The organism is Allobosea sp. GW822-FHT05A11 (assembly GCF_058800455.1).
The window spans coordinates 221,380-330,780 of sequence record NZ_JBXAMI010000004.1 but is presented as its reverse complement, the minus strand read 5'-3'; the positions used below and the strand labels follow the sequence as shown (position 1 = coordinate 330,780).

Genomic DNA, 109,401 nt, shown 5'->3' with positions numbered 1-109,401 from the left:
GCGCTCATGCTCTTCGCGCGATTTCTCGGGCGCCGTGATCGAGACGAGCTCGACCTTCTCGAACTGGTGCTGGCGCAGCATGCCGCGGGTATCGCGCCCGGCCGAGCCCGCTTCCGACCGGAAGCAGGGCGTGAGCGCGGTGAATCGAAGCGGCAGTTCCTCCTCGGAGAGGATTGATTCCCTTGCGAGATTGGTCAGCGGCACCTCGGCCGTCGGGATCAGCCAATGGTCCTCACCGGCGCGGAACTGGTCCTCACGGAACTTCGGCAATTGCGCCGTGCCGAACATCGCATCGTCGCGCACCAGCAGCGGCGGATTGACCTCGGTATAGCCGTGCTCCTCCGTGTGCGTGTCGAGCATGAACTGCCCGATCGCCCGCGACAGCCGCGCGATCTGGCTTTGCAGCACGACGAAGCGCGAGCCGGAGAGCTTGGCCGCCTTCTCGAAATCCATCTGGCCGAGCGCCTCGCCCAGCTCGAAATGCTGCTTGGGGGCGTTGACGCCCTTGAGCAGCCCGCGCTCCTCGGGCTTCACGCCATGGACATGCAGCACGACATTGCCATGCTCGTCGGCGCCATCCGGCACGTCGTCGAAGGGCGCGTTCGGGATCGCCGCGAGCTTCTCGTCGAGCGCGTCCTTGGCGGCCTTCTCCTCGGCCTCCAGCGCCGGCTGCTGCTCCTTGAGCGCTGCGACCTCGGCCTTCAGCGTGTCGGCGAGCGCGGCATCCTTCGCGCCCATCGCCTTGCCGATCTCCTTGGAGAGCGCGTTGCGGCGCTCCTGCGTGGCCTGCGCCTTGGCGATCGACGAGCGGCGGACATCATCGAGTTCGAGCAGCGAGGACGACAGCGGCGCCAGGCCCCTGCGTTCAAGCCCCTTGTCGAACGCCGCGGCGTTCTCGCGAATCCATCTGATGTCGTACATCGTCGTCCGGCCATGCCATCGCTGCGGAATGCAGCGATGGATGCTCTAGACCGGGATCGCGCGCGAGGGAACCACCGTTGTCGCCATCTCCGCCGTCAATCCGGGCGGAGATAGACTACTCCGCCGCGTCCTCTCCGGCCTTCGCCGCTTCGCTCTTCTTCTCGACCCGGCGCACCGAGAACACCGAGAGCTCGTAGAGCAGCATCATCGGGATCGCGAGCATCAGCTGCGAGATCACGTCCGGCGGCGTCAGCACCGCCGCCACGACGAAGACGAAGACGATGGCGTAGCGGCGCTTTTCCTTGAGAAACTTCGAATCGATGATGCCGGCCTGCCCGAGCAGCGTCAGGATCACCGGTAGCTGGAAGGCGATGCCGAAGGCGAAGATCAGCGTCATGATCAGCGAGAGATATTCGCTGACCTTCGGCAGGAGCGCTATGCCGGCCTGGGTCTCGGTCGCGGCCTGCTGCATGCCGAGCGAGAACTTCATCAGCACCGGCATGGCGAAGAAGAACACCAGCGTGGCGCCGAGCGTGAAGAACACCGGCGTCGCGATCAGATAAGGCGCGAAGGCGGCCTTCTCGTTCTTGTAGAGGCCGGGCGCCACAAACTTGTAGATCTGCGTCGCGATTACCGGAAAGGCGAAGAAGCCGGCGCCGAAGGCCGCCACCTTGATATGGGTGAAGAGCAGTTCGAGCGGGCCGGTATAGATCAACTGCGCATTGGCGGCGCTGCCGGCGGCCCAGACATAGGGCAGCACCAGAATGTTGTAGATCTGGGTCGAGAAGCCGAAGCAGATGAAGAACATGATCAGGAAGGCGATCAGCGACTTGATCAGGCGAGAGCGCAATTCGACCAGATGCTCGATGAGCGGCGCGCGCGAGGCCTCGATCTCGTCCTCGCCCGCACGAGGATTGGCGACGCTCATGCGGAATTCTCCTCGCCCTTGGCGGTCTTGCGCTTGCGGGCGGCAGGCTTGGCGGGCTCAGTCGGGGCAGCAGCGAGCTTAGGCTTGCGTGCAGCAGCGGCAGCCTTCGGAGGCTTGGTCGGCACGGTTGCGACAGGCGCTGGAGCCGGTGCTTCGACGGCGGCCGGCCCTTCGGCAGCCTTGGCGCTGCGCTTGCGGGCAGGCTTCACCGGGCTCGGCTCGACCACCGCAACCGGAGCGACCGGCGCCTCGACGATCGGCACAGCCGGCTCGGCCGTGGTCTTGCGCGCCCGCTTCGGCTTGTCGGCGGGCTTCGGCGTCTCGATCTGGACGGGCGGCAGCGGCTCGGGCTGCGGCAGCGCGGCGAGCTTGGCCTCGGCCTCCTTCAGCGCAGCCTCGTCAGGCTTCGGGGTTTCGAAGTCCTTGAGGGAATCGATCGGCTTGAAGTCGCTGTTGAGCGCGCTCGACACCGACCCGCCGACATCCTCGACCTGCTTCTTCAGGTCGGAGAGTTCGGCCTCGCGCATCGCCTCATTGAACTGCCCCTGGAATTCCGACGCCATGCGTCGCACCCGGGCAACCGTCTGACCGACGGTACGCAGGGCTTTGGGCAGGTCCTTCGGGCCGATCACCACGAGCGCTACCGCTCCGATCAGCACCATCTCGCTCCAGGCGATGTCGAACATCGACGGCTCGTCCTCTCAAGCCTACACCCCAAAGGGGTGCAGCGGCATCAGGCCTTGTGCTCGGCCTTGGCCTGGGCCTGGGCGGCAGCGTTGTCGGCCTTCGTCTGGTCGATCACCTTGGGATCGACGTTCGTCGCGGTCGGCGTCGCCTCGTCATCCTCGGCCATGCCCTTCTTGAACGATTTGATGCCCTTGGCGACGTCGCCCATCAACTCGGAAACCTTGCCGCGTCCAAACAGCAGCATCACGATGACGCCGACGACGATCCAGTGCCAAATGCTCACGCCACCCATGGCGAAACTCCTCCGAAATTGCGTCGACCGGGGAATGGCCCCAACCAAATCCTTGTCCGGTCGATCGTTCGGCGGCGGAACCTATTGATCCGCGGCCGGAAACACAAGGACTTCGTCCGACGGAATCTCGACCCCGATTTCGTCGCCCACCGCGATCTCGCCGGAGAGCGGCGCGCGAACCGACAAGGCCCGATCGAAGCCGTCCACCATCACCTGCAGATGGTCGGCCTCCCCGAGGAAGCGCCGGCCGGTCAACCGTCCGCGCAGATAATACCCCTTCGGCACGATGCGGACGCGATGCGGCCGGATGCAGGCGACCGCCATCATTCCCTCCGCGATGCCCGGTGCCGCGAAGCGGCCGAACGGCGTATCGACCGCACCGTCGGAAACCCGGCCCTCGACCTCGGTTAGATCGCAGAAAAATCGGGCGGCAAAGAGGCTGCCGGGCTGTCGGTAAAGCTCCTCGCCCGTGCCGACCTGGACGATCCGCCCTGCCCGCATCAGCACGATCCGGTCGGCTATGCGCATCGCGTCCTCCGGATCATGCGTGACGATGATCGAGGTGGCGCCGGTCTCCTCCAGCAGCGCAGCGGTCTCGTCGCGCACCACGTCGCGCAGGCGCCGGTCGAGATTGGAGAAGGGCTCGTCCATCAGCAGCACGCCCGGCCGCGGCGCGATCGCGCGCGCCAGCGCCACGCGCTGCTGCTCGCCGCCCGAGAGCATATGCGGATAGGAATCGGCGAGTTCCGCGAGCCCGACCCGTCCCAGCGCCCGCAAGGCGGTCGCATCGGCAGCAGCAGGTGCCTGGCCGCGCAGCCCGAAGCGGACATTGTCGCGCACGGAAAGATGCGGAAACAGCGCATAGTCCTGGAAGACGAAACCGACGCCGCGATGCTCGGGTTCGATGAAGCGATCAGGGTTGGAGACATCGCGTCCTTCCAGCAGGACGCGCCCCGCGCTCGGCCGCTCGACCCCGGCGGCGAGCCTGAGCAGCGTCGTCTTGCCGCAGCCGGACTGGCCGAGAAGCGCGACGATCTCGCCGGGTTTGACGGAGAGCGAGACATGCGACAACGCCGTCACCGCGCCGAAGCGCTGCGTCACGTTCTCGAAGCCGAGCGCCATCGGGATCGCCGCGCCGGCCGTGCCGCGCCGGCCCCAGCCGAGCCATCCTGATTTGGTTTCCGCCAAGGTCGATACCGCTCCGGCCATTCCACCCCGGCCGGCGGCCGGGTCCTTACCCCTGTTGCGGTCCGCCCTCGCCGTCGTCAAGCGGGCTGAACAGATCGCCGAGCGGGTCCTCGTCGTCACGCAAGGACGGATCGTCGTCGGGCACCGGCACCGCAAGGTCGCGCGTCAGGCGCCCTTCGATGAAGCCCGTGCCTTTCAATTCCTCCAGCCCCGGCAGGTCGTCGATGCGGTCGAGCCCGAAATGGTCGAGGAAGCCCGGCGTCGTGCCGTAGGTGATCGGACGGCCCGGCGAGCGCCGCCGTCCGCGCAGGCGGACCCAGCCCGCCTCCAGCAGGATGTCGAGCGTGCCCTTGGCGGTAGCGACGCCACGAATCTCCTCGATCTCGGCCCGCGTCACCGGCTGGTGATAGGCGATGATCGACAGCACTTCGAGCGCCGCCCGCGACAGGCGCCTCGGAGGCTCGGCCTCGGCCGCGAGGAGATAGCCGAGGTCCGGCGCCGTCCTGAAGGCCCAGCCACCGGCGACCTGGCGCAGATTGACCCCGCGCAGCGCGTAGCTCTCGACGAGCCCGGCCAGCACCTGTTCGATCACGATACCGGCGGGGATCGCCCGGCCGAGCACCTCGGCGGTCAGCGGCGTGGCCGAGGCGAAGAGCAAGGCCTCGACCACGCGAACAGCCTGCGAAAAGGCTTCCGCCCCGCCATCGGCCTCGGCATCCTCGGGTTCGACCGACGCCCCGGTCATGAAGCGTCCTTGGCGAAGGGCAGCCCTTCCGGCCTGGCCGAGCGGCGGCGCACCTCGATCGGCGCGAAGGCATTGTCCTGCCTGAGGTCGAGGACCCCTTCCCTCACCATCTCGAGCATCGCCGACAGCGCAGAGGCCTGCACCGTCGCCCGCATCTCCCGCACGGGCAGGCCGTGCGAAGCCATGTACCGCGTCAGATAGCTGTCGAGCTCCGTCCAGTCGCCGGCCTCGCCGACCAGCCGCTGCAGGGCCTCGCGCGCCTCGACCAGGGACCAGACGACGCGGTGCCCGACCGAGATATGGCCCTGCACCCGCTTCTGCCGCTGTTGGGCATAGGCTGCGAGCAGGTCGTAGAGCTCGGCCTCCCAGACCGGCCGGGCGCCAGCCACGATCTCCTCAGGCGCACCGCGGGCGAACACGTCCTGCCCCAGCCGCTCGCGGGCGGAAAGCTTGTTCGCGGCAGCGCGGATCGCCTCTAGCCGGCGCAGGCGCAAGGCGAGCGCGGTCGCAAGGTCGGCCGCGCTCGGCTCCTCGCCCTTGGGTGGCTCCGGCAGCAGCAGGCGTGACTTGAGATAGGCGAGCCAGGCCGCCATCACGAGATAATCGGCGGCGAGCTCGAGCCGCAGCGCCCGCGCCTCCTCGACGAAGGCGAGATATTGCTCGGCAAGAGCCAGGATCGAGATGCGGTGCAGATCGACCTTCTGCCGGCGCGCGAGATCGAGCAGCAGGTCGAGCGGCCCTTCATAGCCGTCGACATCGACGACGAGCGAAGGCTCGCCCGCGCGCTCGGTGCGGTCTTCCTCGAATGGCAACTCGGCCGTCATCGAAGGCCCTGCCCCACCTGTCATCCCCGGAGATGCAGATTCGGCCGTTCAGGCGCTCAACGCAAGCGCGCTCGCGATCTCGGCGCGCACGGCCTCCAGATCGACCGGCTCCGGCTCGTGCCGGATGCGGCCCAGCGCAGCGGCGGCGCGGCGCGCACGCGCGCCCGTCATCTCCGGCACGGCACCGGCGACAGCGATCATCTCATCCATGATGCCGTGGCAATGCAGGATGACATCGACGCCGGCCCGGATCGCGGCCCGCGACTTGGCCTCGAACGAGCCCGACAGCGCCTTCATCGAGATGTCGTCGGTCATGATCAGGCCGTCGAAGCCGAGTTCGCCGCGCATGATCTCGCGCACGATCTTGCGGGAGATGGTCGCCGGGTTCTTGGCGTCGAGCGCGGTGAAGACGAGATGCGCCGTCATCGCCAGTGGCATATCGGCGAGATGTCGGAACGGCCGGAAATCATGCGCCCGGAGCTCGTCCAGCGAGGCATCGACGATCGGCAGATCATGATGGCTGTCGGCTCGCGCGCGACCATGGCCGGGCATATGCTTGACCACCGGCAGCACGCCGCCCGCGATCAGTCCCTCGGCGGCCGCCCGGCCGAGCCGTGCGACATGATCGGGGTCGTGGGCATAGGCGCGATCGCCGATCACGTCGTGGCTGCCGGCGACAGGCACGTCGAGCACCGGCAGGCAGTCGACATCGATGCCGACTTGTCTCAGGTCGTGTGCCATCAGGCGGGCCGAGAGACGGACAATCTCGCGTTGGCGGATGGGATCGTTGATTGTCAGGAAGGCGCGGGCCGACGAATATTTCGGCCAGTTCGGCGGCCCCATGCGTTGGACACGCCCGCCCTCCTGATCGATCAGGATCGGCGCGTGCCAGCCGACAGTCTCGCGCATCTCCGCGGTCAGTGCCGCGACCTGCTCGGGCGACTGCGTATTGCGCTTGAAGACGATGAAGCCCCAGGGCCGGGCGTCGCGGAAGAAGGCCCGCTCGTCCGCAGTGAGGCTCGTGCCGAGGCAGCCGGCAATGAAGGCGCGCGATGTCATGACATCGGGTTACGGCATCGGCCTGAAAAGGCAAATGCGGTTTTCGGACTAGGCCGATGCGAGAAAGCAAAATGTGCCACGGGCGCGGTCAAGAACGATCCGCGCCCGCGTGTAAACTCACTTCACCTGCTGGTAGTTCTGCGCGTTGAACGCGTCGAAGGGCAGCTCGGCGATGCGAAACCAGAGCTGCTCCTTCTTCCAGTACGGCAGGAAGGAATCGTAGAAGGTCTTGAAGTTGGCATTGCTGGCGGCGAGCTCGCCATACATGGCGAAGGCCTCCTTGAACGCCGCCGCCATCACCTCCTGCGGGAAGGGACGCAGCTCCGCGCCGGTGCCGGCGAGGCGAATCAGCGCGTCGGGATTGTTGTGGTCGTACTTGGCCAGGCAGTTCATGTTGGCCTCGGCGCAGGCGGCCTCGACGATCGCCTTGTAGGAAGCCGGCAGCTCGTTCCACTTGTCCTGGTTGGCGAGGAAGCTGACATTGGCGTTCCCCTCCCAGAAGCCGGGGTAGTAGTAGTATTTGGCGACCTTCGCGAAGCCGAGCTTCTCGTCGTCATAGGGACCGGAGAACTCGACGGCATCGAGCGTGCCACGCTCCAGCGCCGGGTAGATGTCGGCGCCGCCGATCGTCTGCGGCACGACGCCGAGACGCGCCATGATCCGGCCACCGAGGCCGGCGATGCGGAACTTCAGGCCCTTCAGGTCCTCCAGCGACTTGATCTCCTTGCGGAACCAGCCGCCCATCTGCGCGCCGGTATTGCCCGAGGGAATCGTGTGGACGTTGAAGCCCTTCATGAAGGCCCGGCAGAGCTCGAGGCCGCCGCCCTGGTAGAGCCAGGCATTCTGCTGGCGGGCATTGAAGCCGAAGGGCAGCGAGGTCTCGAAGGCGAAGGCCGGGTCCTTGCCGATATAGAAGCTCGCCAGCGTGTGGCTGCACTCGACGGTGCCGTTCTGCACCGCGTCGAGCGCCTGCAGGGCCGGCACGATCTCGCCCGGCGCGAAGACCTGGATCTGGAAGTTGTTGTCGGTCGCCTCGGCCACGCGCTTCGCGACATGGGTCGAGATGCCGAACAGAGTGTCGAGGCTCTTCGGGTAGCTGGAGGTCAGGCGCCAATTGATCTTGGGCTGCGACTGCGCGATGGCGGGCGCGGCGATGGCAGCGCTTCCCGCCGCGCCGGCGGCAGCGACCTTGACGAACTTGCGGCGATCCATGGGTTACCTCCAGCGTTCGGCCAGCCTGCCCTCTTGGAACAGACCACTCGTTGTTGGGGAGGCTACTCGCACGGCCCAACGCATGAAACAAGCGTGGCGTCACACCCTGTCATGCGTCCGATTCAAATGAAAACGGCGGCACCCACCGGGTGCCGCCGCTGATATCCGACGCTGATCGTTCGGATCAGTTCTTGGCGATGAAGCACTGTCCGCCGGCAGCCTGGAGCTGCGTGCACATCGAGGTCGCATCCTCGCGGGAATAAGGCCCGACGCGCAGGCGGAAGACGGTCTTGCCCCCCGCGAGCTCGGTCTTGCGGATGATCGGCGACTGCCCGGTGAGCTGTTGCGGATACTTGCGCTGCAGCGCCGCGAAGGTGGCGCGGGCTTCGGCATCGCTGCCCGGCGCGCCGAGCTGCACGACGAAGTCGCCGGTGCCGGCGCGGACGGCCGCGGTCGCCGGAGCCGGCGGCACGGCGTCCGGAGCAGCGCTGGCGAGACGGGTCGGCGCGGCAGGCGTGGTCGCGGCCGGCGGCGTCGTCGCCCGTTCCTGAACCTTCGGTGCCGCGGCAGCCGGTGCGGGGCGCGGCGCCGGCTGCGCCGCCAGGCTGGCGAGCGAGCGGGTAGGCGCCGAGCCGGTCGCGATCGGCTGGTTGCTGTCGACGGCGATCGGGTTCTGTGCCGGCGTACCGTCGGGACGGATCGAGACGGTACGAACCTTGCGCGGCTCGCCGAGGCCCGGCACCGGCGGGGTCGGCGTCAGGGCCGGCTCCAGCGGAGTGATGCTGCGCTCGGGCGCGCCCGGAGCCGCGGCGAGTGCCGTTCCGGCACCGGAGGTCGGGCCGGGCACGACCACGCGCGGCGGCATCGAGCGGGCCGCCTGCTGGACATCGATCGGCTGCTCCTCGTTGTTCACGACCTTGCTCTGCGCCGGTGGGGCGTCAGGATTGCGATCGTAGATCTGCTTGTTCTGGTTCGGGATCTCCGCGCCGCCCGGATTGACCGGCTCGACCTTGACCGGCCCGGCATCGGCCGCGATCACCGGCGGCTGACCATCCTTCGAGACGGAGCCGCCGCGCCACGTGAACGCAGCGCCGACGCCGACGAGGCCGACGGCGATGACCGCTGCCGCAGCCCAGAGCCCCTTGCGCGAACGACGTGGCTCCAGGTCGGGCATGTCGTCTTCGCCGTATTCCGGCGCCGGCATGCCCTGCTGGGCGTGGCCATAGTCATAGGCAGGCTCTTCCGGCGCATAGGCGGCCGGCGCCGGACGGTACGGCGCGCCCTGGTCGAGGTCGCGCGGCGGGGCAGCACCCTGAAGCACGGCCGGGCGCGCATAGGGCAGCGGCTCCGGCAGATCGAAATCGGGCTCGAAATCATCCTGGGGAGCAGGCTGGGTCGGGGGCGCAGGCGGAGGCGCAGCTTCCGCCCGCTTCGGCTCGGTGCGTCGCAGCAGCGCCTCGAACTCGTCGAGCGCGCCGCGCATTTCGGCAGGAGGCGCGCTCATTTCGGGCGCGGCCGGCGCCGGCTGCTGCGGAACGACCTCGAAGCTCGGCTCCTGGCGCGGCGCAGGGCGCGGCGGCGGGCGCCGCTCGGCGAAAATGTCCTTGAGCGGATCTTCCTGCCCGACGATGCGGGTCAGTTCCGCAAGCGGATCGGCCTGCTGCCCCGGGCGGGGCGTCTGCCCTGCTCCGCGCAGCTGGCGCTCGAGATCTTCGAGATCGAGCGCGAAACGATTCCTAGCTGGCTCACTCATGGTATGATCCATTCCAGCACAAGCCGCTTCCTCCTATGGAAGAACCGGGAACTCTGTGCGGTCAACCTGACCTTGTGCGCGCCAGCGGAAAAACCTCCGTCAGCGCATCTCTTCCGGCGCCGCAACTCCGGCGACAGCCAGACCGGAAGCAAGAACGCTGCGCACCGCATGCACAAACGCCAACCTCGCCAAGGTCGACTTTCGATCAGTTTGATTAACGAACCGTAATTGCGGCGAGTCTTTGCCCTTGTTCCAGAGCGAGTGGAAAGCGCTCGCCAGTTCATGAACGAAGAATGCCACGCGATGCGGCTCGTGCGCGGCCGCCGCACCTTCGATGATTCGCGGATAGGCCGCGATCGTCTTGATGATGCCGACTTCGGCCTCGTCGACGAGGATCGAGAGATCGGCCCCGGCCAGCGCCGCCGACGACAGGTCGAGATCGGGATAGACCTCGCGCGCCTGCCGGAAGATCGAGGCGCAGCGCGCATGCGCGTACTGGACGTAGAAGACCGGATTGTCCTTCGACTGCTCGACCACCTTGCCGAGATCGAAATCCAGCGTCGCGTCGTTCTTGCGGAAGATCATCATGAAGCGCACCGCATCGCGGCCGACCTCGTCGATGACCTCGCGCAGCGTGACGAAATCGCCGGAGCGCTTCGACATCCTGACCTGCTCGCCGTTGCGCAGCAGCCGCACGAGCTGGCAGAGCTTGACGTCGAGCGAGCCCTGCCCGCCCGTCACCGCCTTCACGGCCGCCTGCATGCGCTTGACATAGCCGCCATGGTCGGCGCCCCAGACGTCGATCATTTCGGGGAAGCCGCGCACGAACTTGGAGCGGTGATAGGCGATGTCGTTGGCGAAATAGGTGTAGCTGCCATCCGATTTCAGCAGCGGCCGGTCGACATCGTCGCCGAATTTGGTGGCGCGGAACAGGGTCTGCTCGCGGTCTTCCCAGTCCTCGTCCTTCTGGCCCTTCGGCGGCGGCAGGCGCCCTTCATAGACAAGGTCTCGCGAGCGCAGGTCCTCGATGGTCTGGTGCACCGCGTTGGAATTGCCGTCCCGGCCCTGCAGCGAACGCTCCGAGAAAAACAGGTCGTGGACAACGCCGAGCGCAGCGAGATCGTCGCGGATCATCGCCATCATGCCGTCGATCGCCGCCTGCCGGACGAGCGGGAGCCAGTCCCACTCGGCCTTGTCGCGAAGGGCATCACCGTACTGCTCGGCAAGCGCCTTGCCGACCGAGACCAGGTAATCGCCGGGATAAAGCCCCTCGGGGATCGGGCCGATATCCTCGCCCAGCGCCTCGCGGTAGCGCAGGAAGGCGGAGCGGGCGAGCACATCGACCTGCGCGCCGGCATCGTTGATGTAGTATTCGCGGGTAACGTCATGGCCGGCGAAGGCGAGCAGGCTCGCCAGCGCATCGCCGAACACGGCGCCGCGGCCATGGCCGACATGCATCGGCCCGGTCGGGTTGGCCGAGACATACTCGACATTGACCCTCGGCTCGGGCTTCGGCGCGCCGCGCCCGTAATCCAGCCCCGCCTCGATCGCGGTCTTCAGCACCGCCGTGAACACAACCGGCTGCAGCGTCAGGTTGATGAAGCCGGGGCCGGCGATCTCCGCCTTGGTGATCTCCGGGTCCTTCGACAATTCCTCGACCAGCAGCGTGGCCAGCGCACGCGGGTTGGTGCCGGCATCCTTGGCCAGCACCATCGCGGCATTGGTGGCGAGATCGCCATGAGCCGGATCCTTGGTCGGCTCGACCACGACGCGCGCGAGATTGAGGCCGGCCGGAAGCGCGCCTCGCTCGGCGAGGGCCGAGAGCGCAGCGTGAAGACGGGCGGAATAGATCTCGAACAGGTTCATTGCGGCCACGATTGCGGATGGGAAGCCGCCCGGCCCTATCGCAGCGAGGGGGTGGCGTCAAACAGGCGGCGGTGCTCGTCGAGCGCGTACCAGTCGGTCATCCCGGCGATGTAGTCGGCAATACGCCGCGCGCGACGGTGTTCGTCGAGCGGATCGCAGCCGGCCGCCCATTCCTCCGGCATCGCCGCCGGATCGGCGCTGAAGCGCTGGAACAGCTCGCGCACCACCTGTGCCGCATCGGCCCGGATCGGCGCGATGCGCGGATGGCGATACATGTTCGGGTAGAGGAAGCCCTTGATGTCGCGGTCGGCCGCTTCGATCACCGGCGAGAAGGCGATAACGGGTGCATCGGCCCTCCGGATCGCATCGGCATCATCTGGCGCCAGCGCCGCGAGACGTCTCTGCGATTCCGCGATCACGTCCTCGACGAAGCGCGTGATCACCCGTCGCACCAGCTCGTTCGTCGCCCTCGCCCGCTCCAGCCCGGGATGCAAGCGCTCGATCTCGTCGAGCAGTTCGGCGAGGAACGGCACCGCCCTGAGCTCGGCATGGCCGAACAGCCCGGCGCGCAGGCCGTCGTCGATGTCATGGGCGTTATAGGCGATGTCGTCGGCCAGCGCCGCGGCCTGCGCCTCGGCCGAGGCATAGCTGTCGAGCCAGAGGTCCTGGCGCTGCTGGTACTCGACGATCGCGACGGGGATGCCTGACTTCACATAGCGCGCCGTCGGCCTGCCCGCGTGGTCGAGCAGCGGACCGTTATGCTTGACCAGTCCTTCGAGCGTCTCCCAGCTCAGGTTGAGCCCGTCGAAATCGGCATAGCGCCGCTCCAGCCGCGTCACGATCCTGAGCGTCTGGGCGTTGTGGTCGAAGCCGCCGAAACCGGCCATGCATTCTTCCAGCGCATCCTCGCCGGTATGGCCGAAGGGCGTGTGGCCGAGGTCATGGGCCAGCGCCAGGGCCTCGGCCAGGTCCTCGTCGAGGCCGAGCGCGCGCGCCAGGGCGCGGGCGATCTGCGCCACCTCGATCGTATGGGTCAGGCGAGTCCGATAGTGGTCGCCCTCATGCGAGACGAAGACCTGCGTCTTGTGCTTCAGCCGTCGGAAGGCGGTCGAATGGATGATGCGGTCGCGGTCGCGCTGGAACTCGCCGCGCGTCGCCGAGGCCGGCTCCGCCACGAGGCGCCCGCGGCTCGTGCTGGAGCGGCAGGCATAGCGCGCGCGCCAGCGTTCTCCGGGCTCGTGGCCGGCCGGCGGGGTCGGGCTCTGTGGATAGGGCATGGCAGCCTCGTTGCGGCCCCATGCTTGTAGAGCCGCTGTCGGGCCATTACCTTTCCGGGTAACCAGGGTGCAAGGCGCATCTGCCCAAGGAGCCCCGAATATGTCGACCGATCTCGCGGTCAATCCACGCGGCATCGCGGTGACCGCAAATGCCGCGAAACGCATTCTCTCGGTGATGGCGAGCGAAGCGCCGGGCGCGATGCTGCGTGTCAGCGTCGCCGGCGGCGGCTGCTCCGGCTTCCAGTACATCTTCGATATCGATCAGGAAAAAGCTCCAGACGATCTCATGATCGAGCGCGACGGTGCCAAGGTGCTGATCGACGAGACCTCGCTCGACCTGCTCGAAGGCTGCACCATCGATTTCGTCGACGACCTGATCGGCCAGTCCTTCCGGATCACCAACCCGAACGCGACGAGTTCCTGCGGCTGCGGCACGTCCTTCGGGATTTGATGGCCGCCGATCGACGGGCGTCTTGCCTAGGCTTGCCCCGCGGATGACGCCAAGCCTGCGTGGCAAAAAGAAAAGGCGCCCACGGGGCGCCTTTTTCATTCAACCGAGCCGGAAAGTTAATGCGCCGCCGTCGCGGCCACATCCTGCTCCAGGTGGATTTCCGCGGCCATAAGGCCCTTCGGCCCCGGCCCATAGCGCACCAGCACGGTCTGGCCCGGCACCAGCTCGACGAGCCCGTAGCGGCGCAGCGTCTCCATATGCACGAAGATGTCCGGCGCGCCCTCGCCCTTCGAGACGAAGCCGAAACCGCGCAGGCGGTTGAACCACTTCACCACCATGCGCTCGAGCCCGCTCGTCGGCGACACCGCGACATTGGTGCGCGCCATCGGCATCTCGGACGGATGGCGTCCGGAGGAGGTATCGATCGACAGCACGCGCACCGCCTGGCGGCCTCGCGGCTTCTCGACGGCTTCGAGCACGATGCGAGCGCCTTCGGCTATCGTATTGAATCCGTCGCGTTTCAGGATCGTGACATGGAGCAGAACGTCGGCGCCGCCCGCCTCCGGAACGACGAAGCCATAGCCCTTGGAGACGTCGAACCACTTGACGTAGCCGGTGACCTCGACCGGCACCTCCGGCGCGTGATCGCCCGCCCCATCGAGCCGCACGACGCGATTGAGTGACTGGATGGGACCCATCGGTGGCCGCCCGCTCTCACCGAATTCGTCGGACATGTGCCGCTCACCCCCACGCACAACGCTTGATTCGCGCTGTCACGATACCATTGCTGCGGATTCAGGAAACAGCCCCCGAAAAATCGTCCACATCATCCGGGTCTGGAAGCGAGCCCTCCCAGCACCGCCCCGCTCTCGGCGCGGATGACGAGATCGGCCACCGGATCGAGCTCCGTCGGCTCGCGGTTGAGGATGACGAGCTTGGCGCCCTGTCGCTTGGCGATCACCGGCAGCGTCGCGGCCGGATAGACCACGAGCGACGAACCGACGACGAGGAAGAGATCGCATTCCAGCGCGAACCCCTGCGCCCGCTTCATCGCCTCCTGCGGCATCGCCTGCCCGAAGGAGATCGTCGCCGATTTCACCGGTCCGGCGCAGATCGTGCATTCCGGCGGCTCGCCGGTGGCCTCGAAAGCGGGCCGGATCGCCGCCAGCTCATGCCGCCAGCCACAGTTCAGACAGGTCGCATAGGTGCCGTTGCCGTGCAGCTCGATCACCTTGTCCTCGGGCACGCCGGAAGCCTGGTGCAAACCATCGATATTCTGGGTGACGATGGCGGGCGAACGCCCCTCCGCCACCAGCCGGGCCAGCGCCTGATGGCCGCTGTTCGGCGCGGCGCCGCGATAATGGTCGTCCATCGTAAATTTGCGGCGCCAGGCCTCGATACGGACCTCGCGGCTCTCGACGAAGGCATCGTAGGGGATCGGCTTGTTGACCATCCAGGGCGAACCGGGTGTGCGGAAATCCGGCACGCCGGACTCAGTCGAGATGCCGGCGCCAGTGAAGCTGACGATGCTGTCCGCCCGGTCGAGCAGCGCATGCAACGCCGCGATGGCATCCTCGGTCTCGTCCTGCATGCATTCGCCCGATCGCTGGATTGGAAGTGCTCCAGATATGGCGCGGGTTTGCTGCGCTTCCAAGGCGATTGACGCCAGCGCACGCACGCAGCAAATCAGAGAGACCATGCCGACGACCGCCAGCCCCTCGCTCAATCCCGATCTCATCGATACCGGCACGCCGCCGATCCCGGAGGCGCAAGGCTGGGCCCGCGCCTATGGCGGCGCCCGCGGCCCGCTGATCGATCTCTCGCAGGCGGTGCCCGGCGCCCCGCCCCCGCCCGCTCTGCTCGAAAAGCTCGCCATTGCGGCGGCCGAGCCCGGCAACACGCGCTATGGCGGCATCACCGGCGATGCGAGCTTGCGCGAGGCTTATGCCGCCGAGATCTCCCGCATCTACGGCACGACCTTCAAGCCGACCGAGGTCGCGATCACCTCGGGCTGCAACCAGGCCTATGTCGTGACGATGATGGCGCTGGCGCGGGCCGGCGACAACGTGCTGCTGCCGACACCCTGGTACTTCAACCATGAGATGACGCTGACCATGCTCGGCGTCGAGGCCCGCCCGCTGCCTTGCGCGCCGGAAGCCGGCTTCGTGCCGGATGCCGCGACCGCCGAGGCGTTGATCGACGAGCGCACCCGCGCGATCGTGCTGGTAACACCCAACAACCCGACCGGCGCGGTCTATTCGCCTGAGACCATCGCAACCTTCGCCGCGCTCTGCGCAAGGCGCGGCATCTGGCTTGTACTGGACGAGACCTATCGCGATTTCCTGCCCGCGGACGTTGCGAAGCCGCATGAAGTCTTCGCCACAACGAGCTGGCAGGATTCGGTGATCGGCCTCTACAGCTTCTCGAAGGCCTATGCGATTCCCGGCTGGCGCCTTGGCGCGATCACGGCCGGCGAGCCGGCGCTCGCCCAGATCGGCAAGGTGCTCGACTGCGTCCAGATCAGCCCGGTCCGGGCCGGCCAGGCCGCCGTGACCTGGGGTATCGACGGCATCCGCGACTGGCGCGAGCGCAACCGCGCCGAGATCAACGCCCGTGCTGATCTTTTCCGCCAGGCGATGGCACCGCTCAACGGCTGGCGCGTGCTCTCGGCCGGCGCCTATTTCGCCTATGTCGCGCACCCCTTCGAGGGCGTGAAGGCGGCCGAGGTGGCGCGCCGCCTCGTCGCGGATTGCGGCGTGCTCGCCCTGCCCGGCCCGTATTTCGGCCCGGGACAGGAGAACCACCTGCGCATCGCCATCGCCAATGTCGCGGCCGACAGGATCGAAGGGTTGCGCGAGCGGCTGACAGGCTTTTCGCTCTGACAGACAGGCCAGCCGCGCCGTCATGCTCGCCCTTGTGGCGAGCATCCACGTCTTGAACACCGCCCGCGCTGAAGGAAGATGTGGATGGTCGGGACAAGCCCGACCATGACGCAAGAATGGGTCGCAGGCTTACCGGAACAGCGCCGCATAGCGATCGCGATAGGCCCAGACCAGCATCGAGCCCAGCACCACGAGAATGACCGCGACCGGCAGGCCCTGCGGGTTGATCGTGGCGTGGAACAGCACGATCACCGCCATCACGGGCGCAATCAGCGCCAAGCCGAAGGCCGGCACGACATTCGCGATCAGGCTGAGCGCGCCAGTGAGATTAACCGCCTTCAGGAAGGGCCAGAGGAAGCCGGAATCCTGCAGGGCGGTCTCGAACACGACGCCACGCGGGCTGGTCGGCGGATGGATCAGGTTCATGCCCGTGGCGAGCCACCAGAAGCCGTCGACGGCGCTGATGAGGAAGATCACCCCGAGCAGGACGCGCGGGATGGTGACGAGAAAAAAGGTCTTCATGGAGATCCGAGCCGACAAAAGAAATGGCCCCGGCAGCGCCGGAGCCATTCTTGGTCGCCTCGACCGCGCGCCGGGTTCAATCGGCGCGCTGAAAAACTACATCGTCGCGCCGATCTGCCAGGGCACGAACTCGGCATCGCCGTAACCCATCTCTTCCGACTTGGAGTGCTCGCCCGAAGCGACGCGCAGCAGGTAGTCGAAGATTTCGCGACCCTTTTCCTCCAGCGTCACGCCGTCGAGCACATCGCCGCAATTGATGTCCATGTCGTCGGTCTGCTTCAGATACATCGGCGTGTTGGTCGCGAGCTTGACCGAGGGCGTCGGCTTGCAGCCATAAGCCGAGCCGCGACCCGTGGTGAAGGCGAGGATATTGGCGCCGCCCGCCACCTGGCCTGTCGCCGAGACCGGGTCGTAGCCGGGGGTGTCCATGTAGACGAAGCCCTTCGCCTTCACCGGCTCGGCATAGTGGTAGACGGCCGAGAGCGTCTTGGTACCGCCCTTGGCAGCCGCGCCCAGCGACTTCTCCAGGATCGTGGTGAGCCCGCCCGCCTTGTTCCCCGGCGAGGGGTTGTTGTTCATGCTCATCCGGGCGCGCGCGGTGTAATCCTCCCACCACTTGATAATGCCGACGAGCTTCTCGCCGACCTCGCGCGTCGCCGCGCGGCGCGTCAGCAGATGCTCGGCGCCATAGATCTCTGGCGTCTCGGAGAGGATCGCCGTGCCGCCGTGCTCGACGAGGATATCGACGGCCGCGCCCAGCGCCGGATTGGCGGTGATGCCGGAATAGCCGTCCGAGCCGCCGCATTGCAGGGCCAGCATCAGTTCGGAGGCCGGCACCGTCTCGCGCACCGCCTTGTTGGCGATCGGCAGCATCACCTTCAGCGCATCGATGCCGGCGGCGACCGCCTTCTTCGTGCCGCCGGTCTCCTGGATCGTCAGGGTGCGGAAGACGTCGCTTTCCGTGACGCCATAAGCTTCCTTCATGCGGCTGATCTGGAAGCCCTCGCAGCCGAGGCCGACGACGAGCACCGCCGCCATGTTCGGGTTGCAGGCATAGCCCCAGGTCGTCCGCTTCAGCACCTCGAAGCTCTCGCCGTTGTAGTCGATGCCGCAGCCGGTGCCGTGGGTCAGCGCGATCACGCCGTCGACATTGGGATAGTCGGCCAGCAGCCCGGAGCGCTTCACCTCCTCGGCCATGAAGCGCGCGGCCGAGGCCGAGCAGTTCACCGAGGTCAGGATGCCCACATAGTTGCGCGTGCCGGCCTTGCCATTGGCGCGGCGGAAGCCCTCGAAGGTCGCCTGCTGCTCGACCGGCAGGACGAATTCGGGTTTTGCCTCCGCAGCGAAGGCATAGTCGCGATCGAAGGCGTGGAAGCCGGTATTGTGCTCGTGCACCCAATCGCCCGGCACGATATCGGCCGTCGCGAAGCCGATGATCTGGCCGAACTTGCGGATCGGCTGGTCCTTGGCGATCGGCACGATCGCCATCTTGTGCCCGCGCGGAATGCGCTTCAGCGCCTCGACCCCGGCCGCCGTCACGCCGAGATCGACGGGATCGACCGCGACGACGACGTTGTCGGCAGCGTTGAGCTTGAGCGTGCGGGGCGGCGCGGATTTGTCGAGCATGGCGGAAACCGGAACCTCTCGGCGCCGCGACGGCGGCGCACGTCTCTAGAGATGCCCCCAACCGCCGGTGTTTTCAATCGGTTCAAATCAGGAAACGGCCATGCGCCGCCGTGTACGGGACGAAAAGCCGCCGGCCTGGGCACAGCCTGATTTCGACCCTCGCGTGGCCATGCTGGAATTCACGCTCCGCAGAGCACGACCTTCAGCTTGAGATGCCTACCAGGTGACGCGCAGGCCAAGGTTGCCCTGGATGCTGTGACCCTTGTCATCGCCAAGCGCAGTCGTATAGCCGCCCGCGGCATAGAGACTGACGTTGGAGGTTACTTTAGCGACGATCCCGCCGCCGACCTCGAGGGACGAGCCCCGGAATCGGGTCGGGATCACATCGACCGCGTCGAATGTGACTTTGTCGGTGCGGCTGAAATTGTGCCAGAGATTGGCGGTGAGATAGGGTTGGATCTGTGAGGAGCCGATCAGGAAGCTCGTCTGCAGGCGGGCGCCGATACGGCCGGTGAAGCTGTCGCCATCGTCGAAGGAAACTGCGGAAAACCGGTCCCGGGTTCGGTCCAGCGAGAGGTGTTGCCAGATCAGTTGCGCCTGTGGCTCCAGCACGAAACCTGCGCCGAGAGCCAGCGGATAGCCGCCTTCCACCGAGGCGGTGACGGCCGAGCCGCCGATATCGGCGCGCACCCCACGGTCCGAGCCACCGCTGCCATCGAGCCAGCTATGCATCACGACCGTGTCCAGATACCAGCCTGACGGGCCGACATGCGTCCAGTAGGCGCCCAGGCTGTTCGAATCGAGATCGAGCTTGCCGACCTTGCTGCGGAGCTGGCCGAGTGCGAAGCCCCGAATATCGCCCTCGGCGCGGGCAAATCCGTAAAACAGACCGAAGCTGTCGCGGTGCCCGCTCGCCCGATCGATGGCAAGGAGATCGAGGCCGGTCTGGAGACCCCAGATACGGCCGTTGAACTCGGGGTCGACGGTGCCGGACCAGCGCTGATCCATGCGCTCGCCGAAGACGCGCCCCCAACCCGCCGAGAAGCTCCCCTGACTGCTAAGCAGGCTCTGCTCGCCCCTCCGCTGATGGAACGTCCCGAGCGTCGCCAGGCCGAGACGGCGTGCCGTGGCCGGAATGGCCGCATAGACAGGCACCTCAGGCCGGTAGAGCGGGACCGGTGCCGAACCGGCGGGCGGCGCCGGCGGCAACGAAGGGCTCCCCGGAGCGGCGACCGGCGGCGTCACATCCGGAGCCACCGGCTCGATCTGGTTGCGCAGATACCAGTTCTGTGTCGAGCCCGCCGTCGCGCCGCCGTGGAACAGGACATACTCATAAGCGCCGGCCGCAACCGGCCCCGCCAGCGCGAAGGCCCCTGCATTCGTCGTTGCGCCGTTGATGGCGTCGACCACCAGGATACCGTTGCCTGTCGTGGTGGCTCCGGGCCCGCCGACATTGGTGATCGCAAGCCGTGACGTGCCGCTCGCAGTGCCGCCATCGATCACGAGCCGATCCGAGGGCGATCCATCCGTGCCCAGGAAGGTGTTCAGCGCGACGGTGCCGCTCTGGCCGATATAGTTCGAGACCGTCAGCGTATTGCCGATCCCGCTGCCGCCGACCTGTGCCAGGCCGGCATTGGTGAGCGTGCCGCCGATGGTGAAATTGCCCTTGGCGCTCCCGGCGAAAGCCGCCACGGCGTCGGCCACCGCGATCCGGCCGTTGTTGCTGACCGATCCCGCCACGCTGCCATAGCCGCCGAGCGTCGCGCCGGATGCGACGGAGACGGCCCCGCCGCCGGAGAGTGCAGCCGCCGGGTTGGCCGCATTGCCGACGGCCAGGGTGCCGGCGGAGACGGTCGTTGTGCCGGAATAGGGATTGTTTGCCGTCAGCACCGTCGTGCCCGAGCCGATCTGGGCGAGCGCGCCCATGCCCGAGACCGTGCCCGCGAACGTGAGGATGTCGGAACGGTTGAAAGCAAGCCTGCCACTATTGCTGACATTGCCGAGAATGCTGCCGCTGGTCCCTCCCGCACCGAGCTGAAGCGTGCCCTGGGTGATGGTGGTGCCGCCGGAATAGCTGTTGGACCCGGTCAGGATCGTCGTGCCCGCCCCGGTCTTCTCGACCGCGCCGGTGCCGCTGATCGTCCCGGCATAGGTTGCGACATCCGGCTGCGTGAAGCGAACGAGGCCGTTATTCGTCACCGCCGGGGTGATTCCCTGCGCCGGGCCTTCGAGCGTGCCGGCCGGATCGACGATCATCCGGCCGATATAGGCAGCGTTGTTGCCGATGAGGCGCAGCGTGCCCTGCTGCACTGTCGCCACCTGGATATCGGTCAGCGAGCCATCGAGGGTCCACGTTCCCGGCTCGATCTTGTTCAGAATCTCGAAGCCGGTGATCGAGCTTGCGCTGACGGAGGCTGGGCCGTTCCCGGCAAGTATCAGCAGGTCGGTGCCGTCGCCGCCTGCAATGCGCTGCGTCGGAGAAATCGTGCCGGCGCCCAGGTTTCGCAGTGTCACCGTGTCGTTGTCGGTGCCCATATCGATCAGGCCGCCGATCGTACCGCCGCCCTGCCACAGAAAGGTATCCGCGCCGGTGCTCATCCGGATCTCGCCGCCGATCGCACCGCCGGTCACGGTGACGCTGTCGGTGCCGCCGCTGACACTGATATTGCCGCCGATCGAGCCGCCCGAGATCGTGATCGTGTCATTGCCGAAGCCGGTCACCAGATTGCCGTTGATCCGGCCGCCGGACATGTCGAAGACGTTGTTGTCGAGCTTCATGTCGACGCGGCCGATGGTGCCGCCGGTCATGACGGCGACGTCGCCGTCCTCGAAGGCGCCGACGATCGTGCCGCCGGACATGAAGAAGGTGTCGCGCTGGTCGCCCTGGGCCAGCGAGCCGATGCTGCCCCCGGTCATGATGAAGCTGTCGATGCCGCTCCCCTGGCTGACCGCGCCGCCGACCGTGCCGGCGTTGATCTCGAAACGGTCGGCGCCAGGGCCGGTCGTGACGCCGCCGGTGATTGTCGCGGTGCTGCCCGCCGGGAAGGTGATCAGGCTGGTGCCGATCGTGTTGAGATAGCTCGCGATACTGCCGCCGGCGATGACGACCGTCTTGGTTCCCGCTCCCCCCGTGATGCCGGCGCTGTAGGTGCCGCCGTTGACGGTGAGAAGGTCGTCGCCAGCCTGGAGGTCGACCGGGGCGAGCGTCGGATCGGGCGGGCCCGCATCGCAGACGACGGTATCGTTGCCAGCGGATGTTGCGCCGCATCCTGCTGCGGCCGTGCCCGACAGCATTGCTGTGGCGAGCAACGAGGTGGTTGACAGCCAGGTAAAAGAGCGTGCGCGGTTGAGATTGGGCAATTCCCTGTCCCCTTCGCGTCGCATGCCGGATAACCGATCATCGCGTTCGGTATCCGCACGACTCACCGATCATTATCAGCCAATATTGGGAGGGTCTTTTTCTCCAGTCCAGCGCCGAATTTTGCGCATACTTAAGCCCGGGTGCAACAATTCAAATCAAAACCACTGGAATAAATCGCCCCAACTTGACCCATGGTAATATACCGTTGCTCATCGGAGAGCCGGAGCAAACTATTGCTTAGCGGCGCCATGGCTAAGCGCGCACGAACCTCAACTCGGATCACGATGTTGGCTCGGCCGGACATCCATACTGTCTCGCGACGTTCATCGGATGTCGTTTCCTGGGCCATGCGGATGCCGAGGCCGGCGATCGGATTGGATGAGGCCCAGCGAGACGCGATCGCCCTGCCAAGCCGCGTAGACGCGATCGGCTCCGGCGCAGCGCCAGTCCTGCGCAGCGAAGGCTCGCGCTTGCCAGCCGTCTCGTCTGACGGCAATCTCGGGTTGGTTAAGACATTCGACAGGTGTATGCGGGAGCATCGCCTTGTGCGGCAGTCAGGACATGGGAAGTCCAAAATCATGATCATCGATGGTAGGAATGCCGGTGTCGGCGAGGTGGCTTCGTTCGGGCGCCGGTCGGGGCTTGTCGACCGCCGCTCGTTTCTGGTCGGTTCGGCCGTCAGCCTCGGCGCGCTGGGGCTCGGCGGCTGCGCCGGCGACGGCATGAGCCTCGCCGAAGCGCAGCAGATGTACGGACCCGTACCCGACAAGAAATTCGCGATCCCGGCCGCGGACGTCACCAAGGTCGATCGGAAATACTGGCGCCGCACCGTCCGCTACGAGAGCAAGGAAGAGCCCGGCACCATCATCGTCGATCCGGCCAATTACTACGTCTATCGCATCGAGGGCGACGGAAACGCCACCCGCTACGGCGCCAATGTCGGCCGCGACGGCTTCCGCTGGAACGGCGACGCCTATGTCGGGCGCAAATCCGAATGGGCGACCTGGACGCCCCCGCCGGAAATGATCAAGCGCCAGCCCGAGGCTGCCAAATACGCGCGCGGCATGCCGGGAGGTCTCGACAACCCGCTCGGAGCCCGTACGCTGCATCTCTATCAGAACGGCAAATACACGCTCTACACGATCTATGCCTCGAGCGACGAGGAATCGATTGGCTCCGGCATCACCAGCGGCTGCGTCGGCCTGCTGAGCCAGGACATGATCGATCTCTACGATCAGACGCCGGTGAAGACGAAGGTCGTCGTCCTTCCGGCTTGAGGCCGGAGATCTCAGGCACATTCTGCTGCATTGAAAACCCCGGCCCTCGGCCGGGGTTTTTCATGAGCGGCGGGATCGTCTATCCCTGCGGCATGACCGAACTCGTCATTCGCCCAGCGGAGCAGGCCGACCTGCCCGCGCTTCTCGATCTCTACCGCCACCTCGTTCCGGACGACGCGCGCTGCCCGGATGACGAGGCGGCGGATATTCTGGGTCGGCTACGGAATTTTGAGGGCAGCGCCGTCCTGATCGGCCTCCTCGGCACCGATCTGGTCGCGAGCTGCACCGTGATCGTCATCCCGAACCTGACCCGGGGCGGAACGCCCTATGCGCTGATCGAGAATGTCGTTACCGACGCCGGCCATCGCAACCGCGGGCTGGGAAAGGCGATCCTGAAGGCTGCTCTCGATCGTACCTGGGCCGCCGGATGCTACAAGGCGATGCTGATGACGGGCTCGAAGAAGCCGGCCACGCTGGCCTTCTACGAGGCCGCCGGCTTCGAGCAATCCAAGACAGGCTTTCAGGCCAGGCGGCTTCCCGTGCGTGCCGAACAGGAAGCAATACCGCCAACGAAAAACCCCGGCCTTGCGGGCCGGGGCTCTCAAAAAAGCAACTGAACTCACGTAAGCTCTGGCAGCCTTCCAGCCGCCGGCTGAAATCACGCCTTCGAAGCGGCCGGGACGGCCTTCGAGACGATGCCTTCGAACGGCTTGTAGGCGTCCTTGGCGAGAGCGGTGTAGAGTTCGCCCATCTTGGTCAGCTGGGCAACGGCGCCCTCGAACGAGGTCTTGACGAAATCAGCCTGGATCTCGAGGGCCTTGTCGAAGGTCTTCACGCCAGCGAGCTTCTCGAGCGTGGCGGTGCCGGCCTCGAAGGACTTCTTGGCATAGTCGGTGGTCTCGACGGCGATCGTCTGCACGCCCTTCGAGGTGGCGCCGAAAGCCTTCAGCGCGGCGTCGACGTTGTCCTTGGAAGCCTTCTGGATGGTCTCGAACTGCTGGATCATGGGTCGTCTCCTCGGCACTCTGCGGTGCCGCCTCAGGTGATAGGCCGGATCGGCCCGATATGTCGCCCCAAGGTCGTGTGACCGTGATCACCACCGGGGACTGACTGCATATTGTGCATTGCAGCATGAATGTCAAGAGAACGCTGCAATGCACCAAACGCAGATCGTTCCGTTAGCAACCGTTCAAGTTTTAACGGCTCCGTAACCGCATCCGCCTAACCTCTCCAACTGTGTCCCCTGCGCCACGATGAGCCAGGCGCGGGATCGGCCCATGGTTGCGAGTTCGAGGCGGGTTCATGTTGTCTGGTTGCGTTGGGTTGCGGCGGTCGCGTCTGCGAACCGTTGCGGGTCTGGTCGGTGTCGCCGCCATTGCGGCCACGATCGTGTCCTCTCCTGCGGAGGCGCGCAAGCGCCGTCACGCAGGCGGCGGCTATACCCCTCCTTATGCCGCGATGGTGGTCGACGCGAAGACCGGCCGCACGCTGCATGCGGTCAACGAGGATGCCGCCCGCATTCCGGCCTCGCTGACCAAGGTCATGACGCTCTACATGCTGTTCGAGCAGATGGAGCGCGGCCGCTTCACCATGGATTCCGAGCTCAAGGTCTCGTCGTATGCGGCCTCGCAGCCGCCGACCAAGCTCGGCCTGCGCGCCGGCTCGACCATCGCGGTCGAGGACGCGATCAAGAGCATGATCACGCTTTCCGCCAACGATTCCTCGGTCGTCGTCGCAGAGAACATCGCCGGTTCCGAAGAGGCTTTCGCCGACCAGATGACGCGCAAGGCCCGCTCGCTCGGCATGGGCTCCACCCGCTTCTACAACCCGCACGGCCTGCCCCATTCCCCGCCGAACATCACGACGGCGCGCGACCTCACGATCCTCGCCCGCGCCATCCAGGAGCGCTTCCCGAAATACTACCCGCTCTTCTCGATGCGGGCGTTCCAGTATGGCAGCCGCACCATCCGCGGCCATAACCGTCTGCTCGGCAAGGTCGAGGGCGTCGACGGCATCAAGACCGGCTACACCCGCGCCTCCGGCTTCAACCTGATGACCTCGGCCAGGTCGGAAGGCCGGCATGTCGTCTCGGTCGTACTCGGCGGTCGGTCCGGCGCCTCGCGCGACAAGATCATGACCGATCTCGTGCTTGCCAGCCTGCCCCGCGCCTCGACCAGCGGCCGCGCCTCGGTGATGGTCGCCGAGGCTCCGGCGCCGGAAGAGCGGCCGCGCTCGCTTCCCATCCAGCAGGCCGCCGCCGAGCCGGCGCCGATCCCGGTGCCGCGCCCGCGCCAGCAGGCTGAAGAGCCGCAGGCCCTCCCGGCCGCCGCCCGCGCCTATGCCCCGATGCCGACCACCACGCCGATCGCGCCGCCGCGCCCGATCGCGGTCGCCGGTGGCAGGCCGCTGCAGATCTCCGGCATGCGCCCCGTCGCTGCCACGACGACGCCGTCCGCCATGCGCTGGTCGATCGGCGCCCAGCCAGCCGACGCGAAGGTCCTGCGCCCGCCGGCGAATGTCGACGTCACCTCCTCGATCGCCAAGGTGCCTGAGCCGGTCGCCGAGCCGGTCAAGATCGCCGAAGCCAAGGCCGAGGCCCCGGTTGCCCGCAAGGCTGAAGCGGCCCCCGCCAGGATGCAGGCTCCGGAGCCGGCACCGGTCCTGTCGCACCAGGCCGCCGTCATCGCCTCCGGCAAATGGGTGATCCAGCTCGGCGCCACCGATGACGAGGGCAAGGCCAAGGAAATCCTGGCTCGTGCCAAGGCAAAGGCCTCGGCCTCGCTCGCCAGCGCCTCGCCCTTCACCGAGAAGGTCGAGAAGGGCGGCTCCACCCTGTTCCGGGCACGTTTCGCCGGCTTCGACGACTCGAAGGATGCGCAGAACGCCTGCAACAAGCTGAAGCGCGGCGGCTTCTCCTGCTTCGCCACGCGCAGCTGAACGAGGACCAGGGAAAGGAGTTCACGAGATGTCGCAGACCCACTCCCAGAGCCCGTCCCTATCGCTGCTTCATAAGGACGTCCTTGGCCTGGTTGACGCGAGCGGCAAGGCCGCTGGTGCCACCGGCATCCGGGTGGATGCGCTTCATCAGGGCCCGGTGGGCTTCGCGGACCGCCTCCTCGCCCGCCCCCGCCTGAAGCCCCAGGATATCGTAGGCCTCCTGCTGCGACATCGCGCCCGCGCCCGGCGCGCCGCCCTGCCCCGCGTCTCCATCACGCTGAGCGTCTTCACGCCAGCCGGGCGACCGGCGGTCGAGATATGCCTCTAGCAGCCGCGCTCCGTCCGGATCGCGGGTGAGGCAGTCGCGCATCAGCGCGGCGAGATCGTCCGCGCCCAGGCTGTCGAGCACCCGCCCGGCATAGGGGCCGGCCGTGACGCGGCCACTCATCCCGCCGCTGTCGTGGTCGAGCTCCATCTCCAGCAGGGTGGAGCTGACCTTCGAGGTCGCGCCCGCGGTCGGGCCGGCCCGATCGGCCCAGGGAAAGCGGATGCCGCCCGGCCCGGTCGCGCTCCAGCCGAGCAGCCAGGCGCCGACACCGCCGAGGAAGATCGCCATGTCCATCCGGCCGCGCAGCATCAGGAGCCCGGCCACGCCGAGCGCAACGACACCACCACCGGTCTTCGCCAGCCGCGCCAGCACCTTGGGATTCGATCCGGCAAAGAGCTTCGCCAGCCACCAGACCAGGATCAGCACGGCAACGCCGTAAAGCAGGCTCACCGGTGGCCTCCATCCATGGCAGCGATCAACCCTTTCACGGTCGTATTCGAGCCGGCGAGCCGCAGCATCGCCTCGCGTCCGCCGGCAGCATAGGCCGCCGCACCGCGCAGGAGGTCGAGCAGCGAGCCCGGCGCGTTCACGTCGAAGCGGGCATGGGCGCCGCCGGTCAATCGCGCGATCGTCGCGAAGGCGCCGCTGGCCGCCGGATCATGCCCCTCCTGGAAGACGAAGCCGCGGATCCCGCGCAGGCCGAGCTCTCCCGCAAGCGCCGCCAGCGCATCGACATCCTCCTCCATCGCATCGCCGACATAGACGAAGGCCCGCACCGGCACGGCCTTCGCCTCGTCGCGGACATGGCGCAGCACGCGGGCGATCTGGGTCTGCCCGCCCTCGCAGGCGATACCGCGCATCAGCCCGGTCAAGCGCGCGGGCTCGCCGACCCAGCCCGACGCGCGGCATTCGCCGATGCCCCGGAAATAGACGAGCTGCACCGCGAGCCCGCCGCCAGATTCCGATGTCCTGGAGGTGACCTCGAACATCCGCGCCTGCAGCGAGCAGGCGAGGTCCCAAGTCGGCTGGCGGCTCATCGTGGCGTCGAGCGCGAAGACCAGTCGCCCCGCCTGCCCGCTCGCCAGCGGCGCAAGCTGCTTCGCCGCACCGAGGAAACGGTCGATCTCGCCCGGCTGCGAATGCGTCGCCGGCGCGGTCGCTCCCGCCTTGCCGACCGCACGGTCCTTCCTCTCGCTCATCGACCCCTTCGATCCGTCTGAATCATCCCCTGGCCCTGATATTGGCCATGGCGGCCGCATTTGCTACCCGTGCGCCGAACGGAGGATGCGCGAGTGACTGGAATCACGATCTTCGAGACGGTTGCCGCGATGCGCGAGGCCGTCGCCGGCTGGCACGCTGCCGGCGAAAAGGTTGCGCTGGTGCCGACCATGGGCGCGCTGCACGAGGGCCATATCGCGCTGGTCACGGAAGGCCAGCGCCATGCGAAGCGCGTCATCGTCACGATCTTCGTCAACCCGACGCAATTCGCCCCGCATGAGGACTTCAAGAAATACCCGCGCACCTTCGACGACGATTGCGCCAAGCTCGTCGCGGCCGGTGCCGATGCGGTCTTCTTTCCCGCCGTCGAGGAAATGTACCCGGCCGGCTTCGCGACCCGCGTCCTGCTTCTGGGCCCCGCTGCCGTCGGACTGGAGGACCGCTTCCGCCCGACGCATTTCGAGGGCGTCGCGACGATCTGCTGCAAGCTCTTCACGCAGTCGCGCGCCGACCATGCGATCTTCGGCGAGAAGGACTACCAGCAGCTCAAGGTCGTGACCCGCATGGCCGCTGATCTCGACCTCGGCATCGACGTCATCCCGCTCCCGACGATCCGCGAGGCCGACGGCCTCGCCATGTCCTCGCGCAACCGCTATCTCTCGGAGGAGCACCGGGCATTGGCGCCCCTGCTGCATCAGGTGATGCAGGATCTCGCCGCCCGCCTGCGCAACCGCGACGACCTGCTCAAGGCGGTCACCGAGGCCCAGAACGCGATCATCACCGCCGGCTTCGAGCTCGACTACCTGGAAGCGCGCCATGCCGAGACGCTGGCGCCGATCGCCTCGCTGGCGGATGGGCCGATCCGCCTGATCCTCGCCGCCCGCATCGGCAGCACGCGCCTGCTCGACAATATTCCCGTCTAGCGGCGGCAACGCCACTCTTCGCCGGCTCGCGGAAGCAAGAGAGCCTTCCCGATTTATCTTGATCGTCAAGATAAATCGGGGCAGTATCGGCAAAACCCCTTCAAGTGACCGGCGCAGGACGGAGGCAACGCCCATGGAGGTGCTCATCGGCATGGCGATCCTGGCGGCGGCGATCGGCATCGGCGGCGGGCTTTACGAGTTCGCCGTGCTCGATCCGGCCTGGCCGCACCGCCCGTCTCTGGTGCAGCCCCAGCATGGCGGAGTGTCCCGCAAACGCTTCTGGATAGCGGCGCATGCCGTGTTCGAGCTTCTGCTGATCGCCGCGCTGGTGGCGGCCTGGCAGGCAGCCGGCATTCGGCAATGGCTTCTGATCGCCCTCGCCATCCATGCAGCGATGCGCATCTGGTCGGCGCTGGACTTCATCCCCAAGGCCCTCGCCTTCGAACGCGCGAGGGCTGACGACGTATCGCTCGAAGCGGCGCGGCGCTGGACCAGCCGGAGCCGCCTGCGAATGCCCCTCGATCTCGCGACGCTGGCAGCCTTGCTCATGGCGTTCCGGACAGCGCTCCACGGCACCGGCATCTGACCCGCCATGTCGGATCGCGACAAGGACGCGCTCTTGCGGCAGCTTGGTGAGGCCGTCAGGCGCATGGGCGCGCAGAGCGTGCTCAGCGGCGCCGCCATGGCCAGGCATGTCGGGCTGCACCCGACTGATCTGGAGGTGCTCGACCTCGTCTTCCTGCGCGAAACCGTCACGGCCGGCGAACTCGCTGCCGCCACCGGCCTGACCTCGGGTTCGGTCACGGCGCTCATCGATCGACTGGAACGGCGTGGCTATGTCACCCGTCGCAGGGACGCAGCCGATCGGAGGCGGATGCTGATCAGCGTCGTGCGGGCAGCGACAGCCCCGATCGAGGCCGCCTATGAGCCGCGCAGGATCGCGATGCAGGCGCTTTGGTCGAGCTTCGACGACCAGACGTTACAGGCCGTCACCGACTTCCTGACACGCAGCACGGAACTGCTCGCCCGCTGCACCCGGGACCTCGCCACGCCGGCTCCAGCCGTATCCGATACAACCGAACCGCGCTGATGCGCGGCCTGCCTGCTACAACAATCCCAGCCCCGCCAGCTCGCGCCGCAGCTCTTCCGGCATCTCGCCGAGATCGCCGCCATGCTCGGAGAGATCTCGCGGCGCGTCTTTCGCCTGCAGGTAGCGCCAGCCCTGGAAGGGGCGGAACGGCCGCGGCTCGACCGGCACCACGATCGGCTCCATCACCAGATGGCAGCGGCCGATGCCGTCCGCGTCGGTGAAGGGGCGGATATCCATCAGGCGCTGGCGGGCCGAGATCTGGCCCTTGATCACCCAGTAGAGCGAGCCGCCGCTGAGAATCTCCTCGATCTTCTTCGGCACCATCCGCGTGGTGTGCAATTGCTCGGCCGGCTCGCCGCGGGCACGGCGCTGCGCCTGGCGTTCCGCGATCCATTCCTCAAGATCAACGATCGATTCGGCGCCGACGCAGAGCTTGAGCAGATGAAGGGACATGACCTCAAAATAGGCCTGCGCCGGCCGCCAGGCCAGTCTCTGCTACGCTTCTCCACAGCCCGGCTCAGGCCCGATGGGCCAGCACGTTGACGAGCCGCCCGAACGGGTCGCGCAGGAAGAAGCGCCGGACACCCCAGGGCTCGTCGACCGGACCATATGTGATCGCATGACCGGCGGCACGCGCTCGATCGAGCACCGCATCGAGATCGTCGACCTCGATCGAGAGATCGGGCACCGGCGCGCCCGAGCCGCCCTCGGAGGCGAAGCTCAGTTGCGGCGCGCCCGATACGACTTCAGCCGCATAAGTCTGAATCCAGCCATGATCCATGGCGAGCGTGAGGCCGAAGAGATCGCCATAGAACGCTTGCGCCAACCCTGGCTCCGCGGTTGCGATGTTCGCGACGATTCGCTTCACGATCATTCCGACCTCCCGAACCAGACACGGACGCTTCCCATGCGCGGACTAGCAGGCAAGGCCATCCTCGTCACCGGCTCCTCCACCGGCATCGGCTTCGCGATGGCCGAGCGTCTCGTCACTGAGGGCGCCAGGGTGTTGATCCACGGCCGCGACGCCGCCGAAGTCGATGCCGCCGTCGCCAAGCTCGGCACGGTCTCCGCCGGTGTGACCGGCGATCTCGCGGAGCCCGCGACCGCGCAAGCCATCGTCGATGCAACGATCGCAGCCTTCGGCCGCATCGACGGGCTCGTCAACAATGCCGGCATCTACCCGCGCGGCATCCTGACCGAGACCACAGCGGCCTTCTTCGACCATATGTTCGCGATCAACACCCGCGCGCCCCTGCTTTGCGCCGAGGCTGCCATCCGCGCCTTCCGCGCCCAGAAATCGCCCGGTGCGATCGTCACCGTCGGCTCGATCAACGCCTATTGCGGCCTCTCCAACCTCACGGTCTATTCGATGTCGAAGGGCGCGCTGATGACGATGACGCGCAACCTCGCCAATACGCTCGGCCCCGAACGCATCCGCGCCAACCAGCTCAATGTCGGCTGGACCTGGACCGCCAACGAGGACGCGACCCAGCAGCGCGAGGGTCGCAAGCCCGGCTGGCAGAACCACCTGCCGCTGCGCGACGCCCCGACCGGCCGGATCATGCAGCCGGAGGAGATCGCCGCCCATACCGCCTTCTGGCTCTCCGAGGACAGCGCGCCAGTCTCCGGCCAGATCTACGAGGCCGAGCAGTTCCCGGTCATCGGGCGCGGATGAGCGACATCTCCGTGAAGGTTTTCGACCCCTGGCTGATCCGCTGGGGTCTCGTTCCGGACGGCGAGCCGATCAGGACCCATGCCAGCCACCTGCTGCCCGTCCTGCAAGGCAGCGCGCCTGCCATGCTGAAGCTGCCCGAGGTCGAGGACGAGCGGCGCGGCTACCTGCCGCTGGAATACTGGAACGGCGACGGCGCCGCCCGCCTGCTCGCCCGCAGCGAGAACGGCGAGGCCATGCTGATCGAGCGTGCCACCGGAAAGCGCTCGCTGGCAGCCATGGCCCGCAGCGGCGCCACGGGAGACGCCGACGCCACCGTCATCCTCTGCGACGCCATTGCGGCTCTTCAGAAACCGCGCGGCCCGGCGCCAGCCGGACTGATCGCGCTCGACACCTGGTTCAGGGACCTGTTTCCGGCGGCGGCGAAGCACGGCGGCCTGCTCGCTCGCGCTGCGGCGGAGGCGAGCATGCTCCTGCCCGCCCAGCAGGAGATCCTGCCGCTCCATGCCGACCTGCATCACGACAATGTCCTCGATTTCGAGGCTCGCGGCTGGCTCGCCATCGATCCGAAAGCGGTGATCGGCGACCGCGCCTTCGAATATACGATCCTGTTCTGCGACCCAGATCTCGCCGATCCCGAGCCGCCGGTTGCCGTCGCGGCGGGTGCCTTCGAGCGTCGGCTGGAGATCGTGCTGGCGAAGTCGGGGCTGGAGCGTCAGCGCCTGCTGCGCTGGATCATCGCCTGGTGCGGGTTGTCGGCAAGCTGGTTCCTCGAGGACGAGGACCCGCTGGCGGAGATCAATCACGCCGTCGCGGAGCGGGCGATCGTGGCTTTGGATGCACGCCAGTGAAACGCCGTTGCGGCGTCATTCTCGGGCGAAGCGGAGCGTAGACCCGAGAATCTCTAGACGAGAAGGCACTGGTTTCCGAGATGCTCGGGTCAAGCCCGAGCACGACGGCCCTACCTGAATCAAAACCTCAGCAATCGCCAGCAAGCGATTCCGCTAACTCGTCTATTCCCCCAGCACGACCACCTTCGCGCCCTCGGCCACCTGCGCGCCGGGCTCGCCCACGACCTCGCTGACAATGCCGTCGCGCGGGGCGGTCAGCACATGCTCCATCTTCATCGCCTCGACGATGGCGAGGCGCTGGCCTTTGGTCACGGCCTCGCCCGGTGCGACGAAGAGCGCGACGAGCTTGCCGTGCATCGGCGCCTTGACCACGCCGCCAGAGCCCGCTGCCGCGTCAAGATCGACACTGAACGGATCGAACAGCGACACGGCTGTCTGCCGGCCGCGATGCAGCGCGAACCAGGTGCCGCCCTCGCCTTCGGCCAGCGCGATCTCGTGCTCGCCTTCGCCGATCTCGTGACCGGGCAGGCTGACGCGCGCATCGTCGCCATGCCATTCGATCCGCGCTTCGATGCGCTCGCCATCGACCGTCAGCGGCAGGCCGAGCGGCTGGCGTGGCATCAGCGAGAAGGCGTCCGGGTCGAGCCAGGGCGAGCGGGATTCGCCCTCGACCCGGCCGGCTGCCGCGATCATGCCGGCCGCCTGCCGCTCCTCCTCAAGCTGCAGGGCCGCCGCCGCGACCGCAGCGGCATCGAGCGGCTGCGGCTCGGCGCCGAGCGCGCTGATATTGCGGTCGATGAAGCCGGTATCGAACGGCCCCTCGCGGAAGCCTTCCGCTTCGGTCAGCTTCTTCAGGAAGGCGAGATTGGTGCGCGGGCCGGCCACCACCGTCTCGCCCAAAGCCGCGCCCAGCCGGTCGAGCGCCTCGTCCCTCGTAGACCCGTGGGCGATGACCTTGGCGATCATCGGGTCGTAGAACGGCGTCACGGTATCGCCGGCCTCGACGCCGGTATCGATTCGGATGCCCTCGCCCTCCGGGAATTGCAGCGCGCAGAGCTTGCCGGTCGAAGGCAGGAAGCCTTTCTCGGGGTCCTCGGCATAAAGCCGCGCCTCGACCGCATGGCCCTTGGCCGTCACATCGGCCTGTGTGAAGCCGAGCGGCTCGCCCGCCGCGACCTTCAACTGCAACTCGACGAGATCGAGCCCGGTGATCGCCTCCGTCACCGGATGCTCGACCTGGAGACGCGTGTTCATCTCCATGAACCAGAATCCGTCGGCCTTCAGCCCGTCGCGCCCGTCGGCAATGAATTCGACCGTGCCGGCCCCGACATAGCCGACGGCCCTGGCGGCCTCCGTCGCGGCCTTGCCCATGGCGGCGCGGACCTCGGCGCTCATGCCCGGCGCCGGCGCCTCCTCGATCACCTTCTGGTGGCGTCGCTGCAGCGAACAGTCGCGCTCGTAGAGATGGACGACGTTGCCATGGCTGTCGCCGAACACCTGGATTTCGACATGGCGCGGCGAAAGCACGTATTTCTCGACCAGCACGCGCGCATCGCCGAAGGCGTTCTTGCCCTCACGCTGGGCGCTGGTCAGCGCATCGTCGAAATCCTCGGGCCGGTCGACCTTCTTCATGCCCTTGCCGCCGCCGCCGGCGACCGCCTTGATCAGCACGGGGTAGCCGATGCGCCGCGCTTCCGAGCGGAGGAAATCGGCGCCCTGCTCGGCGCCGTGATAGCCCGGCACCACCGGCACATCGGCTTTCTCGACCAGCGCCTTGGCGGCGTCCTTCAGGCCCATGGCCCGGATGGCCGAGGCGGGTGGGCCGACGAAGACGATGCCCGCTGCGGCGCAGGCATCGGCGAATTCCGCATTCTCGGAGAGGAAGCCATAGCCCGGATGGATGCAGGCAGCGCCCGCCTCCTTCGCCACGGCGAGAATCTTGTTGGCGTCGAGATAGCTCTCACGGGCGGGGGCCGGGCCGATATGGTAGGCCTCGTCCGCCATCTCGACGAACAGCGCCTCGGCATCGGCGTCCGAATAGACGGCGATGGTGCGCAGGCCCAGCCGCCTCGCCGTGCGGATCACGCGGCAGGCGATCTCGCCGCGATTGGCGATCAGGATGGAGGGCAGCTTGGCGGTGATCGTCATGGCGGCGGCATCCTCAGGAGACGTGCCGCCTTTATAGCCCGCCCGTGGCGTCTGTCTGCGCCTTGTTGCGCAAACCGGTTTGGGACGCTTCCGTTTCCGCGCTCCGCCGCAGCGAGCGCCAGATCGCCCATGTCGCCTGGAAGCAGATGCCGGCGACGACGAGATCGAACAGATATTCCGGCCAGCGCATCGGAGCGACGCGGGCGGCGAGGCCGACCAGCGCGAAGCCGGTCGTCGAGATCGTGTCGTTGCGGCTCGACAGCCAGGTCGCCTTGATGACCGGGTTCTGCTCGCGCCGGAAGCGCCAGAGCGCCGCGACCACGAGGAAGGCGATGACGATGGCGCTCGCGGCGGCGAAGCCGAGCGTCCAGACCTCGATCGGCCGCGGCCGGGCGATCTTGTCCCAGAGATCGTAGAGCGTGTGCAGCCCGGCGACCGCCATGACCGCCCCGATCGCGACGGCCGCGAGCCGCTCGATCCGCGCATCGCGGCCGAAGACGATCGCCGCAATACCGTAGAGCGCGACGTCATAGACCCAGTCGACGCCATCCTTGAAGAGCTGGACATTGCCGATGGCGAGCGCCCAGGCGACGGTGGCCATCGCCTGGATCAGGATGCCGAGCGCAATGGCCCAGATCGTCAGCGTATAGGCGCGGGCGACGGCGGGACTCGATGTCGAGCCTTCTCCGCCCCCGTCATGGTCGGGCTTGTCTCGACCATCCACGTCTTGCGCCGCTGCGGCCACCCTCACCCCTGTCATCCCGGACAAGCCGCGTCAGCGGCGCCGATCCGGGATCCATGCTGAGCCGTTCCGGAATGGATCCCGGGTTTACGCTGCGCTCCGCCCGGGATGACGGCAAGGGGAAGGCGAACGGGAGGAGTGCTCCTCACCCGCGCCCGACGAGCGGAGCCTTGGTCGCCATCACCGTGACGAAGAGCACGTTCGCTTCGAGAGGCAGGCCGGCCATGTGCAGCACGGTCGTCGCGACATGGTCGACATCCATCACCGGCTCGACCTTCACCGAGCCGTCCGCCTGCGGCACGCCGGTCGTCATCTTCTTCGCCATCTCGGTCAGCGCATTGCCGATATCGACCTGCCCGACCGCGATGTCGTATTTGCGCCCGTCGAGCGCGGCCGTCTTGGTCAGGCCCGAGATCGCATGCTTCGTCGCGGTATAGGCGACGGAGTTCGGCCGCGGCGCATGGGCCGAGATCGAGCCGTTATTGATGATGCGCCCGCCGCGCGGTTCCTGGTCCTTCATCGCCCTGAAGGCGGCCTGGGTGCAGAGGAAGGGTCCGGTCAGGTTGGTGTCGACGACCTTCTGCCAGTCCTCAAGCGAAAGGTCCTCCAGCAGCACGCCGCCCGGCGCATTGACGCCGGCATTGTTGAAGAGAACGTCGACGCGGCCGAACGCGGCCTTGGTCCTGGCGAACAGGTTCTCGACCGAGGCCTTGTCGGTGACATCGGTCGGCACCGCGAGCGCGCGGCCCTTGTCGGCGCCGGAGAGCGCGATCGTCTCCTCCAGCGCCTCGGCGCGGCGGCCGGCCAGCACGGTGCGGTAGCCGTCCTTCAGGAAGGCGATGGCGACCGAGCGCCCCACGCCCGAGCCGGCGCCGGTGATGATCGCGACCTTGTTATGCCCAGACATGCGTTTCCCCGTGTTTCCCTAGGCCTAAATCGTTTGAGATGGCATCCGACCATAACGGGCGAAACCGCCCAGGGGAACCATGAGGCGGCCGTCGTTTCATGCGCTTGCCGCCCGCCGGCCCTGCCTTATCGGTGTAGTCGGGAGGGCGACGCGAAGACCAGCCTGAACCGCCGCCTTGGCTTGCGGCCAGCGACATGGACGGAGCCGAAGCGGGTCAGGCGTTCAATCCGGCTCGGGCACTTTCAGGATGACCGCCTGATCGGGGCCGATCGTGCGGCCGTCTTCGGTGCGAACATCCAGGCGCACCGACAGGCCGGTCTCGCGCTCGACGAGTCGCGAGCGCTCCTCCTCCGGCGCGAAAAGATGGCGCTCGCCGAATTGTCGCAGCGCGACCATCACGGGGAAGAGGTCCTTGCCCACCGTCGTCAGGCGATATTCCAGGCGCGCATTGCCGTCACCGATGGGAACGGCTTCGAGAATACCGCTTTGGACGAGCGTCTTCAGCCGATCCGTCAGGATGTTCTTGGCGATCCCGAGACTCTTCTGGAATTCGCCGAAGCGGGTCATTCCGTCGAAGGCATCGCGGACGATCAAGAGCGACCACCAGTCCCCGATCACGTCGAGAGACCGCGCGCTCGGACAATAATCCCCCTTGAGGCTCTTGCGGGCGACCATCAGCGCAGCCTTTCCCCGCTTCGTGCCGGCAGCGGCATTTTCGGTTGCATGATAAAACCAATATCGTTACAGCTCGTCTCGGTTTCATTATAAAACCAAACCACCCGGAGTCTGCAATGAAATTGGATCAGGACGCGGCGCCATCGGCGCCCGCGAAGGAGGACGCATGTCCGCAAAAGCCGGCCGCTATGGCCTCGCCGGCAGGGACCGCCCCGCCCGCTCCCCTGAATGGCCGGACCATCCTGCTCTTCGCCGTCGCCAGCGGACTGGCGGTGGCGAACGCTTATTTCGCCCATCCCCTGCTCGACGTGATGGCCGACGATCTCGGCCTGTCGCGGACCATAGCCGGGCTGATCGTCGGCGCGACACAACTCGGCTACGGCCTCGGCCTGTTCCTCCTCGTCCCGCTGGGCGATCTGCTCGATCGCCGCAAGCTCATTCTCGGGCAGTCCCTGCTCTCCGTGCTTGCGCTCGCCAGCGTCGGCTTTTCGCAATCGGCCGCGATGCTGCTCGGCGCGATGGCTGCGGTCGGGCTTCTGGCCGTGGTGACACAGGCGCTCGTCGCCTATGCCGCGAGCCTGGCGCACCCGTCCGAGCGGGGCCACGTCGTCGGCATCGTCACGAGCGGAATCGTCGTCGGCATCCTGCTGGCGCGGACCGTCGCAGGCGCCCTGACCGACCTATCCGGCTGGCGAACCGTGTATTTCGCTTCCGCGGTGCTGACGCTGGCGATCACGATCCTGCTCTGGCGGATGCTGCCGCGGCAGGAGCGTGCTGCCCACGGTCTCTCCTATGGCCGCCTCATCACCTCGCTGGTCACGCTGATCGTCAAGGAGCCCGTCCTGCGCATTCGCGGGATCATCGCCATGCTGATCTTCGCGAACATCACGACGCTGCTCGCTCCGCTCGTCCTGCCGCTGAGCGCCCCGCCCTTCTCCCTTTCGCATACGCAGATCGGCCTGTTCGGACTGGCCGGCGTGGCAGGCGCGCTGGGCGCCACCCGCGCCGGACGATGGACCGACCGGGGCCATGGCCAGCGCACCACGGGAATCGCATTGGGATTGATGCTGCTGTCCTGGCTGCTGATCGCCCAGTTGCACAGCTCGATCCTGTGGCTGATCGCCGGGGTGCTGATCATCGATTTCGGGCTTCAGGCCGTCCATGTCACCAATCAGGCGATGATCTACCGGGTCCGGCCCGAGGCGCAGAACCGCCTGACGGCAGCCTACATGGTCTTCTATCCCATCGGGAGCGCCGCCGGCTCGTCGGTCTCGACCGTCGTCTACGCCCATGCGGGCTGGACCGGAGTCTGCGTGCTGGGCGCCGCGATCAGCCTGGCCACGCTGCTGTTCTGGATCGCGACGCGAAGGGCGACGCCAGCCGCGGCCACGATGCCACTGCACATTTGAGAGCCGAGAGGGTCATCGGGAAGCGGCACATATCCGATATCGACAGGCACAGCCGATGATGCCCTGATAGCGCCGAACGCCACAGAGGATGCTCGCCTTGCTTCGCCCCCTGCTGATCCTGCTCGCCTTGTTCGCAGCCGTCCCGGTGCTCCGCGCCGAGGAGCCTGCCGTCGCGCTCACCGGCATCGGCTCCGCGCCGATCCAGCTGACACCGCAATCGCTCGCGGCCCTGCCCGTCGCCGAACGCGAGGTGGCTTTCGAGACGTCGAAAGGGCCGGCGACGCGACGCTACAAGGGCGTGCTGCTCTGGGACGTCCTGCAGGCCAACAAGGCGCTCGGTGGCCTCAAGCCAGCAGAGCAATTGAAGAAGACCTTCCTCGTCAGCGCCAGGGACGGTTACCAGATCGCCTTCTCGGTCGGCGAGATCCATCCCGATTTCGGCAACCTGCCCCTGCTTCTCGTCTCGGCGGTGGACGGCAAGGCGCTCGACGGCGGCTGGCGCCTCGTGGCACCCGGCGACAAGCGCGGAGCGCGAGCCGTTTACGAGGTCGTGAAGATCGAATTGCGCTGAGAGCGGACGCGCGGGGGTGCGTTCAAACCGCGCGCCTGTCAGGGCGGCAGCGCCTGCAATGTCTCTGTCATGACGATCTGCTAACGGACTGCGACCCCGTTTTCAGATCATACTGAACAAGATGTTAGCAGCGTATGACGGCGGTTAACGCCATTGTGGACTTGGCGCATCGATAGCTTGGAATGAAAAAGGACAGATGTTATCCCCACTGTCGAATATGCGTATGCCTAGGGATTGGTGCATTCCATGAAAAGCGCCGTCGTTGTCGTTGCAAGCGTATTTGTTCTGGAGCTTTTCGCTCTGCGGCCCGCTTATGCCGGCTTTCTTGACTTTCTGCTTGGCCCGCCGCCTCGCACCGAAACGCCCTATGTCTCGACGCCGCTGGAGATGACGATCCGCGCCAAGCGGCGATCGGCCAAGGCGCCGAAGAAGGTGCAGGTCGAGCGACCGCCCGTCCTGGTCACGCCGATGGACCCGGTGAAGGACCCCAACTGGTTCTTGAGCGACCCGACCCTTCGCAAGGGAGATGTCGTGGTTCTGCCGGGCAAGATCGTCGTCTTCAACGGCAACAGGGGCGAGCGACGCCGGTCCGACTTCGAGGACCTTCTGAGAACGCGCCTCGTCTCGCTGAAGGAGCGCAGCCGTATCCGGGCGTTCACCGACTATTTCAACGGTGCGGTCAGGGCATTCAAGGCCGGAGCGGCGACGGCTCTGCAGGTCGAGCGGCCCGCCCCACAGACCGCGCCGGGCGAAGTTCGCATCGTTTCGACTGTGAAGAACTAGGGGACAAGGCGCGGGTTACACCTGCCTCATCCGAGCCCTATTACATCCGGAACACGCCGAACTTGGTCTCGGGCACCTCGGCGTTCAGCGTCGCGGAGAAGGCCAGCGCCAGCACGCGCCGCGTCTCCGAGGGCAGGATGATGCCGTCGTCCCAGAGCCGCGCCGTCGCGAAATAGGGCGAGCCTTCCTCTTCATAGCGATTGCGGATCGGCGCCTTGAATGCCTCCTCCTCGGCAGGAGGCCAGCTCTTGCCCTCGGCCTCGATATTGTCGCGGCGCACGGTCGCGAGCACGCTCGCCGCCTGCTCGCCGCCCATCACCGAGATGCGCGAATTCGGCCAGGTGAACAGGAAGCGCGGCGAATAGGCCCGGCCGCACATGCCGTAATTGCCGGCGCCGAAGGAGCCGCCGACCAGCACCGTGATCTTCGGCACCCGCGCCGAAGCCACCGCCGTGACCAGCTTGGCGCCGTCCTTGGCGATGCCGCGCGTCTCGACATCGCGGCCGACCATGAAGCCGGTGATGTTCTGCAGGAAGAGCAGCGGAATCCGCCGCTGGCAGCACAATTCGATGAAATGCGCGCCCTTGACCGCGCTTTCCGAGAACAGGATGCCGTTATTGGCGATGATGCCGACCGGGATGCCGTGGATGCGGGCGAAGCCGGTCACCAAGGTCGTGCCGTAGAGCTTCTTGAACTCGTCGAATTCCGAGCCGTCGACCAGCCGCGCGATCACCTCGCGGATGTCGTATTGCTTCTTGAGGTCGGTCGGCACGACGGCTTCGAGCTCGGCCGGGTCGTAGAGCGGCTCGACCGGCTCGGCGATGTCGAGATCCGGGCGCTTGACGCTGTTGAGGTTGCCGGCGATGCGCCGGGCGATGGCGAGCGCATGGGTATCGTCGCCGGCATAATGGTCGGCGACGCCCGAGAGGCGCGCATGGACATCGGCGCCGCCGAGATCCTCGGCCGAGACGACCTCGCCGGTCGCGGCCTTCACCAGCGGCGGGCCACCGAGGAAGATCGTGCCCTGCTTCCTGACGATCACCGTCTCGTCCGACATCGCCGGCACATAGGCGCCGCCGGCGGTGCAGGAGCCCATCACCACCGCGACTTGCGGGATGCCTTCGGCCGAGAGCGTCGCCTGGTTGTAGAAGATGCGGCCGAAATGCTCCCGGTCAGGGAAGACCTCGGTCTGGTGCGGCAGGTTCGCGCCGCCGGAATCGACGAGATAGATGCAGGGCAAGCGATTCTCGCGCGCGATCTCCTGCGCCCGCAGATGCTTCTTCACCGTCATCGGGTAATAGGTGCCGCCTTTGATCGTCGCATCGTTGCAGACGATCATGCATTCGCGCCCGGCGACGCGGCCGATGCCGGCGATCATGCCTGCGGCATGGACATCGCCCTCATACATGCCGAAGGCGGCGAGCGAGCCGATCTCGAGGAAGGCCGAGCCCGGATCGGTCAGGCGCAGCACGCGCTCGCGGGGCAAAAGCTTGCCGCGCGCCGTATGGCGCTCGCGGGACTTGGCATTGCCGCCGAGCGCGGCGGTAGCGCGATGCTGCTGGAGCTCGTCGCGCAATCCGGCCCAGGCTTCGGCATTGGCGCGCGTCTCGGCCGAATTCAGATCGACCTTGCTCTCGATGACAGGCACGGGCGCGCTCCTCGGTAACAATCTCTGCCGAGGTTATGGCGCGCCGCGCCGAAAACGCCAACCGGCGCGGACACACGGACGCGGCCGTGCAAATCCGCGCCGCTGGACGGGCTCATTCGCTCATCTTGTTGATCGATCCGGTCACCGACGGCGCCGCGACCGCGCCGATCGCGCCGCCGGCAATGGCTCCGATCGGCCCGCCGACGAGCGCACCGGCGCCCGCGCCGGCCGCAGCACCGGCGATGCGCTGGTCGGTCGTATTGCAGGCCGCCAGCAGCACGGCGAGGCTCCCCGCCAGAAAAACGCTTCGCATTGTCATCCCCATCTTCGCCCCGGCCCGGGTCGAAGATGGCGGCGGCATGGCTAACGGATGGTAAATCAGGCCTGAACGGTTGGCCCGAACACCCGCTCGAACGCCTCGCGCAGCACCGAATCGACCTCCGGCATCGTCACCGGCAGGCCCAGATCAACCAGCGAGGTCACGCCGTATTGGCTGACGCCGCAGGGCACGATGCCGTCGAAATGCGACAGCTCCGGCTCGACATTCAGCGAGATGCCGTGAAACGAGACCCAGCGCCGCACGCGGATACCGATGGCCGCGATCTTGTCCTCGGTGTCGACCCCCTTGTTCGGCCGGCGCACCCAGACGCCGACGCGGTCCTCGCGCCGCTCGCCGCGAATATTGAAATCGTCGAGCGCGCCGATCAGCCAGCTCTCCAGCGCGGCGACGAAACGGCGCAGGTCGGGCTGGCGCCGCTTCAGGTCGAGCATGACATAGGCCACGCGCTGGCCGGGGCCGTGATAGGTGAACTGCCCGCCCCGCCCCGAACGGAACACCGGGAAGCGCTCCGGCGCGATCAGGTCCTCGTCACGGGCCGAGGTGCCGGCCGTATAGAGCGGCGGATGCTCGACCAGCCAGACGCGCTCGCGCGCCAAGCCGTCCGCAATCAGCCCCGCACGGGCCTCCATTTCGGCGACGGCGTCGTCATAGCCGACGAGCCCCTCGGCTATGACCCATTCGACCGGCTCGGAGACCCCTTCCGGCAGGAAGGAAACGGCCAGCTCCTCACGCATCTTCACCATGGCTTAACCATGTTCCGTCCAAAGTTTCCGGGCCGGCGACATCATCCGGCGCGACCCTCGAACCGCCTCTTGCGCCGAAAACCGGCAGGCAGGCAAGTTTCGCTGGTCGAATTCTGAAGTAGGGTTCCGGAGGCAGGACTTGAAGGCCGATCTCGATCTCGTCCCGGTGGAACTCACGGTGGTGCTCGGCCAGACCGAAATGCCGATCTACAAGCTGCTGCGCCTCGGCCGCGGCGCCATCATCGAATTGAACACCAGCGAGACCGACGAGGTTCAGATTCTCGCCAACAACCACCCTTTCGCCAAGGGAATCGTCGTGGTCAGCGGCGCGCGGATTTCCGTTGAGATCACCCAGATGCTGAAACGGCCGACGATCTACACCCTGCAGGCCGTCGCCGAGGCCGCCTGATCCGGCCGATCGGGGGAAAAATCGCGCTTCTGCGTTTTTCCGCGATGACACCCTTGTGGCAGCGGATTCGATTTGCTAGATCGGCGCCGCTCCCTGGTTGCACCGCCCGCAACCGGAACCGAGCTGCGGTCGTGGCGGAATTGGTAGACGCACTACCTTGAGGTGGTAGCGGGGAGACCCGTGGAGGTTCGAGTCCTCTCGACCGCACCAAATTCGGATGAAAGTCCAACGAAAGGCGACCCAGCGGGTCGCCTTTCGTGTTTCCGGTCGATGCCAATCGCTTGCACCCGAATCTTCGAGTTCTGCGACAATCGCGATTCGCCGTGTTCACAGCGGCCCGACACACCCCTGCCCCCGATTTGGCTGACAGATGGCAAAACTTTGGTAACGTAAACCGGCCGTCAAGCATTCCAAGCAATTCTCCGGGATATGAACGCCCGCCGCATGCCAAGCTTCCGTGCCCTGCCCCTTCTGGCTGCCGCCGCTTTTGCGGCCCTTGGCGGCTGCGTCGCGCTCGACAGCTATCCGTCGAAAGGCGACGCCCGGCCGCATCCCGGTGTCGCGGCCGCGCATAAATACCCGGTCCACGGCATCGACATCTCGCGCTGGCAGGGCGAGATCGACTGGAGCGCCGTCAAGGCGGCCGGCACTCGCTTCGTCTACATGAAGGCGACCGAGGGCGGCGACCATGTCGACCCGAACTTCCGCCGCAACTGGGAAGGCGCGCGCCGCGCCGGCGTTCCGCGCGGTGCCTACCACTTCGTCTTCTGGTGCCGCCCGGCCCATGAGCAGGCCGTCTGGTTCAAGCAGCAGATCCCGAACGATCCCGACGCCCTGCCGCCGGTGCTCGATGTCGAATGGAACGGCCATTCGCGCACCTGCCCGCAGAAGATCGACCGCGAGCTTGCCCGCGAGAAGATCCAGCTGATGCTGACCGAGCTCGAGGAGCTCACCGGCAAGAAGCCGGTGATCTATACCGACATCACCTTCCACCGCGAGGTGCTGGAGGGGCAGTTCAACAACTACCCCTACTGGATCCGCTCGACCGCGGCGCTGCCGGAAGCCCGCTACAGCAACCGCCCCTGGGCCTTCTGGCAGTTCACCACCACCGGCCGCGTGCCCGGCATCAAGGGCGATGTCGACCGCAACGCCTTCTTCGGCAGCGAAAGCCAGTTCGCCGGCTGGCTGCGCGGCGAATACGACATCGGCACGCGCCGCTGGAACCGCCGCGAGGAGCCGGCGCCGGCGCCGCAACCTGCTCCCGCGCCGCAGCCAGCGCCGATCCCAGCCGTTCCCAGCCCGGATTTCGGGCCGGAGCCGCTGGCACCGCAGCAGGACGTGCCGATGGCGCGCGTTCCCGGCAGCGTGCCCGCGGTCACCTCTGCCCTGCGCGCCGTCGACAACCAGGTCGAGCCCGTCGTCATCGACTGAGCCGACGGGCCTGAATCCGGCCGGTTAACCAAAGCTGAAATTGATTCTTAGACTGCGCCGCAATTCTAACCGGCGCTTAACCACGCTCCTCGCATCTGGACCTGTGATGCAGGAGAAACACATGCCAGCGCGCAAGCTGACCAGTCGACGGTCAGGCCTCGGAGCCTTCGCCCTTGCGGCGCTTCTGACCTGTGTCGTCGAGCCAGCGCAGGCGCTCTATCCGAAGAAGGGCGACAGCGCCCCGCATCACGGCGTCCGCGACGCGCGGCGCAAGGTGATCCAGGGCATCGACGTCTCCCGCTGGCAGGGCGAGATCGACTGGGCGAGGGTCAAGGACGCCGGCACGCGCTTCGCTTTCATCAAGGCGACCGAGGGCGGCGACCATCTCGATCCCAATTTCAAGCGCAACTGGGCCGAGGCGAAGAAGCACGGCGTCGCGCGCGGCGCCTATCACTTCGTCTGGTGGTGCCGCTCGGCCAAGGAGCAGGTGCGCTGGTTCAAGAAGCACATTCCCCGCGATCCCGACGCATTGCCGCCGGTGCTCGACGTCGAATGGCAGAACGGCTCGCAATGCACCCGCAGGATCTCGAAGGAGCTGGCGCTCGCCAAGATCAACGAGATGCTGAAGGGCCTGCGCGAGCACACCGGCAAGAAGCCGATCATCTATACCGACATCAATTTCCACGAGGACGTGCTGGAAGGCGAGCTCAAGGACCACCCGTTCTGGCTGCGCTCGACCGCCGCTCCGCTGGCGAAGCGCTATGAGCGCGACCGCTGGGAGTTCTGGCAGTTCACCACCACCGGCCGCGTGCCGGGCGTCAGCGGCGATGTTGACCGCAACGCCTTCTTCGGCAGCGAGCGCGAATTCGACGCCTGGCGCCAGGGTCGCTTCGACATCGGCTCGCGCAAATGGCATGGCGGCGAGCCGAAGGTGGCGATCCGCACACCACCACCGACCCCGGCCGGCCTGCGCGCTCCGAAAGCAGCCGGTGGGACCAAGCTGAAGTTCGCCCCACCCGGCCGCATCCCGTCACGCACGGCCGCTAACCGCGATATCGGCGTCACCGGCTCGATCGGGAAGAACTGAAGCACCTTTTGCCGGCTGTCACGCCGCTGTCACATCCGCGGCGCCTTAGATCATCGCGCGTCCGATCGGACGCGATAACGATGATCTATCTCACGAGTGTTGCATCGGATTGATCCGATGCGACAGGCGCCGCGCTGCCGGGAGCTGCCCTGCAGCCGCAGCGGAAGCCCGGCATGCACAGCGACGTCCAATCCCAATCCGGCATCATCTGGGCCTATCGCTTCGCCGAGGACGGACGGCCCGGCCGCGTCCCCCGCCACGAGATGCCGAACGTCGCTCCATCCGAAGGCTTCGTCTGGTTGCATCTCGATCTCGTCCACACGCGGGCGCAGAGCTGGGTCGCCGAACAGGACCTGCCGAACGCGACACAGGAAGCCTTCCTCTCGCACGAACCCCACCAGCGGCTCGACCACTCCGCCAATCTCGCCTGGGGCGTCTCGCACGACCTGATCCGGGACATTGCCGACAAGTCCGAGGAGGTCGGCGCATTGCGCTGGATCGTCGGCGACAGGTTCCTGCTGACCGGCCGGCGCGAGGCCCTGCACTCGATCCGGATGACCGCCGAGGCGCTCGATCGCGGCGATCCGGCCGGAAGCCCGGCCGAGCTGTTCGAGCAGATCATCGAATACATCATCGACGACGTCACCGACGCCGTGGTGCGCCTCGTCGACGAGACCGACAGCGTCGAGGACCATATCCTCCTTGACCGGCTGCATGACGGCCCCCAGCGCGTCGGCTCTGTGCGCCGCACCGCTGTCCGGCTGCATCGCCAGCTCAGCGGCCTGCATGTCTTGTTCCGCCGCTTCGCCGAGACCCAGTCGGGCCGCAGCGCGCCCGATGCCGTCAAGGCCGCTGCGTCGCGGCTGCTCCAGCGCGTCGACGGGCTGCATCACGATGTCCAGTCGGTGCAGGATCGCGCCAGGCTGCTGCAGGACGAGATCGCCGCCCGCTCGGCCAGCCGCACCAACCGGCAGCTCTACGTGCTCTCGCTGCTGACAGCACTCTTCCTGCCCGCGACCTTCATCACCGGCCTGTTCGGCATCAATGTGAAGGGCCTGCCCTGGGTCGAATCGGAGGGCGGCGCTGTCTTCGTCGCGCTGACCTGCATCGCCGCAGCCCTGCTCACCCTCGTCCTGCTCCGGCGCCGCGGCGTGATCGGAAGCTGAACCGGCCGGCGTCCTGCTTAGCTCACGCCGCGATCGGGCGCGCATTCACCTCGATGGTGACATGGGACAGCGTCGGCAGGTCGGCGAGCAGGGCCTTGTAGGCCGCGGGCGGCCTGGGCTCGCCGGTCACGATCGAGACGATGGCGCTGCGATGGCCCGGCCCGACCTGCCAGAGATGGAGATCGGCGACCTCGGCCCCCTCCGCGGCCAGCCGCTCGCCGATGCGCTCCGCCAGGGTCTCGTCCGGGACGGTGTCGAGGAGCACCGCGCCGGAGCTGCGCAGCAGCCCGATCGACCAATGCGCAATCACAGCGGCTCCGACGATGCCCATCACCGGATCGAGCCAGACCCAGCCATAGAACCGCCCGCCGAGTAGCGCCGCGATTGCCAGAACCGAGGTGAAGGCATCGGCAACGACGTGCATATAAGCCGCGCGCAGGTTGGTATCGGCGCCATGCCCGCCATGAGAATGACGGCCGTGATGGTGGTCGCCGTGGTCGTGATGGCCGTGAACGTGCCCATGGCCATGATGCCCGGTGCCGCCATGGCTATGACCATGGTGCTGATGGCCGTGCCCGTCCCGGAGCAGCCAGGCGCTCGCCAGGTTCACCGCGAGCCCGATCACTGCGATCGCCGTCGCCTGCGTGAAGTCGATCGCGATCGGCGAATAGAGTCGCAGCGCCGATTCGCCTGCGACCGCGAGCGCGATGAACATCAATAGCAAGGCGCTGGCGAAGGCGGCGAGATCACCGAGCTTGCCAGTTCCGAAGCTGAAGCGACGGTCATGGGCATGCTGCCGCGCGAAGCGATAGGCGAAGGCCGCGATGCCGAGCGCCGCCGCATGGGTCGACATGTGCCAGCCATCGGCGACCAGCGCCATCGAGCCGAAGACGGTGCCGGCAGCGATCTCGGCCACCATCATCACGGTGGTCAGGCCGACGACGAGCCAGGTGCGCCGCTCGTGGCGTTCGTGCTCGCCGCCGAGAAAGACGTGCTGATGCTGGGCGGGAAAGCTGTTGGCAGCCGGCATCGGTTCGCTCCGGGTCTTCAGAGATATTTGGTCAGGGCCTTGAGGCCCTCGATCGTGCGGCGCGCCTCTGGCGTCGCCACCTGCGCGTGGTCGAACAGGTGATGCTCGATATGGTCGAAGATCAGCAGCGACTTGACCTTCTCCAGCGCCTTCTCGACAGCCTGGAGCTGCTGCACGACGTCCGGGACCTCCCGCCCCGCCTCGACCATGCCGACGACCGTGCCGAGATGCCCCTGCGCCCGGCGCAGGCGATTAAGGATGTCGGGGTTCATCGCGTGGCTCATGAGCGTATCCTATCCCCCCGGAGAGGATATGCAAGTGCCCTCTGCCGCGCCGACGCCAAGACGCGGCGGGCGCGGCTGCGCACTGACGCTCCTGCTGCGGGCCGCTATAACGGGGCAAAGGGAGCGACGCTCCCAACGCTTTGCCGGGAGGACCAGCCATGCTTGCCAACGCGCCGCGCCCGTTCAATTTCGACCTCGGCGAGACCGCCGACGCAATCCGCGACACCGTCTTCGCCTTCGCGCAGGAGAAGATCGCCCCGCGCGCCGAGGAGATCGACAAGACCAATCAGTTCCCGCGCGATCTCTGGCCGGAAATGGGCGCGCTCGGCCTGCACGGCATGACGGTCGATGAGGAGCATGGCGGCACGGGCTTGGGCTATCTCGAACATTGCATCGCGGTCGAGGAGGTCTCGCGCGCTTCGGCCTCGGTCGGCCTCTCCTACGGCGCCCATTCGAATCTCTGCGTCAACCAGATCAGCCGCAACGGCAACGAGGCGCAGAAGCGCAAATACCTGCCAAAGCTGATCTCGGGCGAGCGTGTCGGCGCGCTCGCCATGTCCGAGCCCGGCTCAGGCTCCGACGTCGTCTCGATGCGCACCCGCGCCGACAAGAAAGGCGATCGCTACGTCCTCAACGGCAACAAGATGTGGATCACCAACGGCCCGATCGCCGAAACATTGGTGGTCTACGCCAAGACCGATCCGGAGGCCGGCCCGCGCGGCATCACCGCCTTCCTGATCGAGAAGGGCATGAAGGGCTTCTCCACCCACCAGAAGCTCGACAAGCTCGGCATGCGCGGCTCCGACACCTGCGAGCTCGTCTTCCAGGATTGCGAGGTGCCGGGAGAGAACGTGCTCGGCACGGTCGGGCGCGGCGTCAACGTGCTGATGTCGGGCCTCGATTACGAGCGCGTCGTACTGGCGGCAGGCCCCCTCGGCATCATGCAGGCGGCGCTCGACGTGGTCATGCCCTATGTCCATGAGCGCAAGCAGTTCGGCCAGTCGATCGGCGAGTTCCAGCTCGTCCAGGGCAAGGTCGCAGACATGTATGTCGCGATGAACTCCTGCCGCGCCTATGTCTATGCCGTCGCCAAGGCCTGCGACCGCGGCGAAACCACCCGCGAGGACGCAGCCGGCGCGATCCTGCTCGCAGCCGAGAAGGCGACGCAGGTCGCGCTCGACGCGATCCAGCTCCTCGGCGGAAACGGCTATATCAACGACTACCCGACCGGGCGCCTGCTGCGCGACGCGAAGCTCTACGAGATCGGCGCCGGCACCAGCGAAATCCGCCGGATGCTGATCGGCCGGGAGCTGTTCAACAAGACGAAGTAAGGTTAGAGGGCCTGATGCCCCTTTACTTCGCTTACGGCCTCAACATGGACCCCGTCGGGATGGCGCAGCGCTGCCCCAAGGCGCAGCCGCTGGGCCCGGCCCGCCTGCCCCGGCATCGCTTCACCGTCACCCGCGACGGCTATGCCTCGGTGATCCGCGATCCGCGCGAGGAGGTCCATGGCGTGCTCTGGGACTGCTCGCTCGGCGAGATGCGCGTCCTCGACAAGTTCGAGGAACTCGCCAGCGGGCTCTATGTGAAGCTCAACCAGCCGGTGATCGTACCGGGCGGCGCCAAGCGTGCGCTGATCTATATCGGCCGCTCGGCCGATCCCGGACGGCCGCGTCCGGGCTATATGGAAGCGGTCATCGTCGGGGCGAAACATTTCGGCCTGCCAGAGACTTACGTCACCGGCTTGAATCGTTTTCTGACCAAGCCGAATCTCGATCTAAAGGACTTGAATCAGGATACGAACGCGCCGCTGCCGCCCGGCCTGTGAAGGGCGTCAGGCCAAGAGCTCTGGCGCCGAAATAGATCCGAAAACGAAAAGGGCCGCTCGCGCGGCCCTTTCCTTGTTCGGGGAAGCTGGCGGCGGTTATGCCGCCAGTCCCTTGGCCAGCTCGCTGACCTGCTTCTCGAACAGCGCCCGATAGGCGCCGTCCTTGCGGGTCAGCAGAGCCTCGTGCGGGCCTTCCTCGATCACCCGGCCGCGATCGAAGACCAGGATGCGGTCCATCGCTCGCACCGTCGAGAGACGATGCGCGATCACGATCGTGGTGCGGCCCTCCATCAGGCGTTCGATCGCCTGCTGGATCAGCGCCTCCGATTCCGAATCGAGGCTCGAGGTCGCCTCGTCCAGGATCAGGATCGGCGCATCGGCCAGGAAGGCGCGGGCCAGCGCGACACGCTGGCGCTCGCCGCCCGAGAGCTTGATGCCGCGCTCGCCGACGAGCGTGGCGTAGCCCTTGGGCAGGCGCATGATGAACTCATGCGCGTTGGCGAGCTTCGCCGCCTGCTCGACCTGCGCCTGGCTCGCGCCCGGCCGGCCATAGGCGATGTTCTCCGCCAGCGAGCGGTGGAACAGCACCGGCTCCTGCTGCACGATCGCGATCTGCTGGCGCAGGGACGCCTGCGTGACATCGGCGATATCCTGCCCGTCGATCGTGATGCGGCCCGAGGTGACGTCGTAGAGCCGCTGCACCAGCTTGACGAAGGTCGTCTTGCCGGAGCCGGAGCGGCCGACGAGGCCGACCTTCTCGCCGCCACGGATGGTCAGCGAGAAATCGCGGTAGAGTGGATCGGCATGACCTCCGTAGTGGAAGGTCACATCCTCGAAGGCGATCTCGCCCGCGGTCACGCCCATTGCCACCGCGCCCTTCCGGTCCGGCACGCCATAGGGAAGATCGTGCATCCAGACGAGCTCCTCCATGTCGTTGACCGAGCGCTGCAGGTTGTGGACGTGCTGGCCGACATCGCGCAGATAGCCATGCACCACCGCATAGGCCGTCAGCACGAAGGCGACGTCGCCGGGCGAAGCCTGCCCGTTCGCCCAGAGCCAGATCACCAGACCGATCACCGCCGCGCGCAGGAAAAGCAGCACGATGTTCTGGCCGGTGCCCGACCAGGTGCCGCGAATCCAGGCGCGGCTCGTCCTGAGGCTCCACTTCGACACGACGGTCGCCAGCCGCAGGTCCTCGCGCGCCTCGCCGCCATAGGCCTTCACCACCGGGTTGCAGGTGATGGCATCGGCCAATGCACCGCCGAGACGGGTATCCCAGGCGTTGCCGAGCCGTGCCGCCGGCGCGACGAAGCGCAGCGAGAGCGCCAGCGTCAGCCCGATATAGGCGAGAGCACCGAGCGCCACGACGAGCCCCATCGCCGGCCAGTGCCAGGCCAGCACCGCCGTCATGCCGAGCAGGATGACCAGCGACGGCAGGAGCGCAATCAGGACCGTATCGGTCAAGAGGTCGAGCGCCCACATGCCGCGCGTGATCTTGCGCACCGTCGAGCCCGCGAAATTGTTCGCGTGCCAGTCGGTCGAGAAGCGCTGCAGGCGTGCGAAGGCCTCCTGCGAGACGTCGCTCATCGTGCGCAGCGTCATCACGGTCAGTCCGACGAAGGCGAAATGCCGCCCGAGCACCATGATGGCGGCGAGCACCATCATCGCGCCGAGCGCCCACAGCGCCGCCTCCGTGCCGCCCGCCCCGCTCGACACCGCATCGACGAGGCGCCCGGCATAGACCGGCGTGAACAGCTCTGCGAGCGTGGCGGCGACGGTGACGCCGGCCACCCAGGCGACCTGCCCGGGCTGGCGGGCCCAGTGGCTGAAAGTGAAGCCGAGAACGGCCCGGAACGGCTCGCGCCGCCCGGTTTGAGTATCGTGAGACATAGCGTCATTCGGCGCCGAGACGGCCGCCGACTCCGAAATCAGGCGAAGACGACGACGCGCGCCGGCTTCGGCAATGAAAGACAAAAATTGGAAAAAGGCTCAGGAGGCAGCCCGGAGGCGGGCCTCGTGCGAGACCGACCTAGTGCCGGGTTGGTCGCATGGGAGTGGCTGCGGTGTTGATGAATTTCATTCAGCCCTCCCTTTCTTGAGTTGGAGCCAAGGCGAAGGAAGATGCCTGATGTTTAAGCAGCGCGCAAGCCCGCCTCTCATGCAATGACTGCACGGGGCGTCTTCGCCCAATTCAAGGCGAAGTTGCGCGTCGCGAAGTTGCGCGTCGCCTTACCAGAACAATGCCACCAAGCGAACCGCGATCACCAGCAGGAAGGCCGCGATGATCGTGCCGAGCACCTGCTGGCGCTTGGCGTGATTGGGCCAGCGCCGCGCGAGCAGCCTGCCCAGCGGCTTGCGGAAGACGAAAGCCGCGACCAGCAGAACGATGACGTAATGGGACAAGGTCGGGTCTTAAGCCTTCTTGTCGGCGGGGGCTGAATCGACGGGCGCACCGGCCTTCTTCCAGGCACCAAACCCGCCCGCGACATGGGCGACCGGCTTCAGGCCCATCTCCTGCGCTACCTGCGCGGCGAGAGCCGAGCGCCAGCCGCCGCCGCAGAAGAAGACGAAGCGCTTGCCCTCCTGGAAGACTGGCTTGGCATAGGGGCTTTCGGGGTCGATCCAGAATTCCAGCATGCCGCGCGGACAATGGAAGGCGCCGGGCATCCGCCCTTCCCGCTCCAGTTCGCGCGGATCGCGCAGATCGACGAAGACCACATCGTCGCTGCCGTGCAGCGCCTGCGCCTGCTCGACCGACAACGTCTCGATCCGGCTCTCGGCCTCCGCGACCAGCGCCTTGTAACCCTTGGTGATGGTCTGCGGCACGCTTGGGCCTCCCCGATTCCGGCCGCACCGTGGCGCCTTGCCGATGCAGCGTCAATGCTGCCGCCTTGCAGCCACGCAGCACAGCGCACAAGCTGCTTGCCTGAGCCCCGGGCGAAATGGCAGAGCGGCGACATGTTCGGCTTCAGCAATCTCGATCTGATCGCCCTGGCGTTCTTCATCCTGTCCTGGCTCGGCTACCACTACGTGGTCGAGATGGGTCCCTATGCCGCCCGGACACTGAACATGCGGATGAATCTGCGCCGCGCCCGCTGGATCCGTGAATCGGCGGCCCGCGAGGTCAGGATCGTCGATACCCAGGTCATGGGTGGGCTGCAGAACGGCACCGCCTTCTTCGCCTCGACCTCGCTGCTCGCGATCGGCGGCACGCTCGCCCTGCTGAACGCAACGGACCGCGCCGTCGCCATCTTCAGCGACCTGCCCTTCGTGCCGGCAACCCTTCGCTCCGTCTGGGAACTGAAGATCATCGGGCTCGTCGGTATCTTCGGCTACGCCTTCTTCAAGTTCGCCTGGAGCTACCGGCTCTTCAACTACTGCGTCATCCTGGTCGGCGCCCTGCCCCCGTTCGACAGCAAGGACGAGGCGACGATGGCCCATGCGATCCATGAGACCACCGAGATGAACATCGCCGCCGGCCGGCATTTCAACCGCGGCCAGCGCGCCTTCTTCTTCGCGCTCGCCTATCTCGGCTGGTTCCTCGGCCCGGTCAGCTTCATCGGCTTTACCGGCGCCGTGCTGGTCGCAATGTACCGGCGCCAGTTCGCCTCCGACGCGACCCGCGTCTTCAACTATCCGGGCCAATCATGAGCATCGAACCCGAGGCGATCGAGAGCGTGATCCTCGACCTGTTGTCGCAGCGGGAGACAGGGCTGACGATCTCGCCGATGGATGTCGCCCGTCGCCTCGGCGGCGATCACCCGGATGGCTGGGGGCCGTTGATGCAGCCGGTGCGCCGGGTCGCCGTGAAGCTGATGAAGGAAGGCCGGCTCGTCATCACCCGCAAGGGCCGCCCGGTCGATCCCGACGACTTTCGCGGTGTCTACAGGCTGGTCCTGCCCGCGACGCCGTGATCACGGCCCCGGAAAGAGCTCGTCAGTATAGCCTGCGAGCCGATAGGCCAGGAGCCCGACCCATTCCTTGAAGCCGTTATCGGCGATCTCGAGCGCGCGCGGGGCACGGCTGTAGGGACGGATGAAATCGCCCGGCTCGCCGCTCGACCAGAAATCGACCGGAAAGGCCTCGATCGCAAACCCCGCCTTGCGGAAGACGCCCATCGAGCGCGGCATGTGCCAGGCCGATGTCACCAGCAGCCAGCGCTCGCCGGGCTTCGGGTCGACGAGCCTGCGGGTGAAGGCGGCGTTCTCGCGCGTGTTGCGCGACTTGTCCTCCAGGATAAGCCGGGCGGGATCGAGCCCCAGCCCTTCGAATAGCAGCTTCGCGCCATCGGCCTCGGTCACGGTCGCTTCCGAGATCAGGTTGGCGGCCCCGCCGGTAAAGACAATCTTCGCCTGCGGATGCAAACGTGCCAGTTCGACCGCCTTGGTCATGCGTACCGCGGACGAATTCATCACGATGTCGCCCCGCGCGACGCCGATCGCGCCGCCGAGCACGACGATGCCGGTCACCGGCCCCTTGCGGGCATCCTGCTGCGGAAACCGGTCCTCCAGCGGCCGGAGCACGATGCGCGGTAGCGGGCTGAACGCCATCAGGCCGAGCGCAATCAGCGAGATCAGCCCGATCCAGCGCGCGGGCCGCGCGAAACGCGTGAAGGCGAGCAGCCCCGAAAGCCCGGCGAGCAGGATGGCGAGATTGACCGGCGACAGGACGAACCAGACGACCTTGGACAGAACGAAGAACATCGGGGCTCGCAAGGATGAGGCGGGGGCGGCGACTGCGCTCGCTTTAGCCGCGATCGCTATTCGAGGATATCGGCATGATGGTCCCGCCGCAGTCGCTCCGGCGCAAGCGGCAGGCAGCTTCAGCGAATGATCCGAGGCGGCGCTTGCAGGCGTCGGCCGCCGGCCCGCGGCAGGGCTTTCGCGAGTTCGATCGCCCGGCCGGCGACCTCCCGCAATTCGCAGCCTGCCTGCCTTCCGGCTTGCAGCGCCTCCCGCTGGGTCGCGCCGTAGAAGGCGCATTTCTGCGTGACATAGCTTTCCCAGGCGAGTTGCAGCGCCGCGAGCCGGCTGCGCTGGCCGGCATCGAGCCCTCGCCCCGTCACCTGCAGGGCAAGCGTCAGGCGCTCCCGCCAGGCCGCCTCCTCACGCCGGGCGCAGGCGGCTTCAGCCCCGCGCGGATCGTTGCTGGCGGCGCGCACGCAAGCCACCGCCACCGAGCCGACGCACATCGAAGGCGAGGCGTTGCTGTCACGCAGGCAGCCGGAGAGCGCCGCGAGATCTGTCCGCAGCGTCGGCGAAGTCTGTGCGATTGCCGGCGCGGCAGCGAAGCTGCACAGGAGCAGGACCATCCGAAAAACGTTCATGCCGCCATCATGCCAGCGGCAGCGCCGGGATCAAGCGCCGTCGCGCTGCCTTCACGTAATCGGCAACGGCAGCGCGGCCTGCGCTGCCGGCCTTGCGAAGAGCGCCTCGTACCAGCGCTGCACCGCCGGCCTTGCGATCCGCTCGACCGGCATGTTGAGCCAGCGATGCACGCCGCAGCCGACCGCGATATCGGCCATGCCGAAGCGTTCGCCTGCGAGGAAGGGACGATCCGCCAGTTGCGCCTCGAGGATCGCCATCAGCGCCTCGGCCCGCGCGACACCATCGGCGATCGCCTTCGGATCGGTGAAGGCCGGCACCTTGCGCACCACGCCCCAGAGCACCGGCGCCAGCGCCGGCTGGAGCTCGGACTGCATCCAGTCCACCCAGCGGTCGGCCAGCGCCCGCCGCGCCGGATCCTCGTCCCAGAGCACGCCCGCGGCATAACGGGCTGCGAGGTAGCGCAGAATGCTGCTCGATTCCCAAAGGACAAGCTCGCCGTCGCGCAGCACGGGGATCTGCTTGTTCGGATTCATCTGGACAAATTCGGGGGTATCGAGCCCACCGAACGGCCCGCCGACATCGATACGCTCGAAGGCCTGTCCGGCTTCCCCGGCTGCCCAGACCACCTTCTGAACGTTGATCGAGCTCAACCGTCCCCAGATCGTCAGCATAACAGGCTCCTCAATCGCGTCCGCTCCCGGACGGAAGGCGACAATACAGTTCCGACAGCCCTCATCCTGAGGAGCCGCGGCACGCGGCGTCTCGAAGGATGTTCCAGAGAGCGCAGGAGCCTACTGGATCATCCTTCGAGACGCAGCCTTCGGCTGCTCCTCAGGATGAGGGCTCGCGGGTGCTCAAACGATGCTCAGGCGAATTCCATGATGACGGCATCGACCGCGAGCGAGTCGCCTTCCTTCGCCAGGATCTTGGCGATGGTGACGTCCTTCTCGGCGCGCAGCACGTTCTCCATCTTCATCGCCTCGACCATGGCGAGCGGCTCGCCGGCCTTGACCTCCTGGCCGACAGCAACCGAAATCGCCTTGACCAGGCCCGGCATCGGGCAGAGCAGGAACTTGCCGGTATCGGCAGCAACCTTCTCCGGCATCAGCGCGGCCAATTCCGCCTCGCGCTGCGTATAGACATGGGCATTGGCATAGGCGCCGGCATGGCCGAGCGCGACGCCGTTCAGGATGGGCCGGACCTGCGCTGCGACCTTCACCCCGTCGAGCGTGCCATGCCAGACCGGCTCGCCCGGCACCCACTCGCTGACGACACTGACGCTGCGGCCCGCGAAGGCGATGGCGACTGCCTCGCCCTGCTCCGTCACCTCACCCTCGAAGCGCTCAGCGCCGAGCTGGACGATGCGCAAACGGTCGAAGGAAACCTTGCGCCAGCCTTCCATCTGCGCCGAGACATGGCGCTTGCGCTGGTTCATGCGATGGTCGCAGGCGATCGCGATCGCCGCCATGCGCTGCGCGGTTTCGCCTTGCGGCACCGGCAGCGAGAAGCCCTCGGGAAACTCCTCCGCGATGAATCCGGTCGAGAGACTGCCGGCGATCCAGCGCGGATGCTGCATCACCGCAGCGACGAAGGGGATATTGTGGCGGATGCCATCGATGGCGAAAGCATCGAGCGCCTGCGCCTGCGCCTTGATCGCCGCCTCGCGCGTCGGCGCATGGGTCACGAGCTTCGCGATCATCGGATCGTAATAGATCGAGATCTCGCCGCCCTCGAAGACGCCGGTGTCGTTGCGCACAACCGCTTCTCCATCCGGCCCCTCGCTCGGCGGCCGATAGGTCACGAGCCGGCCGGTCGAAGGCAGGAAGTTGCGGGTCGGGTCCTCGGCATAGACACGGCTTTCCACCGCCCAGCCGTCGAGCTTCACATCCGCCTGCGAAATCGCGAGCTTCTCGCCATAGGCGACCCGGATCATCTGCTCGACCAGATCGATGCCGGTGATCATCTCGGTCACCGGATGCTCGACCTGCAGGCGGGTGTTCATCTCGAGGAAATAGAAGGACTTGTCCTGGCCGGCGACGAACTCGACCGTGCCGGCCGAGTCGTAGTTCACGGCCTTGGCCAGCGCGACCGCCTGCTCGCCCATCTTCCTGCGAGTCGCCTCGTCGAGCAGCGGCGACGGCGCCTCCTCCAGCACCTTCTGGTTGCGGCGCTGGATCGAGCATTCGCGCTCGCCGAGATAGATGACGTTGCCGTGCTTGTCGCCGAGAACCTGGATCTCGATATGGCGGGGATCGACGATGAACTTCTCGACGAAGACGCGATCGTCCCCGAAGGAGGATGCAGCCTCCGACTTGGCGCGGGCAAACCCCTCAGCCACCTCGCCTGAAGAATGGGCGATGCGCATGCCCTTGCCGCCGCCGCCGGCCGAGGCCTTGATCATCACGGGATAGCCGATCTCGTCGGCGATCGTCACGGCGTGCTCGGGGCTCTCGATGATGCCGAGGAAGCCGGGAACGGTGGAGACCTTGGCAGCGGCCGCGGCCTTCTTCGATTCGATCTTGTCGCCCATCGCGGCAATGGCGCCGGGATTGGGGCCGATGAAGACGATGCCGTTGTCCTTGAGCGCCTGGGCGAAGGCCTCGCGCTCGGAGAGGAAGCCGTAGCCGGGATGCACGGCCTCGGCGCCGGTCTGCTTGCAGGCGTCGATGATCTTGTCGATCAGGAGATAGGACTGTGCTGCGGGCGCGGCGCCGATATGCACGGCCTCGTCGGCCATCTCGACATGCAGCGCATCGCGATCCGCGTCGGAATAGACGGCGACCGTCTTGATGCCCATGCGCCGCGCCGTCTTGATGACACGGCAGGCGATTTCGCCGCGGTTCGCGATCAGGATCTTCGAGAACATGCGCGGACCACCCCAGCTTCAGACCAGACTGCAATAGCCGGGGTGTATGGGACGCCGCAACTGCCGTCCACCGATGCGAAAGTCGGCAGCCCGCCAGATCGTTGTGCACGGATGCGCAGACCCGGCATCCTGCCCTTGTGAAGGAAGCGTCGAGCCGGCGCCGTCATGCCCGGGTCTGCCCCGGGCATCTCTCGCAAGAAGCGCTTACCTTCTCCCGTCCAGGACTCTCGAGCCAAGCCGGAGAACGGCGCCGGGTTCAGCTTGCGAGCAGGACGCGCGGCGCGGCACCGATGCCGAAGCGAACCACATCCTTCGCTGCCCCCTTGGCGAAGGCGAAGGCGAGCAGCGTCTCATCGCAATGCTCGGCTTCGCGGACGATCTCGTTGGCGATGCGCTGGGCGGTGGCGGTCGGCCCCTCGCCGGCGGAGAGCGTCGTCACCAGCCAATGCGCCTTGTCGCGGTCGATCACGCCGGTGGGACGGTTTTCCCAGACGGCGAAGTCGACAACCAGCGCCACGAGGTAATCTGCATAGGCCTTGCAGCTTTGCGGCACGGCCCGGTCGAGCGCGACCAGAACATCGACGATATCCCGCGTGACGACGACGTCATTCAAGATGTTACGCTGAAGCATCTTGACGTCTTCTTCGTCGATCGCGCGACGATCCATCACGCGATCGACGAATTCACGAAGCTCATGACCCATCATGTTCGAACCCCTGTCCGGCGTTGTTTTGTGCCGGTACGTTCCTGTTGTGGGAACACCATGAGCCCGGTTCCCGCATCAGGTGGTTAACGCGCAAATCTGAACGGATATTCAGGTTAAACGGAACTGAGTCGACTTGGTTGCGAGGGTGTTACTGCGGGCGGCGCAGGCGCGGCGAAGAGCGGCCCTCAGCCCGTGTCGGCGGCAAGGGCGCCGGATGATATCGCCGCTGTGAAATCATGCAGGCGAACACGGACAAGGCCCAAGTGGGTGAAGACATTCTGTGACGCAGACGCGGCCCGGAGATCAATCGCCTCCGGCCGGAACCACCTTGTCATTCCGGGGCGCCCCCCGGAATGACAAGGGCTGCGCCCCGAAGCTGCGATGATCCTTTTTAGACAGCTCTACGCCGCCACAGCCTTCGGCAATCCGAGCGCCGTCGGCAGCTCCGGGAACGCGCGCAACACATGCCGGGCACCGAGCGCGACGAGGCTCTCGACCGGCTGGAACCCCCAGGAGACGGCGACAGGCACCACGCCGGCGGCAACCGCCATCTCGATGTCGAAAGAGCTGTCTCCGACCATCGCGGTGCGCTCCGGTGCCGCACCGGTCTCCGCCATCGCCCGCTGGATCATCCCGGGATGCGGCTTCGAGGGAGCATCGTCAGCCGACTGCACCGTATCGAACAGGTCCTGCCAGCCATGCCGGGCGACGATGAACTCCGCCCCCTTGCGCGACTTTCCGGTGGCGATGCCGAGCTTCAGCCCGCCATGGCGCTTCAGCTCGGCCAGCGTCTCGGCGACCCCCGCAAAGAGCGGCTCGTCCAGCGACGGATCGGTCTCGGCCTGCACACGCATCGTGCTGAAGACCTGGCGATAGGTCTCGGTCAGCACATCGTCGGGCTCGGCCAGCCCGGCAAGCCGCGCCATCGCGATGTCGAGCGTCAGCCCGACGATGCCCAATCCCGCCTCGCGGCCCGGATGAATCCGCCCGCAGCGCCTGAAAGTCTCGTATTGCGCGCCGAGGATGATCGCCTCGGAATTGATCAGCGTGCCGTCGAGATCGAAGATGATGAGATCCATGCCGGGGCTTTATCCCGAATTGCCGAGGCAATCCACTGCAAGCCCGTCATGGCATCATCCCGCGCGTGAGCGGCTCAGCCCCTGGCTTCGCGGGCGCAGGCATCGACCGCCTTGCGCAGATCGGCGCCATCGAGCCCCTTGGCACGCGCCTCCTTGCGGCATTCGGAGCGCTGGGCGAGATCCGGCCGCTTGCCGTTGAAGCAGGCGGTCAATGCCGCGATGCGTTCCGGGCCCTGCAGCTTGCGGCCGTCGGCCTCTTCCTTGCAGGCGGCCCGCGCCGCCACCGCCGTCGGTTTGCCGTCGCGCGTGAGACCATCATGGGCATAGAGCTGTACGCCCGGGAACTTGCCCTGCATGCAGATGCGCATCGCCGCGCGCAAATCCGCGCCCGCGAGCGCGATATTCTCGGACACGCAATCCTGCCGGGCCTTCGCCCGCTCGGCGCGCGGGATCGGCTCATCCGCCGATGCGGCCACGGCAGCCGGCGCGGGGGCCGTCGCCGGCGCGGTGGTCTGCGCCTGGGCGGCTCCCGCAAGACCGAGAACAAAGCTGGAAACGATCAAAACCGAACGCATGGTCAGCCCTCCGATGACGAGAACATAGTTAGAACAGAAAGCGTTTTGTTCCGCAACTGTTCTCTGACGTTTCGTCACCGCCTGGGAGAGGCCTCACTCGTCCGGCGCCTCGACGATCGGATCGTAGGGCGCGTCATCGAAGCCGAGCAGGTTCCAGCTCTGGCGCATATGCGGCGGCAGCGGCGCGCTGACGTCGATCGTGCCCTTGCCGCGCGGATGCGGCAGCACGATTCGCCGCGCCAGCAGGTGCAGCTTGTTCTGGATGCCGCCGGGCAATTCCCAGTTCTGGATGTTGAAATATTTGGGGTCGCCGATGATCGGGTGGCCGATATGGGCGGCGTGGGCGCGCAGCTGGTGGGTGCGCCCGGTCACTGGCTTGAGCGACAGCCAGCCGAGCTTCTGCGCCGCCGTCTCGACCACCGCGTAATAGGTGACGGCGTGCATCGCCCCGTCCTCGCCATGCTTGGCGACGGCCATGCGCTGGTCGCCGTCATAGGCCTCCTCGCGGGCGAGATAGGTCGAGATCCGGCCCTGGCGCACGCGCGGCACGCCCGCCACCAGCGCCCAGTAGACCTTGCGGGCCGAGCGTGAACGGAAGGTCTTGGCCAGCGTCGCCGCCGCGAAGCGCGACTTGGCGATGACGAGGCAGCCGGCGGTATCCTTGTCGAGACGGTGGACGAGGCGGGGCTTCTGGCCGCTCTTGTCGGTCAGCACCTCGAGCATCTGGTCGACATGCCGCGTCGTGCCGGAACCACCCTGCACGGCAAGGCCAGCCGGCTTGTTGAGGACGATGACGTCGTCATCCTCGTAAAGCGTGATCGAACGCAGGAATTCGACCGTGTCGGTATCCGCCTTGAGCGAGCGCGGGCGCTGCTCCTGCGGCTCGAGCTTGAGCGGCGGGATGCGCACCGTCTGGCCTTCTTCGAGCCGATCCTTGCTGTCGGCGCGCTTGCCGTTGACGCGCAATTCGCCCTTCCGGACGATGCGCTGGATATGGCTGAAGGAGAGCTGCGGGAAACGCGCCTCGAGGAAGCGGTCGATCCGCATCTCGTTCTCGTCCGGCGTCACCACGAGCTGCTGCACGCCGGTCGAGAGCACCTCGGAGGTCTCGGCCTTGACCTGGGCGCGGGTCGGCTTGGGGGCCTCCTCCACCGGCCGCGGGCGCGGCGAGCGCTGCACGCGCTCCTCGCCGGCCGCCGGGCGCGCGGCTGCCCTGCGCCGGGCATCATGGCTCGGCCGCTTGCCGCGCGGAGCCCCCGCGGATGGCGGCTTGCCACCGCGCCCGGAGCCGCCGGGGCCCTTGCCGCCAGCGCCCTTGTTACCGGGACCTTTGCCGCCCGTCTTCATGACATGCTCCGCATCATCGCGAGGCCACCGAGCAGCGCCGCCAGCGACAGCACGACCGAGCCGATCACATAGGTGGCCGCCAGCATCGTCTCGCCCCGCTCCCAGAGCAGAACGGCATCGAGCGAGAAGGCCGAGAAGGTGGTGAAGCCGCCGAGCACGCCGGTGGCGAGGAAGAGCCGCAGGTCCTGCGGCACGCCCTCGCCGGCACGGAAGGCGAACCAGCCGGCGACGAGCCCCATCAGGGCCGAGCCGATGATGTTGATGGCCATGGTGCCATAGGGAAAGCCCATGCCGAGCCAGCGCGGCGAAACGACATTGATGCCGTGGCGCAAGGCGCCGCCGATGCCGGCGCCGATAAAAACGAAAGCGGTGGAGATCATCGTTGTGGAATAGAGCGCACACTCGCCTTGCACAAACGAAATCCGCCGCAATTGCACGGCTCGGTGCCGTCGAGCAGGAAGCCCGGCGTCAGGAATAGGCCCGGCGGGAACGATGGGAATGGCAAGGATGCGTCTTCAGCTTCGGATCGGCGGCGCAGGGCTGCTTGCCGCCATGGTCATCCTCGGCAGCGCGGCCGCCTTCGCCCAGCAGAGCGGCAGCACGGGCACCGACTGGCCGACGGAAAAATGCAACCGCTACAGGAAGGCCTATGACCAGTCGCTGGCGCGCCTCGGCAAGAAAGGCCTGGGCGCGGAATTCCTCGCCAGCCACGACGCCTTCCTTGCCTCGAACTGCCAGGCCCGTGCCGAGGTCTGCGCCCGCAGCAAGGAGGAGCTCGAGCTTGCCAACCGGCTCGTCGTGATGGCGATGAACAGCGGCATGTCCAGCACCTTCCTGCCGTTCAATTGCCGCAACTGAGCCCGGCTCAACGCTGGCGGCGCTGCCGCAGCCGGGGATGCACGTACAGCTCGAAAGCGATGGTCAGCACGATGAAGACGAGCGCGATGGCGAAGGCCACGACCCAATAGGAGACATCGTCCTTCGAGACGAACCAGCCCGCGATCACCGAGGGCACGATCATGAACAGGCGCGCCAGCAAGAACATCCCTACTCCCCCCGCTCCTGCCGGAGCTTCTCCCAATATTCCAGCCGCTTGCGGATCTCGCGCTCGAAACCGCGCTCGGGCGGATCGTAGAAGCGCTGGCGGCCCAGCACATCCGGCCAGTAGTTCTGCCCGGAGAAGGCATCGGGCTGGTCGTGGTCATAGGCATAGTCGGCGCCGTAGCCCTCCTCGCGCATCAGCTTGGTCGGCGCATTGAGGATGGTCTTGGGCGGCGTCAGGGAGCCCCGCTCCTTCGCCACCCGCGCGGCAGCCTTGTAAGCCATATAGGCCGCGTTCGATTTCGGTGCGGTCGCCAGATAGATCACGCAATTGGCCAGAGCGAGCTCGCCCTCGGGCGTGCCGAGCTGCTCATAGGTCTGCGCCGCCGCACGGGCATGGATCAGCGCCTGCGGATCGGCGAGCCCGATATCCTCCACCGCCATCCTGACCAGCCGCCGCGCCAGGAAGCGCGGGTCCTCGCCGGCATCGAGCATGCGCGCGAAATAGTAGAGCGCCGCATCGGGATCGGAGCCGCGGATCGTCTTGTGCAGGGCCGAGATCAGGTTGTAATGGCCGTCCTGCGCCTTGTCGTAGATCGGCGCCCGGCGCTGGATCACCTCGGACAGGCCATGCTCGTCGAGAATCTCGCCCGGCTTCGCCGCTCGCCAGATTTCCTCGGCCAGCGTCAGCACGGCGCGCCCGTCGCCGTCGGCGAAGCGCGCCAGCGCCAATCGCGCCTCCGGCGTCAATGGCAGCTCCCGGCTTTCCAGGACCTCGGCCCGGCCGAGCAGGAAGAGCAGCGAGCCTTCGTCCAGCGACTTGAAGGTCAGGACGCGCGCCCGCGACAGCAGCGCGGCATTGAGCGCGAAGGACGGGTTCTCGGTCGTCGCGCCGATCAGCGTGATCGTGCCGTCTTCCATGACTGGCAGGAAGGCATCGAGCTGGGCGCGGTTGAAGCGATGGATCTCGTCGACGAAGAGCAGCGTGCCCCGGCCGCCCAAACGGCGCCCGCGCGCCGCCTCGAACACCTTCTTGAGATCGGCGACGCCCGAGAAGATCGCGCTGATCTGCTCGAAGCCGAGATCGACCAGCCCGGCGAGCAGCCGCGCGACCGTCGTCTTGCCGGTACCCGGCGGACCCCAGAAGATCAGGCTGCCGATCGTGCCGGAGGCGACGAGCCGCGTCAGCGCCCCGTCGGGCCCGGCCAGATGCTCCTGGCCCGCGACCTCGGCGAGCGTCGTCGGACGCAGGCGGTCGGCAAGCGGCCGCGGGCCGGACTTGTCCAGCCCCGAGGCTGAGAACAGGTCGCTCACCCCGGGAAGACCGAGGTGATCGTCTGGCCGTTGCGGGTGATCGTCACCTCCCAGGCGCGCCTGCGATCCTTGAGGATCGTCTCGACCTCACGCGACGTGGTCATCTGTTCGCCGTTCAGCGCCTTGATGATGTCGCCCTTCTGGAAGCCGACATTGGCCGCGGTGCTGCCCTCCTCGACCTCGCTGACGACGACGCCTTCATTGCCGGTGTCGATCGAGAGTTCCTCGGCCAGCGCCGGAGACATGTTCCCGACGGTCAGGCCGGCAAGCGGCGAACGGCTCGTCAGCTTCACCATGTCGCGCGGCCGCGTCTCGGGCGCAGCGATGAGCTTCACGGGGATCGAGATGCGCTTGCCGCTGCGCAGCACGCTGAGCATCGTCGTGCCGCCGATCGGCCGGGTGGCGAAGCGATAGCCGAAGGATTCGGGATCGTCGACATTGACGCCATCGACCGAAAGGATGACGTCCGAGCGCTTCAGGCCCGCCTGGTCGGCCGGCCCCTTCTCGACGACGCTGGCGACGACCGAGCCCGCCGGCCGGTCGAGCCCGAGCCCGTCCGCGACCTCGGCCGTGAGGCTCTGCAGCCGCGCCCCGAACCAGGGACGCTTGACCGTCTTGACTCCGGCCTTGGCGCTGTCGACGACGAGGCGCACCATCGCCGAGGGAATGGCGAAGCCGATGCCGACGCTGCCGCCCGAGCGCGAATAGATCGCGGTGTTGATGCCGACGACGCGGCCCTTCATGTCGATCAGCGCGCCGCCCGAATTGCCGGGATTGATCGCCGCATCGGTCTGGATGAAGGATTGCGCATCGCCGACGCCGATCTGCGTGCGCGCCAGCGCCGAGACGATGCCCTGCGTCACCGTCTGGCCGACACCGAAGGGGTTGCCCATCGCCAGCACGATGTCGCCGACCTGGAGTTCGTCGGTATCGGCGAGCGCGATCGCGGTCAGGTTCTTCGCGTCGGCAAGCTTGAGCACGGCAAGATCGGTGCGCGGATCGCGCAGCAGGATCGTGGCCTCGACCTCGCGCTTGTCGGCGAAGGCGACCTTCACCTCGCTCATGTTCTCGATGACGTGGTTGTTGGTGACCACGAGCCCGGCGCCGGCATCGACGATCACGCCGGAGCCGAGCGAGCGCTGAACCCGCTCGCGCGGTACGCCGAAGCCGCCATCGCCGAAGAAGCGGCGGAAGAACGGGTCGTCCATGAAGGGGTTCTGCGGGCGCTTCTCGACGCGCGCGCCATAGACGTTCACGACCGCGGCCTGCGTCTGCTTGACCAGTGGCGCGAAGGAGAGCGTCACCTGCTCGCGGGTCTCAGGCACCTGCCGCTGCTGGGCAAGCGCCGGCCACGGCGCGACGCTGGCCAGCAGAGCGCCCGCCAGGGCAGCCGCGGCCAGGGTCTTCCGATAGGGTGCGGGGCGGTGGATCATGCTCGTCCTCGTTCAGAAACAAAAAGCGCCGGCGCGGAGTTTTCCGTTCAGGCGTGGCACCCGCTATACCCGTGTAACGCCCTGCGGTTCCCGCAGCGGCATCCCCCAACCCGATATGGCCATTTCTGGCCGGATAGGAAGAGCAGGATGAGCCTGATTCGGCTTGTGTACGCCAGCGAGAGCCGGCTCGTCGACGCCAATCGCCGTGCGGAGCTGGACAGGATCCTGACAAGCGCCCGCCGCTTCAACGACCAGAACGGCATCACCGGCTTCCTGTTGGCGACGGAGAAGGCCTTCGCGCAGGTGCTGGAAGGATCGCGGGACAATGTTGCCGAAACCTATGGCCGGATCGTGATGGACCCGCGCCACACAGCCTTTCGGGTGCTTTCGGAAGAACCGATCGTCGTCCGCTCCTTCGCCGGCTGGGCGATGGGCATCGCCGAGCGCGACGAGACCACCAGCTTCATCTTCGGCCTGTATGGGGTGACACCCGAAGCCGACCTCCACGCCCAGCCACTGGAGACGCTCGTCGACCTCGCCGGGGAGCTCGCCGGACGGCCCGGCTAAGGACTGCACAACCAAAGAAAAAGGCGGCCCCGAAGGACCGCCTTTTCCAATTCAGTCAGGGGAAGCCGATCAGGCGGCTTCGTCTTCCGCCGTGAAGACCGGGCCGGAATCCTTGCCCTTGGCATCGACGTCACGGTCGACGAACTCGATGATCGCCATCGGAGCGTTGTCGCCGAAGCGGAAGCCCGCCTTCATGATGCGGAGATAGCCGCCGTTGCGCTCCTTGTAGCGCGGGCCGAGGACCGCGAAGAGCTTGCCGACCAGCTCGACATCCTTGATCTGCGCGATCGCCTGACGGCGGGCGTGCAGGTCGCCGCGCTTGCCGAGGGTGATCAGCTTCTCGACGACCGGACGCAGGTCCTTGGCCTTCGGCAGCGTGGTGGTGATCTGCTCGTGCTTGATCAGGGCCTGAGCCATGTTGGCGAACATCGCCTGGCGATGCTCGGCCGAGCGGTTGAAACGACGACCGCGGAAACCGTGACGCATTGTTTGGCTCCTTCGTTGCTTACGGCCGCCGTGCCACGGTACGGCCGTTCCTTATGCTCCGGCTGGGACCAGCCGGGCGGGGTTGGCGCGGGATGCCTCCCGCGCCGTTGAGGCTCAGTAGTGCTCTTCGAAGCGCTTGGCCAGCTCTTCGATGTTCTCCGGCGGCCAGCCCTGGACGTCCATGCCCAGGTGCAGGCCCATGGTCGCCAGCACTTCCTTGATCTCGTTCAGCGACTTGCGGCCGAAATTCGGGGTGCGCAGCATCTCGCCCTCGGACTTCTGGATGAGGTCGCCGATATAGACGATGTTGTCGTTCTTCAGGCAGTTCGCCGAGCGGACCGAAAGCTCGAGCTCGTCGACCTTCTTGAGCAGCGCCGGGTTGAAGGGCAGCTGCGGCGCGGTCGAGACGGCCTCTTCCTTGCGCGGCTCCTCGAAGGTGATGAACACCGCGAGCTGGTCCTGCAGGATGCGGGCGGCGAGCGCCAGCGCGTCCTCGGGGGTGACCGAGCCGTTGGTCTCGATCGCCAGCGTCAGCGAGTCCTTGTCGAGGTTCTGGCCCTCGCGGGTGTTCTCGACGCGGTAGGAGACCTTCTTGACCGGCGAGTACAGGCTGTCGACCGGGATCAGGCCGATCGGCGCGTCCTCGGGACGGTTCTGCTCGGCCGGGACATAGCCCTTGCCGGTGTTGACCGTGAACTCCATGCGGATCTCGGCCCCGTCGTCCAGCGTGCAGAGCACGAGGTCGGGGTTCAGGATCGCCACGTCGCCGATGGTGTTGATGTCGCCGGCGGTGACGGTGCCCGGGCCGGACTTGCGCAGCGTCATGCGCTTCGGGCCCTCGCCCTGCATCTTGACCGCGATGGCCTTGATGTTGAGGACGATGTCGGTGACGTCCTCACGGACGCCCGGGATCGAGGAGAACTCGTGGAGAACGCCGTCGATCTGGACGGCGGTCACGGCCGCGCCCTGGAGCGACGACAGCAGCACGCGACGGAGCGCATTGCCGAGCGTCATGCCGAAGCCGCGCTCGAGCGGACGCGCAACCACAGTCGCCTGACGCTTCGGGTCGTCTCCGACCTTCACTTCGAGCTTGTTCGGCTTGGAAAGATCCTGCCAGTTCTTGCTGATCACGACCGCACTCCTGGTGCTGAATTCATCTGGCGGCCACCGCCGCCCCGGACAGGCGCCCGCCCCTGCGGGCGCCTCATGCAATGGTCAGACGTCAGACGCGACGGCGCTTGCGCGGACGGCAACCATTGTGCGGGATCGGCGTCACGTCGCGGATCGAGGTCACGGTGAAGCCCGCGGCCTGGAGAGCGCGAAGAGCCGACTCGCGGCCCGAACCCGGACCGGTCACCTCGACCTCGAGGGTGCGCATGCCGTGCTCGGCAGCCTTGCGGGCGGCATCCTCGGCGGCGACCTGGGCGGCATAGGGGGTCGACTTGCGCGAGCCCTTGAAGCCCATCGTGCCGGCCGACGACCACGAGATCGTGTTGCCCTGCGCATCGGTGATGGTGATCATGGTGTTGTTGAACGAGGCGTTCACATGCGCGACGCCGGAGACGATGTTCTTGCGTTCGCGACGACGGACGCGCTGGGCTTCCTTGGCCATATCTCTTCTTCCATCCTTCAGGCGCGCCCGTCATGCCAGGCGCTGGGGATGCCGGCGGCCCGTAAGCGGACCGGCCGGCGTATAGACAGCGGGCCGACTTAGCGGCCCACTGAGATCACTTCTTCTTGCCGGCGATCGGCTTCGCCTTGCCCTTGCGGGTGCGGGCGTTGGTGTGCGTGCGCTGGCCGCGGACCGGCAGCGAGCGACGATGACGCAGGCCGCGATAGCAGCCGAGGTCCATCAGGCGCTTGATGTTCATCGAGACTTCGCGGCGCAGATCGCCCTCGACGAGGTAGTCGCGGTCGATCGTCTCGCGGATCTGCAGGACTTCGGCGTCGGTCAGCTGGTTGACGCGACGCTCGGCAGCGATGCCGACCTTCTCGCAGATCTCCTGGGCCTTGGACGCGCCAATGCCGTGGATGTACTGCAGGCCGATGACGACGCGCTTGCCGGTGGGAATGTTGACGCCCGCGATACGAGCCATGGTCTCATCTCCATGTCGGCCGAAGCACCCGATGGCACCCCGGCGGTGGGAAAAAATCCTGCGTCCGGTGGAGGCCGGCTCATGCAGGACGTTGAACGGCTCCACGCGATAATGCGACGTCGTCCCTTCTCGCGAAGGCAACGGCATCGCTCCCATGAAACCGGATTGCGGCTCGTTAACGGGTTGGGCGCAACGAGTCAACCCGTCGCAACCAAGAAACATGCCAAGGCCGGCGAAGTGGCCGAAGCGCTGCGAGGTCAAGGCGGTAGCCGCGATTGCTATATAAGGGCCCCGTCATTCCAGGCAAGCGGCAGAACCGCGCCCGGAACGACGGACTCAAGTCTTCACCAGGCTGCACTTGCTCTCCGAGAGCGGCGCGATGATCTCGGCCGCCGGGATCTTTCGGACGACCTTGAAGTAATCCCACGGCGCCTTCGAATCGGCGGGCTTCTTCACCTCGACCAGCAGCATGTCGTTCATCAGCCGGCCATCCTCGCGGATCTTGGCGCCCGGCGCATAGAAATCGTCGACCGGCATCTCCTTCATCTTCGCCGCGACCGCAGGGCCCGCTGCCGTACCGGCCGCCTTCACCGCCTTGAGGTAGTGCAGCACCGAGGAATAGACGCTGGCCTGGATCATGCCGGGCATCTTCTTGGTCTTCGCCATGTAGCGGTCGGCGAAGGCCCGGCTCGGCTTGTCGGCGTCATGGTAGTAGGCGGTGGTCGTGATCAGCCCCTTGGCCTTGTCGAGCCCAAGCCCGTGGACGTCGCTCAGCACCACGACCATCGCCGCGAGCTTCTGGCCGCCATCGACCAGGCCGAATTCGCCGGCCTGCTTGATCGAGTTGATCGTGTCCGTGCCGGCATTGGCGAAGGCGACGATCTTGGCCTTGGAGGCCTGGGCCTGCAGCAGGAAAGAGGAGAAGTCCGGCGTTCCGAGCGGCGCGCGCACCGTGCCCAGCGTCTTGCCGCCATTGGCCTTCACGATCGACTCGATATCGGCGGTGAGCTGATGGCCGAAAGCGTAGTCGGCGGCGATGATGTACCAGCTGTCGCCGCCTTCGCGCAGCACCGACAGCGCCGTGCCCTTGGCCGAGGTCGCCGTGTCGAAGGTCCACATGAAGCCGGTCGGCGAGCAGTCCTCGTTAAAGAGGCGCGTCGTCGCCGGGCCATTATAGAGCGCGATCTTCTGCTTTTCCTTGGCGATGCCGGCCACCCCCAGTGCAACGGCGGAGTTGGTGAGGTCCGCGATCGCGGTGACGCCGTCCACATCATACCAGCGCCGGGCCAGTCCGACGGCGATATCCGGCTTGTTCTGGTGATCGGCTGCGACGATCTCGATCGGCTTGCCCAGCACCGAGCCGCCGAAATCCTCGATCGCCATCTTCGCAGCCTCGACCGAGCCGAGACCGCCGAATTCGGCATAGTTGCCCGACTGGTCGTTGAGGATGCCGATCTTCACCGCATCCTGCGCCCGCGCCGCCGCCGGCATCAGCGCCAGCGTGCTCGCGACCAGCAACGCACCAAATCTCGTCATGTGCCTGCTCCCTGTCCTGCATCCGGACCCGGAAAGGCGCTTCGCCACCTGGTCGACGGACGCTTGCCACCGCTTCGCGCGGATTGGGTCTCAGCACATCCGCCGGGGGTAAGCCTGTCAACGCACGGGTGGAGCGAGAAAAGGCAAAGGCAGTCCCGCAAAAGCGCACCGCAGAAATGAAAAACCCGGCCGGACCGCAAGGTCCGCCCGGGTTCGAACTTGTTCGCCTAGGAGCGCTCAGCCCTGCGCCGCCACCGAAAGCGCATCGCTGATCGCCCGCGAGACGTCGTCGATCGGCTGCATGCCGTCGATCGCGGTCAGCTGGCCACGCTTGTCGTAATAGGGCGCAACCACCGCCGTATCGCGGTTATAGGCCTCGAGCCGGGTCTTGAAGACCTCCGGATCGTCATCCTTGCGCACCGGCTGCCCGGCCGCCCTCGCCTCCTCGGCGCGGCGGACGATGCGGTCGACAAGCTTGGTCTGGTCGACCCGGAGCTCGAGCACGGCGTCGAGCTTCAGCCCCTTGCCGTCGAGCATCTTGTCCAGCGCCTCGGCCTGCGCCAGCGTCCGCGGAAAGCCGTCGAGGATGAAGCCTTTCCTGGCGTCGGCCTCTTCGATGCGGTCGGCGACGATGCCGATGACGATCTCGTCCGAGACCAGCCCGCCTGCATCCATCACGGCCTTGGCCTTCTGGCCGACCGGCGTGCCGGCGGCGACGGCCGCACGCAGCATGTCGCCGGTCGAGAGTTGCGGAATGCCGTGCTTCGCGACGATGCGCGCCGCCTGAGTGCCCTTACCCGCCCCCGGCGGCCCCAGGAAAATCAACCGCATCTTATCTCCGCGCTCCTCGCAACTTGGCCTTCTTGACCAGCCCCTCGTACTGATGGGCCAGCAGGTGCCCGTGAACTTGCGCCACGGTGTCCATCGTCGTCGTCACCACGATGAGCAGCGAGGTGCCGCCCAGAAGGATGATCGGGATCTGAGCATAGGTGATCATGAACTCGGGGATAAGGCAGACAATCGTCAAATATCCTGCGCCGAGAACGGTGATGCGGGTGAGGATGCGATCGATATGCTCGGCGGTCCGCTCGCCCGGGCGGATGCCCGGCATGAAGCCGCCATGCTTCTTGAGATTGTCCGCCGTCTCCACCGGATTGAACACGATCGCGGTGTAGAAGAAGCAGAAGAAGATGATCAGCGCGGCGTAGAGGATCATGAACGCCGGCCGGCCATGCGCCAGATAGGTCGCCATCGTCGACAGGAAGCCGGTGCCGCCCGAGGCCTGCGAGAAGCTCGCGACGGTGGTCGGCAGCAGCAGCAGGGACGAGGCGAAGATCGGCGGGATGACGCCGGAGGTGTTGAGCTTCAGCGGCAGGAATGAGGTCTGGCCCTCGTACATGCGGTTGCCGACCTGGCGCTTCGGATAGTTGATCAGCAGGCGGCGCTGGGCGCGCTCCATGAACACGCAGAAGGCGATGACGCAGATCGCCATCACGAGCACGCCGAGCAGCAGGCCGGTCGAGATCGCGCCCTGGCGGCCGAGTTCGAAGGTCTGCGCGAGCTGCGATGGGAATTCCGCGATGATGCCCGCGAAGATGATCATCGAGGTGCCGTTGCCGATGCCGCGGCTGGTGATCTGCTCACCCAGCCAAAGCAGGAACATCGTGCCGCCGACGAGCGTGATCGTGGTCGAGAGCAGGAAGAACGGCCCGGGTTCGAGCACAAGGTTACCCGAACCCTGGAGACCCACGCCGATCGCGTAAGCCTGGAATACGGCCAGCACGAGGGTCAGGTAGCGAGTGTACTGGTTCAGGGTCTTGCGGCCCTGCTCGCCTTCCTTCTTAAGCGCCTCGAAAGTCGGCACGACGCTCGAGAGCAGCTGCACGATGATCGAGGCCGAGATGTAGGGCATGATCGCCAGTGCGAAGATCGCGAGACGCCCGACGGCGCCGCCAGAGAACATGTTGAACATGCCGAGCATGCCGGACTGGGTCTGGCGGAACAGGTCGGCCACCGCGTCCGGGTTCATGCCCGGCAGCGGGATGTAGGTGCCGAGCCGGTAGATGACGAGCGCGCCCAGCGTGAACCAGATTCGCTTCTTGAGTTCATCCGCCTTGGCGAAGGCCCCGAAATTGAGGTTCGCCGCAAGCTGTTCAGCCGCCGATGCCATGCGTCCGGTCCCTGGATCTCAAACTGGTCGTTGAAGCACATCCCCCAACGCACGCGTGCGTGCTGTCTGCGGATTCGTGCCTTGCGTCAAACAGTCAAACGGCGGCCAAGGCGCTGGGCCCGGCCGCCGTTCGCAAACGTCATGTAGGCGTTCGGATCACGCCTGTGAAGCGGCAGCCAGAATCTTGACCGAACCGCCAGCCTTCTCGATCGCAGCCACGGCCGACTTGGACGCGCCGTAGACCTCGAAAGCGAGCTTGGTCTTGAGCTCGCCGACGCCGAGGATCTTGACGCCGTCCTTGGCCTGACGGGTGATGACACCGGCGGCGACGAGCGCCTCGATGGTAACAGCGCCCTTGGCATCGAGCTTGCCGGCTTCCACTGCCTGCTGAATGCGGCCGAGGTTCACCTCGTTCAGATCCTTGGCGAACAGGTTGTGGAAACCGCGCTTCGGCAGGCGACGATACAGCGGCATCTGGCCGCCTTCGAAGCCCTTGATGGCGACGCCGGCGCGCGAGGTCTGACCCTTCACGCCGCGACCACCGGTCTTGCCCTTACCGGAGCCAATGCCACGGCCGACGCGCATGCGCTGCTTCAGAGCGCCTTCGTTGTCACGGATATCATTGAGTTTCATGTGACGCCCTCCTCACTTCGCGTCGACGACGCGGACGAGGTGCTTGACCTTCTCGACCATGCCACGCACCGCGGGGGTGTCCTGGAGGGTCGAGCGGCGGCGGATCTTGTTCAGGCCGAGACCGATCAGGGTCTGGCGCTGGGTGGCCTCGCGGCGGATCGGCGAACCGATCTGCTCGATGGTGAAGGTCTTCTCAGCCTTTGCCATGATACCCCCCTCACGCTTCCGCGGCCGCATCCGTGCCGGCATCGCGGCGACGGGTCTGCAGGGCCGAAACCTTGAGCGAACGACGCGCCGCGACCGAACGCGGGCTGTCTTCGTTCTTCAGCGCGTCGAACGTGGCGCGCACGAGGTTGTACGGGTTGGAGGAGCCGAGCGACTTCGACACGACGTCCTGCATGCCGACCGCCTCGAAGACGGCGCGCATCGGGCCGCCGGCGATGATGCCGGTACCAGCCGGAGCCGCACGCAGCACGACCTTGCCGGCGCCATGGCGACCCTGCACGTCGTGATGGAGGGTGCGGCCCTCGCGCAGCGGGATGCGGACGAGGCCGCGCTTGGCAGCTTCCGTCGCCTTGCGGATCGCCTCGGGAACTTCACGGGCCTTGCCGTGGCCGAAGCCGACGCGGCCCTTCTGGTCGCCGACGACGACAAGCGCAGCGAAGCCGAAGCGACGCCCGCCCTTCACCACCTTGGCGACGCGGTTGATGTGGACGAGCTTGTCCACGAACTCGGAAACTTCCGCTTCCCGGTCCCTACGCTCACGCGGCTCTCTAGCCATGTCTGTCCTCTTACTTGCGCGGACGAGGATCGAAGCCCCGCCGCTCGCTCGAGCCTAACCCCGTGCGTCATTGCGCGGGGAAGCCTAAAACGGATACCGCCCGGCCGGCGCGAAACGCCTTGCCGGGCGAAACCCGATAACCTCAGAAGCTGAGGCCGCCCTCGCGGGCTGCATCGGCCAGCGCCTTGACGCGGCCATGGTACATGTACGGGCCACGGTCGAAGACCACATCCGTCACGCCGGCCTTGACCGCGCGCTCGGCAACGATCTTGCCGATCTGGGTGGCGGCTTCGACATTCGCGCCGGACTTGATCTGCTCGCGCACATCCTTGTCCCGCGACGAGGCGGAAGCGAGGGTGACCCCCTTCACGTCGTCGATGACCTGGGCGTAGATCTGCTTGCCGGTGCGATGCACCGACAGGCGCGGGCGACCATTGGCAACTGCCTTGATCGCGCGGCGGACGCGGGCCTTGCGGCGCGCAGTCACATCGTTCTGCTTGCTCATGGCTGGCGTCCTTACTTCTTCTTGCCTTCCTTGCGGAAGATGAATTCGCCGGCGTACTTGACGCCCTTGCCCTTGTAAGGCTCGGGGCCGCGATAGTCGCGGATTTCCGCGGCGGTCTGGCCGACGATCTGCTTGTCGATCCCGACGACGACGATTTCCGTCGGCTTCGGCGTGGTGATCGCGACGCCTTCCGGGATGGCGTAGTCGATGTCGTGGCTGTAGCCCAGCGACAGCTTCAGCACCTTGCCGTTGACCGCGGCCTTGTAGCCGACGCCGTTGATCTCGAGGCGCTTCTCGAAACCGGCGGTGGTGCCGATCACGAGGTTGTTGATGCGGGCACGCGAGGTGCCCCAGAGCGCACGGGCGCGCTTCGACTGCGAACGCGGCTGGACCGCGATCGCACCGTCCTCCATGGCAACCGAGACGTCCTCGGGAACCGTGAAGGAGAGCTCGCCCTTCGAGCCCTTGATCTTGACCAGCTGGCCGGTGACCGAGGCAGTGACGCCCGCGGGAACCGAAACCGGCTTCTTACCGATACGAGACATTTGGATCTCTCCTGAAAGTGAGCGGGGCGCCTGTAAGGTCAGAAGACCTTGCAGAGCACTTCGCCGCCCACGTTCTGCTCGCGGGCCACATGATCGGCCATCACGCCACGCGGCGTCGAGACGATCGTCACGCCAAGGCCATCGGCCACGCGCGGCATTGTCTCGACCGACGAGTAGACGCGGCGGCCGGGCTTCGAAACACGCGAGATCGACCGGATGACCGGCAGGCCCTCGTGATACTTCAGCTCGATGTCGAACTCCGTCCGGCCGTTGCCGAACTCGGTCTGGCTGTAGCCGCGGATGTAACCCTCGGACTGCAGCACGTCGAGCACGCGGGCGCGCAGCTTCGAGCCAGGGGTGGAAACGCGGGATTTGCGACGCATCTGCGCATTGCGGATGCGGGTCAGCATATCGCCGAGCGGATCAATGATTGCCATTGTTCCAGTCCTCCTTACCAGCTCGACTTAACGAGGCCGGGAACCAGCCCCTTATTGCCGAGCTCACGCAGCGCGATACGCGACATCTTGAGCTTGCGATAAACCGCGCGCGGGCGGCCCGTCACTTCGCAACGGTTGCGAACGCGGATCTTGGCCGAGTTGCGCGGCAGTTCGGCCAGCTTCAGGCGAGCGAGGAAGCGCTCGTCCATGGGCTGGTTGTCGTCATTGGCGATCGCGAGAAGGCGAGCCCGGCGGCCGGCGAATTTCTTCACCAGCTTCCTGCGGCGCTCGTTGTTCTCGACGGAGCTTTTCTTAGCCATCGATCTCTCCTGGTTTCCGCGTATGAACGCTTAGGTTCACTGCCGGAACGGGAAGTTGAAGTGCTTGAGCAGGGCGCGTGCCTCGTCGTCCGACTTCGCAGTCGTGCAGACGATGACGTCCATACCCAGGACCTGGTCGACCTTGTCGTAGTTGATCTCGGGGAACACGATGTGCTCCTTGATCCCGAGCGCGAAATTGCCGCGCCCGTCGAACGACTTGGGGTTGAGGCCCCGGAAGTCGCGCACGCGCGGCAAGGCGATGGTGACGAGCCGGTCGACGAACTCGAACATCTTGGTCTTGCGCAGCGTGACCTTGCAGCCAACCGCCATGTTCTCGCGCAGCTTGAAGCCGGCGATGGCGAGGCGGGACTTGGTGATGACCGGCTTCTGGCCGGCGATCATGGCGAGATCCGCGGCAGCGACGTCGACCTTCTTACGGTCCGCAGTCGCTTCACCAACGCCCATGTTGATGACGATCTTCTCGATCGTCGGCACTTCCATGACGTTCTTGTAGCCGAATTCGGCGATCATCGCGGGACGGACGACGTCCTCGTAATGCTTCTTCATGCGCGGCGAAAGCGCGCCCTGCTGAGCCTCAGCCATCGATCAGATCCCCCGAACGCTTGGCAAAACGAACCTTGCGGCCGTCATCGAGCACCTTGAAACCGACGCGGGTGGCCTGGCCATCCTTCGGATCGGCAACAGCGATGTTCGACAGGTCGATCGTCGCTTCCTTGCTGATGATGCCGCCCTCGGACTGCGCGGACTGCTTGGTGTGACGCTTCACCAGGTTGACGCCGCGAACGACCGCACGGCCGTCCTTCGGCAGGACCTGGAGCACTTCACCCGACTTGCCCTTGTCGCGACCAGCGAGCACGACGACCTTGTCGCCCTTCTTGATCTTAGCAGCCATCACAGCACCTCCGGCGCCAGCGAGATGATCTTCATGTGGTTCTTGGCGCGCAGCTCGCGCGGAACCGGTCCGAAGATACGCGTGCCGACCGGCTCCTTCTGGTTGTTGATCAGCACCGCCGCATTGCGGTCGAAGCGGATCACCGAACCGTCCTGGCGCTTGACGTCCTTGGCGGTGCGAACGACGACCGCCTTCATGACGTCGCCCTTCTTCACGCGACCGCGCGGGATGGCTTCCTTGATCGAGACGACAATGATGTCGCCGATGCGGGCATAGCGCCGCTTCGACCCGCCGAGAACCTTGATGCACATCACGCGACGGGCGCCGGAATTGTCGGCGACGTCGAGATTCGTCTGCACCTGGATCATGGCCTTGATCCTTCCAATCTGTGTATCAGCGCGGTTTCCCGGCCAGCCTCAGCGCTGGCGGGGACTACGACTGACGGGGGTCGATCGCCCCCTGGCCTCAAAACAAAACACGATCCGCAAAAGTGGGAGCCACTCTTGCGGAGAAACATGCCCGGCTTCTTTCCTGCCGCGCCCGCCCCTGATTCGGGGCCGGGCGAAGCCGTCTCGAATCACGCCTTAGGGGCGTCCTCGAGCACAACCCAGCTTTTCAGCTTGGAAATCGGCTTGGACTCCTCGATCCAGACCGTGTCGCCGACCTTGAACGCACCCACTTCGTCATGGGCGTGATAGTTCTTCGTGCGGCGCACCGTCTTCTTGAGGAGCGGGTGCGTATAACGCCGCTCGACCTTGACCACAACAGTTTTGTTCTGCTTGTCGCTGACGACGACGCCCTGCAGTACGCGCTTAGGCATTATTCTCTCCTCACGCGCTCGCTGCGACGGTCTTCGACCGCTGCAGCGTCTTGATGCGGGCGATGTCCTTGCGCACTTCGGTGACGCGCGCGGTGTTCTCGAGCTGGCCGGTCGCCTTCTGGAAGCGCAGGTTGAACTGCTCCTTCTTCAGCTTGAGCAGCTCGTCCTGGAGCTGGTCCGTGCTCATGGCCTTCAGGTCGGACTGACGCTGTGCAATTTTCATATTGTCCTCCCTTACTCGGCGATGCGCTGAATGAAGCGGGTCTTGATCGGCAGCTTGGCGGCGCCGAGGCGGAGCGCCTCGCGGGCGATCTCCTCGGACACGCCGTCGAGCTCGAACATGATCCGGCCCGGCTTGACCTTGGCCGCCCAGAACTCGGGCGAACCCTTGCCCTTACCCATGCGGACTTCGGTCGGCTTCTTCGAAACCGGCACGTCCGGGAAGATGCGGATCCAGACACGGCCGACGCGCTTCATGGCGCGGGTGATCGCGCGGCGGGCCGCCTCGATCTGCCGGGCGGTGACGCGCTCGGGTTCCTGGGCCTTCAGGCCGAACTGGCCGAAGTTGAGATCCGTGCCGCCCTTGGCGACGCCGGAGATGCGTCCCTTGAACTGCTTGCGGAACTTGGTGCGTTTTGGTTGCAGCATGGCTCTTCTCGATCAGCCTTACGCAGCCTGCTCACGACGATCGCGATGGTCGCGATCACGGCCGCCGGAGCGGCCGCCCTCGTCGGAGAGGCGCTTGTCCTGGGCCATCGGGTCATGTTCCAGGATCTCGCCCTTGAAGATCCAGACCTTGATGCCGCACGTCCCGTAGGTCGTGAAAGCGGTGGCGACGCCGTAATCGACGTCGGCGCGCAGCGTATGCAGCGGCACGCGGCCCTCACGATACCATTCGAGGCGGGCGATCTCGGCGCCGCCGAGGCGGCCCGAGCAGTTGATGCGAATGCCTTCGGCACCGAGACGCATCGCCGACTGAACGGCGCGCTTCATGGCGCGACGGAAGGCGACACGGCGCTCGAGCTGCTGGGCGATCGAGTCGGCGACGAGCGTCGCGTCGATCTCGGGCTTGCGCACCTCGACGATGTTGATCGTCACGTCGGCCTTGGTGAGCTTCGAGACTTCCTTGCGGAGCTTCTCGATGTCAGCGCCCTTCTTGCCGATCACCACGCCCGGACGAGCCGAGTGGATGGTGACGCGGCACTTCCGGTGCGGACGCTCGATGATGATCTTCGAGACGGCGGCCTGCTTCAACAGCTTCATGAGGGCGGCGCGGATGGCCATGTCCTCATGCAGAAGCTGGCCGTACTCGCCCTTGGCCGCGAACCAACGCGAGTCCCAGGTGCGGTTGATGCCGAGGCGAAGGCCGATCGGATTGATTTTCTGACCCATCGTTCTCTCCTCAGGCCTTGGCCGCAGCGACTTCGCGCACGATGATCGTGATGTTCGCGAAGGGCTTCAGGATGCGGGCGCCACGGCCACGGGCACGAGCGTGGAAACGCTTCATGACGAGGGCCTTGCCGACGAAGGCCTGTGCCACGACGAGATCATCGACGTCGAGATCATGATTGTTCTCGGCGTTGGCGATCGCGCTCTGCAGGCACTTGCGCACGTCGAGCGAGATCCGCTTGCGCGAGAACTCGAGATCGGCGAGCGCGGTCGAGACCTTCTTGCCACGGATCAGCTGGGCGACGAGGTTCAGCTTCTGCGGCGAGACGCGAAGGTTGCGAGCGATCGCAGTGGCTTCGTTCTCGGGCAGCGCACGGGGGGCTGATGCTTTACCCATGGCTTACTTCCTCTTCGCCTTCTTGTCGGCAGCGTGGCCGTGGAAGGTGCGCGTCGGCGAGAACTCGCCGAACTTGTGGCCCACCATCTCCTCGGACACGGACACCGGCACATGCTTGTGACCGTTGTAGACGCCGAACGTCAGACCGACGAACTGCGGCAGGATCGTGGAGCGACGGCTCCAGATCTTGATAACTTCACTACGGCTCGAGGTCCTGGCGACCTCGGCCTTCTTCAGGAGGTATCCGTCGACGAACGGACCTTTCCAAAGCGAACGCGCCATGACGGACCTCAGTTCTTCTTCTTGCGGGCGTGACGGCTCGACACGATGAACGTATCGGTCCGCTTGTTCGAGCGGGTCTTCTTGCCCTTGGTCGGCAGACCCCAGGGCGTAACCGGATGGCGACCACCCGACGTCCGGCCTTCACCACCACCATGCGGGTGGTCGACCGGGTTCATCGAGACGCCGCGGTTATGCGGACGGCGGCCGAGCCAGCGCGAGCGACCGGCCTTGCCGTCGTTCCGGTTCATGTGATCCGGGTTCGAGACGGCGCCGACCGTGGCGTAGCACTGGCCGGAGATCAGGCGCTGCTCGCCCGAGTTCAGGCGAACGATGACGTAGCCCTGGTCGCGGCCGACGATCTGGGCGTAGTTGCCGGCCGAACGGGCCAGAGCGCCGCCCTTGCCGATCTTCAGCTCGACATTGTGGACGATCGTGCCGATCGGCAGCGAGCCCATCGGAGCCGCGTTGCCGGGCTTCACGTCGACCGAGTCACCGGCAACCACCGTGTCGCCGACAGCCAGGCGCTGCGGCGCCAGGATGTAGGCCTGCTCGCCGTCCTGATACTTGATCAGGGCGATGAAGGCGGTGCGGTTCGGATCGTATTCGAGCCGCTCGACGGTCGCCGGGATGCCGGCCTTGCCGCGACGCTTGAAGTCGACGAGGCGCAGCGTGCGCTTGTGACCACCGCCGCGGAAGCGGACGGTGATGCGACCGGTGTTGTTGCGGCCGCCCGAGGACGAAAGGCCCTCGGTCAGCGCCTTGACCGGCTTGCCCTTGTAGAGCTCGCTGCGGTCGACGATCACGAGCTGGCGAAGGCTCGGCGTGATCGGCTTGAAATGTTTCAAAGCCATGATGATTCCCTCACAGGCCCGTGGTCACGTCGATGGAGTGGCCCTCTTCGAGGGTCACGACCGCCTTCTTGACGTCCGAACGCTGGCCGGGACGGCCACGGAACATCTTGACCTTGCCCTCGGTGACGATCGTGTTGACGCTCTTGACCTTGACGTCGAAGAGCTTCTCGATCGCCGCCTTGATCTGCGGCTTCGTTGCGGTCTTGGCAACCTTGAAGACGACCTTGTTATGCTCGGAGAGCATCGTCGCCTTCTCGGTGATGACCGGCGCCACGATCACATCGTAGTGGCGCGGGTCGAGGTTCTTGGCGGACTGGCTCATTTGAAGCGCGCCTCCAGCGCATCGACGGCCGCGCGCGTCAGGACAAGCTTGTCGCGACGCAGGATGTCGTAAACGTTGATGCCCTGGACCGGCAGCACGTCGACGTTCGGGATCGAGCGAGCGGCCAGGCCGAAATTGGTGTCGATCTCGGCGCCGCCGATGATCAGCGCGCTCGACAGGTCGAGCTTGCCGAAATGGCCGAGCAGCACCTTGGTCTTCGGCTCGGAGAGCGTGGCATCGTCGATCACGATGATGCCGGCATCCTTGGCCTTGGCCGAGAGAGCGTGACGCAGGGCCAGCGCACGGACCTTCTTGGGAAGATCATGACCGTGGTCGCGCAGGACCGGGCCGAAGGCCTTGCCGCCGCCGCGGAACTGCGGAGCCGAAGCCGCGCCGTGGCGAGCGCCGCCGGTGCCCTTCTGCTTGTAGATCTTCTTGCGGGTGCGATCGACTTCCGAGCGGCCCTTGGACTTGTGAGTCCCGGCGCGACGCTTGGCGAGCTGATAGCGGACCATGCGGGCGAGCAGATCGGCGCGCGGCTCCAGGCCGAACACCTCATCCGACAGCTCGACCGAACCGGCCGACTTGCCCTCAAGAGTGGTGATATCGAACTTCATCACGCGTTCTCCTCAGCCTGGGCCGCAGGAGCCTCATCCGCCTTGGCCTCGCCGGAAACCTTGAACTTGCCCGGCAGCGGCGCATCCTTCGGCAGGGCGCGCTTGACGGCGTCACGGACATGGATCCAGCCGCCGGCGACGCCGGGAACGGCGCCTTCGACGAGGATCAGGCCGCGCTCGACATCCGTCTGGACGACGCGCAGGTTCTGCGTGGTCACGCGCTCGGCACCGAGATGGCCCGGCATCTTCTTGTTCTTGAAGGTCTTGCCCGGGTCCTGACGGCCACCGGTCGAACCGATCGAACGATGCGAGACCGACACGCCGTGCGTGGCGCGCAGACCGCCGAAGTTCCAGCGCTTCATACCACCGGCGAAGCCCTTGCCGGTGGTGGTGCCGGAGACGTCGACGAACTGGCCGACGACGAAGTGGTCCGCGGTCAGCTCGGCGCCGACGGGGATCAGCGCGTCGTTGCTGACGCGGAACTCGACCACCTTGCGCTTCGGCTCGACCTTGGCGACCGCGAAATGACCGCGCTCGGCCTTCGAGACATTCTTCACCTTCGCCGTGCCGGAGCCCAGCTGCACGGCCGCATAGCCGTTCTTCTCGATCGTGCGATGCGCGACGACCTGGCAGTTGTCGAGCTTCAGCACGGTGACCGGGATGTGCTCGCCGGCATCCGTAAAGATGCGGGTCATCCCGACTTTCTGTGCAATCACACCGGAACGCATCGGTGCATACCTTCCTTTGGGGTCATGTCCATCCGGGGGAACCGGAAACAGAGGACCCGTTTAATCGGATCAGAGCTTGATTTCGACGTCGACGCCGGCGGCGAGATCGAGCTTCATGAGGGCGTCGACCGTCTGGGGGGTCGGGTCGACGATGTCGAGAACCCGCTTGTGGGTCCGCATCTCGAACTGCTCGCGCGACTTCTTGTCGATGTGGGGCGAGCGGTTGACGGTGAACTTCTCGATGAGCGTGGGCAGCGGAATCGGTCCGCGGACCTGGGCGCCCGTCCGCTTCGCGGTCGACACGATCTCGCGCGTCGAAGCGTCGAGGATACGGTGGTCGAACGCCTTGAGGCGGATCCGAATGTTCTGACCGTTCATGGTCTTAGTTCTCCGTGACGTGAGAAAAGGCAAAGGCCCCGAAGGGCCCCTGCCCCTCACGCAAACGCGTTACGCGATGATCGATGCGACGACGCCGGCGCCGACGGTGCGGCCGCCTTCGCGGATGGCGAAGCGCAGCTTCTCTTCCATCGCGATCGGGGCGATCAGCGTCACCTCCATCGAGATGTTGTCGCCCGGCATCACCATCTCCGTGCCTTCCGGCAGCGAGACCACGCCGGTCACGTCCGTCGTGCGGAAGTAGAACTGCGGGCGGTAGTTGGTGAAGAACGGCGTGTGACGGCCACCCTCTTCCTTCGTCAGGATGTAGGCCTCGGCCTTGAACTTCGTGTGCGGCTTGACAGAGCCCGGCTTGCACAGGATCTGCCCGCGCTCGACGTCCTCACGCTTCGTGCCGCGCAGCAGCGCGCCGATGTTGTCGCCCGCCTGGCCCTGGTCCAGAAGCTTGCGGAACATCTCGACGCCCGTCACCGTCGTCTTCACGGTGTCCTTCAGGCCGACGATCTCGATTTCCTCGCCGACCTTGACGATGCCGCGCTCGACGCGGCCGGTCACCACCGTGCCACGGCCCGAGATCGAGAACACGTCCTCGACCGGCATCAGGAACGGCTGGTCGATCGGACGCTCCGGCTGCGGGATGTACTCGTCGACCGTCTTCATCAGCGCGATCACCGCGTCATGACCGATCTCCGGCGTGACGTTGTCGAGAGCGGCCTTCGCCGAGCCCTTGGTGATCGGGATGTCGTCGCCCGGGAAGTCGTACTTCGAGAGGAGCTCGCGGATCTCCATCTCGACGAGCTCCAGCAGCTCGGCGTCGTCGACCAGGTCGACCTTGTTCATGAACACCACCAGCGCGGGAACGCCGACCTGGCGCGCCAGCAGGATGTGCTCGCGGGTCTGCGGCATCGGGCCGTCGGCCGCCGACACAACCAGGATCGCGCCGTCCATCTGCGCCGCACCCGTGATCATGTTCTTCACGTAGTCGGCGTGGCCGGGGCAGTCGACATGGGCGTAGTGACGCGCCGGGGTCTCGTACTCGACGTGAGCGGTCGAGATCGTGATGCCGCGGGCCTTCTCTTCCGGAGCCTTGTCGATCTGGTCATACGCCGTGAACGAAGCGCCGCCCGACTCCGCAAGCACCTTCGTGATCGCAGCCGTCAAAGACGTCTTGCCATGGTCAACGTGACCAATCGTTCCAATGTTGCAGTGCGGCTTGTTGCGCGCAAATTTCTCTTTGGCCATCGTAGCCTCCGTCAGTCAAATCGTTGTTGCGTTAAAGCAGGTCGGGCTGGTGATCAGGCGTATTTGGCCTGGACCTCGGCGGCCACCGCCGACGGAACCTGCTCATAGTGGTCGAACTGCATCGTGTAGTTGGCGCGGCCCTGCGAGAACGAGCGCAGCTGGTTCACATAGCCGAACATGTTGGCCAGCGGAACCATGGCGTTGATCACGACGGCGTTGCCGCGCATGTCCTGGCCCTGGATCTGGCCACGACGCGAGTTCAGGTCGCCGATGACCGAGCCGGTATAGTCTTCCGGGGTCACGACCTCGACCTTCATGATCGGCTCGAGCAGCACGGAGCCACCCTTCTGCAGACCTTCGCGCAGCGCTGCACGGGAGGCGATTTCGAAGGCCAGGGCCGACGAGTCGACTTCGTGGAAGGCACCGTCGATCAGCGTGACCTTGACGTCCACGACCGGGAAGCCGGCGAGCACGCCCGAGCCGATGACCGAGTTCAGGCCCTTCTCGACGCCGGGGATATACTCCTTCGGCACCGAGCCGCCGACGACCTTCGACTCGAACTCGAAGCCCTTGCCGGTCTCGTTCGGCTCGATCACCAGCTTGACGCGGGCGAACTGGCCGGTACCGCCGGTCTGCTTCTTGTGGGTGTAGTCGATCTCGGCCTTCTTGGTCAGCGTCTCGCGATACGCAACCTGCGGCGCGCCGATATTGGCATCGACCTTGTAGGTGCGCTTCAGGATGTCGACCTTGATGTCGAGATGGAGCTCGCCCATGCCCTTCAGGATGGTCTGGCCGCTCTCCTGGTCGGTCGACACGCGGAAGGACGGATCCTCGTTCGCGAGCTTCGACAGGGCGAGGCCCAGCTTCTCCTGGTCGGCCTTGGACTTCGGCTCGATCGCGATCGTGATGACCGGCTCGGGGAACTCCATGCGCTCCAGGATGACCGCGTTGACGGGATCGCAGAGCGTGTCGCCGGTGCGGACGTCCTTGAGGCCGGCCAGGGCGACGATGTCGCCGGCATAAGCCTCCTTGATGTCCTCGCGGTTGTTCGCATGCATCAGGAGCATGCGACCGACGCGCTCCTTCTTGTCGCGGGTCGAGTTGATGACGCCCTGGCCGGCGTCGACCTTGCCCGAATAGATGCGGCAGAAGGTGATCGTGCCGACGAAGGGGTCGTCCATGATCTTGAAGGCGAGCATCGCGAAGGGATCCTCGTCCGTCGGATTGCGGACGACGGGCTCTTCGGTCTTGAAGTCGATGCCTTCGACCGCGCCGCGATCGACGGGCGACGGCAGGAAGTCGACGACGGCGTCGAGCAGGGGCTGCACGCCCTTGTTCTTGAAGGACGAACCGCAGAGCACCGGGTGGAAGGCGCGGCGCTGCACGGCGGTGCGCACGAGGCGGCGCAGCGTCTCGGCGTCCGGCTCGGTGCCGTCGAGATAGGCTTCCATCGCGGCGTCGTCCATGTCGACGGCGGCCTCGACGAGCTTGCCACGATATTCAGTGGCCTTGTCGAGCAGATCGGCGGGGATCTCCTTCTCTTCGAAGGAAGCGCCCAGCGCTTCGCCGTTCCAGACGATCGCCTTCATCTTGATCAGGTCGACGACGCCGGCAAAGTTGGCCTCGGAACCGATCGGGATCTGCAGGCAGACGGGCTTGCCGGCGACGCGGTCGATGATGTCCTGGACGCAGCGATAGAAATCGGCGCCGATCTTGTCCATCTTGTTGACGAACACGACGCGCGGGACGTCGTACTTGTCGGCCTGGCGCCAGACGGTCTCGGTCTGGGGCTCGACGCCCTGGTTGCCGTCGAGAACGCAGACGGCGCCGTCGAGCACGCGCAGCGAACGCTCGACTTCGATGGTGAAGTCGACGTGGCCGGGGGTGTCGATGATGTTCAGGCGATGGTCGCGCCACAGGCAGGTCGTCGCGGCGGAGGTGATCGTGATGCCACGCTCCTGCTCCTGCGTCATCCAGTCCATGGTCGCGGCGCCGTCATGGACTTCGCCGATCTTATGCGACTTGCCGGTGTAGAAAAGGATGCGCTCGGTCGTCGTCGTCTTGCCGGCATCAATGTGGGCCATGATGCCGAAGTTGCGATAACGGTCGATGGGATGGGAACGGGCCATGATCGTGCTCTGTGTCTCGGTGCAGTACGCCGCTTACCAGCGGTAGTGCGAGAAGGCGCGGTTGGCTTCCGCCATCCGGTGCGTGTCTTCACGCTTCTTGACGGCGTTGCCGCGGTTATTGGCGGCGTCCATCAGCTCGGCCGACAGGCGCTCCACCATGGTCTTGTCGTTGCGGCCGCGGGCAGCCGTGATCAGCCAGCGGATGGCGAGCGCCTGGCGGCGCTCGGTGCGGACTTCGACCGGAACCTGATAGGTCGCGCCACCGACGCGGCGGGAGCGGACCTCGATCGCCGGAGCGACGTTCTCGAGCGCCGACTTGAAGACGCCGAGCGGCTCGCTCTTGGTCTTCGCCTCGATGATGTCGAAGGCACCGTAGACGATCCGCTCGGCGGTCGACTTCTTACCTTCGTACATGACCGAGTTCATGAACTTGGTCACGACGATATCGCCGAACTTCGGGTCCGGGATAACTTCGCGCTTTTCGGCACTGTGGCGGCGGGACATCGTCTAGTCTCCGGTCAATCTGGAACGCTGCGGACCGGCTCGGATCGAACGACCCCGCCGGCCTGGCAGAAAATTACTTGGGACGCTTGGCGCCGTACTTCGAACGGCGCTGCTTGCGGTTCTTGACGCCCTGCGTGTCGAGCACACCACGCAGGATGTGATAGCGCACGCCGGGAAGATCCTTGACGCGGCCGCCACGGATCATGACGACCGAGTGCTCCTGGAGGTTGTGACCCTCGCCGGGGATGTAGCCGATCACCTCGAAGCCATTGGTCAGACGAACCTTGGCAACCTTGCGGAGCGCCGAGTTCGGCTTCTTCGGGGTCGTCGTATAGACGCGCGTGCAAACGCCGCGCTTCTGCGGGCAATTCTCAAGCGCCGGGGCGGTGTTACGCGCCTTCACGGGCGACCGCGGCTTGCGAATGAGCTGGCTGATTGTCGGCATTCTGGCCTCTCGCCCCACTGAGCGTTTGGAAATTCCTGGTCAATCTCCCAGGTCGAGCAAAGCCATGGCATAAACGAAGCCGCGCCATCGGCGCCCATACAGGGGCCTCAGGCGCGTTCGCCAGCAGAGGAACACGGAACAAGTCCCGCGTTCATGCATCCTGCCATGTCGTCAATCGACGCTGGAATTCCGACGGAGTTTCGGTCGCGAAACTCGCTCGCGAACCATGCGCGAGCGACAAACGTGTCCGACAACCGTCGACAGTGGCGCGCTTATGACTCGAACGGAGATTCGCGTCAACCCCGGATTGCGGCTCCAGGCGCGTTCACGCCTGCATTTCCGCCATCCATTAAGCGAATGACGGCTGCAAGCCGCATGCGGCCGCGCTGCCCAGCGCCGATCGACAGCATAGCCGCCCGAAACAGGGCGTAAAGTTCCTTCGATCTCGCCGACCGCACGATCCCCGGAAAAGAATCATCGGCCGGAGAGGCCGCGCCCGGCTTGAACGGCGCCACCGCTGACTGGCGTTGGCCCAACCAAAAAGAAACGGCCGCCCGAGGGCGGCCGTTCGATGACGTGAGGCTTTCGCCGGGCCGCTTATTCGGCCGCCGGGAGAACCGCCGCGGCTGCCTTGGCGGCCTTCGCCGCCGCATCCGCCTTCTGGCCGACGATGAGATCGTCGCGACGCGTGGCCACCTGCTTGATGCGGGCGACCTGGGCGCCGGTACCGGCCGGGATGAGCGAGCCGACGATGACGTTCTCCTTGAGGCCTTCGAGCATGTCCGACTTGCCGTTGACCGCCGCCTCGGTGAGGACGCGGGTGGTCTCCTGGAAGGACGCCGCCGAGATGAAGGAGCGGGTCTGCAGCGACGCCTTGGTGATGCCGAGCAGGACCGGAACGCCGGAAGCCGGCTTCTTGCCCTCCTCGCGCAACTTCGCGTTGACCTCTTCCAGCTCGATCCTGTCGATCTGGTCGCCGGTCAGGATGTCGCTGTCGCCGGACTCGGTGATCTCGACCTTCTGCAGCATCTGCCGGACGATGACCTCGATGTGCTTATCGTTGATGGTCACGCCCTGGAGGCGATAGACCTCCTGGATTTCGTTGACCAGATAAGCCGCCAGCTCCTCGACGCCCTTGATCGCAAGGATGTCGTGCGGGGCCGGGTTGCCGTCGAGGATGTAGTCGCCGACCTCCACGACGTCGCCGTCCTGGAGATGGATGTGCTTGCCCTTCGGGATCAGGTACTCGACCCCGTCGGAACCGTCATGCGGCGTCAGCGTGACGCGCCGCTTGTTCTTGTAGTCCTTGCCGAAGCCGATCACGCCCGACTTCTCGGCGATGATCGCCGCATCCTTCGGACGACGCGCCTCGAACAGCTCCGCGACGCGCGGCAGACCGCCGGTGATGTCGCGGGTCTTGGCCGAGTCGGTCGAGACACGCGCCAGCACGTCGCCGGCCTTGATCGCGTGGCCCGGCTCCACCGAGATGATGCCGTCGACCGGCAGGATGTAGCGGGCTTCGCCACCACGGGCGAGCTTCGCCACCTTGCCGTCCGCGCCGAAGATCACCATGGCCGGCTTCAGGTCGGCCGTACGGGCCGAGCCGCGCCAGTCGATGACGACGCGCTTGGAGATGCCCGTCGCTTCGTCGGTCGTCTCGGTGATCGACATGCCGTCCACGAGGTCCTCGTAGCCGACCTTGCCGTCCACCTCCGCCAGGATCGGGCGGGAATAGGGATCCCACTCGATCAGGCGCTGGCCGCGCTTGACCTTGTCGCCCTCGTCCACGCGCAGCTTAGAGCCGAACTGGACGCGATGGACCGCGCGCTCGGCGCCGTCAGGCCCGACGATCACGATGGCGATGTTGCGCGCCATGGCGATGAGATCGCCGTCCGAGTTCCGCGCGACGTTGCGGTTGCGCATCTTGACCGTGCCTTCGAAGTTCGACTCGACGAAGGACTGGTCGGCGATGGTGGCCGCGCCGCCGATATGGAAGGTACGCATGGTGAGCTGCGTGCCCGGCTCGCCGATCGACTGCGCCGCGATGACGCCGACGGCCTCGCCCATGTTGACGGGCGTACCACGGGCCAGATCGCGCCCGTAGCAGGTGGCGCAGACGCCGTTCTTGGTCTCGCAGGTGAGAACCGAACGGATCTTCACCTCCTGGATGCCGGCGGCGTTGATCTTCGCGATGTCGCTCTCTTCGATCACGATGCCCTTGGCGACGATGACCTTGCCCTCGACGTCGACGATGTCCTCGGCCGTGGCGCGGCCCAGGATGCGCATGCCGAGCGAAGCCACGACCTGGCCGGCATCGACGATCGCGCGCATCTTGATGCCGTTATCCGAGCCACAATCCGTCTCGGAGATGATCGCATCCTGCGCCACGTCGACGAGACGACGGGTAAGATAGCCGGAGTTGGCCGTCTTGAGCGCCGTGTCGGCGAGGCCCTTGCGGGCGCCGTGGGTCGAGTTGAAGTACTCGAGAACGTCGAGGCCTTCCTTGAAGTTCGAGATGATCGGGCTCTCGATGATCTCGCCCGACGGCTTGGCCATCAGGCCGCGCATGGCGGCGAGCTGGCGCATCTGCGCCGGCGAACCACGGGCGCCCGAGTGCGACATCATGTAGATCGAGTTGATCTGCTTGTCGCGGCCGGTGTCGTCCTTCTGGACGGTCGAGATGCGGGCCATCATCTCCTGGGCGAGCTTGTCGGAGCACTTCGCCCAGGCGTCGACGACCTTGTTGTACTTCTCGCCCTGAGTGATCAGGCCGTCCTGATACTGCTGCTCGTAATCCTTGGCGAGCGCGCGGGTCGTGTCGACGATCTCCCACTTGTTCTCCGGCACGACCATGTCGTCCTTGCCGAAGGAGATGCCGGCCTTGAACGCGTGGCGGAAGCCCAGCGCCATGACGCGGTCGCAGAAGATCACCGATTCCTTCTGACCGCAGCCGCGATACACGGCGTCGATCATTCCGGAGATTTCCTTCTTGGTCATCAGGCGGTTGCTGACGTCGAAGGACACGGCCGGGTGGTCCGGCAGCGCGGTCGAGAGGATCACGCGGCCCGGCGTCGTGTCGTAGATCTTCGTGTACGGCTTGCCGTCCTTGCCGGTGCCGGTCCAGCGATATTTGATCTTCGAATGCAGCGTCACGACCTTCTCGTGCAGCGCGTGCTCGAGCTCGCCGAAATCGCCGAAGACCTTGCCCTGGCCGGGCTCGCCATCCGAGACGATCGAAAGGTAGTAGAGGCCGAGCACGATGTCCTGCGAGGGCACGATGATCGGCATGCCGTTCGCCGGGTGCAGGATGTTGTTGGTCGACATCATCAGCACGCGCGCTTCCAGCTGCGCCTCGAGCGACAGCGGGACGTGCACGGCCATCTGGTCGCCGTCGAAGTCCGCGTTGAAGGCGGCGCAGACCAGCGGATGCAGCTGGATCGCCTTGCCCTCGATCAGCACGGGCTCGAACGCCTGGATGCCGAGACGGTGCAGCGTCGGCGCGCGGTTCAGCATCACCGGATGCTCGCGGATGACCTCGTCCAGGATATCCCAGACCTCAGGCTTCTCCTTCTCGACGAGCTTCTTGGCCTGCTTGACCGTGGTCGAGTAGCCCTTGGCGTCGAGGCGCGCATAGATGAACGGCTTGAACAGCTCGAGCGCCATCTTCTTCGGCAGGCCGCACTGGTGCAGCTTCATCTCCGGGCCGACGACGATGACCGAGCGGCCGGAATAGTCGACGCGTTTGCCGAGCAGGTTCTGGCGGAAGCGGCCCTGCTTGCCCTTCAGCATGTCGGCGAGCGACTTCAGCGGGCGCTTGTTGGCACCCGTGATGACGCGGCCGCGGCGGCCGTTATCGAACAGCGCATCGACGGATTCCTGCAGCATCCGCTTCTCGTTGCGGATGATGATGTCCGGCGCGCGCAGCTCGATCAGGCGCTTCAGGCGGTTGTTGCGGTTGATGACGCGACGATAGAGGTCGTTCAGGTCGGAGGTCGCGAAACGGCCGCCGTCGAGCGGCACGAGCGGGCGCAGATCCGGCGGAATGACCGGGATCTGGGTCATCACCATCCATTCCGGCTTGTTGCCCGACTCCTGGAACGCCTCGATGATCTTGAGGCGCTTCATCAGCTTCTTGGGCTTCAGCTCCGACGTCGTCGTCGCGATCTCATGCTTGAGATCGGCGTTGATCTGGTCGAGGTCGAGCGCGCGCAGCATCTCGCGGATGGCTTCCGCGCCGATCATGGCGGTGAAGGTGTCCGCGCCGTACTCTTCCTGGCAGCGGACGTACTCTTCTTCCGACAGAAGCTGACGGTCCTTGAGCGGGGTCAGGCCCGGCTCGATGACGACGTAGCTTTCGAAGTAGAGGATGCGCTCGAGGTCCTTGAGCGGCATATCCATCAGGAGGCCGATGCGCGAGGGCAGCGACTTCAGGAACCAGATATGCGCGACCGGGGCGGCGAGCTCGATATGGCCCATGCGCTCGCGCCGGACGCGGGCGAGCGTGACTTCGACGCCGCACTTCTCGCAGATGACGCCCTTGAACTTCATGCGCTTGTACTTGCCGCACAGGCACTCGTAGTCCTTGATCGGCCCGAAGATGCGCGCGCAGAACAGGCCGTCACGCTCCGGCTTGAATGTGCGGTAGTTGATGGTTTCCGGCTTTTTGATCTCGCCGAAGGACCAGGACAGGATCTTCTCCGGGCTCGCGATCGAGATCTTGATCGCGTCGAAGGCCTGCTGGACCGGCTGCTGGCCGAAAAGGTTCATGACCTCTTGCTTCATCGCCTGTCTCCTCTAGCCGGCGGGGACGAAGGCCACCCTGCCCGGCTTCTGAAATCCGTGGCCGGCGGCATCAGCGCCGCCGGCATGTACCCAAGGTTTGGTTAACGGCTTATTCAGCCGCTTCGGCCGGCGGCAACTCGCCAGGCTTCACCTTGTTGTTGATCAGCTCGACGTTGAGGCCGAGCGAGCGCATTTCCTTGACGAGAACGTTGAAGCTCTCGGGAATGCCCGCTTCGAAGTTGTCCTCGCCGCGCACGATCGACTCGTAGACCTTGGTGCGGCCCGCGACGTCGTCCGACTTCACCGTCAGCATCTCCTGCAGGGTGTAGGCGGCGCCGTAGGCTTCGAGCGCCCAGACCTCCATCTCGCCGAAGCGCTGGCCGCCGAACTGCGCCTTGCCGCCCAGCGGCTGCTGGGTGACGAGCGAGTACGGACCGATCGAACGCGCGTGGATCTTGTCGTCGACCAGGTGGTGCAGCTTGAGCATGTAGATGTAGCCCATCGTGACCTTGCGATCGAAGGGCTCGCCCGTACGCCCGTCATAGAGCGTCGATTGTCCCGACGAATGCAGGCCGGCCTGCTCCAGCAGCCGCTCGATATCGGCTTCCTTGGCGCCGTTGAAGACCGGCGTCGCCACCGGCACGCCGCGGCGCAGGTTCTGGCCCATCTCGACGAGCTCGTTCTCGTCCATCGAGGCGATGATCTCGTTATCCTCGTAGACGGCGTCGAAGGAGGCCTTCAGCGCCTTGTAGTCGCTCGACTTCTTGTAGGCGTCCAGCGCCTGCCCGATCTGCTTGCCGAGGCCCGCAGCCGCCCAGCCCAGATGGGTTTCCAGGATCTGGCCGACATTCATGCGCGAGGGCACGCCGAGCGGGTTCAGCACGATGTCGGCATGGGTGCCGTCCTCGAGGAACGGCATGTCCTCCACCGGCACGATGCGCGAGACCACGCCCTTGTTGCCGTGGCGGCCGGCCATCTTGTCGCCCGGCTGGATCTTGCGCTTCACCGCGACGAAGACCTTGACCATCTTCATCACGCCCGGAGGCAGTTCGTCGCCGCGCTGCAGCTTCTCGACCTTGTCGAGGAAGCGCTGCTCAAGGCGCTTCTTCGACTCGTCGTACTGCTTCCGCATCGCCTCGATCTCGGTCATCAGCGAGTCTTCGGCGGTGGCGAACAGCCACCATTGCGAACGCGGGAACTCGCTCATCACCTCGCGGGTGATGACCGTGTCCTTCTTGAAGCCCTTCGGGCCGGCGAGGCCGGTCTTGCCGGTCAGGATCTCGGCCAGACGCGCGAAGGTGTTGCGGTCCAGGATCGCCTGCTCGTCGTCGCGGTCCTTGGCGAGACGTTCGATCTCCTCGCGCTCGATCGCCTGGGCGCGCTCGTCCTTGTCGACGCCGTGGCGATTGAACACGCGGACCTCGACGATCGTGCCCTGCACGCCGGGCGGAACCCGCAGCGAGGTGTCGCGCACGTCCGAAGCCTTCTCGCCGAAGATGGCGCGAAGCAGCTTCTCTTCCGGCGTCATCGGGCTCTCGCCCTTCGGCGTGATCTTGCCGCAGAGGATGTCGCCCGCCGCCACTTCGGCGCCGATATAGACGATGCCGGCTTCGTCGAGGTTCTTCAGCGCCTCTTCCGAAACGTTCGGAATGTCGCGCGTGATCTCCTCCGGGCCGAGCTTGGTGTCGCGCGCCATGACCTCGAACTCCTCGATATGGATCGAGGTGAAGATGTCCTGGGACACGATGTTCTCGGAGAGAAGGATCGAATCCTCGAAGTTGTAGCCGTTCCACGGCATGAACGCGACGAGCACGTTGCGGCCGAGCGCGAGCTCGCCGAACTCGGTCGACGGGCCGTCGGCGACGATGTCACCCTTCTTGATGATGTCGCCGACGCGGACCAGCGGGCGCTGCGTGATGCAGGTCGACTGGTTGGAGCGCTGGAACTTCTGCAGACGGTAGATGTCGACGCCCGGCTTGGTCGGGTCCATCTCGTCCGACGCGCGGATGACGATACGGGTCGCGTCGACCTGGTCGACGATACCGCCGCGGCGGGCCGCGATCGCAGCGCCCGAGTCACGGGCCACGACCGCTTCCATGCCGGTGCCGACGAAGGGCGCGTCGGCGCGAACCAGCGGCACCGCCTGGCGCTGCATGTTCGAGCCCATCAGCGCGCGGTTCGCGTCGTCGTTCTCGAGGAACGGGATCAGCGCCGCGGCGACCGAAACGAGCTGCTTCGGCGACACGTCCTGGAAGTCGACCTTGTCGACCGGCGTGACGATGACTTCGCCGGCGCGGCGGCAGACGATCAGGTCGTCCGTCAGACGCCCTTCGGCATCCACGGCGGCATTCGCCTGGGCGACGTTGTACTTCGCCTCTTCCATCGCCGAGAGATAGATCACCTCGTCGGTGACCTTGCCGTCGCGGATGCGGCGGTAGGGGCTCTCGATGAAGCCGTACTTGTTCACCCGCGCGAAGGTGGCGAGCGAGTTGATCAGGCCGATATTCGGGCCTTCCGGCGTTTCGATCGGGCAGATGCGGCCGTAATGGGTCGGGTGCACGTCGCGCACCTCGAAGCCGGCGCGCTCACGGGTCAGGCCGCCCGGGCCAAGCGCCGAGAGGCGGCGCTTGTGGGTGACTTCCGAGAGCGGATTCGTCTGGTCCATGAACTGCGAGAGCTGCGAGGAACCGAAGAACTCGCGCACGGCGGCAGCCGCCGGCTTGGCGTTGATCAGGTCCTGCGGCATGACCGTGTCGATATCGACCGAGGACATGCGCTCCTTGATGGCGCGCTCCATGCGGAGCAGACCCAGGCGATACTGGTTCTCCATGAGCTCGCCGACCGAGCGGACGCGGCGGTTGCCGAGATGGTCGATGTCGTCGATCTCGCCCTTGCCGTCGCGCAGGTCGACCAGCGCCTTGACGACCGCGAAGATGTCCTCCTTGCGCAGGATGCGCACGGTGTCCTCGGCGTCGAGGTCGAGGCGCATGTTCATCTTGACGCGGCCGACGGCCGACAGGTCGTAGCGCTCCGAGTCGAAGAACAGCGACTGGAACATGTTCTCGGCGGTCTCGAGGGTCGGCGGCTCGCCCGGACGCATCACGCGGTAGATGTCGAACAGGGCTTCCTCGCGGCGCGAGTTCTTGTCGACGTTCAGCGTGTTGCGGATATAGGGGCCGACCGTGATGTGGTCGATGTCGAGCACCGGAATCTCGGTATAGCCCTTGGCGATCAGGTCGACGAGGTTGCCCTTCATCTCGCCGGTCTTGGCCTCGGCCGCCATGGCCAGCTCTTCGCCGGCCTCGGCGTGGACCTCACCCGTTTCCGGATCGACGATGTCCTCGGCGACATACTGGCCGACGAGATCCTCGTCCGAAGCGCGCAGGAACTTCAGGCCCTTCTCGGCGAGCTGACGGGCGGTACGGGCGACGAGCTTCTTGCCGGCCTCGACCACGACCTCGCCGGTGTCGGCGTCGATCAGGTCTTCGGTCGCCTTGAAGCCCTTCATGCGCTCCGCGTCGTAGGGAACGCGCCAGCCCTTGGCGTCCTTGGTGTAGGTGATGGTGTTGTAGAAGCGGCTGAGGATCTCCTCGCCGTCCATGCCGAGCGCGAACAGCAGCGACGTGACCGGAATCTTACGCTTCCGGTCGATACGGGCATAGACGATGTCCTTGGCGTCGAACTCGATGTCGAGCCAGGAACCGCGATAGGGGATGATGCGCGCGGCGAAGAGCAGCTTGCCCGAGGAATGGGTCTTGCCCTTGTCGTGGTCGAAGAACACGCCCGGCGAACGGTGCATCTGCGAGACGATGACGCGCTCGGTGCCGTTGACGATGAAGGTGCCGTTGTCGGTCATGAGCGGCATGTCGCCCATGTAGACATCCTGCTCCTTGATGTCCTTGACCGACTTGGCCTGGGTGTCGGGATCGATATCGAACACGATCAGGCGCAGCGTCACCTTGAGCGGCGCCGAGAAGGTCATGCCGCGCTGGCGGCACTCGTCGACATCGTATTTCGGCGGCTCGAAGGTGTACTTCACGAATTCCAGCAGCGAGGCGCCGGAGAAATCGCCGATCGGGAAGACGGATTTGAAGACGGACTGCAGGCCCTCGTCGCCGCGACCGCCCTTGGGCTCGTCGACCATCAGGAACTGATCGTAGGACGCCTTCTGAACCTCGATGAGGTTCGGCATCTCCGCCACTTCCTTGAGCTTGCCGAAGAACTTGCGGACGCGCCTGCGGCCCTGGAGCGAATTGACCATGTTGTTCCTCGCGTTCTTCGGGCCCGGCGGAGAACGCCATGCCCAACCTTGACACATCCGCGCGCGTTCATCCGACGATGAACCGCTGTTGCAGACGGCTGACCCGGAGGTCCCACCGAGCCGACGGCAAGGCCGCCGGGTCAGCCGTTCGAGACAAATCGTACCGATCTGCCTCATCGATTCGTCGCTCCTTGCGGAAACGACGCGACAGCCCCGGAGGCGTGGAGCGCCCCGGGACTGCCTGTAGTATTAGAGATGGACCGGCGTCAGCCGGCCCAAGCTCACTTGAGCTCGACCTTGGCGCCGACGGCCTCGAGCTGCTTCTTGAGCTTCTCGGCCTCGTCCTTGGCAACCGACTCCTTGACCGGCTTCGGAGCGCCTTCGACCAGGTCCTTGGCTTCCTTGAGGCCCAGGCCGGTGATGGCGCGGACTTCCTTGATCACCTCGATCTTCTTGTCGCCGGCGGCGGCAAGAACGACGGTGAACTCGGTCTGCTCTTCAGCAGCGGCGGCAGCGCCACCGCCGGCAGCCGGGCCAGCCGCAACGGCGACGGCGGCGGCAGCGGAAACGCCCCACTTCTCTTCGAGCATCTTGGCGAGGTCAGCAGCCTCGAGAACGGTGAGCGACGAGAGATCGTCGACGAGCTTGGCGAGATCGGCCATGGTTTAACTTCCTGTCTTAAGAGGTTCGAACGATAAGGGTTTGCTGGCTATCAAGCCGCATTCTTGTCGGCATAAGCCTGAACCACGCGTGCCAGCTTGCCGGCGGGCGCGTTCGTGAGCTGCGCGAGCTTCGTAGCCGGGGCCTGGATAAGGCCGATGAGCTTGGCGCGCATATCGTCGAGCGAGGGCATCGTGGCCAGGGCCTTGACACCATCGGGGTTCAGGGCGGTCGTGCCCATCGCGCCGCCCAGGATGACGAGCTTGTCGTTCTCCTTGGCGAAAGCGGTGGCGACCTTCGGCGCCGCGACCGGATCGTTTGAATAAGCGATCAGGGTGGGACCCGTCAGCAGCTTGCTGATGGACGCGACGTCGGTGCCTTCAAGAGCGATCTTGGCCAAGCGGTTCTTTGCGACCTTAACAGTGGCGCCATTCGCCTTCATCTCGCGACGAAGCTTCTGGAACTGGGCCACGGTCAAACCCGCATAGTGGGCCACGACGACGACCGACGTGTTCGCAAACACATCGTTCAGCGACGCGACGGCATCTTTCTTTGCCGCTTTATCCACTGGGCTCTCTCCGGTAGGCGACAAGCTTTCGAAGGCTCGCCGCCGGTTGCAAATGCCGCTCTTCAGAACCCCGGTTGACACCGGCGCCCCGCAAAGCGACGCTTGGTGCCCTGTCCCCGCTCCCGACCCCTGAGGGTCACGATCGGGCGAGATGGTTCGAACCGTCTTGTCCGGATCTCGCGATCCGGGACTAAGCTCTTGCACCGTCTATGCAGGCCTCTTGGCGAAATTATGCCCCCGGACGAATCCGGAGCGCACCTGCAGTCTCAGACAGGACTGGATGATTCCAAGCCTTGGAAATCGCTTTCCGCCGCTCAAATCACCCATTCTTCGGCGAAAACCGCCGAAAAACGCGAAACAGACCCCTTCGTGCCAGGCACGCCGGAGCCCCTTCACTCATGGAAACAGGCCTGCGTCATAGCGCCTTCGCCTGCTTCTGCCAAGTAGGCTCTTGACATCACGAAATCAAGAGCAGGCGAGCGGCCGGCAATCCGGCCGCCCTCCCCTGGCATCGGACCGAAAAGTGGATTCCACTTTTCGGATAAATCCGATGGCCTGATCGATCAGCCGATCAGGCGCCGGTGACGGTGTTCGGCTCGATCTTGACGCCGGGACCCATGGTCGACGACAGAGCGACGCGCTGGATATAGGTGCCCTTGGCGCCGGCGGGCTTCGCCTTGGCGACGGAGTCGACGAACGCCTTGATATTCTCCGAGAGCTTCTCGGCCGAGAACGAGGCCTTGCCGACAGCCGCGTGGACGATACCGGCCTTCTCGACGCGGAACTCGACCGAACCGCCCTTCGAGGCGGCGACGGCGGAGGTCACGTCCATGGTGACGGTGCCGACGCGCGGGTTCGGCATCAGGCCGCGCGGGCCGAGCACCTTGCCGAGACGGCCGACCAGACCCATCATGTCCGGGGTCGCGATGCAGCGATCGAAGTTGATCTCGCCCTTCTGAACGGACTCGACCAGCTCCTCGGCGCCGACGATGTCGGCACCCGCAGCCTTGGCCTCGTCGGCCTTGGCGCCGCGAGCGAAGACGGCGACGCGCAGCGTGCGGCCCGAGCCGTTCGGCAGGTTGCAGACGCCGCGGACCATCTGGTCGGCGTGGCGCGGATCGACGCCGAGATTCATCGCGATCTCGACGGTCTCGTCGAACTTGGCGTTGGCGCGTTCCTTGATGAACGTGACAGCCTGGTCGAGCGAGTACAGCTTGGTGCGGTCAATGCCTTCACGGCCCTTGACGACGCGCTTTCCGGTATGTGCCATGATCGCCCCCTCAGCCCACGACTTCCAGGCCCATCGAGCGGGCCGAGCCACGGATCATGGCCGAAGCCGATTCGACGGTGTCGCAGTTGAGATCGGCCATCTTCTTCTCGGCGATCTCGTTGATCTGCGCAGCGCTGACCTTGCCGACGTTGCCGCCGCGGCCCGGCGTCTTCGAGCCGGAGGTCAGGCCAGCGGCCTTCTTCAGCCAGTACGAGACCGGCGGCTGCTTCATCTCGAAGGTGAAGGAGCGATCCGCATACGCGGTGATGATCACCGGGATGGGCATGCCCTTTTCCATCTGCTGGGTCTTCGCGTTGAAGGCCTTGCAGAATTCCATGATGTTGAGGCCGCGCTGACCCAGCGCCGGACCGATCGGCGGCGACGGATTGGCCGCGCCCGCCGGAACCTGAAGCTTCACGTAACCCGTGATCTTCTTCGCCATGATGGCTGCTCCTGCCGTCCGCCCCGATGCCTATCCGGAACGACGACGACCCCGCCTGCCGATGCTCTTCATCGGGGCCGGGGTGGTTGCAGTGCGTGGTGCGGCGCCTGTGATCCGGCTGGCGACCGGCACGCCTCCCACGCGGTTTAGGCGCGCCCTATGACACAGGGCGGCACCGAAGGGAAGCCCCGAAAGGCTTCCCGATCAGGATCAGAGCTTCTCGACCTGACCGTATTCGAGTTCCACGGGGGTCGCGCGACCGAAGATCGAGACCGCGACCTTGAGGCGGGCGCGGGCGTGATCGACATCCTCGACGACGCCGTTGAACGAGGCGAACGGCCCGTCCGCGACCTTGACCTGCTCGCCGACCTCGAAAACGATCGTCGGCTTCGGCCGCTCGACGCCTTCGGCCACCTGGCCCTTGATCCGCATCGCCTCGCTCTCGGGGATCGGCATGGGCTTGGCCTTGTCGGCGCCCAGGAAGCCAGTGACCTTCGGCGTGTTCTTGATGAGGTGGTAGACCTCGTCGGTCATCTCGCACTTCACCAGCACATAGCCGGGGAAGAACTTGCGCTCGGCCTCGACCTTGCGGCCGCGGCGAACCTCGACGACCTTCTCGGTCGGAACCAGAACCTCTTCGAACTTGTCGGCAAGGTTGCGCTGCGCGGCCTGGTCGCGGATCGACTGGGCGACCTTGTTCTCGAAGTTCGAATAGGCGTGGACGATATACCAGCGGGTGCTCACGTTCGTAATTCCGTTCAACGGGCGCCGAGGACGAGGCCGAGCACCCAGCGGATGACGGTGTCGGTGAAGAGGAAGAACAGGCTGGACAGGACCACCATGGCGAGCACGAGGCCCGTGGTGATCAGCGTCTCGCGGCGCGACGGCCAGGTGACCTTGGTCGCCTCCGAGCGCACGTCCTGCAGGAACTGGAAGGGATTGGATTTCGCCATGAACCACCTCGGGTTCCGAGCCGGCCCGCGATCCCGCGCGACGCCGATTCGGCCGTCCTGAAACATTCGCGGCGCGGAACCCGGGGAGGGTCGCGCGCCGTCGTTGCAAGCCTCTTACATCGCTTGAGGCCTTTAGCCAAGACCCTTTCGGCTAGCCCCGCTCAGGCCCGGCTCGCAGCGATGAGGAGGAAGAAGGGCCGTTCGCGCTCTTTCACCCAGCCCGGCTCGCTCGCGATCTGCTCCGGGCTCGGCGCCCATTCGACCAGCCTGTCCAGCCGAAAGCCGGCCCCCAGCAGCAGGTCGAGATAGGTCGCGATGGTGCGATGGCGCTTGACCACGCCTTCCGCCAGCCAGTTGCTGACCCGCCTGCCCTCGTCATGGTAGCCGTTGACCGGCCAGGTCGCGCGGCCATCGGCATCGACCAGCCATTCCTGCCGCACGGGCGCCGTCATGATCGGATGCTCGACCGAGCAGACCAGCGCGCCACCTGGCTCCAGTGCCGCATGCACGCGCCCGAACAGCCCGGCGAGATCGTCGATATAGTGGAAGGCGAGCGAGCTATAGGCGAGGTCGAAGGCATCGACCGGCGGCGCGTAATCTTCGAGGTCGGCGCGCTCGTAGGCGACGTGGGAATCATCCGTCTCGCGACGCGCCCGCTCCAGCATCTTCGCGGAGACGTCGACGCCGAGCACGCTCGCGGCGCCCTCGCCCGCCGCGAAGCGGCTGAACCAGCCGAAGCCGCAGCCGAGATCGAGCACGCTCCTGCCGACCAACTCCGGCAGCATCGCGCGGAGCACCGGCCATTCCGGCGCGCCGTCCAATCCATGGACGGAACGCGCTAGCTGGCTGTAGCCCGCGAAGAAGGTCTCGTCGTCGTAGATGTTCTGGGTCATGGATGCCTCGCCAACCTGCTTGGGCATCCGGGCTAGACGTCGCCAGCGGGACGACTGGCAGGGGCAGCAGGGCTCGAACCCGCGACCTGCGGTTTTGGAGACCGCCGCTCTACCAACTGAGCTATACCCCTGCAGGTGGCCGTCATGTGCCCCAAGGCGCGGCGCATTTCAAGTCGAAATCGCTGATCATCCTCATTTGCTGTAGGGGCCGAGCTCGCGCGCGTAGCGCTCGACCAGCTTCAGCCCGAATTCGGTCGGCCGCAGGGCCGGGCCGCGATCATGGATTGGGATGTCGGCGCGCGCCCCGAAGATGCGCTTGCCATAGCAGAGCAGCGTCTCGATCGACTGCATGATGAAGGTGATCGCCGGCAAGACCTCGCGATAGGCGGCATCTGCCCCCGCCTCGTCGCCGGCTTTGTAGCGGTTATAGGCGCGCAGAGCGTAATCGATCGTGTCCGGCGCCAGGATCATGCCGGCGCAGCCCGCGCGGAAATTGTCGATGAGCTCGAGCCCGCCGCGCCCGTTGAGAATCGGCAGGTGGCCTTCGGTCACCGCGATCAGGCGCTCGATCTCCACGACCGAGCCCTCGCCCTTGATCAGGCTGATATTCGGATAGCGCCGCGTCAGCTCACGGATATCCTCGGCCGAGAGGCCGCGGCCCATATAGGCCGGTGCGTTCTGGATCGCGACCGGAAGCGTGGTGGTCTCGGCGATCCGCCCGAAGAAGCTGATATATTCGGCCGCGCCGAAGCTTCCGACCATCGGTGGCTGGAGAATCACCCAGTCAGCGCCGTTCTGCTCGGCGACTTTCACCAGCGCGACCTGCTCCGCAACCGAGGAGCCAAAGATGGTGAAGGCGAGCGGCTTCCTGCCCGCCACATCCTCCGCCATCCACTCCATCACAGCGCAGCGCTCGGTGAAGCTCAACTTCGAGACCTCGGTCGCGAGCCCGAGCGCCGCCATGCCCTGCACGTCGAGATCGAGGCTGATCTGGGCCTGCTTGCGCATCGCCGCCCGATCGAGCCGCTCATGCGCGTCGAACAGGGCGAAGACGATCGAATGGATACCCGGAAACGGCGGCTTGAATGGCATGGGCTGGCTCCTCCGCGGCGGGAGCGGCTGGCCCGCTCTCTCACAGCCATTGAGAGCACGGAACGGCAAGCCCGCGCAGCCCAAGCGGCTGGAGCCGCCCTTGCGTGCAAGGCATGGGTGCGGCCGAACACAAGCAAAAGAAAAAGGGCGGTGTCGCCACCGCCCTTTCCCAAATCACTTTGCGTGCAATCGATCAGGCGATGATCGATGCGACGACGCCGGCGCCGACGGTGCGGCCGCCTTCGCGGATGGCGAAGCGCAGCTTCTCTTCCATCGCGATCGGGGCGATCAGCGTCACCTCCATCGAGATGTTGTCGCCCGGCATCACCATCTCCGTGCCTTCCGGCAGCGAGACCACGCCGGTCACGTCCGTCGTGCGGAAGTAGAACTGCGGGCGGTAGTTGGTGAAGAACGGCGTGTGACGGCCACCCTCTTCCTTCGTCAGGATGTACGCCTCGGCCTTGAACTTCGTGTGCGGCTTGACAGAGCCCGGCTTGCACAGGATCTGCCCGCGCTCGACGTCCTCACGCTTCGTGCCGCGCAGCAGCGCGCCGATGTTGTCGCCCGCCTGGCCCTGGTCGAGCAGCTTGCGGAACATCTCGACGCCCGTCACCGTCGTCTTCACGGTGTCCTTCAGGCCGACGATCTCGATTTCCTCGCCAACCTTGACGATGCCGCGCTCGACGCGGCCGGTCACCACCGTGCCACGGCCCGAGATCGAGAACACGTCCTCGACCGGCATCAGGAACGGCTGGTCGATCGGACGCTCCGGCTGCGGGATGTACTCGTCGACCGTCTTCATCAGCGCGATCACCGCGTCATGGCCGATCTCCGGCGTGACGTTGTCCAGCGCGGCCTTCGCCGAGCCCTTGGTGATCGGGATGTCGTCGCCCGGGAAGTCGTACTTCGACAGAAGCTCGCGGATCTCCATCTCGACCAGCTCGAGCAGCTCGGCGTCGTCGACCAGGTCGACCTTGTTCATGAACACCACCAGCGCGGGAACGCCGACCTGGCGCGCCAGCAGGATGTGCTCGCGGGTCTGCGGCATCGGGCCGTCGGCAGCCGACACAACCAGGATCGCGCCGTCCATCTGCGCCGCGCCCGTGATCATGTTCTTCACGTAGTCGGCGTGGCCGGGGCAGTCGACATGCGCGTAGTGACGGGCCGGGGTCTCGTACTCGACATGGGCCGTCGAGATCGTGATGCCGCGGGCCTTCTCTTCCGGAGCCTTGTCGATCTGGTCATACGCCGTGAACGAAGCACCGCCCGACTCCGCAAGCACCTTCGTGATCGCAGCCGTCAAAGACGTCTTGCCATGGTCAACGTGACCAATCGTTCCAATGTTGCAGTGCGGCTTGTTGCGCGCAAATTTCTCTTTGGCCATGACACCCTTGTCCTCGAAGGCGGCCCTTCGGGCCCAGAAACGGGGGTCGCATTAGGGGTTTTTGGGCAGGGATGCAAGGATGCTCGCGCTTCCCGCCGCACGCGCGGGCGACGCGACCTAAATATCCCCGCCCCACAGGGGTGGCTATCCTGCCCTCATCGGCTTGCACCGAGCGCCCGCATCGGTAAGTTCCCGTACCGTACAGGGGGGCGGGATGGTTCGACAAAAAGCCAGGGATCTTTGGCGCGGCCTTGCCCTGCTATCCATCGCATGGAGCGGACCGGCTGCAGCTCTGGAGCAGGCACAGCCATCGAACCCTGTCCCGGAATGGGCTCTCCTCGTCAGCCCCTATGCCTGGGGCGCCTCCCTGAAGGGCAAGGGCTCGCTCGCCGGAATCAGCACGAGCATCGACATCCCTTTCTCCGACGTCCTCGACGAGCTCGACCTCGCCGTGATGGGCAATGCCGAGGTCACGAATGGCCGCTTCGGCTTCTATGTCGACGGGCAATATGTCGAGACCAGCCAGAGCAAACATCTGCTGGCGCATCGAATCTCGCTTGGCGTCGCCACCACCCGGCTGGCGGCCGGCGCCTTCTTCAAGCTGTACGAAACCGAGCTCGGCGGAACGACGGTCTTCGGCCGCCCGCGGACCCTCTCTTTCGAGCCGACCGCCGGCGTTCGCTGGACCAGGCTTTCCGGCCATGTCGGTGTGCCGGGCATCGGTTTCGGCAAGGCTTCCGGATGGTACGACCCTTTCGTCGGTCTCAGGATCAATGCGGATCTGACGGATCGCTGGAACCTGTTCGCCGAGGCCGACGCAGGCGGCACCGGCGCATCCCAGTACAGCTTCCACGCACAGGCCTATCTCGGCTACCGGACACTGCTGTTCGGCCGTGAGACGACGTTGCGGGCAGGCTATCGCGCGATCTACCAGAACTATGAGGCGGACGACTTTACCGGACGAAACCGCTTCCGCTGGGATGTGACCCAGCACGGGCCGGCCGTCGGCCTGACCATGCGCTTTTAAGCGCCGACCTCAGGAAAAGCAGATGACTCGAGGACATCGCCGTCTCGGTAGCCACCTGGCGACTTTCGCCCTCGCTGCTGCCCTGGCCGCACAGACGGCCGCCGAGGCGTGTACGCGGCTGGTCTATTTCGGCGCGAACGGGCAGGTCGTGACGGCGCGCTCGATGGATTGGAAGAGCGATATCGCGACCAATCTCTGGATCATGCCGCGCGGCATCGAGCGCACCGGCGAAGCCGGACCGAACTCGGCCCGCTGGACCGCGAAATACGGCAGCGTCATCGCCTCGGGCTACGACATCTCGACGACGGACGGGGTCAACGAGGCCGGGCTTTCCGCCAACCTGCTCTGGCTGGTCGAATCGGAGTATCCGAAATTCGACGCCGGCTCGAAGCCCGGTCTGACGATCGCCGCTTGGGCGCAATATGTGCTCGACAATTTCGGCACGGTCGCCGAAGCCGTCGAAGTGCTGCGCCAGGAGCCGTTCACGATCGTCACCGACGCCGTGCCCGGCGAGGCGCGCTTGGCGACGCTGCATCTGTCGATGTCCGACGCGACGGGCGACAGCGCCATCGTCGAATATATCGGCGGCAAGCAGGTCATCCACCACGACCGCCGCTATCAGGTGATGACCAACTCGCCGACTTTCGACAAGCAGCTCGCGCTCGCCTCGTATTGGGAGCAGATCGGCGGCACGGTGATGCTGCCCGGCACCAATCGGGCCGCGGACCGCTTCGCTCGCGCTTCCTTCTACGCGAACGCGATCCCGAAATTCGAGGATCCGAACCGCGCCGTCGCCAGCGTCTTCAGCGTGATCCGCAACGTGTCGGTCCCCTTCGGCCTGACTACGCCGGGGGAGCCGAACATCTCCTCGACACGCTGGCGCACCGTCGTCGACCACGCCCGCAAGCTGTATTTCTTCGAATCGGCGCTGACGCCGAACACCTTCTGGGTCGATCTGAAGAAAATCGATTTCGCGAAGGCGGCCGGGACGCGGAAGCTCGACCTCGGTCCCGACCAGGACCATCTCCATGCCGGCGATGCCACGGACAAATTCGTGGCGGCGAAGCCGTTTCCGTTCCTCGGCCTACAACGCTGACAGGCTGGAGGGCCGGCCCGTCCGATCGGGTATCGATCAGGTCCCGAACACCCGCCGGTAGCGCTTCACCGCTTCCGGATCGCCCGAGACCTTCTCGGGATTGTCCGAGAGCTTCACCGCCGGGCGCCCGTTGGCCTTGGTGACCTTGCAGACCAGCGAGATCGGGTCGAGCGCGCGCGAGCCATCCGGCGAGCAGCCGACGAGATCGTTGGTCAGGTCCGTGCCCCAGCCGAAGGCCATCCGGACCTTGCCGTCGAAATGATGGTAGACGCGCTCAATCGCCTCGACATCGAGCCCGTCGGAGAAGACCAGCATCTTGTCGCGCGGGTCGCGCCCGCGCTCACGCCACCAGGCCATGATCGTCTCGCCGGCCGGGATCGGCGGCGCGCTGTCGGGGCGGAAGCCGGTCCAGTCGGCGACCCAGTCCGGCGCATGCCGCAGGAAGCTCTGCGAGCCGAAGGCGTCCGGCAGCGCGATCAGGAGGTTGCCGCCATAGACCTGGCGCCACTCGTCGAGCACGCGATAGGGCGCGCCCAGCAATTCCTCATCCGTTTCGGCCAGCGCCGCCAGCACCATCGGCAATTCATGGGCGTTGGTGCCGATCGCCTCGAGATCGGCATCCATCGCCAGCAGCACGTTCGAGGTGCCGGTGAAGGCCGAGCCCAAGCCTTCCTTCAAGGCCTCGACGCACCAGCGCTGCCAGAGATGGCCATGGCGCCGGCGCGTGCCGAAATCGGAGAGCTTGAGATTCGGCAGCTTCTGCAGCCGCTCGACCTTGTCCCACATCTTGGCCTTGGCGCGGGCATAGAGCACGTCCAGCGAGAAACGCTTCTGGCCGACCATCACCCGCCGCGCCCTGAGCTCGTTGATGATCGCCAGCGCCGGCACCTCCCACATCGTCGTGTGGGTCCAGGGCCCCTCGAAATGCAGTTCGTACTGACCGTCGACCTTGCGCAGATCGTATTCAGGCAACTGGAACTCGGCGAGCCAGCCCATGAACTCCGGCGAGAACATCTGAGTCTTGCCGTAGAAGCTGTTGCCGGACAGCCAGATCAGCTCGTTCTTGGTGAAGCGCAGCGAGCGGGCATGGTCGAGCTGCGCCCTGAGCTCGCCCTCGTCGACGATATCGCCGAGGCGGATATGCTTGGAGCGGTTGATCAGCGAGAAGGTGACCTGCACCTCCGGGTGGAAAGCCCGGATCATCTGCAGCATCAGGAGCTTGTAGAAATCGGTATCGAGCAGGCTGCGGATGATCGGGTCGAGCCGCCAACCGTGATTGTAGGTCCGCGTCGCGATGTCGGTGAAGATCATATCGAAGTCCGGGCCGGCTCACGGCATAGGCGGTGGAACGGCGCGGGCGCCGGGCGAAGGAAGGCGCATCAGAACAGCGCCTTGAGCCCCGGCGCAAGCGCAGGCCACGCAGCCATGCCCAGCGACAGCACCATGAGGGCGGCCAGCAGCACACCGAGCAGCGGCAGCACCGCCCGGAAAACTGCCCCGGCCGGCACCCGCATGATGCCACTGACGACATAGACGAGAATGCCCAGCGGCGGCGTCAACCCATGGATCATCAGGTTGACGACGAGCACCACGCCGAACTGGATCGGATCGAGCCCCGCCGCCACCGCGACCGGCAGGAGCAGCGGCGCCAGCAGCAGGATCGCCGCGCCGATGTCGAGGAAGAGCCCGGCTACCAGCAGCACGAGATTGGCGAGCAGCATCACCGCATAGGGACCGGCGCCGAACGCAGTCACGAGCCCGGCCATCTGCTCGGAGACCCGGTCGACCGCGAGCAGGAAGGCGAAGGGAGCGGAGGCGCCGATCAGGAGGCCGATCGCCGCGGCCTCCGCCGCCGATTTCCGTAGGGCCGCCAGCACGCCATGCGCGTTCAGGCTGCGCAGCGCGAGGCAGGCTATCCCGGCATAGGCAACAGCGAGCGCCGAGGCCTCCGTCACCGTCACCACGCCGAAGCGGATGCCGACGACCACGACGATGCCGAGCCCGATCGCCGGAATGGCACCGATCAGCGCCCTGCCCCGCTCGTTCGCACTCGCCTTCGGCGCCGCATCGACCACGCCGCGAACGCTGAGATGGATGCCGATCGCCAGCGCCAAGGCCAGCACGCCGCCGGCGACGAAGCCGCCCACCAACAGCGATCCGACGGAGAGATTGGTCGCGCTCGCCAGGATCAGGAAGGCGATCGAGGGCGGGATGATGTTGTCGAGCATCGAGACGCCCGCGACGATCGCCGCCGCATTGGCTGGCGGGTAGCCGCGCGCCACCAGCGTCGGCGCCATCACCTTCGCGCCGAAGGCGGCATTCGCCACCGAGGAGCCGGAAGCGCCCGAAAACAGCACGCTCGCGACCAGCGCCGTCTGCGCCAGCCCCGCCCGCCAATGCCCGACCAGCGTCGCGGCGAAGCGGATCAGTCGCTCGGCCAGCCCGCCCGCGGTCAGGAGTTCACCGGCCAGCAGGAAGAACGGGATCGCCAGCAGCAGGAACTTGCCGACGCCGCCGACCATCGTCTGCACGATCGCCGGCTCCGGCATCAGCCCGCCGAACGGCCCGGTCAGCGAGACGCCGGCCAGCAGCGCGAAAGGCAAGGGCGCACCGAGAAGGAGCCCCGCCCCCGCGACCAGCGCAGCGACGAGGCTCGGCGTCGGAAAGAGATCGAAGGAGAGCTGCGCCAGCCCGTAGAAGCAGCCGCCAAGCGCGAGCGCCGCGAACGCGCCGGCCCAGCCTCTCTCGATCCTGGCACGCAGGACCAACGCCAGCATCGTCAGCCCGCCGCCGCAGGCGAAGACGGCGAAGCGCAGGGATTCCGGCAGGCCGAGCACGGTGGAATGCCCGCCGATGAGCGCGGCGACATTCGCCCCGCCGGCCGCCAGCACCAACGCACCATGAAAGGCGATCGCATCCGCGAGCACGGCGGCGAGCCTGCGCAGCAGCGCCGGCAACAGCCGCACGAGCACATCGAGCCGCATCGCCAGCGTTCCAGTGACCGCAAGCGGCGCGCCGACCGCGATCAGCGCCAGATGCAGCCAGATCGCGAGCTCGTCCGACCAGACGAAGCCGCCACCGAAGAGATAGCGCTGCAGGACGGCCGCCATGACCACGAGGAACAGCGCCGCCAGGATCGCGGCGCCGGCGAGTTCCAGTGCCGTGCGGAAGGTCGCCTCGACCCGTTCCGGGAGCGGCTTCCCGCGCGCTTGATCGTCCGACTGGCTCATCCTGCCGCCATGCCCTGTCCGGATGCCCTGTTCCGGCCTCGCGCCCGTCGCGTCAAGACACTCGAATTGACATCATCCCTGAATTGACCGCAGGAGCGGGCTTGTGGCGCCGCCCCAGCCGGGATTGGATGGCGTCACTGATCAGCCTTTTCCAGCCTTCCAGAAGATGCGCATGGCTTCCGAAACGACCTCGCCCTTAGCCGGCTTCGGCACCGCCCCCGCCACGCCCTACGATCTCGCCGTGATCGGTGGCGGCATCAATGGCTGCGGCATCGCCCGCGATGCGGCCGGGCGCGGTGCCTCCGTCGTGCTGTTCGAGAAGGACGATCTCGCCAGCGCCACCTCCTCGCGCTCGACCAAGCTGATCCATGGCGGGCTGCGCTATCTTGAGCATTACAAGTTCCGGCTGGTGCGCGAGGCCCTGATGGAGCGCGAGCGCCTCTGGGCCATCGCGCCGCATATCATCCGCCCGCTGCGCTTCGTGCTGCCGCATCACAAGGGCCTGCGCCCGGCCTGGCTGCTGCGGCTCGGCCTGTTCCTCTACGACCATATCGGCGGCCGCAAGCTCCTGCCCGCGACGCGCACGCTCGACCTCGCTCATGACGCGGTCGGCCAGCCGCTGAAGGACGACCAGGCCAAGGCCTTCGAATATTCCGATTGCTGGGTCGAGGACGCCCGCCTCGTCGTGCTGAACGCGATGGATGCCGCCGTGCGCGGCGCCGCGATCCACACCCGCACCCGCGTCACCGCGGCGCGGCGCGAGAATGGCCTCTGGCAGCTCGAGACGGACGGCCCCGAAGGCCGCCAGACGATCTGGGCGCGCACGCTCGTCAATGCCGCGGGCCCCTGGGTCGGCGATGTCCTGAACGGCGTGATCCATACCAACGCCAAGGCGGGCGTTCGCATGGTGCAGGGCAGCCATATCGTCGTGCCCAGGCTGTACGAGCACGACCGCTGCTACATCTTCCAGAACGCCGACGGGCGCATCATCTTCGCCATCCCCTACGAGCAGGATTTCACGCTGATCGGCACGACCGACCGCGACTATCACGGCGACCCCGCCGAAGTCGTCGCGACGCCGGACGAGATCGCCTATCTCTGCGCCGCGGCGAGCGAGTATTTCCGCCAGCCCGTCACGCCGGAATCGGTGGTCTGGACCTATTCGGGCGTGCGCCCGCTCTATGACGACGGCGCCTCGAAGGCGCAGGAGGCAACGCGCGACTATGTGCTGACCCTCGATGTTCCTGAAGGCGAAGCACCGCTGCTCTCCGTCTTCGGCGGCAAGATCACCACCTATCGTCGCCTCGCCGAGGCCGCGATCGCCAAGCTCGCGCCGCTCGCGCCCTGGGCCGCCCGCGCCGAATGGACGGTGACGGGCGCCCTGCCCGGCGGCGATTTCCCGGTCGGCGGTTTCGACAAGCTGGTCGGTGAGATCGCAGCCACCTATCCCTGGCTGGAACGCCGCAGCGCGACGCGGCTCGCCCGTGCCTACGGCACCCGCGCCCGCGACATCCTCGGCGACGCAAAGAGCCTCGCCGATCTCGGCCGGCATTTCGGTGCCGATCTCTACGAACGCGAGGTTCGCTATCTGATGAAGGCGGAATGGGCGCGCCGGGCGCAGGACGTGCTCTGGCGCCGCGGCAAGCTCGGCCTGCGACTGTCGAAAGCCGAGAGCGAGGCGCTCGACGACTTCATGCAGCAGGCAGCCTGAGCGTCATGCTCGGGCTTGCCCCGAGCATCTCCTGCCGAAGGAGGCTCCGGTGCCTTCTCGTCCGGAGCTTCTCGGGTCAAGCCCGAGAATGACGCGAGTGTCGGCGCTCAGGCCACCGCATAGGCGAACTGGCCCTCCTCGA

117 protein-coding genes, 2 tRNA genes and 1 pseudogene (2 of these 120 cut by a window edge) are annotated in these 109,401 nt (G+C 66.2%); 27 read left to right on the top strand and 93 right to left on the bottom strand.

All coding sequences use genetic code 11. The annotated features are described in order from the left end of the window. The 12 genes from serS to AC1RLU_RS15440 all read right to left on the bottom strand — a co-directional run. Positions 1-921 carry the 5' portion of a serine--tRNA ligase gene (gene serS, locus AC1RLU_RS15495; RefSeq protein WP_492796561.1) on the bottom strand. The gene continues 381 nt to the left of window position 1, outside the view, so 921 of the gene's 1,302 nt are visible here — the first part of the coding sequence; its start codon is at positions 919-921; its stop codon lies off the left edge, out of view. Positions 922-1,036: 115 nt separating this feature from the next. Continuing rightward, positions 1,037-1,849, bottom strand: a complete 813-nt coding sequence (tatC, locus tag AC1RLU_RS15490; protein ID WP_492796559.1) for a twin-arginine translocase subunit TatC — start codon at positions 1,847-1,849, stop codon at positions 1,037-1,039. Continuing rightward, positions 1,846-2,535, bottom strand: a complete 690-nt coding sequence (gene tatB / locus AC1RLU_RS15485; protein WP_492796557.1) for a Sec-independent protein translocase protein TatB — start codon at positions 2,533-2,535, stop codon at positions 1,846-1,848. Before tatB ends, tatC begins: the two co-directional genes overlap by 4 nt. Positions 2,536-2,582: 47 nt before the next feature. Further along, positions 2,583-2,828 (bottom strand): twin-arginine translocase TatA/TatE family subunit, encoded by a 246-nt coding sequence (locus tag AC1RLU_RS15480; protein ID WP_061967485.1) that lies wholly within the window; start codon positions 2,826-2,828, stop codon positions 2,583-2,585. An 81-nt stretch (positions 2,829-2,909) separates the two neighbouring features. Further along, positions 2,910-4,016, bottom strand: a complete 1,107-nt coding sequence (locus AC1RLU_RS15475; RefSeq protein WP_244512115.1) for an ABC transporter ATP-binding protein — start codon at positions 4,014-4,016, stop codon at positions 2,910-2,912. A gap of 46 nt (positions 4,017-4,062) precedes the next feature. Next, the gene (scpB, locus tag AC1RLU_RS15470) at positions 4,063-4,761 is read right to left on the bottom strand and encodes an SMC-Scp complex subunit ScpB (RefSeq protein ID WP_492796555.1); all 699 of its coding nucleotides are present in this window, start codon (positions 4,759-4,761) and stop codon (positions 4,063-4,065) included. Continuing rightward, complete coding sequence (locus AC1RLU_RS15465) at positions 4,758-5,585, bottom strand: segregation and condensation protein A (protein ID WP_492796553.1); 828 nt, start codon at positions 5,583-5,585, stop codon at positions 4,758-4,760. The genes scpB and AC1RLU_RS15465 overlap by 4 nt, the downstream gene beginning before the upstream one ends. A gap of 48 nt (positions 5,586-5,633) precedes the next feature. Next, complete coding sequence (gene nagZ, locus AC1RLU_RS15460) at positions 5,634-6,644, bottom strand: beta-N-acetylhexosaminidase (RefSeq protein ID WP_492796551.1); 1,011 nt, start codon at positions 6,642-6,644, stop codon at positions 5,634-5,636. Between the two features lie 117 nt (positions 6,645-6,761). Continuing rightward, positions 6,762-7,856: a type 2 periplasmic-binding domain-containing protein gene (locus AC1RLU_RS15455; protein ID WP_113584335.1), complete on the bottom strand. Its 1,095-nt coding sequence runs from the start codon at positions 7,854-7,856 to the stop codon at positions 6,762-6,764. Between the two features lie 184 nt (positions 7,857-8,040). Then, positions 8,041-9,609: an SPOR domain-containing protein gene (locus AC1RLU_RS15450; RefSeq protein WP_492796549.1), complete on the bottom strand. Its 1,569-nt coding sequence runs from the start codon at positions 9,607-9,609 to the stop codon at positions 8,041-8,043. A gap of 99 nt (positions 9,610-9,708) precedes the next feature. Further along, on the bottom strand, positions 9,709-11,475 hold the full coding sequence (gene argS / locus AC1RLU_RS15445; RefSeq protein WP_492796548.1) for an arginine--tRNA ligase: 1,767 nt from the start codon (positions 11,473-11,475) through the stop codon (positions 9,709-9,711). Between the two features lie 35 nt (positions 11,476-11,510). Continuing rightward, entirely contained in the window at positions 11,511-12,752 is a 1,242-nt protein-coding gene (locus AC1RLU_RS15440) for a deoxyguanosinetriphosphate triphosphohydrolase (RefSeq protein WP_492796547.1), read from the bottom strand. 100 nt (positions 12,753-12,852) lie between these two features. Here AC1RLU_RS15440 and AC1RLU_RS15435 point away from each other — a divergent pair, with 100 nt between their 5' ends. Then, entirely contained in the window at positions 12,853-13,203 is a 351-nt protein-coding gene (locus AC1RLU_RS15435) for a HesB/IscA family protein (RefSeq protein WP_061967469.1), read from the top strand. Between the two features lie 116 nt (positions 13,204-13,319). On the opposite strand, the gene AC1RLU_RS15430 is transcribed toward AC1RLU_RS15435, so the two are convergent. Beyond that, the gene (locus AC1RLU_RS15430) at positions 13,320-13,937 is read right to left on the bottom strand and encodes a cold-shock protein (RefSeq protein WP_061967468.1); all 618 of its coding nucleotides are present in this window, start codon (positions 13,935-13,937) and stop codon (positions 13,320-13,322) included. 92 nt (positions 13,938-14,029) lie between these two features. After that, the gene (locus AC1RLU_RS15425; RefSeq protein WP_492796545.1) at positions 14,030-14,794 is read right to left on the bottom strand and encodes an SIR2 family NAD-dependent protein deacylase; all 765 of its coding nucleotides are present in this window, start codon (positions 14,792-14,794) and stop codon (positions 14,030-14,032) included. A gap of 106 nt (positions 14,795-14,900) precedes the next feature. Here AC1RLU_RS15425 and AC1RLU_RS15420 point away from each other — a divergent pair, with 106 nt between their 5' ends. Further along, positions 14,901-16,085, top strand: coding sequence for an aminotransferase (locus tag AC1RLU_RS15420; RefSeq protein WP_492796543.1), 1,185 nt, complete (start codon positions 14,901-14,903; stop codon positions 16,083-16,085). 129 nt (positions 16,086-16,214) lie between these two features. Here AC1RLU_RS15420 and AC1RLU_RS15415 read toward each other — a convergent pair whose 3' ends face one another. From AC1RLU_RS15415 to AC1RLU_RS15405, 3 genes are all read right to left on the bottom strand, one after another. Beyond that, a complete protein-coding gene (locus tag AC1RLU_RS15415; RefSeq protein ID WP_061967462.1) occupies positions 16,215-16,607 on the bottom strand; it encodes a hypothetical protein in 393 nt (130 codons plus the stop codon). 96 nt (positions 16,608-16,703) lie between these two features. Next, positions 16,704-18,233, bottom strand: coding sequence for a UxaA family hydrolase (locus AC1RLU_RS15410; protein WP_091861170.1), 1,530 nt, complete (start codon positions 18,231-18,233; stop codon positions 16,704-16,706). 216 nt (positions 18,234-18,449) lie between these two features. Continuing rightward, positions 18,450-21,617 carry an autotransporter family protein gene (locus AC1RLU_RS15405; RefSeq protein ID WP_492796541.1) on the bottom strand — a complete coding sequence of 1,056 codons (3,168 nt, stop codon included), beginning with the start codon at positions 21,615-21,617 and terminating at the stop codon, positions 18,450-18,452. A gap of 555 nt (positions 21,618-22,172) precedes the next feature. Here AC1RLU_RS15405 and AC1RLU_RS15400 point away from each other — a divergent pair. Together AC1RLU_RS15400 and AC1RLU_RS15395 are read left to right on the top strand one after the other, a co-directional pair. Further along, positions 22,173-22,871 carry a L,D-transpeptidase gene (locus AC1RLU_RS15400; RefSeq protein ID WP_061967457.1) on the top strand — a complete coding sequence of 233 codons (699 nt, stop codon included), beginning with the start codon at positions 22,173-22,175 and terminating at the stop codon, positions 22,869-22,871. Between the two features lie 62 nt (positions 22,872-22,933). After that, positions 22,934-23,488, top strand: coding sequence for a GNAT family N-acetyltransferase (locus tag AC1RLU_RS15395; protein ID WP_492796539.1), 555 nt, complete (start codon positions 22,934-22,936; stop codon positions 23,486-23,488). Positions 23,489-23,529: 41 nt separating this feature from the next. On the opposite strand, the gene AC1RLU_RS15390 is transcribed toward AC1RLU_RS15395, so the two are convergent. Beyond that, positions 23,530-23,877 carry a phasin family protein gene (locus AC1RLU_RS15390; RefSeq protein ID WP_061967455.1) on the bottom strand — a complete coding sequence of 116 codons (348 nt, stop codon included), beginning with the start codon at positions 23,875-23,877 and terminating at the stop codon, positions 23,530-23,532. 296 nt (positions 23,878-24,173) lie between these two features. On the opposite strand from AC1RLU_RS15390, the gene AC1RLU_RS15385 reads away from it, so the two are divergent. Next, a complete protein-coding gene (locus AC1RLU_RS15385; RefSeq protein WP_091861181.1) occupies positions 24,174-25,808 on the top strand; it encodes a D-alanyl-D-alanine carboxypeptidase in 1,635 nt (544 codons plus the stop codon). A 58-nt stretch (positions 25,809-25,866) separates the two neighbouring features. Here the strand turns inward: AC1RLU_RS15385 and AC1RLU_RS15380 are convergent, their stop codons facing one another. Both AC1RLU_RS15380 and AC1RLU_RS15375 read right to left on the bottom strand, forming a co-directional pair. Continuing rightward, the gene (locus tag AC1RLU_RS15380; RefSeq protein ID WP_492796537.1) at positions 25,867-26,586 is read right to left on the bottom strand and encodes a J domain-containing protein; all 720 of its coding nucleotides are present in this window, start codon (positions 26,584-26,586) and stop codon (positions 25,867-25,869) included. Then, positions 26,583-27,335 (bottom strand): VWA domain-containing protein, encoded by a 753-nt coding sequence (locus AC1RLU_RS15375; protein ID WP_492796535.1) that lies wholly within the window; start codon positions 27,333-27,335, stop codon positions 26,583-26,585. Before AC1RLU_RS15375 ends, AC1RLU_RS15380 begins: the two co-directional genes overlap by 4 nt. 93 nt (positions 27,336-27,428) lie before the next feature. On the opposite strand from AC1RLU_RS15375, the gene panC reads away from it, so the two are divergent. The 3 genes from panC to AC1RLU_RS15360 all read left to right on the top strand — a co-directional run bounded on the left by panC (position 27,429) and on the right by AC1RLU_RS15360 (position 29,367). Next, the gene (panC, locus tag AC1RLU_RS15370; protein WP_492796533.1) at positions 27,429-28,277 is read left to right on the top strand and encodes a pantoate--beta-alanine ligase; all 849 of its coding nucleotides are present in this window, start codon (positions 27,429-27,431) and stop codon (positions 28,275-28,277) included. Between the two features lie 133 nt (positions 28,278-28,410). Next, positions 28,411-28,863: a hypothetical protein gene (locus tag AC1RLU_RS15365; protein ID WP_492796532.1), complete on the top strand. Its 453-nt coding sequence runs from the start codon at positions 28,411-28,413 to the stop codon at positions 28,861-28,863. Positions 28,864-28,869: 6 nt separating this feature from the next. Then, positions 28,870-29,367 carry a MarR family winged helix-turn-helix transcriptional regulator gene (locus AC1RLU_RS15360; protein ID WP_492796530.1) on the top strand — a complete coding sequence of 166 codons (498 nt, stop codon included), beginning with the start codon at positions 28,870-28,872 and terminating at the stop codon, positions 29,365-29,367. Positions 29,368-29,382: 15 nt separating this feature from the next. Here AC1RLU_RS15360 and AC1RLU_RS15355 read toward each other — a convergent pair whose 3' ends face one another. Both AC1RLU_RS15355 and AC1RLU_RS15350 read right to left on the bottom strand, forming a co-directional pair. Beyond that, positions 29,383-29,820 (bottom strand): DUF1489 family protein, encoded by a 438-nt coding sequence (locus AC1RLU_RS15355; RefSeq protein ID WP_061967442.1) that lies wholly within the window; start codon positions 29,818-29,820, stop codon positions 29,383-29,385. Between the two features lie 64 nt (positions 29,821-29,884). Then, a complete protein-coding gene (locus tag AC1RLU_RS15350) occupies positions 29,885-30,241 on the bottom strand; it encodes a VOC family protein (RefSeq protein WP_091861193.1) in 357 nt (118 codons plus the stop codon). A 33-nt stretch (positions 30,242-30,274) separates the two neighbouring features. Between AC1RLU_RS15350 and AC1RLU_RS15345 the strand changes: the two genes are divergently transcribed. Next, the gene (locus AC1RLU_RS15345; protein WP_492796528.1) at positions 30,275-31,042 is read left to right on the top strand and encodes an SDR family oxidoreductase; all 768 of its coding nucleotides are present in this window, start codon (positions 30,275-30,277) and stop codon (positions 31,040-31,042) included. Beyond that, complete coding sequence (locus AC1RLU_RS15340; protein WP_492796527.1) at positions 31,039-31,890, top strand: aminoglycoside phosphotransferase family protein; 852 nt, start codon at positions 31,039-31,041, stop codon at positions 31,888-31,890. Before AC1RLU_RS15345 ends, AC1RLU_RS15340 begins: the two co-directional genes overlap by 4 nt. A 162-nt stretch (positions 31,891-32,052) precedes the next feature. Here the strand turns inward: AC1RLU_RS15340 and AC1RLU_RS15335 are convergent, their stop codons facing one another. From AC1RLU_RS15335 to AC1RLU_RS15320, 4 genes are all read right to left on the bottom strand, one after another. Further along, entirely contained in the window at positions 32,053-34,038 is a 1,986-nt protein-coding gene (locus AC1RLU_RS15335) for an acetyl/propionyl/methylcrotonyl-CoA carboxylase subunit alpha (RefSeq protein WP_492796526.1), read from the bottom strand. A 31-nt stretch (positions 34,039-34,069) separates the two neighbouring features. Continuing rightward, positions 34,070-34,762: a cation efflux transmembrane domain-containing protein gene (locus AC1RLU_RS15330; protein WP_492796525.1), complete on the bottom strand. Its 693-nt coding sequence runs from the start codon at positions 34,760-34,762 to the stop codon at positions 34,070-34,072. A 163-nt stretch (positions 34,763-34,925) separates the two neighbouring features. Beyond that, entirely contained in the window at positions 34,926-35,687 is a 762-nt protein-coding gene (locus AC1RLU_RS15325) for an SDR family oxidoreductase (RefSeq protein ID WP_492796524.1), read from the bottom strand. 222 nt (positions 35,688-35,909) lie between these two features. Then, on the bottom strand, positions 35,910-36,362 hold the full coding sequence (locus tag AC1RLU_RS15320) for a winged helix-turn-helix transcriptional regulator (protein ID WP_492796522.1): 453 nt from the start codon (positions 36,360-36,362) through the stop codon (positions 35,910-35,912). A gap of 188 nt (positions 36,363-36,550) precedes the next feature. On the opposite strand from AC1RLU_RS15320, the gene AC1RLU_RS15315 reads away from it, so the two are divergent. From AC1RLU_RS15315 to AC1RLU_RS15305, 3 genes are all read left to right on the top strand, one after another. Continuing rightward, positions 36,551-37,771, top strand: coding sequence for an MFS transporter (locus AC1RLU_RS15315; RefSeq protein ID WP_492796951.1), 1,221 nt, complete (start codon positions 36,551-36,553; stop codon positions 37,769-37,771). Positions 37,772-37,868: 97 nt separating this feature from the next. After that, positions 37,869-38,342 carry a hypothetical protein gene (locus tag AC1RLU_RS15310; RefSeq protein ID WP_492796520.1) on the top strand — a complete coding sequence of 158 codons (474 nt, stop codon included), beginning with the start codon at positions 37,869-37,871 and terminating at the stop codon, positions 38,340-38,342. Positions 38,343-38,588: 246 nt separating this feature from the next. Then, entirely contained in the window at positions 38,589-39,125 is a 537-nt protein-coding gene (locus AC1RLU_RS15305) for a hypothetical protein (RefSeq protein WP_142111930.1), read from the top strand. Positions 39,126-39,165: 40 nt separating this feature from the next. Here AC1RLU_RS15305 and AC1RLU_RS15300 read toward each other — a convergent pair whose 3' ends face one another. The 3 genes from AC1RLU_RS15300 to lipB all read right to left on the bottom strand — a co-directional run bounded on the left by AC1RLU_RS15300 (position 39,166) and on the right by lipB (position 41,856). Next, positions 39,166-40,773 (bottom strand): carboxyl transferase domain-containing protein, encoded by a 1,608-nt coding sequence (locus tag AC1RLU_RS15300; RefSeq protein ID WP_492796519.1) that lies wholly within the window; start codon positions 40,771-40,773, stop codon positions 39,166-39,168. A 112-nt stretch (positions 40,774-40,885) separates the two neighbouring features. Next, positions 40,886-41,086 carry a hypothetical protein gene (locus tag AC1RLU_RS15295; protein WP_091861223.1) on the bottom strand — a complete coding sequence of 67 codons (201 nt, stop codon included), beginning with the start codon at positions 41,084-41,086 and terminating at the stop codon, positions 40,886-40,888. Positions 41,087-41,151: 65 nt separating this feature from the next. Next, entirely contained in the window at positions 41,152-41,856 is a 705-nt protein-coding gene (gene lipB, locus AC1RLU_RS15290; RefSeq protein WP_061967419.1) for a lipoyl(octanoyl) transferase LipB, read from the bottom strand. Positions 41,857-41,995: 139 nt separating this feature from the next. Here lipB and AC1RLU_RS15285 point away from each other — a divergent pair, with 139 nt between their 5' ends. From AC1RLU_RS15285 to AC1RLU_RS15265, 5 genes and pseudogenes are all read left to right on the top strand, one after another. Further along, a complete protein-coding gene (locus AC1RLU_RS15285) occupies positions 41,996-42,265 on the top strand; it encodes a FliM/FliN family flagellar motor switch protein (RefSeq protein ID WP_082617404.1) in 270 nt (89 codons plus the stop codon). A gap of 125 nt (positions 42,266-42,390) precedes the next feature. Next, a tRNA-Leu gene (locus AC1RLU_RS15280) sits at positions 42,391-42,475 on the top strand. A gap of 219 nt (positions 42,476-42,694) precedes the next feature. Beyond that, positions 42,695-43,468 (top strand): annotated as a pseudogene (locus AC1RLU_RS15275) (glycoside hydrolase family 25 protein); the annotation flags it as partial. 349 nt (positions 43,469-43,817) lie between these two features. Further along, on the top strand, positions 43,818-44,783 hold the full coding sequence (locus AC1RLU_RS15270; protein ID WP_082617402.1) for a glycoside hydrolase family 25 protein: 966 nt from the start codon (positions 43,818-43,820) through the stop codon (positions 44,781-44,783). 173 nt (positions 44,784-44,956) lie between these two features. Continuing rightward, entirely contained in the window at positions 44,957-45,949 is a 993-nt protein-coding gene (locus AC1RLU_RS15265; RefSeq protein ID WP_492796517.1) for a CorA family divalent cation transporter, read from the top strand. Positions 45,950-45,971: 22 nt separating this feature from the next. On the opposite strand, the gene dmeF is transcribed toward AC1RLU_RS15265, so the two are convergent. Together dmeF and AC1RLU_RS15255 are read right to left on the bottom strand one after the other, a co-directional pair. Next, on the bottom strand, positions 45,972-46,979 hold the full coding sequence (gene dmeF / locus AC1RLU_RS15260) for a CDF family Co(II)/Ni(II) efflux transporter DmeF (RefSeq protein WP_492796516.1): 1,008 nt from the start codon (positions 46,977-46,979) through the stop codon (positions 45,972-45,974). 17 nt (positions 46,980-46,996) lie between these two features. Beyond that, on the bottom strand, positions 46,997-47,263 hold the full coding sequence (locus tag AC1RLU_RS15255; protein ID WP_061968262.1) for a metal-sensing transcriptional repressor: 267 nt from the start codon (positions 47,261-47,263) through the stop codon (positions 46,997-46,999). Between the two features lie 158 nt (positions 47,264-47,421). Between AC1RLU_RS15255 and AC1RLU_RS15250 the strand changes: the two genes are divergently transcribed. Together AC1RLU_RS15250 and AC1RLU_RS15245 are read left to right on the top strand one after the other, a co-directional pair. Then, positions 47,422-48,594 carry an isovaleryl-CoA dehydrogenase gene (locus AC1RLU_RS15250; protein ID WP_492796514.1) on the top strand — a complete coding sequence of 391 codons (1,173 nt, stop codon included), beginning with the start codon at positions 47,422-47,424 and terminating at the stop codon, positions 48,592-48,594. 14 nt (positions 48,595-48,608) lie between these two features. After that, positions 48,609-49,091 carry a gamma-glutamylcyclotransferase family protein gene (locus AC1RLU_RS15245; RefSeq protein ID WP_492796512.1) on the top strand — a complete coding sequence of 161 codons (483 nt, stop codon included), beginning with the start codon at positions 48,609-48,611 and terminating at the stop codon, positions 49,089-49,091. Positions 49,092-49,187: 96 nt separating this feature from the next. Here AC1RLU_RS15245 and AC1RLU_RS15240 read toward each other — a convergent pair whose 3' ends face one another. The 3 genes from AC1RLU_RS15240 to AC1RLU_RS15230 all read right to left on the bottom strand — a co-directional run bounded on the left by AC1RLU_RS15240 (position 49,188) and on the right by AC1RLU_RS15230 (position 51,917). Further along, complete coding sequence (locus tag AC1RLU_RS15240) at positions 49,188-50,981, bottom strand: ABC transporter ATP-binding protein (RefSeq protein WP_492796510.1); 1,794 nt, start codon at positions 50,979-50,981, stop codon at positions 49,188-49,190. Positions 50,982-51,320: 339 nt separating this feature from the next. Next, on the bottom strand, positions 51,321-51,494 hold the full coding sequence (locus AC1RLU_RS15235) for a hypothetical protein (protein WP_156134565.1): 174 nt from the start codon (positions 51,492-51,494) through the stop codon (positions 51,321-51,323). A 9-nt stretch (positions 51,495-51,503) separates the two neighbouring features. Continuing rightward, entirely contained in the window at positions 51,504-51,917 is a 414-nt protein-coding gene (locus tag AC1RLU_RS15230; RefSeq protein WP_492796509.1) for a rhodanese-like domain-containing protein, read from the bottom strand. 132 nt (positions 51,918-52,049) lie between these two features. Here AC1RLU_RS15230 and AC1RLU_RS15225 point away from each other — a divergent pair, with 132 nt between their 5' ends. Next, on the top strand, positions 52,050-52,742 hold the full coding sequence (locus AC1RLU_RS15225; RefSeq protein WP_061967409.1) for a DUF599 domain-containing protein: 693 nt from the start codon (positions 52,050-52,052) through the stop codon (positions 52,740-52,742). Then, the gene (locus tag AC1RLU_RS15220; RefSeq protein WP_492796507.1) at positions 52,739-53,005 is read left to right on the top strand and encodes a DUF3253 domain-containing protein; all 267 of its coding nucleotides are present in this window, start codon (positions 52,739-52,741) and stop codon (positions 53,003-53,005) included. Before AC1RLU_RS15225 ends, AC1RLU_RS15220 begins: the two co-directional genes overlap by 4 nt. On the opposite strand, the gene AC1RLU_RS15215 is transcribed toward AC1RLU_RS15220, so the two are convergent. From AC1RLU_RS15215 to crcB, 9 genes are all read right to left on the bottom strand, one after another. Then, positions 53,006-53,794, bottom strand: a complete 789-nt coding sequence (locus tag AC1RLU_RS15215) for a YdcF family protein (RefSeq protein WP_492796505.1) — start codon at positions 53,792-53,794, stop codon at positions 53,006-53,008. Between the two features lie 119 nt (positions 53,795-53,913). Further along, positions 53,914-54,417, bottom strand: coding sequence for a lysozyme inhibitor LprI family protein (locus tag AC1RLU_RS15210; protein WP_492796503.1), 504 nt, complete (start codon positions 54,415-54,417; stop codon positions 53,914-53,916). Between the two features lie 51 nt (positions 54,418-54,468). Further along, positions 54,469-55,089, bottom strand: coding sequence for a glutathione S-transferase family protein (locus AC1RLU_RS15205; RefSeq protein ID WP_492796502.1), 621 nt, complete (start codon positions 55,087-55,089; stop codon positions 54,469-54,471). 194 nt (positions 55,090-55,283) lie between these two features. Next, complete coding sequence (locus tag AC1RLU_RS15200) at positions 55,284-57,284, bottom strand: acetyl-CoA carboxylase biotin carboxylase subunit (RefSeq protein WP_492796500.1); 2,001 nt, start codon at positions 57,282-57,284, stop codon at positions 55,284-55,286. A 256-nt stretch (positions 57,285-57,540) separates the two neighbouring features. Then, positions 57,541-57,990 carry a hypothetical protein gene (locus AC1RLU_RS15195; protein WP_091861261.1) on the bottom strand — a complete coding sequence of 150 codons (450 nt, stop codon included), beginning with the start codon at positions 57,988-57,990 and terminating at the stop codon, positions 57,541-57,543. 401 nt (positions 57,991-58,391) lie between these two features. Further along, complete coding sequence (locus tag AC1RLU_RS15190; protein WP_492796499.1) at positions 58,392-59,069, bottom strand: HAD-IA family hydrolase; 678 nt, start codon at positions 59,067-59,069, stop codon at positions 58,392-58,394. Between the two features lie 74 nt (positions 59,070-59,143). Beyond that, positions 59,144-59,644 carry a hypothetical protein gene (locus AC1RLU_RS15185; RefSeq protein WP_142111950.1) on the bottom strand — a complete coding sequence of 167 codons (501 nt, stop codon included), beginning with the start codon at positions 59,642-59,644 and terminating at the stop codon, positions 59,144-59,146. A gap of 93 nt (positions 59,645-59,737) precedes the next feature. Further along, entirely contained in the window at positions 59,738-60,991 is a 1,254-nt protein-coding gene (locus AC1RLU_RS15180; RefSeq protein ID WP_113585100.1) for an RluA family pseudouridine synthase, read from the bottom strand. Then, positions 60,988-61,404, bottom strand: coding sequence for a fluoride efflux transporter CrcB (crcB, locus tag AC1RLU_RS15175; RefSeq protein ID WP_492796497.1), 417 nt, complete (start codon positions 61,402-61,404; stop codon positions 60,988-60,990). Before crcB ends, AC1RLU_RS15180 begins: the two co-directional genes overlap by 4 nt. A gap of 94 nt (positions 61,405-61,498) precedes the next feature. On the opposite strand from crcB, the gene AC1RLU_RS15170 reads away from it, so the two are divergent. Continuing rightward, positions 61,499-61,849 carry a hypothetical protein gene (locus tag AC1RLU_RS15170; RefSeq protein WP_113585101.1) on the top strand — a complete coding sequence of 117 codons (351 nt, stop codon included), beginning with the start codon at positions 61,499-61,501 and terminating at the stop codon, positions 61,847-61,849. Between the two features lie 7 nt (positions 61,850-61,856). Here the strand turns inward: AC1RLU_RS15170 and AC1RLU_RS15165 are convergent, their stop codons facing one another. From AC1RLU_RS15165 to AC1RLU_RS15155, 3 genes are read right to left on the bottom strand one after another with little or no spacing between them, the layout of a single operon-like run. Beyond that, positions 61,857-62,036 carry a hypothetical protein gene (locus AC1RLU_RS15165; protein WP_061967390.1) on the bottom strand — a complete coding sequence of 60 codons (180 nt, stop codon included), beginning with the start codon at positions 62,034-62,036 and terminating at the stop codon, positions 61,857-61,859. Between the two features lie 2 nt (positions 62,037-62,038). Then, positions 62,039-63,346, bottom strand: coding sequence for a replication-associated recombination protein A (locus tag AC1RLU_RS15160; protein ID WP_492796496.1), 1,308 nt, complete (start codon positions 63,344-63,346; stop codon positions 62,039-62,041). Next, positions 63,343-64,779: a Do family serine endopeptidase gene (locus AC1RLU_RS15155; protein WP_113585103.1), complete on the bottom strand. Its 1,437-nt coding sequence runs from the start codon at positions 64,777-64,779 to the stop codon at positions 63,343-63,345. The genes AC1RLU_RS15160 and AC1RLU_RS15155 overlap by 4 nt, the downstream gene beginning before the upstream one ends. A gap of 147 nt (positions 64,780-64,926) precedes the next feature. On the opposite strand from AC1RLU_RS15155, the gene AC1RLU_RS15150 reads away from it, so the two are divergent. Then, entirely contained in the window at positions 64,927-65,346 is a 420-nt protein-coding gene (locus tag AC1RLU_RS15150) for a BLUF domain-containing protein (RefSeq protein WP_492796494.1), read from the top strand. A 69-nt stretch (positions 65,347-65,415) separates the two neighbouring features. On the opposite strand, the gene rplQ is transcribed toward AC1RLU_RS15150, so the two are convergent. From rplQ to tuf (AC1RLU_RS14930), 44 genes are all read right to left on the bottom strand, one after another. Continuing rightward, the gene (gene rplQ / locus AC1RLU_RS15145) at positions 65,416-65,832 is read right to left on the bottom strand and encodes a 50S ribosomal protein L17 (RefSeq protein ID WP_061967384.1); all 417 of its coding nucleotides are present in this window, start codon (positions 65,830-65,832) and stop codon (positions 65,416-65,418) included. A 114-nt stretch (positions 65,833-65,946) separates the two neighbouring features. After that, positions 65,947-66,963: a DNA-directed RNA polymerase subunit alpha gene (locus tag AC1RLU_RS15140; protein WP_061967382.1), complete on the bottom strand. Its 1,017-nt coding sequence runs from the start codon at positions 66,961-66,963 to the stop codon at positions 65,947-65,949. A 91-nt stretch (positions 66,964-67,054) separates the two neighbouring features. After that, complete coding sequence (rpsK, locus tag AC1RLU_RS15135; RefSeq protein WP_043237079.1) at positions 67,055-67,444, bottom strand: 30S ribosomal protein S11; 390 nt, start codon at positions 67,442-67,444, stop codon at positions 67,055-67,057. Positions 67,445-67,559: 115 nt separating this feature from the next. Further along, entirely contained in the window at positions 67,560-67,928 is a 369-nt protein-coding gene (gene rpsM / locus AC1RLU_RS15130; protein ID WP_061967380.1) for a 30S ribosomal protein S13, read from the bottom strand. Positions 67,929-68,264: 336 nt separating this feature from the next. Next, positions 68,265-69,464 carry an ABC transporter substrate-binding protein gene (locus AC1RLU_RS15125; RefSeq protein WP_492796491.1) on the bottom strand — a complete coding sequence of 400 codons (1,200 nt, stop codon included), beginning with the start codon at positions 69,462-69,464 and terminating at the stop codon, positions 68,265-68,267. 237 nt (positions 69,465-69,701) lie between these two features. Further along, the gene (locus AC1RLU_RS15120; protein ID WP_061967376.1) at positions 69,702-70,295 is read right to left on the bottom strand and encodes an adenylate kinase; all 594 of its coding nucleotides are present in this window, start codon (positions 70,293-70,295) and stop codon (positions 69,702-69,704) included. 1 nt (position 70,296) lies between these two features. Continuing rightward, positions 70,297-71,634, bottom strand: coding sequence for a preprotein translocase subunit SecY (gene secY, locus AC1RLU_RS15115; protein WP_061967375.1), 1,338 nt, complete (start codon positions 71,632-71,634; stop codon positions 70,297-70,299). A 156-nt stretch (positions 71,635-71,790) separates the two neighbouring features. After that, a complete protein-coding gene (rplO, locus tag AC1RLU_RS15110; RefSeq protein ID WP_061967373.1) occupies positions 71,791-72,267 on the bottom strand; it encodes a 50S ribosomal protein L15 in 477 nt (158 codons plus the stop codon). A gap of 12 nt (positions 72,268-72,279) precedes the next feature. Continuing rightward, positions 72,280-72,474 carry a 50S ribosomal protein L30 gene (gene rpmD / locus AC1RLU_RS15105; protein ID WP_061967372.1) on the bottom strand — a complete coding sequence of 65 codons (195 nt, stop codon included), beginning with the start codon at positions 72,472-72,474 and terminating at the stop codon, positions 72,280-72,282. 10 nt (positions 72,475-72,484) lie between these two features. Then, positions 72,485-73,048: a 30S ribosomal protein S5 gene (gene rpsE / locus AC1RLU_RS15100; RefSeq protein WP_061967370.1), complete on the bottom strand. Its 564-nt coding sequence runs from the start codon at positions 73,046-73,048 to the stop codon at positions 72,485-72,487. A 142-nt stretch (positions 73,049-73,190) separates the two neighbouring features. Next, positions 73,191-73,553, bottom strand: coding sequence for a 50S ribosomal protein L18 (rplR, locus tag AC1RLU_RS15095; protein ID WP_061967368.1), 363 nt, complete (start codon positions 73,551-73,553; stop codon positions 73,191-73,193). Positions 73,554-73,564: 11 nt separating this feature from the next. Further along, on the bottom strand, positions 73,565-74,098 hold the full coding sequence (gene rplF / locus AC1RLU_RS15090) for a 50S ribosomal protein L6 (RefSeq protein WP_061967366.1): 534 nt from the start codon (positions 74,096-74,098) through the stop codon (positions 73,565-73,567). 38 nt (positions 74,099-74,136) lie between these two features. Then, positions 74,137-74,535, bottom strand: coding sequence for a 30S ribosomal protein S8 (gene rpsH, locus AC1RLU_RS15085; protein WP_061967365.1), 399 nt, complete (start codon positions 74,533-74,535; stop codon positions 74,137-74,139). Between the two features lie 14 nt (positions 74,536-74,549). Beyond that, positions 74,550-74,855 (bottom strand): 30S ribosomal protein S14, encoded by a 306-nt coding sequence (rpsN, locus tag AC1RLU_RS15080; protein ID WP_061967363.1) that lies wholly within the window; start codon positions 74,853-74,855, stop codon positions 74,550-74,552. Positions 74,856-74,891: 36 nt separating this feature from the next. Further along, the gene (rplE, locus tag AC1RLU_RS15075) at positions 74,892-75,458 is read right to left on the bottom strand and encodes a 50S ribosomal protein L5 (RefSeq protein ID WP_492796488.1); all 567 of its coding nucleotides are present in this window, start codon (positions 75,456-75,458) and stop codon (positions 74,892-74,894) included. After that, entirely contained in the window at positions 75,451-75,768 is a 318-nt protein-coding gene (rplX, locus tag AC1RLU_RS15070; RefSeq protein ID WP_061967359.1) for a 50S ribosomal protein L24, read from the bottom strand. Before rplX ends, rplE begins: the two co-directional genes overlap by 8 nt. Continuing rightward, entirely contained in the window at positions 75,768-76,136 is a 369-nt protein-coding gene (gene rplN, locus AC1RLU_RS15065) for a 50S ribosomal protein L14 (protein ID WP_038365406.1), read from the bottom strand. Before rplN ends, rplX begins: the two co-directional genes overlap by 1 nt. Positions 76,137-76,345: 209 nt before the next feature. Beyond that, positions 76,346-76,588 carry a 30S ribosomal protein S17 gene (gene rpsQ / locus AC1RLU_RS15060; RefSeq protein ID WP_061967358.1) on the bottom strand — a complete coding sequence of 81 codons (243 nt, stop codon included), beginning with the start codon at positions 76,586-76,588 and terminating at the stop codon, positions 76,346-76,348. A 10-nt stretch (positions 76,589-76,598) separates the two neighbouring features. After that, the gene (rpmC, locus tag AC1RLU_RS15055; protein ID WP_061967356.1) at positions 76,599-76,811 is read right to left on the bottom strand and encodes a 50S ribosomal protein L29; all 213 of its coding nucleotides are present in this window, start codon (positions 76,809-76,811) and stop codon (positions 76,599-76,601) included. 11 nt (positions 76,812-76,822) lie between these two features. Further along, positions 76,823-77,236, bottom strand: coding sequence for a 50S ribosomal protein L16 (gene rplP, locus AC1RLU_RS15050; protein WP_038365403.1), 414 nt, complete (start codon positions 77,234-77,236; stop codon positions 76,823-76,825). Between the two features lie 18 nt (positions 77,237-77,254). After that, on the bottom strand, positions 77,255-77,980 hold the full coding sequence (gene rpsC, locus AC1RLU_RS15045) for a 30S ribosomal protein S3 (RefSeq protein ID WP_061967354.1): 726 nt from the start codon (positions 77,978-77,980) through the stop codon (positions 77,255-77,257). 10 nt (positions 77,981-77,990) lie between these two features. Next, positions 77,991-78,374 carry a 50S ribosomal protein L22 gene (gene rplV, locus AC1RLU_RS15040; RefSeq protein WP_061967352.1) on the bottom strand — a complete coding sequence of 128 codons (384 nt, stop codon included), beginning with the start codon at positions 78,372-78,374 and terminating at the stop codon, positions 77,991-77,993. Positions 78,375-78,377: 3 nt separating this feature from the next. Next, the gene (gene rpsS, locus AC1RLU_RS15035) at positions 78,378-78,656 is read right to left on the bottom strand and encodes a 30S ribosomal protein S19 (RefSeq protein ID WP_061967350.1); all 279 of its coding nucleotides are present in this window, start codon (positions 78,654-78,656) and stop codon (positions 78,378-78,380) included. 8 nt (positions 78,657-78,664) lie between these two features. After that, on the bottom strand, positions 78,665-79,507 hold the full coding sequence (gene rplB, locus AC1RLU_RS15030) for a 50S ribosomal protein L2 (protein WP_091861300.1): 843 nt from the start codon (positions 79,505-79,507) through the stop codon (positions 78,665-78,667). 10 nt (positions 79,508-79,517) lie between these two features. Further along, positions 79,518-79,829, bottom strand: a complete 312-nt coding sequence (locus tag AC1RLU_RS15025; RefSeq protein ID WP_047582026.1) for a 50S ribosomal protein L23 — start codon at positions 79,827-79,829, stop codon at positions 79,518-79,520. After that, positions 79,826-80,446, bottom strand: coding sequence for a 50S ribosomal protein L4 (rplD, locus tag AC1RLU_RS15020; protein WP_061967347.1), 621 nt, complete (start codon positions 80,444-80,446; stop codon positions 79,826-79,828). The genes AC1RLU_RS15025 and rplD overlap by 4 nt, the downstream gene beginning before the upstream one ends. Next, complete coding sequence (gene rplC / locus AC1RLU_RS15015) at positions 80,446-81,174, bottom strand: 50S ribosomal protein L3 (RefSeq protein WP_061967345.1); 729 nt, start codon at positions 81,172-81,174, stop codon at positions 80,446-80,448. Before rplC ends, rplD begins: the two co-directional genes overlap by 1 nt. A gap of 69 nt (positions 81,175-81,243) precedes the next feature. Further along, on the bottom strand, positions 81,244-81,552 hold the full coding sequence (gene rpsJ, locus AC1RLU_RS15010; protein ID WP_043237115.1) for a 30S ribosomal protein S10: 309 nt from the start codon (positions 81,550-81,552) through the stop codon (positions 81,244-81,246). A 69-nt stretch (positions 81,553-81,621) separates the two neighbouring features. Continuing rightward, complete coding sequence (gene tuf, locus AC1RLU_RS15005; protein WP_061967316.1) at positions 81,622-82,812, bottom strand: elongation factor Tu; 1,191 nt, start codon at positions 82,810-82,812, stop codon at positions 81,622-81,624. A gap of 53 nt (positions 82,813-82,865) precedes the next feature. Then, complete coding sequence (gene fusA, locus AC1RLU_RS15000) at positions 82,866-84,941, bottom strand: elongation factor G (RefSeq protein ID WP_061966716.1); 2,076 nt, start codon at positions 84,939-84,941, stop codon at positions 82,866-82,868. A gap of 33 nt (positions 84,942-84,974) precedes the next feature. Then, entirely contained in the window at positions 84,975-85,445 is a 471-nt protein-coding gene (rpsG, locus tag AC1RLU_RS14995) for a 30S ribosomal protein S7 (protein ID WP_061966717.1), read from the bottom strand. Between the two features lie 73 nt (positions 85,446-85,518). Further along, positions 85,519-85,890: a 30S ribosomal protein S12 gene (rpsL, locus tag AC1RLU_RS14990; protein ID WP_057189964.1), complete on the bottom strand. Its 372-nt coding sequence runs from the start codon at positions 85,888-85,890 to the stop codon at positions 85,519-85,521. A gap of 597 nt (positions 85,891-86,487) precedes the next feature. After that, positions 86,488-90,672, bottom strand: a complete 4,185-nt coding sequence (gene rpoC / locus AC1RLU_RS14985; RefSeq protein ID WP_113586820.1) for a DNA-directed RNA polymerase subunit beta' — start codon at positions 90,670-90,672, stop codon at positions 86,488-86,490. A gap of 109 nt (positions 90,673-90,781) precedes the next feature. Further along, positions 90,782-94,933 (bottom strand): DNA-directed RNA polymerase subunit beta, encoded by a 4,152-nt coding sequence (gene rpoB, locus AC1RLU_RS14980; RefSeq protein WP_061966719.1) that lies wholly within the window; start codon positions 94,931-94,933, stop codon positions 90,782-90,784. A gap of 281 nt (positions 94,934-95,214) precedes the next feature. Further along, positions 95,215-95,595, bottom strand: coding sequence for a 50S ribosomal protein L7/L12 (gene rplL, locus AC1RLU_RS14975; RefSeq protein ID WP_061966720.1), 381 nt, complete (start codon positions 95,593-95,595; stop codon positions 95,215-95,217). A gap of 50 nt (positions 95,596-95,645) precedes the next feature. Next, entirely contained in the window at positions 95,646-96,161 is a 516-nt protein-coding gene (gene rplJ, locus AC1RLU_RS14970; RefSeq protein WP_113586819.1) for a 50S ribosomal protein L10, read from the bottom strand. Positions 96,162-96,732: 571 nt separating this feature from the next. Further along, positions 96,733-97,431, bottom strand: coding sequence for a 50S ribosomal protein L1 (gene rplA, locus AC1RLU_RS14965; RefSeq protein ID WP_061966722.1), 699 nt, complete (start codon positions 97,429-97,431; stop codon positions 96,733-96,735). A 10-nt stretch (positions 97,432-97,441) separates the two neighbouring features. Continuing rightward, entirely contained in the window at positions 97,442-97,873 is a 432-nt protein-coding gene (gene rplK / locus AC1RLU_RS14960; RefSeq protein WP_061966723.1) for a 50S ribosomal protein L11, read from the bottom strand. A gap of 210 nt (positions 97,874-98,083) precedes the next feature. Further along, positions 98,084-98,617 carry a transcription termination/antitermination protein NusG gene (gene nusG / locus AC1RLU_RS14955; RefSeq protein ID WP_061966724.1) on the bottom strand — a complete coding sequence of 178 codons (534 nt, stop codon included), beginning with the start codon at positions 98,615-98,617 and terminating at the stop codon, positions 98,084-98,086. A gap of 14 nt (positions 98,618-98,631) precedes the next feature. Next, positions 98,632-98,826: a preprotein translocase subunit SecE gene (gene secE, locus AC1RLU_RS14950; protein WP_061966725.1), complete on the bottom strand. Its 195-nt coding sequence runs from the start codon at positions 98,824-98,826 to the stop codon at positions 98,632-98,634. A 161-nt stretch (positions 98,827-98,987) separates the two neighbouring features. Beyond that, complete coding sequence (locus AC1RLU_RS14945; protein WP_492796485.1) at positions 98,988-99,719, bottom strand: class I SAM-dependent methyltransferase; 732 nt, start codon at positions 99,717-99,719, stop codon at positions 98,988-98,990. A 55-nt stretch (positions 99,720-99,774) separates the two neighbouring features. After that, positions 99,775-99,850: transfer RNA gene (locus AC1RLU_RS14940), tRNA-Trp, on the bottom strand. A gap of 61 nt (positions 99,851-99,911) precedes the next feature. Next, positions 99,912-100,811 carry a dihydrodipicolinate synthase family protein gene (locus AC1RLU_RS14935; RefSeq protein WP_492796483.1) on the bottom strand — a complete coding sequence of 300 codons (900 nt, stop codon included), beginning with the start codon at positions 100,809-100,811 and terminating at the stop codon, positions 99,912-99,914. A 193-nt stretch (positions 100,812-101,004) separates the two neighbouring features. Then, the gene (tuf, locus tag AC1RLU_RS14930; protein ID WP_061967316.1) at positions 101,005-102,195 is read right to left on the bottom strand and encodes an elongation factor Tu; all 1,191 of its coding nucleotides are present in this window, start codon (positions 102,193-102,195) and stop codon (positions 101,005-101,007) included. Between the two features lie 214 nt (positions 102,196-102,409). Here tuf (AC1RLU_RS14930) and AC1RLU_RS14925 point away from each other — a divergent pair, with 214 nt between their 5' ends. Together AC1RLU_RS14925 and AC1RLU_RS14920 are read left to right on the top strand one after the other, a co-directional pair. Next, entirely contained in the window at positions 102,410-103,222 is an 813-nt protein-coding gene (locus AC1RLU_RS14925; RefSeq protein WP_492796481.1) for a porin family protein, read from the top strand. A 22-nt stretch (positions 103,223-103,244) separates the two neighbouring features. Continuing rightward, positions 103,245-104,318: a linear amide C-N hydrolase gene (locus AC1RLU_RS14920; protein ID WP_492796480.1), complete on the top strand. Its 1,074-nt coding sequence runs from the start codon at positions 103,245-103,247 to the stop codon at positions 104,316-104,318. A 36-nt stretch (positions 104,319-104,354) separates the two neighbouring features. Here AC1RLU_RS14920 and pncB read toward each other — a convergent pair whose 3' ends face one another. Further along, the gene (gene pncB, locus AC1RLU_RS14915; protein ID WP_492796478.1) at positions 104,355-105,629 is read right to left on the bottom strand and encodes a nicotinate phosphoribosyltransferase; all 1,275 of its coding nucleotides are present in this window, start codon (positions 105,627-105,629) and stop codon (positions 104,355-104,357) included. A gap of 68 nt (positions 105,630-105,697) precedes the next feature. Continuing rightward, the gene (locus tag AC1RLU_RS14910) at positions 105,698-107,548 is read right to left on the bottom strand and encodes a TRAP transporter large permease subunit (protein ID WP_492796476.1); all 1,851 of its coding nucleotides are present in this window, start codon (positions 107,546-107,548) and stop codon (positions 105,698-105,700) included. Between the two features lie 172 nt (positions 107,549-107,720). Here AC1RLU_RS14910 and glpD point away from each other — a divergent pair, with 172 nt between their 5' ends. Continuing rightward, entirely contained in the window at positions 107,721-109,259 is a 1,539-nt protein-coding gene (gene glpD / locus AC1RLU_RS14905) for a glycerol-3-phosphate dehydrogenase (protein WP_492796474.1), read from the top strand. A 107-nt stretch (positions 109,260-109,366) separates the two neighbouring features. Here the strand turns inward: glpD and tssH are convergent, their stop codons facing one another. Then, a protein-coding gene (tssH, locus tag AC1RLU_RS14900) for a type VI secretion system ATPase TssH (protein WP_492796473.1) crosses the window boundary here: on the bottom strand, positions 109,367-109,401 show its 3' end. Its footprint extends 2,695 nt past the window's final position; the window shows 35 of its 2,730 coding nt (coding positions 2,696-2,730); its start codon lies off the right edge, out of view; it ends in the stop codon at positions 109,367-109,369.

Excerpts from the sequence above, each read along its gene's own strand:
- tatC (WP_492796559.1), bottom strand. The coding sequence starts at position 1,849 with ATGAGCGTCGCCAATCCTCGTGCGGGCGAGGACGAGATCGAGGCCTCG.
- tatB (WP_492796557.1), bottom strand. The coding sequence starts at position 2,535 with ATGTTCGACATCGCCTGGAGCGAGATGGTGCTGATCGGAGCGGTAGCG.
- AC1RLU_RS15480 (WP_061967485.1), bottom strand. The coding sequence starts at position 2,828 with ATGGGTGGCGTGAGCATTTGGCACTGGATCGTCGTCGGCGTCATCGTG.
- scpB (WP_492796555.1), bottom strand. The coding sequence starts at position 4,761 with ATGACCGGGGCGTCGGTCGAACCCGAGGATGCCGAGGCCGATGGCGGG.
- AC1RLU_RS15465 (WP_492796553.1), bottom strand. The coding sequence starts at position 5,585 with ATGACGGCCGAGTTGCCATTCGAGGAAGACCGCACCGAGCGCGCGGGC.
- nagZ (WP_492796551.1), bottom strand. The coding sequence starts at position 6,644 with ATGACATCGCGCGCCTTCATTGCCGGCTGCCTCGGCACGAGCCTCACT.
- AC1RLU_RS15455 (WP_113584335.1), bottom strand. The coding sequence starts at position 7,856 with ATGGATCGCCGCAAGTTCGTCAAGGTCGCTGCCGCCGGCGCGGCGGGA.
- AC1RLU_RS15450 (WP_492796549.1), bottom strand. The coding sequence starts at position 9,609 with ATGAGTGAGCCAGCTAGGAATCGTTTCGCGCTCGATCTCGAAGATCTC.
- argS (WP_492796548.1), bottom strand. The coding sequence starts at position 11,475 with ATGAACCTGTTCGAGATCTATTCCGCCCGTCTTCACGCTGCGCTCTCG.
- AC1RLU_RS15440 (WP_492796547.1), bottom strand. The coding sequence starts at position 12,752 with ATGCCCTATCCACAGAGCCCGACCCCGCCGGCCGGCCACGAGCCCGGA.
- AC1RLU_RS15435 (WP_061967469.1), top strand. The coding sequence starts at position 12,853 with ATGTCGACCGATCTCGCGGTCAATCCACGCGGCATCGCGGTGACCGCA.
- AC1RLU_RS15430 (WP_061967468.1), bottom strand. The coding sequence starts at position 13,937 with ATGTCCGACGAATTCGGTGAGAGCGGGCGGCCACCGATGGGTCCCATC.
- AC1RLU_RS15425 (WP_492796545.1), bottom strand. The coding sequence starts at position 14,794 with ATGCAGGACGAGACCGAGGATGCCATCGCGGCGTTGCATGCGCTGCTC.
- AC1RLU_RS15420 (WP_492796543.1), top strand. The coding sequence starts at position 14,901 with ATGCCGACGACCGCCAGCCCCTCGCTCAATCCCGATCTCATCGATACC.
- AC1RLU_RS15415 (WP_061967462.1), bottom strand. The coding sequence starts at position 16,607 with ATGAAGACCTTTTTTCTCGTCACCATCCCGCGCGTCCTGCTCGGGGTG.
- AC1RLU_RS15410 (WP_091861170.1), bottom strand. The coding sequence starts at position 18,233 with ATGCTCGACAAATCCGCGCCGCCCCGCACGCTCAAGCTCAACGCTGCC.
- AC1RLU_RS15405 (WP_492796541.1), bottom strand. The coding sequence starts at position 21,617 with ATGCGACGCGAAGGGGACAGGGAATTGCCCAATCTCAACCGCGCACGC.
- AC1RLU_RS15400 (WP_061967457.1), top strand. The coding sequence starts at position 22,173 with ATGATCATCGATGGTAGGAATGCCGGTGTCGGCGAGGTGGCTTCGTTC.
- AC1RLU_RS15395 (WP_492796539.1), top strand. The coding sequence starts at position 22,934 with ATGAGCGGCGGGATCGTCTATCCCTGCGGCATGACCGAACTCGTCATT.
- AC1RLU_RS15390 (WP_061967455.1), bottom strand. The coding sequence starts at position 23,877 with ATGATCCAGCAGTTCGAGACCATCCAGAAGGCTTCCAAGGACAACGTC.
- AC1RLU_RS15385 (WP_091861181.1), top strand. The coding sequence starts at position 24,174 with ATGTTGTCTGGTTGCGTTGGGTTGCGGCGGTCGCGTCTGCGAACCGTT.
- AC1RLU_RS15375 (WP_492796535.1), bottom strand. The coding sequence starts at position 27,335 with ATGAGCGAGAGGAAGGACCGTGCGGTCGGCAAGGCGGGAGCGACCGCG.
- AC1RLU_RS15365 (WP_492796532.1), top strand. The coding sequence starts at position 28,411 with ATGGAGGTGCTCATCGGCATGGCGATCCTGGCGGCGGCGATCGGCATC.
- AC1RLU_RS15360 (WP_492796530.1), top strand. The coding sequence starts at position 28,870 with ATGTCGGATCGCGACAAGGACGCGCTCTTGCGGCAGCTTGGTGAGGCC.
- AC1RLU_RS15355 (WP_061967442.1), bottom strand. The coding sequence starts at position 29,820 with ATGTCCCTTCATCTGCTCAAGCTCTGCGTCGGCGCCGAATCGATCGTT.
- AC1RLU_RS15350 (WP_091861193.1), bottom strand. The coding sequence starts at position 30,241 with ATGATCGTGAAGCGAATCGTCGCGAACATCGCAACCGCGGAGCCAGGG.
- AC1RLU_RS15345 (WP_492796528.1), top strand. The coding sequence starts at position 30,275 with ATGCGCGGACTAGCAGGCAAGGCCATCCTCGTCACCGGCTCCTCCACC.
- AC1RLU_RS15340 (WP_492796527.1), top strand. The coding sequence starts at position 31,039 with ATGAGCGACATCTCCGTGAAGGTTTTCGACCCCTGGCTGATCCGCTGG.
- AC1RLU_RS15335 (WP_492796526.1), bottom strand. The coding sequence starts at position 34,038 with ATGACGATCACCGCCAAGCTGCCCTCCATCCTGATCGCCAATCGCGGC.
- AC1RLU_RS15325 (WP_492796524.1), bottom strand. The coding sequence starts at position 35,687 with ATGTCTGGGCATAACAAGGTCGCGATCATCACCGGCGCCGGCTCGGGC.
- AC1RLU_RS15320 (WP_492796522.1), bottom strand. The coding sequence starts at position 36,362 with ATGGTCGCCCGCAAGAGCCTCAAGGGGGATTATTGTCCGAGCGCGCGG.
- AC1RLU_RS15315 (WP_492796951.1), top strand. The coding sequence starts at position 36,551 with ATGGCCTCGCCGGCAGGGACCGCCCCGCCCGCTCCCCTGAATGGCCGG.
- AC1RLU_RS15305 (WP_142111930.1), top strand. The coding sequence starts at position 38,589 with ATGAAAAGCGCCGTCGTTGTCGTTGCAAGCGTATTTGTTCTGGAGCTT.
- AC1RLU_RS15295 (WP_091861223.1), bottom strand. The coding sequence starts at position 41,086 with ATGCGAAGCGTTTTTCTGGCGGGGAGCCTCGCCGTGCTGCTGGCGGCC.
- lipB (WP_061967419.1), bottom strand. The coding sequence starts at position 41,856 with ATGGTGAAGATGCGTGAGGAGCTGGCCGTTTCCTTCCTGCCGGAAGGG.
- AC1RLU_RS15270 (WP_082617402.1), top strand. The coding sequence starts at position 43,818 with ATGCCAGCGCGCAAGCTGACCAGTCGACGGTCAGGCCTCGGAGCCTTC.
- AC1RLU_RS15265 (WP_492796517.1), top strand. The coding sequence starts at position 44,957 with ATGCACAGCGACGTCCAATCCCAATCCGGCATCATCTGGGCCTATCGC.
- dmeF (WP_492796516.1), bottom strand. The coding sequence starts at position 46,979 with ATGCCGGCTGCCAACAGCTTTCCCGCCCAGCATCAGCACGTCTTTCTC.
- AC1RLU_RS15255 (WP_061968262.1), bottom strand. The coding sequence starts at position 47,263 with ATGAGCCACGCGATGAACCCCGACATCCTTAATCGCCTGCGCCGGGCG.
- AC1RLU_RS15250 (WP_492796514.1), top strand. The coding sequence starts at position 47,422 with ATGCTTGCCAACGCGCCGCGCCCGTTCAATTTCGACCTCGGCGAGACC.
- AC1RLU_RS15245 (WP_492796512.1), top strand. The coding sequence starts at position 48,609 with ATGCCCCTTTACTTCGCTTACGGCCTCAACATGGACCCCGTCGGGATG.
- AC1RLU_RS15240 (WP_492796510.1), bottom strand. The coding sequence starts at position 50,981 with ATGTCTCACGATACTCAAACCGGGCGGCGCGAGCCGTTCCGGGCCGTT.
- AC1RLU_RS15225 (WP_061967409.1), top strand. The coding sequence starts at position 52,050 with ATGTTCGGCTTCAGCAATCTCGATCTGATCGCCCTGGCGTTCTTCATC.
- AC1RLU_RS15220 (WP_492796507.1), top strand. The coding sequence starts at position 52,739 with ATGAGCATCGAACCCGAGGCGATCGAGAGCGTGATCCTCGACCTGTTG.
- AC1RLU_RS15215 (WP_492796505.1), bottom strand. The coding sequence starts at position 53,794 with ATGTTCTTCGTTCTGTCCAAGGTCGTCTGGTTCGTCCTGTCGCCGGTC.
- AC1RLU_RS15210 (WP_492796503.1), bottom strand. The coding sequence starts at position 54,417 with ATGAACGTTTTTCGGATGGTCCTGCTCCTGTGCAGCTTCGCTGCCGCG.
- AC1RLU_RS15205 (WP_492796502.1), bottom strand. The coding sequence starts at position 55,089 with ATGCTGACGATCTGGGGACGGTTGAGCTCGATCAACGTTCAGAAGGTG.
- AC1RLU_RS15200 (WP_492796500.1), bottom strand. The coding sequence starts at position 57,284 with ATGTTCTCGAAGATCCTGATCGCGAACCGCGGCGAAATCGCCTGCCGT.
- AC1RLU_RS15195 (WP_091861261.1), bottom strand. The coding sequence starts at position 57,990 with ATGATGGGTCATGAGCTTCGTGAATTCGTCGATCGCGTGATGGATCGT.
- AC1RLU_RS15190 (WP_492796499.1), bottom strand. The coding sequence starts at position 59,069 with ATGGATCTCATCATCTTCGATCTCGACGGCACGCTGATCAATTCCGAG.
- AC1RLU_RS15185 (WP_142111950.1), bottom strand. The coding sequence starts at position 59,644 with ATGCGTTCGGTTTTGATCGTTTCCAGCTTTGTTCTCGGTCTTGCGGGA.
- AC1RLU_RS15180 (WP_113585100.1), bottom strand. The coding sequence starts at position 60,991 with ATGAAGACGGGCGGCAAAGGTCCCGGTAACAAGGGCGCTGGCGGCAAG.
- AC1RLU_RS15170 (WP_113585101.1), top strand. The coding sequence starts at position 61,499 with ATGCGTCTTCAGCTTCGGATCGGCGGCGCAGGGCTGCTTGCCGCCATG.
- AC1RLU_RS15165 (WP_061967390.1), bottom strand. The coding sequence starts at position 62,036 with ATGTTCTTGCTGGCGCGCCTGTTCATGATCGTGCCCTCGGTGATCGCG.
- AC1RLU_RS15155 (WP_113585103.1), bottom strand. The coding sequence starts at position 64,779 with ATGATCCACCGCCCCGCACCCTATCGGAAGACCCTGGCCGCGGCTGCC.
- AC1RLU_RS15150 (WP_492796494.1), top strand. The coding sequence starts at position 64,927 with ATGAGCCTGATTCGGCTTGTGTACGCCAGCGAGAGCCGGCTCGTCGAC.
- rplQ (WP_061967384.1), bottom strand. The coding sequence starts at position 65,832 with ATGCGTCACGGTTTCCGCGGTCGTCGTTTCAACCGCTCGGCCGAGCAT.
- rpsK (WP_043237079.1), bottom strand. The coding sequence starts at position 67,444 with ATGGCCAAGGAAGCCCAGCGCGTCCGTCGTCGCGAACGCAAGAACATC.
- rpsM (WP_061967380.1), bottom strand. The coding sequence starts at position 67,928 with ATGGCTCGTATCGCGGGCGTCAACATTCCCACCGGCAAGCGCGTCGTC.
- AC1RLU_RS15125 (WP_492796491.1), bottom strand. The coding sequence starts at position 69,464 with ATGACGAGATTTGGTGCGTTGCTGGTCGCGAGCACGCTGGCGCTGATG.
- AC1RLU_RS15120 (WP_061967376.1), bottom strand. The coding sequence starts at position 70,295 with ATGCGGTTGATTTTCCTGGGGCCGCCGGGGGCGGGTAAGGGCACTCAG.
- secY (WP_061967375.1), bottom strand. The coding sequence starts at position 71,634 with ATGGCATCGGCGGCTGAACAGCTTGCGGCGAACCTCAATTTCGGGGCC.
- rplO (WP_061967373.1), bottom strand. The coding sequence starts at position 72,267 with ATGAAACTCAATGATATCCGTGACAACGAAGGCGCTCTGAAGCAGCGC.
- rpmD (WP_061967372.1), bottom strand. The coding sequence starts at position 72,474 with ATGGCAAAGGCTGAGAAGACCTTCACCATCGAGCAGATCGGTTCGCCG.
- rpsE (WP_061967370.1), bottom strand. The coding sequence starts at position 73,048 with ATGGCTAGAGAGCCGCGTGAGCGTAGGGACCGGGAAGCGGAAGTTTCC.
- rplR (WP_061967368.1), bottom strand. The coding sequence starts at position 73,553 with ATGAGCAAGCAGAACGATGTGACTGCGCGCCGCAAGGCCCGCGTCCGC.
- rplF (WP_061967366.1), bottom strand. The coding sequence starts at position 74,098 with ATGTCTCGTATCGGTAAGAAGCCGGTTTCGGTTCCCGCGGGCGTCACT.
- rpsH (WP_061967365.1), bottom strand. The coding sequence starts at position 74,535 with ATGGCAATCATTGATCCGCTCGGCGATATGCTGACCCGCATCCGCAAT.
- rpsN (WP_061967363.1), bottom strand. The coding sequence starts at position 74,855 with ATGGCTAAGAAAAGCTCCGTCGAGAACAACGAGCGCCGCAGGAAGCTG.
- rplE (WP_492796488.1), bottom strand. The coding sequence starts at position 75,458 with ATGGCTGAGGCTCAGCAGGGCGCGCTTTCGCCGCGCATGAAGAAGCAT.
- rplX (WP_061967359.1), bottom strand. The coding sequence starts at position 75,768 with ATGGCTGCTAAGATCAAGAAGGGCGACAAGGTCGTCGTGCTCGCTGGT.
- rplN (WP_038365406.1), bottom strand. The coding sequence starts at position 76,136 with ATGATCCAGGTGCAGACGAATCTCGACGTCGCCGACAATTCCGGCGCC.
- rpsQ (WP_061967358.1), bottom strand. The coding sequence starts at position 76,588 with ATGCCTAAGCGCGTACTGCAGGGCGTCGTCGTCAGCGACAAGCAGAAC.
- rpmC (WP_061967356.1), bottom strand. The coding sequence starts at position 76,811 with ATGAAAATTGCACAGCGTCAGTCCGACCTGAAGGCCATGAGCACGGAC.
- rplP (WP_038365403.1), bottom strand. The coding sequence starts at position 77,236 with ATGCTGCAACCAAAACGCACCAAGTTCCGCAAGCAGTTCAAGGGACGC.
- rpsC (WP_061967354.1), bottom strand. The coding sequence starts at position 77,980 with ATGGGTCAGAAAATCAATCCGATCGGCCTTCGCCTCGGCATCAACCGC.
- rplV (WP_061967352.1), bottom strand. The coding sequence starts at position 78,374 with ATGGGTAAAGCATCAGCCCCCCGTGCGCTGCCCGAGAACGAAGCCACT.
- rpsS (WP_061967350.1), bottom strand. The coding sequence starts at position 78,656 with ATGGCGCGTTCGCTTTGGAAAGGTCCGTTCGTCGACGGATACCTCCTG.
- rplB (WP_091861300.1), bottom strand. The coding sequence starts at position 79,507 with ATGGCTTTGAAACATTTCAAGCCGATCACGCCGAGCCTTCGCCAGCTC.
- AC1RLU_RS15025 (WP_047582026.1), bottom strand. The coding sequence starts at position 79,829 with ATGAGCCAGTCCGCCAAGAACCTCGACCCGCGCCACTACGATGTGATC.
- rplD (WP_061967347.1), bottom strand. The coding sequence starts at position 80,446 with ATGAAGTTCGATATCACCACTCTTGAGGGCAAGTCGGCCGGTTCGGTC.
- rplC (WP_061967345.1), bottom strand. The coding sequence starts at position 81,174 with ATGCGTTCCGGTGTGATTGCACAGAAAGTCGGGATGACCCGCATCTTT.
- rpsJ (WP_043237115.1), bottom strand. The coding sequence starts at position 81,552 with ATGAACGGTCAGAACATTCGGATCCGCCTCAAGGCGTTCGACCACCGT.
- tuf (WP_061967316.1), bottom strand. The coding sequence starts at position 82,812 with ATGGCCAAAGAGAAATTTGCGCGCAACAAGCCGCACTGCAACATTGGA.
- fusA (WP_061966716.1), bottom strand. The coding sequence starts at position 84,941 with ATGGCCCGTTCCCATCCCATCGACCGTTATCGCAACTTCGGCATCATG.
- rpsG (WP_061966717.1), bottom strand. The coding sequence starts at position 85,445 with ATGTCCCGCCGCCACAGTGCCGAAAAGCGCGAAGTTATCCCGGACCCG.
- rpsL (WP_057189964.1), bottom strand. The coding sequence starts at position 85,890 with ATGCCGACAATCAGCCAGCTCATTCGCAAGCCGCGGTCGCCCGTGAAG.
- rpoC (WP_113586820.1), bottom strand. The coding sequence starts at position 90,672 with ATGAAGCAAGAGGTCATGAACCTTTTCGGCCAGCAGCCGGTCCAGCAG.
- rpoB (WP_061966719.1), bottom strand. The coding sequence starts at position 94,933 with ATGGTCAATTCGCTCCAGGGCCGCAGGCGCGTCCGCAAGTTCTTCGGC.
- rplL (WP_061966720.1), bottom strand. The coding sequence starts at position 95,595 with ATGGCCGATCTCGCCAAGCTCGTCGACGATCTCTCGTCGCTCACCGTT.
- rplA (WP_061966722.1), bottom strand. The coding sequence starts at position 97,431 with ATGGCACATACCGGAAAGCGCGTCGTCAAGGGCCGTGAAGGCATTGAC.
- rplK (WP_061966723.1), bottom strand. The coding sequence starts at position 97,873 with ATGGCGAAGAAGATCACGGGTTACGTGAAGCTTCAGGTTCCGGCGGGC.
- secE (WP_061966725.1), bottom strand. The coding sequence starts at position 98,826 with ATGGCGAAATCCAATCCCTTCCAGTTCCTGCAGGACGTGCGCTCGGAG.
- AC1RLU_RS14945 (WP_492796485.1), bottom strand. The coding sequence starts at position 99,719 with ATGACCCAGAACATCTACGACGACGAGACCTTCTTCGCGGGCTACAGC.
- AC1RLU_RS14935 (WP_492796483.1), bottom strand. The coding sequence starts at position 100,811 with ATGCCATTCAAGCCGCCGTTTCCGGGTATCCATTCGATCGTCTTCGCC.
- tuf (WP_061967316.1), bottom strand. The coding sequence starts at position 102,195 with ATGGCCAAAGAGAAATTTGCGCGCAACAAGCCGCACTGCAACATTGGA.
- AC1RLU_RS14925 (WP_492796481.1), top strand. The coding sequence starts at position 102,410 with ATGGTTCGACAAAAAGCCAGGGATCTTTGGCGCGGCCTTGCCCTGCTA.
- AC1RLU_RS14920 (WP_492796480.1), top strand. The coding sequence starts at position 103,245 with ATGACTCGAGGACATCGCCGTCTCGGTAGCCACCTGGCGACTTTCGCC.
- pncB (WP_492796478.1), bottom strand. The coding sequence starts at position 105,629 with ATGATCTTCACCGACATCGCGACGCGGACCTACAATCACGGTTGGCGG.
- AC1RLU_RS14910 (WP_492796476.1), bottom strand. The coding sequence starts at position 107,548 with ATGAGCCAGTCGGACGATCAAGCGCGCGGGAAGCCGCTCCCGGAACGG.
- glpD (WP_492796474.1), top strand. The coding sequence starts at position 107,721 with ATGGCTTCCGAAACGACCTCGCCCTTAGCCGGCTTCGGCACCGCCCCC.